The organism is Ruegeria sp. BB5, assembly GCF_056539405.1.
Map to the genome: position 1 here is coordinate 114527 of NZ_JBQFUX010000003.1, position 115343 is coordinate 229869.

The following is a 115343-nucleotide window of genomic DNA, read 5'->3' on the forward strand; positions in this document are numbered from 1 at the left end:
AACCTGTTGTCGCGCGGGCAGGAAGTCGCCGTTGATGTCGCAGACGAAGACAAAACCCATATCGAACTTGCCCCTGGGCAAATGTCGCTGCATCACGGGCTGACTATTCATGGCTCGGGTCCGAACCGATCCGGTGATCGCAGAATTGGTCTGGCGATCCGCTATCTCAACCCCAACGCCCGGCAACTGGTTGCGGATCGTGACTATGCCATGTTGGTGCGCGGTCAGGACGAACGGTCAAACTTTGTTCATGTCGCCCCCCCGAGCGCGGCCTTCTCTGAACAATCGCTGGCTCTGTACGAACAAGTACGCCGGGATCAGAGCAAAGCGCTGGCGGATGGTGCTAAAAGCAATGTGCCGCTCTACGGGACGTCCTGACGTTAAATAGTGATGTATACGCAGGCTGGCGGTTAATAGCCGCCAGTATTTTCAGTGATTTAATGCGTTGGGTTGCATTCCGCGAGTTCTTGCTGTTTCTGAGGTGGAAAAGATGCACACAGTATTTCGTGGGAAAATAAGATGACGAAAAAGGCGTTGATTACAGGTATTACCGGGCAGGATGGGTCCTATCTGGCCGAATTCCTGCTGGAAAAAGGGTATGAAGTTCATGGGATTAAGCGCCGGGCGTCGTCCTTTAACACGCAGCGGATCGACCACATTTATCAAGATCCTCATGACCCCAACCCCAAATTGCACCTGCATTACGGCGATCTGAGCGACACGTCGAACCTGACGAGAATCATTCAAGAGGTGCAGCCGGACGAAGTTTACAACCTGGGTGCGCAGTCGCATGTGGCGGTCAGTTTTGAATCTCCGGAATACACGGCAGATGTAGACGCCATCGGAACCCTGCGCCTGCTGGAAGCGATCCGTTTTCTGGGGCTGGAGAAAAAAACGCGGTTCTATCAGGCGTCCACGTCCGAGCTGTATGGTCTGGTCCAGGAAACGCCGCAACGTGAGACGACCCCGTTCCACCCCCGTTCGCCATACGCAGTGGCCAAGCTGTATTCTTATTGGATCACCGTCAACTATCGCGAAGCCTATGGTATGTATGCCTGCAACGGCATCTTGTTTAACCACGAAAGCCCGCGCCGCGGCGAAACCTTTGTGACCCGCAAGATCACCCGCGGTCTGGCCAATATCGCGCAAGGTCTCGAAGATTGCCTGTACATGGGCAATATCGACAGCCTGCGGGATTGGGGCCACGCGAAAGACTACGTGCGGATGCAGTGGTTGATGCTACAGCAGGACAATCCCGAAGATTTCGTAATTGCTACCGGCGTGCAATATTCGGTCCGCCAATTCATCGAATGGTCCGCTGCCGAGTTGGGTATCACGTTGGAATTCTCGGGCGACGGCGTGGATGAAATCGCAACCGTCACGTCGATTGAAGGGGAAAACGCGCCGGCCTTGAAACCTGGCGACGTGATCATGCGCATCGACCCGCAATATTTCCGCCCGGCCGAGGTGGAAACACTGCTGGGCGATCCCTCGAATGCGAAAACCAAGCTGGGCTGGGAGCCCGAACTGACCGTGCAGGAAATGTGCGCCGAAATGGTTGTCGAAGACCTGAAAACCGCGAAACGCCATGCGCTGTTGAAAGAGCATGGTTACGAACTGCCGGTAAGTCTGGAAAACGGCTGAGGAACACGACATGCGCAAGATTTACGTAGCAGGTCACCGCGGCATGGTAGGTGGCGCTATTCTGCGGCGTTTGCAGGATCGTCAGGCAGCCGGCGAAGCGCTTGAGTTGATCACGCGTACACATTCCGAAGTAGATCTGACCGATCAGGCCGCCGTGCGCGACTTTATGCAGGCTGAACGCCCGGATGTCGTGATCCTTGCTGCTGCCAAGGTGGGGGGCATCCACGCCAACAATACCTATCCGGCGGATTTCATTTACGACAACCTGATGATCGAATGTAATGTGATCCATCAGGCCTTTGCCGCTGGGGTGAAACATCTTCTGCAATTGGGCAGTTCGTGCATCTACCCGCGTGCCGTGCCACAGCCGATGCGCGAGGATGCTTTGCTGACAGGCGTGCTGGAACCCACAAACGAGCCCTACGCTGTTGCCAAGATCGCCGGGATCAAACTGTGTGAAAGCTATAATCGGCAGCACGGTGTCGATTACCGCTCGGTCATGCCGACGAACCTGTACGGGCCGGGTGACAATTTCCACCCCGAAAACAGCCATGTCCTGCCCGCCCTGATCCGCCGGTTTCATGAGGCGCAGCGCGATGGTCTGGACGAAGTGGTGATCTGGGGCACCGGCAAACCTCGCCGCGAATTCCTGCACGTGGACGATATGGCCGAGGCATCGCTGTTCGTGCTCGACCTGCCGCGCGATGTCTATGAGGCGAACACCCAACCGATGCTGAGCCACATCAACGTGGGCTGTGGCGAGGATATTTCGATCGCGGAACTGGCGGCGTTGGTGGCCAAAACAACCGGCTACACTGGGCGGATAACTCAGGATGTAAGCAAACCGGACGGCACCATGCGCAAGCTGATGGATGTGTCCCGTCTGGCCGACATGGGCTGGCGCGCGCGCGTTGGGCTGGAAGACGGCATTCGCGAAACCTATGCTTGGTTCTTGGATCAGGCTGCGGCGGATTTGAGGGCTAAGTAACTGCCCAAGTCGGGACTCGGGCAGTTCGTTCCGTCAGAACCAGCGGCCAATGGCAATGGCCGTTGGTGTCAGCGCCGTCACATCGCTGTTGGTGGCCAAAATCTTGAAACCTACCTGCGTTTCGGTCAGGGCTTCAAAGCCGATGAACCGATTGCTGGCCCCTCCGCTGCCACTGACCGAAATGGCTGAACCGGTTGCAAATGTCATCGGGAAATCCCAAACCGCCGCGCCGCTTGCGAAAAGCGCGCCATCAGCATTTATACAGCCCGTTGCGGGCAGGGTGACGGTGCAAATCTGCGTTCCATCCGCAAAACGCACGTAGTCGCCATTGGGGGTTGAGCCCCGCTCGATCACCGCTCCGTCTGGTACACCGCCATTTTCGGAAACGGACCCTAACAGGTTGCCAGGGCCATAACCGTAGTCAGCCCGCATCAGGCGCCCGGGTGTGATGTCATCAGGGCTGGCCTGAATTGCCGCGCCATCTGCAATGCCGGTCGTGGGGTCAAAGCTTAGTGCGTCAGTCCAGTTGCTGCCATCGGGAGAGACTTTGATGGAAAAGCCTGTAGTGCCCGACAAACCCATCTCGGCATGGCCGGTCCAATTGGACTGAAACAGTAAGGACGCGGTGTCGCCTGCACCGGCCTTGTTGATTTTCAGCTGGTGCCCACCGCCTTCGTGGCTGAGCAATGTGGCCGGAGATCTTACCGACAGGCGGTTCGTGCTGTCATAGCTTGTGGCGATACCCACTCCGTCCAAATTCTGCGTCGCCACTGGGGGATCGATCCAGGCCCCACCGTCCCAGACTTTCATTTGACCGGTGCTTTCATCCCATGCGCGCCAGCCTGTGCCGGGCGCGGCGAAATACCAGGCGTTGTCCAGCCAAGTAGCCAACATTCCGGCCTGACCCGTCCAATCCCCTGTTGGTGCGTTGCCCAATGCGTGAACCTCGCCCTGGTCTGGAGCGGCAGGTGGAGTCGACGCGTTTGTCGAGGCCAGGCTCAGCTGGGTAACCACATCCAGCTGTCGCAGCGCCTCGTTATGGGTGACGTGTTTCTGGGCCTGTGAGGGTTGCAGAAATGGAAGGCTCAATCGGGGTGAATTTTGTGGCACGGGCGTCCTCCTGTGGCTGTCGGTCCGACAATTGCATTGCGCGCCACATTGCCTTTTGGTGGATGAATCCCGTCTGACCGTGCCGGGCGCCCGAAAAACCAATTGCTAACTTTTCAGAAGCATCAAAAAAGCCGAGGCGCTGAGCGCCCCGGCTTGTGGAAATGCCGTGCCGAGGAAAACCCCGGTCGATGTGTCGTCAGATGTTGTTACTGAGCAGCCTGATCCGTCGCCACAACGTCACGCAGATACTGGCTCAGATCCTCGCGCAAGTCCTGGCGGGCCAGCGCAAAGGCTACCGTGGCCTGCAGGAACCCTGATTTTGAGCCGCAGTCGAACCGCTGTCCGTTGAATTTGTACCCAAAGACCGGCACGCCATTGCCAATATCTTCGGCGATCGCGTCGGTCAGTTGAATCTCACCACCGCTGCCTCTTTTCAATTGGTTCAGATTGTACAATACCGACGGCCCCAACACATAGCGGCCGATAACTGCCAGATTCGAGGGCGCATCCTCGGGCTTGGGTTTTTCGACCATGCCGCGGGCGCGTACGACCGTTCCGATATTTTCACCTACGTCCAACACACCGTAAGCGCTGGTCTTGTCTTCGGGAACCTCCATGGCTGCCACCATGTTGCCACCGGTTTCTTCATAGGCTTCGATCATTTGCTGCAGGCAAGGCTTGTCGGCAGCAATCACGTCGTCTGGCAACATTACCGCAAAAGGCTCGTCGCCGATCAGGCGACGGGCGCACCAGACCGCGTGACCCAGACCCAACGCTTTGTGCTGACGGATATAGGCAATCGCGCCACTTTCCATATTGGTGGCGTTCAGCGTTTCCAGCAGGTCTTCCTTGCCTTTGGCTTTCAGCTCCTGCTCAAGCACCAAGTTGTGGTCGAAATAATCTTCTAGTGCAGACTTGCCGCGAGAGGTCACGAAAATGAATTCAGTGATGCCGGCGGCACGCGCTTCGTCGATGGCGTATTGTACCAACGGGCGGTCGACCAACGTCATGATCTCTTTCGGGACCGACTTTGTCGCGGGCAGGAACCGCGTACCAAGCCCTGCGACGGGGAAGATCGCCTTTGTGACCTTACGTGTCATTTGACCTCTCAAGTTACTAAAACAATGTCTGACTGTTAGCGTACTACGCGGGTCTCTTAGGCGCTGTGGTCCGAACAATCAACGCTCTGCAACAACCAACGTCTCATTTGCAAAGGATGGTGCCACCCGGTGCGGTAGAAGTCAAAACGATCGGGAGTTACCCTGCGCGACATTGCGGATTTCTGCCCTTATCTGCAGCAGAAACGGATATCTGCCTGCCATAGATCCGCCTTGCCGACAGTTGCCGTAGTCACTGGGTCCAATGCAAACCCCGAAGCCGGGTGAACGGCTTCGGGGCAGCAGGGTCAGGCCCCGTTCATGATGATTTCCAGCGGGTCGTGTTCGGCCACGAAATGATCCGGCGTCACCTCGCTCAGCTGCGGCACATAATCGGTCTGACCTGCGGCCAACCGGCTGGGAAGAAACCGCAATGCGGCTTTGGGATCCATGGGTGAGGGCAGTTCACCAGGCAGCTTCAACCGCTGACGGCTGCGTTCCACATCCGGGTCTGGAATTGGAACCGCCGAGATCAGGGATTTCGTGTAAGGGTGGATCGGATCGGAACAGATCACCTCTCCATCCCCCAGCTCGACTATTCGGCCCAGATACAGAACCATGATCCGGTTCGAGACCGCACGTACCACAGACAGGTCGTGGCTGATGAAGATCATCGACAGGCCGAACTCTTGTTGCAGTTCGCGCAACAATTCCACGATTTGCGCTTGAATGGACACATCAAGCGCCGAAACCGCCTCATCACAGATGATCAACTTGGGTTTATTGATCATCGCCCGTGCAATGCCGACCCGCTGGTTTTGCCCGCCGGACAGCTCATGCGGATAACGGTTGATCATGTTGGCCTTCAGACCAACCCGTTCCATCATGTCGGCGACCATTTCCTTGCGTTCCCGATCCGTCAGATCGGGGCGGTAGGTCTTGAGCGGTTCCGCGATAGACGCCGAGATCGTCATCCGCGGGTCGAGGCTTGCCAGCGGGTCCTGAAACACGATCTGCAAGTCTTTGCGGTATTTGTTCAGCTCGGCCCGTTTTAACCCGACAATGGGATGGCCCAGCCAGCTGACATTGCCACCGCTGGGCTCGATCAGTTGAAGAACCGCCCTTGCTAGAGTGGATTTTCCACAGCCAGATTCGCCTACAACACCCAGTGTTTCACCTTTGCGGATGTCAAAACTGACGCCATCGACCGCCTTCAATGGCACCTTGCGTCCAAATATGCCACCCGGCACGTGGATCGGGAAATGGACCTTGACGTCATCAACTTTCAACAGCGGGTCTTCGACCTTGTCCAAAGCCTTCGGCGCATCGCCAGCATCGATCCGCGGCATCGCCTCTAGCAGAGTACGGGTGTATTCGTGCTGCGGTGCGCGGAAGATTTCGCGCGTGTCTCCGGCCTCGACAAACTGACCCAGACGCATGACCTGAATGCGATCGCACATCCGCGCAACAACGCCCATGTCATGGGTGATCAGGGCAATCGCCGTGCCTTCGTCCTTTTGCAGGCGCACCATCAGGTCCAGAATGTCGGCCTGCACGGTGACGTCCAGCGCCGTGGTTGGTTCATCCGCGATCAGCAGCTTGGGATTGCACAGCATCGACATTGCAATCATCACGCGCTGACGCATACCGCCCGACAATTCGTGCGGGTATTGATCCAGCCGCCGTTTTGCCTCGGGGATGCGGACGCGATCCAGCCATTCCAGACAGCGAGCCCGAGCGGCGGACCCTTGCAGCCCTTCATGTACCTGCAGAACCTCTCGCATTTGCTGGCCGATCCGTAAATGTGGGGTCAGCGCGGTCAGTGGGTCCTGAAAGATCATGCCGACATCATCGCCACGGATCTTGTTCAGCTTGTTGATAGGCAGGTTTAGGATTTCCTTGCCGTTTAGAGTAGCGGACCCCATGGCCCGCCCGGCAGGCGGCAACAATCCCATCGCGGCCATGAAGGTCTGGCTTTTGCCTGACCCGCTTTCACCCACGATGCCAAGGCATTCGCCCGGATTGATGTCGAAACTGATGCCTTTGACGGCCTCGACCACACCATCTGGCGTATTGAACTGGACGCTCAGGTCCTTAACAGAGAACAGGCTCATATCAGCGATCCTTCGGGTCCAGAGCGTCACGCAAACCATCGCCGATGAAGAACATCGAGATGATGATGGCGACATAGATTGTCAGCGGGTACATCAACTGCCACAGCGTCCCGTAAGCCATCGTTCCTGCGCCTTCGGCAATCAAACGACCCAAGGACGTGTAGGGTTCCGAAATGCCCAATCCAAGAAACGAGATGAAGCTTTCCATCAGGATCATTTCCGGCACCAACAACGAGGCATAGACGATTACCACACCCAAAAGGTTTGGCAGGATATGGCGATACATGATCGTGAACTCGCTGACACCAGCTGCACGGGCAGCCTCGATGAACTCGCGGTTTTTCAGGGTCAGGGTTTGCCCCCGAACGATCCGCGCCATGGTTAGCCAGCCCACCGCGCCAAGTGCGATGAACAACATGAAGAACGACCGCCCCGCCACGACCAGCAGCAAGATGACGATCAATGTGGCCGGGATCGCCAGCAGGATGTCGACAAACCGCATCATGACACCGTCGGTGCGCCCGCCGATATATCCGGCGGCGATACCGTAGCAGGTTCCGACAATCAGTGCGGTTGCCGCCCCGATAAGCCCGACCAGCAGCGATGTTGTAGTGGCCTGAATGACGCGGCTGTAAAGGTCGCGTCCCAGATCGTCGACGCCGAAATAGTGCCCGGTTTCGATTGAGGGCATGCCCATGCCAGCCACGTCCCCCATAACGTTCCAGTCGATTTCCTCGTTGCTCCAGACGGCGAAATATGGGCCAAAGATTGTGAACAGGACGATCATGGTCAGAATGAAGACGCTGGCCATTGCGGCTTTGTTTCGAACAAAACGCATCCGTGCGTCTTGCCACAGCGAACGTCCCTGAATAACCGTGTAGTCAGTTACGTCTCCGGCCAACTGAGCGGCTTTTTGTGATTTTCCAAGCATTGCCAGCCCCTCAGTACCGGATTTTCGGATCGAACCAGGCATAGGCCAGGTCGGTCAGCAAGTTCACGACAACGGTTAGCGCGCCATAAAGGATCGTGACTCCCAACAGCACGGCATAGTCCCGCGACAGGGCCGAGCCGACATAGGCCTGACCTAGTCCACCGGTCGAGAAATAGATGTCGACAAAGACCGAACCGGTCAGCACGTAGACAAAGACCGGCCCAAGATAGGACACAACAGGCAGAAGGGTCGGCTTCAACGCATGACGCCAGATTACGGTTCTGGTCGGCAGGCCCTTGGCGCGCGCGGTGCGGATGAAGTTCGAGTTCAGAACCTCAAGCATGGACGACCGCGTGATCCGCGCAATCGACCCCATGTACGAGGTCGCCAGCGCAATGACCGGCATGATCAGATATTGCCACTGACCACCATTCCAACCACCGCCGGGCAGCAGCCCCAGCCACAGGGTGAAAGTCAGGATCAGGATCGGGCCCATGATGAAGTTCGGCAGCGCCTGCGCAGCAATGCCCAGACCCACGGCGAAATAGTCGATCCAGCTGTTGTGCTTGATTGCGGCGGCGATCCCCAGACCCACACCAACAGTTGTGGCGACCAGAAACGACAGCGACCCATAGGTCAGCGAGATCGGAAAACCCTGCGCGATGATGTCGTTCACATCACGATCCTTGAACTTGAAGGACGGGCCGAAATCGAAATGCACGACGATGTTGTAGAGGTAATCCCACAACTGTTTCCACAGCGGTTGATCCAGCCCATAGCGGGCTTCGATATTAGCCAGAACAGCCGGTGGCAGAGGCCGTTCCGAGGTAAAGGGCCCGCCGGGCGCGAAGTGCATCAGGAAGAAACAGGCGACGATCAGCAACAGGATCGTCGGTATGGCGACCAGCAGTCGCCGTAGACTATAGGCAAGCATTTCATGCCCCCATGTTTATTGGCCCTGCCCCGGTTGCATCCGGGACAGGGCGAGGTTCAAAGACGATTACTCGGCGCGTTTGTAGAGGTTCTTCGAGTACCAGTTCTGCTCGACATTGTTGATCGGCCAGTTCCCCACGTCGGTGTCCATCATGTAGACGCCAGCATAGTGGTAAATCGGGATCACAGGCGTTTCCTGCGCGATGATACGCTCAACCTCGGTGTACAGAGGTGCAGGATCGTCCGAGGTTTTGGCTTCGGCCAGCAGTTCGTCAACGCGGGCATTGTTGTACTTGCCGTCGTTATAGCCTGATTGCGATTGCAGCAGGTCCAGGAAGGTGGAGGCCTCGTTATAGTCGCCACACCATGCGCCGCGGGCCAGATCGAAGTTCTGGTTGCCGCGCTCTTCCAGGAAGACTTTCCATTCCATGTTGGCCAGCTCGACATTCACGCCCAGTTTCTGTTTCCACATCTGGCTCAGCGCCACGGCGACTTTCTTGTGATCTTCGTTGGTGTTGTAGACCATCTCAAAGCTCAGCGGATTGTCGGGGCCGTAACCGGCACCAGCCAGCAGTTCCTTAGCCAGTTCATCCCGCTCAGGTTGGGTCATCGAGGCCATCTCGACCTCGGGCACGGTAAAGCCTGCGGTGGCTTCGGGCGCGAAAGTGTAAGCCTGCGGCTGGCCACCAGCCATGACTTTTTCGGTGATGATCTCGCGATCAACGGCCAGTGACAGTGCCTGGCGGACATTAGGGTCCTTGAACGCTTCGGGACCGTCTTCCGTCAGGTTGAATGTGTAATAGTAGTTACACAGGCGCGGGAAGCTGATGGCCTGATCCGGGTGTTCCTGGCTCATGCGGGGAAACTGCCCTGCGGGAACTTCGGTGCGGTCCAGTTCGCCAGCCAGATAGCGGGTCAAAGCGACGTTTTCGTCGTTGATGACCAGCGTCACGACTTTGTCCAAGATCGTGTTTTCATTATCCCAATACATCTCGTTACGTTCACGGACCGAGCGTTCCTGCGGCAGGTGTTCGGTCCAGATATAGGCACCGTTCGAGACGATGTTTTCGGGCCGGGTCCAGGCGTCACCATGTTCCTCGATCACTTTCTGCGGGGCCGGGAAGGTGGTGGAGTGCGTGGTCATCTGCGGGAAATAGGGCAGGGGCGCGCTCAGAGTGACTTCCAGAGTGTGATCGTCGAGGGCTTTGACGCCCAACTCGTCAATAGGCTTGTTCCCGGCAATAATTTCTGCAGCATTCTCGATCGACATTAGCTCCATGAACCAGGCGTAGGGCGAGGACAGGGCGGGATCGACAGCGCGTTTCCAGGCATAAACAAAATCACCTGCTGTCACCGGGTCGCCATTCGACCACTTGGCGTTGTCGCGCAGGGTAAAGGTATAAACGTCTTTGGTGTCGTTGGTGGTATAGCCGGTGGCGACGCCCGGAACCAGATTGCCGTCTTCGTCCTGGTTCATCAGACCTTCAAACAGGTCGCGGGTAATCTCAGCGCCATAGGTATCCTCTACAACCTGCGGATCGACCGAGCTGTGCTCATCGCCAAGGCGGTAGATAAAGGTCTGGTCATCCGCCAGCGCCTCGCCGGTTGTGGGATGGGTGCCCGCAGCAAGGGCGGCACCGGTGATCATGGTCGAGGTCAACAGCCCCGCCAGAGATGTACGCATATACTTGTTCATGTTTTTCTACTCCCGTTTTTAGGGGTCCGGCACGCGCATCCTTTCAGGATGGGTACAGGCCACCTTGTTTGTCCGACCCTGAACAAGACCGGGACGGGTTCGAATTTTGCTTTTTCAGAGCGCAAGGAACACCGCGTCGCAGTCTTTCGGTTTGCAGTCGGGAACGTGTTTGCGAAAGTCGCCTTTCACTGCCGGTGAAGGTGGCATTATTTCAAATCGGGATAAAGATGGTGCCCACAATTTAAGCAACTACAGGTGGATCGTGAACGAAATGGACGTAGGTTGGGAAATTTAATAATGAAACTTCATCGTTTCTTGACATTTTTGTGAAGGTCGCCCCGCAAACTTGACGCCAAGGAAGCTCGAATCACATCAAATTTGCAGCGAATCGCTACTGCGCCAGAGCGGATTTCATGCTGGTTTCTGGGAAGCAGGTCGGGCTGCGTCCAGTCACTTGTTGCCAGCGCCCAATCGAGCGGCGAGTCTTGAACCCCGGCAATCCATCCGCACCACCGACATCATGGCCCTGGATTTCCAACGCCCGTTGCATGGTTGCGATATCTGACCGGTACAAGGTATCAACCTTGCCCCAGCGGGCTTTGAAGTCCCCAACGCCATACTGAATGCGGTCTCCGACATGGCCCACGAACAGAGCGTAGAGATCGCTTTTGTTGTAATCCTTGAGAACGTAGAAATTCGGCGTGACGATAAAGGCGGGTCCCTTGCGTCCAGCTGGCATCATCAGAAACCCCTCACCCGGCAGTTCGTGTGGTGGAAATGGCTTGCCAGATACGCGGGTGATCCCCATGGCAGCCCAGTCCTGAATAGGTCGCCCCTGATCCGGTCCTTCCAACGCACAGGTTATCTGGGTTGGAACCGTGACCTCGAACCCCCAGTCGCGCCCGGTGACCCAGCCATGTTGCGACAGGAAATGCCCGATGGAGGCGATTGTATCTTCGGCCGAGCCCCAGATGTCGGACCGCCCGTCGCCATTTCCATCCGCGGCAAAGGTCAGGAAGTTCGAAGGCATGAATTGCGGTTGACCCAACGCGCCCGCCCAGCTGCTTTTCAACGTGCCCGTTGGGGCGTGGCCGGCCTCGGCAATTTGCAGCGCGGCGATCAACTCGTCGGTGAAATACGCGGCCCGGGTACTCATGAACCCTTTTGTCCCCAACACCTGAAAGGCATCGTGGCGGATGGGTACTTGGCCATACCCGCTTTCCCGGCCCCAAATGGCCAGGATGATCCGTCCGGGAACCCCGGTTTCCGCCTCGACCCGCGCCAGGGTCTCGGCGTGACGCCGGGCCATCTGCCGCCCTTTGGCAGTTGCACCCTGAACGGAACCGGCATTGAAGTATCGGCCAGGTGATCCAAATTCAGCCTGTTTTTGCTGTTTGGGTGTCTGAGCAGAACTGCCCGGCGGCACCAAATCGGGCAACTTCCAGTTGAGAGTTACCCCATCAAAAGCCCGCTGCATGGTTGCGTGCGAAACACCTTGGGCCTTGGCCCGCGGCCAGACTGTATCCTGCAGCCATGCTTTAAACTGGCGTTCCACCGTCGCGCGATCCTGTGCGCTTGCACTTGTCGTAAGGCACCAAAGGCCGAGGGCGAGAATAATCCAACGCATCACCAAAATGTCTCACCCGGCTGCGATGCCAAGTCAACCGCATCATCGAAGGCGATTTGCACGATCCTAATGCTGTGGTTGTTCAGGCAGGGTGTGAAACAATCGACGGTTTTGGAAAAAACCTTGAGAAAATCTGTGACTCTGTCGATAGTTGGCCGAAACGAAGGCTTAAGAGGACTATCAGGCGTGGCCTTACTCAAACCTTCAGCAATGGCATTGGTGATCGCGATTGTTGTGACCTCGGCACAGATGGCGTGGGCAAGCAACAGCTTCATGGACCCGCAAGGCCCTATTGCGGCGGTTCAGAAAACCCACCTGCTGCGGGCGACTGTTCTGATCATGATCGCCGTGTTGCCGGTTTTGGTATTGGTGCCGCTGATCGCCTTGCGGTACCGGCGGCGAAAGGGCAGCGCGGCAGAGTACCGGCCCAAATGGGATTTCTCGGGCAAGCTGGAATTTGCCATGTGGGGCGTGCCAGTCGTGATCGTGGCGCTGCTGTCGTTTTACTTGTGGAAAGCCACCCATCGGCTGGACCCTTACGCCACTCCGTTCGGTGAAACACCCGCGCTGAACGTGCAGGTTGTTGGCCTCGATTGGAAATGGCTGTTCATTTACCCCGATCTTGGTATCGCCACCGTCGGAGAGTTCGGCATTCCTGTCAAACAGCAAGTGGCGATGACGCTGACGACGGATACGGTGATGCAATCCTTTATGATCCCCGCCCTGGCGGGGCAGATCTACGCGATGCCGGGGATGACGACTCAGCTGCATCTGGTGGCCGATACGCCCGAGACGATGCAGGGCGAAAACACGCAGTATAATGGACGGGGTTTTACCAAGCAGAAGTTTCTGACTCAGGCGATGCAGCTCGAAGACTTCAATGCCTGGGTTGAAAGTGTTCGCACCCATGGGATCCCTCTGACCGAAGACACGTACAGAACGCTGGCCATGCGCACGGATCGGGATGAGGTACAGGCAGTATTGGGGACCTCACTGATGCCACTCAATGCGCTTTATTTTACGCTGGAGGACGGTGATCTGTTCCAGTCCATTTTGCACCGCTATCACGGTGGGCAACCGTTGCCACGCGATCAACAACCGGGAACCGCTGAATACGGGCAAGAGGGCGCACAATGACCGAAACAGGATTCTTTGGCCGTCTGAACTGGGATGCCTTCCCGATCACGGGTCTGATCCAAAACCCTAACGCAAATGAAATCGTGGCCAACGCGGCGGCGGCCGTGGTGATCGTAGGCGTCATTGTCGTGGTCGGATCACTGACATGGTTCCGCCTGTGGGGGCCTTTGTGGCGCGACTGGCTGACCAGCGCAGATCATAAGAAAATCGGCATTATGTACATCGTCTTTGCCATCGTCATGCTGGCGCGCGGCGTGCTTGAAGGCGTTGTCATGCGCGCCCAACAAGCAGCCGGGCCGGGCGATGGTTTCCTTGAGGCCGAACACTTTGCCGAACTGTTCAGCACCCATGGCACGATAATGGTGTTCTTTGTCGCCGTGCCCTTTGTCTTTGGGCTCGCGAATTACCTTATCCCACTGATGATCGGCGCGAGGGATGTGGCCTTTCCGGTAATGAACCAGATCAGTCTGGGCCTGACCGTCTCGGCGGGCATGATGTTGATGGTGTCGCTGGTGGTTGGCAATTTCTCAACCGGGGGGTGGACGGCTTATCCGCCTTATACCGGGGCCGCCTTTAACCCCGGCGTGGGGCCGGATTACTGGATATGGGCCATTGTTGTCTCAGGCATCGGTACCACGCTGACGGGGATCAACTTTGCAGTCACGATCTATAAGCTGCGGGCGCCGGGGATGAAGTTCATGCGGCTGCCAATGTATTGCTGGACAATCATCAGCAGCTCGATCCTGATCATCTTTGCCATGCCGCCGCTCGGCGTGGCCGCACTGATGCTGGCGGCGGATCGGTATCTGGATTTCCATTTTTTCACCAACGACCTTGGCGGCAACATGATGAACTATGCCAACCTGTTCTGGCTGTTCGGCCACCCCGAGGTCTATCTGCTGGTTCTGCCCGCCTATGGTATCTATTCCGAGGTTTTCGCCACATTCTCGGCCAAACGGCTTTACGGGTACAACTCGCTAGTGATTGCCACAATGTGCATCGCGGTGCTGTCCTTTACGGTCTGGCTGCACCATTTCTTTACAATGGGCCAAAGCGCGCTGATCAATGCTGTGTTCGGCATCGCTACCATGCTGATCGCCATTCCAACCGGGGTGAAGGTCTATGACTGGATGGCGACTTTGTATCGTGGCCGTATCCGGTTTTCGGTGCCGATGCTGTACGGCCTGTCCTTTCTGATGTTGTTTGTGATTGGTGGCTTGTCGGGTGTGATCCTTGCTAACCCGACGGTCGATTATCAGGTGCATAACACTCTGTTCCTTGTGGCGCATTTCCACAATGTTCTGTTGCCGGGCGTGCTGTTCGGCCTGCTGGCCGGATACAATTACTGGTTCCCCAAAGCTTTTGGGTTCCGGCTGAACGAGCGTTGGGGGCGCATCACAGTGGTATTGTGGACGGTTGGGTTCATGCTGACTTTCCTGCCGCTTTATTTCGTTGGCCTCATGGGGATGCCGCGCCGGTCGTTCAGTTGGGAAGACCCCAGTTTCCACCCCTATATGATCATCGCCGTCATCGGCGCGCTGGTGATCTTGTCGGCGCTGTTGGCGGTGGTTATGCAATTGTGGGTCAGTATCCGCGACCGGGAAAACACCCGCGTGCCAGTCGGCGATCCGTGGGATGCGCGCACGCTGGAATGGTCGATCCCGTCGCCGCCGCCGCCCTACAATTTTGCCGTCATCCCGCAGGTGACGGATCGGGATAACTTTGCCGCCGCAAAGGAACGGGGTGAGGCCTATCCGACACCTGATGATTACGAAGATATCTCGATGCCGCGCAACACTGGGATCGGGTTCATCCTGTGTGTACTCAGCGGAGTCTGGATGTTCGCATTGGTCTGGTGGATCTGGTGGCTGGCCGCACTGGTAACTGCGCTGATGTTGCTGTCCTTCATCCTGTGGACTTTCCGGCTGGACACAGAAGAGGTCATCCCCGCCGAGGAGGTTCGCAAACAACACGAAGCCTGGCTTGATTTGGTGCGCAGCTCTGCACCGGTGGATCGCGATCATGAAATTGCTCCGGAAAATCGCGGCCTTGCCCGCCCTGACCTGGAGGCAGTGACATGAAGCGCGCACCGACGCACAGCTATCCGGGGTTAAACCTCGGGCGGCGGCATGCCAGCGCGGACCAGGCCGCCGAGGTTGTCACTTTCGGATTCTGGGTCTTTCTGATGAGCGATCTGGTCTATTTCGGCCTGATGTTCGCCATTTACATCACCATGATCGATGCACAGGCTGGCGGGCCCGGTCCGCACGAGCTGTTCGATCTGAGAAGCATCTTTGCCCAGACGATAATCCTTTTGACCAGCAGCCTTACCGTGGGGCTGGCAATGCTGGCGCTGAAATACAACCTGCCCAGATGGCGGATCGTGTTCTGGTTCTGCGTGACGCTGGTATTGGGTCTCAGCTTTCTGGTGCTGGAAATCCGCGACTTCGTGGCGATGACCGAAAAAGGCGGTGTCCCTCAACGCAGCGGGTTTCTATCGGCCTTCTACGGTCTTGTGCCGCTGCATGGGTTGCACGTGGCTGCTGGGTGCTTGTGGTTGATCGTGTTGGGCATTCAGCTGCGCCTGTTTGGCTTGACCGATCTGCTGATGTCGCGTGTGGTTCGGTTGGCGTTGTTCTGGCACTTCCTCGACCTGATCTGGATCGGGATCATCACCATCGTTTACTTCGGAGGGCTGACCTATGGATAAGCGCAGCGAGATGCATCGGCGCGAACGTCGGCGGTACGTCATCGGTTATGGCGGCTCGCTTTTGCTGACAGGGGCGGTGTTCACGATAACCTATAAATACGGCATCGAAACCAAAGGGGTTTACCTTTCAATCGCCCTGCTGGGGTTGGCGCAACTCATTGTACAACTCGTCTATTTCCTGCATATCGACCGACGCCGCAGCAGCCGCGAAGACCTGGATTTAATCCTTTTCTCTACGCTGGTGTTACTGATCATCATTCTTGGAACTGTTTGGATCATGGGCAATCTGGCGGTTCGGATGCACACCTATCCGATGTAGCGAATTGTATAAGGTCTGACGCATGAAATCGATTAAAGTCGTCGCCGTTGCCGCCATGCTGATTGCTATCGCCGCTGGTCTGTTGCTGTATTGGCGCCATGAGGAAAGGTACCCCTCGACCAAAGACGCCTATGTCGGTGCTAATATCATCAACGTGGCAGCGCAGGTAACCGGGCAGGTTGCTGAGGTGCCGATCAATGACAATCAGCCAATCAAGGCGGGGGACCTGCTGTTCACCATCGACGATACACAATTCAAGGCAACCGTCGATCAGGCGCAGGCCGATCTGGACAGAGCCATACAGCAGGTTCAAACGTTTTCGACCCAGATCGCAGCGGCCAAGGCGGCGGTCGATTCAGCTCAGTCCGCCTTCAACACGGCCAACAACAATTTTGAACGCAACAAGGCGCTTTTTGCGGATGGAGATGTGGCGCAGGTCACATTGGACCAGGCAACGACAGAATTCGCGCAGGCCTCGGCCAGACTGACCGCCAGCCAGTCCGGCCTGTTGGCCCTGCAAAGCGGTGTGGCCGCAAAGCAAGATGACGTTCTGTCTGCCCGCGCACAGCTTGAGATCGCACAGGCGGATCTGGGATGGACCAAGGTTTATGCAGCGGCGGATGGTTGGATTGCTAACCTGACCTTACGGCCAGGTTCAGCGGTGGCCGCCAATGCGCCGCAGTTTTCGATTGTCGAGTCTTCGGACTGGTGGGTGGATGCGAATTTCAAGGAAACCGCTCTGCCGCGCATTCGTCCGGGCCAACCGGTTACGGTTCAGATCGACATGCTGCCGGGTGTGACGCTGACGGGCAAGGTCGCCTCGATCGGGCGCGGGTCGGGGGATACTTTCTCGCTTTTGCCGTCCGAGAATGCCAGCGGCAATTGGGTCAAGGTCACCCGCCGCTTTGCGGTGCGTGTGGAGCTTGACCCGACCGATGCGCCGCTGCGTGTGGGCGGCAGCAGCAAAGTGACAGTGGACACGACCGTCGATCAGGCAGAAAAATGACCGGATCGGCGGCCAGCCGCGTAAATCCGGTGATCGTGATCGCCGTTGTGCTTAGCGCCATACTCGAGGTGCTGGACAGCACCATCGTCAACGTCGCGCTACCTCATATTCAGGCCGCGTTTGGTGCCACGACCGATCAGGCGACTTGGATTTTGACCAGCTATATTGTCTCGGCTGTGGTTGTCATGCCTCTGACCGGTTTTGTCGCGCGCCGGGTCGGGCGACGACGGTTGATCCTGACCGCCATCACCGGTTTCACTGCCATGTCGGTCATGTGCGGCCTGTCCTGGAGCCTTGAGACAATCGTTTTTTTCCGCCTGGCGCAGGGTATGTTCGGCGCGTTTCTGATCCCGCTGTCGCAATCTATCCTGTTTGATGCATTTCCCCGTGAAAAACGCGGGCAGGCGATGGCTGTTTTTGGTCTGGGCGTCGTGGTTGCCCCCGTCTTGGGGCCGACAGTCGGGGCCATCCTGACTGAGTATTTCTCGTGGCGGATGGTGTTTTTCGTAAACCTGCCGGTGGCGGCCATGGCCCTGCTGTTGCTGGCCGGAGAGCTGCCGGATGATGAAACCGAAGAGGTCAAGATCGACTGGATCGGTCTGGCCTTGCTGGCCATCGGCATTGGTTGCTTGCAATATATACTGGATCAGGGGGAAACCAAGGATTGGTTGACCTCTCGTGTGATACAGGTGGCGCTGATCGCGTCGGTTCTGGGCGCGTTGGGGTTTGTTGTTCATGCGCTCAGCTCGAAGCGCCCCGTCGTTGATCTACGCCTTTTCGCGGACCGGAATTTTGCCCTGTGCAATCTGGTCATCGCAGGGTTTGCGATCTCGCTGTTCGGAGGTATCGCGATCCTGCCAACTTTTGTTCAGAACCTGCTGGACTATCCGGTCATCGCCTCAGGCCATTTGTTCATTCCGCGGGGCATTACGGCGGGTCTGTCCATGGTGGTGACTGGCGCTGTACTGGTGCATCGTTTTGATCCGCGTATTCTGGCTGGGCTGGGCATGGCGTTGACGGCGGTAAGCAACTTCATGATGGGCGCGCTGAATATGAATGCGGGGTTTTGGGAGCTGGCCTGGCCGGGTGCAGTCAGCGGTCTGGGTATGGGGTTGGTCTTTGTGCCCATGTCGATTCTGGCGTTCGAAAGTATTTCGAAAACGCGGCAGGACGAAGCGTCTGGATTGTTCAACGTGACCCGTCAGTTGGGGTCGTCGGTTGGAATTTCACTTGTTGGGACATGGGTGGTGCGCGGGTTGCAGACGAATACCGCTGTGCTTGGCCAGAATGTGACCCCCTACAACCCGGCTGCGCAGGCTTATCTGCAACCGCTTGGCCTGACGCCCGACAGTGCGCAAGGCGCTGCCATACTGGGGCAAGCGATCAGCCAGCAGGCTGAACTGATTTCATATCTGACCGTTTTCAATAACCTGGGTTTGCTGGCCCTGGCGACGATTCCTTTGCTGTTTTTCTGCCGCGCTCCTAAGCCAGGCACACAGTCTGCTGTTCCCGCGCACTAGTGTGTCAGGAACAATCCCAGCAACAAGGCAAGCCAACACAAGATCAGGCTAAGTAGAATATTCCCCGCCGCCAGCGCAATCGTGCGTTGCCGCCGCAACTCCAGCGACTGATAGGCAAAGCTTGAGAAAGTGGTGAAGCCGCCGCAGAACCCGAAAACCAGCCGTCTTTCTTCCTCGCCCAAATCAACCGGCCCACCCAGGTAACCGATCCACAGACCCAGAAGCAGGCTGCCCAGAATATTCACAATCAGCGTTGCAAACGGCAGGTCGTGGCGAACCCGCAGGGCGACCCAATGGCGCAGCACAGCGCCCAGACCGCCGCCCAGCCCGAACATGGCGTGCAGGTACAGCTCAGTCATTTTGCTGACCTCTGCCCTAGGAGACGCCGCCCGATAGCCTCACCCAGAATGGCTGCCGCAAGGCCAACCGCTATTTCCAGACCAGCAGCCGAAATAGCGCCCCAAAGATGCGTTGCCGCCATACGTTCCAGCTCAGCCACAAATGAGGAAAACGTGGACAGACCACCGCAAAACCCGACGGCACCCAGATGCAATACATGCGTATGCACGCGATGCCGCACTGCATAAAGCCAACCGAGTATGAAACAGGCCACAATATTGATCCCAAACGTGGCCGTCAGAATCGGAGCGCCGGGGATCTGGGCCGAGAGCGCCTCGCGCAGCAACGACCCCGCAGCGCCCCCTACGAAAACGGCAGCGAACATGATGGCCGTGGTCCGGACGGCGGGTCGGGTCTGTGTCACGGCCTGGATTCCTGCCCAATTTCACCTTTGTTTTGGCATACCTATTGGGGCAAGGGGGATCAACAGTGGCTCTGTATTCTGCCTGTTTCGTAATCTAACCTGATCGCGTGATGTTTGGTTCAAACGCTTGCAATCAAAAGCCGAATTGATCCACGCTTGCCATTAGCCGGTTTGGCAACACCTTGGGAGAGCGCAAAATGATTGTACGTCAACTCTATTACTTCCTCAGCTACGTGTGTTTGCCGCTGACTGTGTTGTGGGGGCTGTACTGGCCACCGGCGCATTGGTTACTGGTCCTGCTGATCCCCTACGCAGTGGTTGGCCTGTATGACATGCTGACCACAAAGCATAACGTTTTGAACAATTATCCGGTTCTGGGGCATTTCCGGTACATGCTGGAATTCGTCAGCCCGGAAATCCGCCAATACTTTGTTGAGACCAACGAAAGCGGGCGCCCCTATAACCGTATCATCCGCAGCCTGGTCTATTCCCGCGCCAAGGGGCAGATGGATACACAGGCCTTTGGCACACAATTCGACATCATGACCGTAGGGTATCACCGGGCCAACCATTCACTTGCACCCAAAGAGGTGGCCGAAAGTGAGGAACGGGTCATGCTGGGCGGACCCCAGTGTACCAAACCCTATAATGCCTCGCGTCTGAACGTATCCGCCATGAGTTTCGGCGCACTCAGCGCCAATGCGATCCGGGCGTTAAATGGCGGTGCCAAAGATGGCGGGTTTGCGCATAACACGGGTGAGGGTGGGTTGTCTCCGCACCATCTGGCCGAGGGCGGTGATATCATCTGGCAGATCGGTACGGGCTATTTTGGATGCCGTACGCTCGAAGGTACATTCGATAAGGATAAATTCGCTGAAAAAGCCCAAAAAGATGTGGTCAAGGCGATTGAAATCAAACTGTCGCAGGGCGCGAAACCATCCCATGGCGGGGTTCTGCCTGCGGCCAAGGTGGATAAGGAAATCGCCGAAATCCGCCACGTACCCGAGCATCAGGACGTCATATCTCCTCCCATCCATTCGGCCTTTGAAGGCCCGACGGGTTTGATGCATTTCGTTCAGCACCTGCGTGAATTGTCAGGCGGAAAACCCGTCGGTTTCAAGCTGTGCATTGGACGTCCTTCCGAGTTTATGGCGATCTGCAAGGCGATGTTGGAAACTGGAATTTTGCCCGACTTTATTACCATTGACGGTGCCGAGGGGGGCACCGGGGCGGCTCCGGTTGAATTCACCAACCGCCTCGGCGTGCCCCTGAACGAGGCGTTGATCTTTGTTAACAACTGCCTGCGTGGCGCTGGTTTGCGCGACAAGATGCGGATCATCTGCTCGGGCAAGGTGGCCACGGGCTATGACATGGTCGAGAAATTTGCGCTTGGGGCTGATATGTGCAACGCGGCGCGGGCGATGATGTTTGCGGTCGGCTGCATACAGGCGTTGCATTGCAATACGAACCGCTGCCCTTCGGGTGTCGCCACACAAGACCCGGTCCGGGGACGGGCAGTGAACGTGCCGCAAAAACGCGTTCGGGTGCAGCGCTTTCATGACGCCACGCTGGAAAGCTTTCGAGAGCTTTTGGGTGCTATGGGTAAAGAAAAAGTCTCTGACCTGCATCCAAGCGATATCCGCTGTCGTAACGCGGATGAACACGAGCGGTCCTATGCCGAAATGTACACTTTTATTGATGAAGGCGCCTTGCTGACCGATACGCCCCCCGAAGCCTTTGCTGCGGATTGGAAAATGGCATCGGCAAGTCATTTTTAATTTTTTTCGACCCGCCGCCAAGGATTGACCTTTCTAATCCGTCTTACTCATCGTGATGCGTATGACAACTTCGGATGAGGATCTGGCCAAAGCTGCCGCAAAGGGGGACGCGGATGCGTTCGCTGCCCTTCTTGCGCGCCATTACGACCGAATATTTCGTCTGGCTTTTCGGTTGAGTGGGCGCGGTGATCAGGCCGAAGATTTAACACAGGATATCTGCGCCGCCTTACCAACCAAGATTGTTGGGTTTCGGGCGCAGGCCAAATTCACCACTTGGCTGTATCGTGTTGTCGTCAACGCCGCCGAAGATGCGCGCCGTCGGCAAGCCAGTCACAGCCGCGCGGCGGTGGGGTGGGGCGATGTCGAGCAGATGCGCCGGGCCGAAGCGGCGGAGACCGCCGAAGCCGTCGATTGGTTGCAACGGGCCATGCGCGCGTTACCGCAAGAATTGCAGGACACCTTGGCCCTGACGCTTGAGGATGAAATGACTCATGCCCAGGCGGCACAGGTGCTGGGCGTGTCTGAGGGCACAGTGTCTTGGCGCATGTCGGATATCCGCAAACGCCTGCGCGCCCTGCGGCAAGAGGAGCTGGCTCAATGACAGACGATCTTGAAGATTTCAAAACCTTGATGAATGCCGCCACCCCCGCGCCGGATGCGCAGCGTCGGGTGGAAAATCTGCAGCAGGCGCAGAAAAGTTTCGCCCGCGCCCAAGGATTGCAGTCTGGCGCGCGTCCGACTGTCAAGCGAGGCCCAATAGCCCGCCTGACAGAAGGAGCGAAGTCCATGTTGAATGTCCTGACGCATCGCGGTGCACTGACCGCAACTACAGCCATCGCCGCCGTGGCTTTGGTAGCGATCCTACCGCAGACGCGGGATTTCATGTCGAGCCCATCCCCACTACCGAACGATGAACGCGTTGAATCTCGGACCAAAACAGAAGAGGCGGATCAGGACAGTGAATTGTCTTTCGCCGTTCCCGACAGCGCGGTTTCAGAACCCGTGGTCGAAGCGCCTGTTGTGATGGAGGACTCGATCGCGCCTCGATCACGTCCAAATGCACCGAGTAAAATACAAACCGGTGGCCTGGGTGTGACAAGTGAGAGCTATTCCAGTTCCGGATTAATTGGAGGTTCCCAACCCTTGGTGCCGTCGTTGGACCAACGCGTTGTTGTTCTGGCACCCGAACAAAATACCGAAGATTTTGCTAACGCCGACACCAATCCATTGAAGGTCACTGCCGAAGATCCCGTGTCGACCTTCTCGATTGATGTCGACACGTCCTCATATTCGATTGTCCGATCCTCATTGATGCGCGGTCAGTTGCCGCCGAAAGATGCGGTGCGGGTTGAAGAGATGGTGAATTACTTCCCCTACAGCTATCCCGCGCCCGATAGTGATGTGCCGTTCCGGCCTTCGATTTCGGTGACCCCAACACCCTGGAACGAAGGCACGCAGCTGGTCCATATAGGCATTCAGGGTGCGCTTCCGCAGATCGAAGATCGCCCACCGCTGAACCTGGTGTTTCTGATCGACACGTCGGGTTCGATGCAAAATACCGACAAACTGCCGCTGCTGAAACAATCTTTCCGCCTGATGCTATCGGAATTGCGGCCCGAAGATCAGGTGTCAATCGTCACTTACGCGGGCAGCGCCGGGCAAGTGTTGGAGCCGACGGCGGCGTCGGAACGGTCCAAAATCCTGACCGCGCTGGACCAGTTGGAGGCCGGGGGTTCGACCGCCGGGCAGGCCGGGTTGCAGCAGGCCTATCAGGTGGCGGAAAGCATGGTTGAGGATGGAGAGGTCACCCGCGTTATCCTGGCCACGGATGGTGATTTCAATGTTGGCCTGTCCGACCCGGACGCTTTGAAAGATTTCATAGCCCAAAAACGCGACAGCGGCACGTTTCTAAGCGTTCTGGGCTTTGGTCGGGGAAATCTGGACGATGCGACCATGCAGGCACTGGCGCAGAACGGGAACGGGCAGGCGGCCTATATCGATACATTAAGCGAGGCACGCAAGGTTCTGGTCGATCAACTGACCGGCGTGCTGTTTCCGATTGCCAATGACGTCAAAATACAGGTCGAATTCAACCCGGCGCAGATCGCCGAATACCGTTTGATCGGGTATGAAACCCGTGCTTTGCAGCGTGAGGATTTCGCGAACGACAAGGTGGATGCGGGCGATATCGGGGCCAGTCATACGGTGACTGCGATTTACGAAGTGACACCTGTGGGGTCGGACGCCATCCGAAATGGTCCCTTGCGCTATGCGGAACAAGCGGTGTCCGAGGGGTCGGACGAGATCGGATTTTTCAAACTGCGGTACAAAACTCCGGGGGCTGCGGAAAGCCAATTGATCCAGCATCCAATCCTGCCGGGGCAAGGGGCCGTGACCAAAGATGTGGAATTCTCATACGCCATTGCAGGCTTTGGCCAGTTGTTGCGCGGCGGAGAATATTTGGGCTCGTGGTCCTATGCGGATGCGATTGCGCTTGCAAATGAGGCAAAGGGTGAGGACCCGTTCGGGTATCGTGCCGAAGCCATCACTTTGATGCGTTTGGCCCAGACATTGTCTCAATGAAACTGGGATGCGGGCGCTGAAACCTAAGAGCGCCCGTTTACCTACCCTAAAATCGATCAGAATTGTTCGCGGCGTGGGTGTTGATCTTGCGCACACTCCATTCCACCGCATCCCGCATGGTCTTGCCCAACGCATCATCGAACGCTCGGACCAGATCAGGAGTTTTATCGCTGGCGGCGACCACATATTCCCGGAAGGAATCTGACGCGATGATCTTGTCTTCGAACTCGTCGATGATCTTGATATTCATTCGAACTTCGACCCGTACAGTTGACGATCCGTCGTCTTCGGCAATCACAAGGCCCTGAAATTCCCGCAAGTCAGGAACGATGACATAGTCCGCGCGCAACCCAACGGTCGAACGACCAACGGCAGCCACCTTGCCGCTGTTTTCATAGCTTTCCACCAGCAGCGCCTGAACGATCAGCGGCGCGCGGTCCACCCAACGCGCCCGAGGCAGATACTGGACCTGCAACGGTGTGGGCTGAATAGCAATCTGATCGGTGTTGACGGCTGCGGTGGCCGTTGGTTCCTGCACCACGACCTGTTTTTGAATGCGCGGCAACGAAGACGAAAACGTGCTTTTTGGTGTCAACAAGTACAAATCATTAGGCTTTGATGCCTGCCTGAGCGTTCCCAGCCCCGCGCATCCCCCCAGCGACACCAGGGCGAGAACCACAAGTAAATGCCTAATCATTGGCGAAACTCCGATGCTTGGGTTCCAAGAAGGAAACGCGCGGGATCACGTTCGACCTTATCCACCAGACGATCCAGGCTGATGACCAGTCGTTGCGATTCTTCGATAAAGCGGGTGAACTGCGGCAGACCGACCCGCAAGAAATCGGACAGCTGACGGCGGTTGTCCTGGACGATACCGTCGATGGTGCCCAGCAGTTCCGAGGCTGATTTCGATGCGCTCAGGATATCGGCGGATATGTCGTCTATACGTTGGGTGACGTTCTTCACAGTCGCGGATACCTCATTTGCGGCTGTACGGATGTCGTTCATTACAGTGCCGACGTCTTCGGTTATGACTTTGTTGGCCGAGTCAAAGGCACGTTCTGCCGAGGTCAGCGTGCCTTTTGCCGTGTCCATCGCACCCGTGATTGACCCCAGCGTTTTATTTGCATTCAAGAATGTCTCGGTGATAGTCGCCAGCGAGACTTCGGCCTCGCTCGTCAGACCGTTCAGGTTCTCGGCCAGGTTTGTGGCGCGTTCGATGAAGGGACGAATATCTTCCTGAATTATGCGATCCGCTGTTTCGATTGTGACCTTGGCGCTGTCGAGAGTTGCGGTTGCCGATTCCGATGCGGTTTTCACGCTTTTCAGCGTATCCGTGCCGGTTGTCAGGGTCGTTTCGGCGGTGTCGGCCAACTGATCCAGTCGATCTGTGAAATCGCCAAGCTTTTTGGCGGCGCCCCCAAGGTCCGTCGACAGGTTTTCGAAATCCGAAAGCGTCTTTTCCAACTTGCCTGAAGCGGAAGCCAGATTGTCGAGAATGTCGCTGACGTATTTGCGGTTCTTGTCATCGACTACGGCATTGAGGTTTTCCAGCAGGGTAACGGCCTCGTCCAGCACCTTCGGGGCGCCCTCAAACAACGATTGAATGGCGCTGCGCTTGCTTTTAATCACACTGTCTTGTGGCAGTTTTGTGCCGCTGGCGGACCCGCCGGTCAGTTCCACGTAACTAACGCCCGTGACACCCAGTGATTGCAATTGCGCAATTGTGTCTTCGGTTACGGGGATGTCTGCGTCGACCTCAAGCCTGACCCGTACCTTGGACGGATCGTCCTCGTCCAGATTCAGCGAAATAACCTGACCGACCGGCAGACCATTGTAGCTGACGCCACCTGCCGCAGACAGGCCAGATACGTTGTCGAATAGTACATCATAATAGGCGTATTGCCGCGACACCTCGAATTTCGCCAACCATAGGAAAAAGCCGAATGCGCCAAGGATACCCGCAAGGGTGAAGGCGCCGATCAGGATATAATTCGCTCGGGTTTCCATGACCTCTACCTGTCCTGCCCCTTCTTTTGCGCCGCGCGCGCCCGGGGGCCGGTGAAGTATTCCTGCACCCAAGGATGGTCGACTTTGGTCATTTCTTCAATCCGTCCTTCAACCAGAACGCGTTTTTCGGCCAGCACTGCGACACGATCGCAAATGGCATAGAGGCTATCGAGATCATGCGTAACCATAAACACGGTCAGCCCCAACGCGTGCTGCAACTCGCCGATCAACTCGTCATAAGCCGCCGCCCCGATCGGGTCCAACCCGGCGGTGGGTTCGTCCAGAAACACGATCTCGGGGTCCAGTGCCAGTGCGCGGGCCAAGGCTGCACGTTTGCGCATACCCCCGGACAGTTCCGACGGAAACTTGCCGCAGCTCAGTTGTGGCAGACCTACAAGACTGATCTTCAGGCTGCCAAGGGCACACATCAGCTTTTCACTCAACCCGGTGTGTTCGCGCAGCGGGGCCATGACGTTCTGCAAAACTGTCAGAGACGAAAACAGCGCGCCATCCTGAAAGGCCACGCCCCAATGCCGTTCGATGCGGCGACGTTCCTGTTCGGGCCCGTTCAGGACGTCGACACCCAATACTTCGATGCTGCCTGCGGCGGGTCTGTTCAACCCAACAATCGTGCGCAAAAGCACCGACTTGCCGGTGCCCGATCCGCCAACGATGCCCAATACTTCACCGCGCCAGACGTCCAGGTTGAGGTTCTGATGCACCACCTGCGTTCCAAACTGGTTGGTCAGATTGCGCACGCGGATCACTGCCTCGCGCTGAGCGCCGGTTTCCGAGGTCTTTTCAAGCACGCTCCCGTCCATGTCAGACCTCCAACACCGAGAAGAAGATCGAAAACAGCGCGTCCAGTGCAATCACCATAAAGATCGACTGCACAACGGAGGCTGTTGTTCTTTGGCCGACGCTCTGGGCCGATCCCTTGACCTGCATTGCCTGCCAACAGGCGATAACGCCGATGACCACGGCAAAAAACGGGGCTTTGATCATGCCGATGGCAAAATGCCAGATGCCGGTGCTTTCCTTCAGCCGCGTCACGAACATGCCGGGGCTGATGCCAAGATCAATCCAGCTCATCAAACCCCCACCGATCAGGGCGGCCATATCCGCAATGAAACCCAGGATCGGCAACATGATCAACAAAGCGACGACGCGCGGGATCACCAGCACTTCGATCGGGTCAAGGCCCAGCGTGCGCATGGCGTCGATCTCTTCCTGCACTTTCATCGATCCGATTGACGCGGTGAAAGCTGACCCGGACCGGCCCGCAACAATAATGGCTGTCAGCAGGATACCCAGCTCGCGCAGCACCGAGATCGAGATCAGTTCGACCACGAAAATCTCGGCTCCGAATTGTTTCAGCTGAGTGGCCCCCTGAAAAGCCAGCACAACGCCGATCAAAAACCCCATCAGGGCAACAATCGGGATGGCCCTAAAACCCGTTTCCTCCATCTGAGATACCAGCGCTGCCTGTCGCAGCCGCCATGGCATAATAATGGTGCGGGCCAACCGATGCAGAGTCAGGCCCAGAAAGCCCAGCATCGAAAGGGTGTCTTCCCAGGCCCCGGCCGTGCCTTGACCAACGCTGGCGACCCAATCAACAAAACTGCGGTGTTCCACTTCGATACCGGAATCGTCAGGTATGTTCTTGGCTACAGTGTCCAACAGGGCGGACTGAGCCGGGCTTAACCCTTCGAACCGAACCTCGGCGCCTACGGCCCTGTTTCGCCGGGCCAAATCGGCAACCAGCCATGCGCCACCGGTATCCAGCGCCTCGACCTGAGACAGATCAAACGTGACGTTGCCACCCTGGGGTTGAGTTGAGGCAAAAGCCTGTTCTACCGACGCCAGAGATTTGGTGAGCATTTCACCCGAAATACGCAGGCAGACGCCGTCGGCGTCATGTTCCGAATGTATCATGGGCTGCGTCATGGTCGTATGTGATGTGAAACCACGTTGTGCTGCAACGGATTTTTACGCTGTGACCAGATTTGCCGCCATACCATAGCAGGGGTGTGACAATTTGGGTCCGCCTGACGCTAGCCATGTGCGCCATCCCCTTAAATGACTGTTTTTTGTACGTGATACGAAAAAAAGCGTGCTCAATTATCAGCGCGATGAACGGCTTGCCGCGACCACGGAACCAAGTCAAAGTCTGCAGCGGAAACGCCTCGTTGGAATCAAGGTAAGTGTCATGAAGCACGCGGGAAATGTCCTGTTCATCATTATTGATCAGTTGCGGGCAGATTGCCTGAACGGTGCCCTTGCGGATCACGTCGATCTACCGAACATGCGGGCGTTCATGGATGAGGCCGTGACATTTGACCGCCACTTTTCGGTCACCAATCCTTGCGGGCCTTCGCGGGCCTCGATCCTGACTGGGCAGTATGCGATGAATCATCGCTCGGTCCGCAATGGCACACCGCTGCGGCACGACACACCCAATATCGCGACCGAGATGCGTAAGGCCGGTTACCTGCCCATGCTGTTCGGCTATACCGATACCTCGGCCGATCCGCGTGTGCATGACGCAGGTGACCCAGTTCTGAAATCCTATGAGAACCCGATGGCCGGGTTTGATGAAATCGTCGAGATGCGGTTGGAGGAATCCTACCCGTGGCGATCCCACCTGATGCAGAAAGGATACCGCTTTGACGATTACTGGGACGTTCACAAACCGGTGTCACCGACCGGAGATGCACCGCGCCTGAATGATCCGGCCCTGTACCGGGCCGAAGACAGCGACACGGCCTTTCTGACCGACACATTCCTGAACAGTCTTGCCCCGCTCAAGGGCCAGAACTGGTTTGCCCATTTGACCTATATCCGACCACACCCACCGCTGGTTGCCCCGGCACCGTATAATGATATGTACGATCCAGCGTCATTGCCGCTGCCTGCGGGTTGCTCTGAAGCAGCTGAGGAACGGGCGATGCATCCCTTCTTTGGCCCGACGATGGACAAGCAGACGGCGGCGGATTTCGTATTGGGTTTCGATCACGTTGACCCCACGGTCGAGAATATCCAGACGCTGCGCTCGGTCTATCTGGGGCTGGCAACCGAAGTGGATCATCATGTCGGTCGTGTTATCCAGTACCTGAAAGACAGCGGGCAATATGACAATACGCTGCTGGTGATCACCGCCGATCACGGCGAGATGCTGGGTGATCGGCACAGCTGGGGCAAGATGACAGTCTATGACGCGGCCTATCATACGCCGCTGATGATACGGGTGCCGGGTAATGAATCTCAGGCGGGCAAGGTAGTGTCTGCGCCAACCGAGTCGGTCGATATAACCCCGACGATCCTTGAATGGGTTGGTCAGACGGTTCCGAATGCGATGGATGGCCGGTCCTTGTTGCCGCTTTTGCGTGGCGAAGTACCTGAGGATTGGCGCAGCTATTCTTTTAGCGAGCTTGATTTCTCGGAACCCGAAAACCCTACGTTGTGGCAACAGCAATTGGGCACGGGCAACAGCGACTCGTGTTTGGGCATTCTGCGCGACGACCGATTCACTTTGGTCGAATTTGCTGCTGATTTGCCGCCGTTGCTTTTCGATCACGACGGCAAGGGCGAGCTGGAGGATGTTGCAAGCAACCCCGATCATGCGGTGGACCTGGCGCGTTTGGGGCGGCAAATGTTGCGGCATCGGATGCGAAACATGGACCATACGCTGTCGCTGCATTCTATCACGCCGGATGGGGCAAAGTCCAAACCGCGGTACTGATCCAATCTGTCCTATACACCTGTGACGAAACCGGTGCTACGCATGGTTCGCGGAGAGGGCGAATTTGGACATAACTGAACAACAGATAAAGTCGATGACCAGTGCGGGTCTGAACCTGATCGGTCAGGCCCTGTCGATCTACGACAGCCAATTACGGCTCGTGGTCAGCAACCACCGTTTTCAGGATATGTTCGACCTGCCGGAAGAACTTGTGCAGCCCGGAGCGCTGTTCGCCGACACGATCCGCTATTTGGTTGCGCACGGTGAATATGGTGAAGTTACTGATGTCGAGGATGCCGTCGCTAAGCGGGTTCAACAGGCGCTGGCGTTCGAGCCTCATTACATGGAACGTGTGCGCGCCAACGGCTGCGTGATTTCGGTCGAAGGTGCGCCTTTGCCCACAGGCGGTTGGGTATCCGTCTACACCGATATCACCAACACCAAACAGGCCGAGGCCCTGCTGCGTGCCCGGTCCGAGGAACTGTCGGATCAATTGCTGGACCGCGCCGAGGAGCTTTTGGCAGCCAACCGGAAACTCGCGGCGACCAACTCTGCGCTGGAAGAGGCCAAACGTCAGCTGACCGAGATCGAAGCCCGCACACGCATGACGACCGAGATGATGCCGGCCCATATTGCCCATCTGAATCCGGACGGGCGGTATGATTACTCCAACCGGCGGCTCAGCTCGGTCATGCCGGGCCGACCTTCTGAAATTCTGGATATGCACATATCTGACGCGTTGGGTGCTGCGGCCTTTACCCGTGTAGAACCTTACCTGCTCAAAGCCTATGGCGGTGAAACGTCGGTGTTCGAGTTCACAGAGGACCAGGATTCCCGCCGCATCCGCGTGTCGTTTTCACCAGATGGTGAGGGGGGCGTCTATGTGATGTCTGTCGATATTACCGAGGAAACGCAGGCGCGTGTGGCCCTGCAACAGACACGTCGCCGGGCCATGGCGGCGCAGATGACCAGTGGGTTGGCGCATGATTTCTCGAACCTGTTGACCATCATTCTGGGTATGCAGTCCCGGTTGGAAAAGATGGATTTGTCCGAAGCCGCGCGAGAGCTTGTGGCCGCGACCCAGCAAACCGCGCTGAGGGGCGGGCAATTGCTGAACCGGATCGCGGATATGACCGGCAACCGAACATTTCAACCAAAAGCAACCGACATGCGCGGCTTGTTGGAAGATTTACGCATCCTCGCCTCGCCATCCCTGCCGCGAGGCGTCGGCCTGTCGGTAGTCAACACTCTGCCGGATGAGGCGCTGATGCTGGACCCGGGCATGGTGCAGGACGCGTTGTTGAACCTTGTTCTGAACGCGCGCGATGCCTGTGGTGGATTTGGTCAGGTGACGATCAGCGCGCATAAGATCGGAGAGATCTGGATTGAAATTGCGGTCACCGATACCGGACCAGGTTTTTCCGAAGAAGGTTTGGAGAAAGCCCTGAACCCTTTCTTTACGACCAAGGGCAGCAAAGGATCGGGGCTGGGTCTGCCGATGGTCTATGATACTGTAAAACTGGCAGGCGGGGACCTGAACCTGCGCAACACGCCTTCGGGCGCAGCGGTGGCCATGCGTTTGCCCTATCGTCCAGCGCCGCCGGTGCAGGATGGGCTGGTCCTGCTTGTCGAAGACAATGATGATCTGCGCGGGCAGTTCCGCGATATGCTGGTCGATCTTGGATGTTCGGTGATCGAGGCAACCTCGGTCGATGAAGCCCTGGCTTTGACGGCGGATATTGACGATATCGCGCTGGTACTGTCAGACATCCGACTGGAAGGGCAGGGGACAGGTCTTGACCTGTTGGCACAGTTGAAGCCAGGCTTGGCGTGTATTTTGATGACCTCGTTGCCCTATTCTGACCCGCTTCACCGGCAGGCGCTGACACTGGCGCCGGTCCTGAGCAAACCGTTTACGCGGGCACAGCTGTCCGCCCTGATCCGAACCGAGGGCACCTGATGACTCAACCGCTGGTCACCATTGTCGATGATGAACCCGAAATCCGACGTGTTCTGACCGACGCGCTGGAAGAGGCCGGATTCCGCACCCAAAGTTTTGCCCGGGCGCGGGAATTCGAGGCTGCGCTGAAACGTGTGACGCCGGATGTGTGCCTGGTTGATCTGTCCCTACCCGATACGGACGGGTTGGCGTTGGTGCATCGGCTGGCACTGGAACAGGGGGCAGCGGTGATCATCATCTCAGGTCGGGCGCAGGTGCAAGATCGTGTGACCGGGCTAGAGCTTGGGGCGGATGATTACATTACCAAGCCGTTCGACCCGGCCGAGGTTGTGGCCCGCATTCGGGCCAGATTGCGGTCCCCTCGCCAGCAGACCTCGCAGTCGGATGTGGCGATGTTCAATGGTTGGACTGCGTATTTTGACCGCTATGTCCTGATTGATGCCAGTGGCGCAGAGACACCGTTCAGCCATGCGGAGGGGGAAGTTCTGCGATTGTTTTTGGACAGCCCGAAACGCCTGATCAGCCGATCTCAGATGCAAGAGGCACTGGGCGGTGCGGCTGGCGACAGCTTTGACCGGGCAATGGATGTGCGCATCTCTCGGTTGCGCACCAAGCTGGGCGAAGATCCGAAAAACCCGCGCCTGATAAAGACGATCTATGGCGCAGGTTACATTTTTCTGGGGGACGTCGAGTGGCGGTAAAGCGCCTATCAATAGCTGGAAGGCGGTCTTATACTACAGCTCATGTTGTGAATAATTTAGCAAAACCACTTTGTTACACAAAAAATAGGACAAAATCCTAAACCTGATGTCAGCTAGAACACATCGCTTTTATTATCTGCGCACGGGCTATGGATTCTTGGCGCAGTCGCGCATAACTAACACCATCCTGTCCGGGGGTTGCCGGTGCAATGCGGGTTAAGACCATGACGCTGCCGGGTATCGGAACAGCTAAGGGTTTTGGAGAGTAGAATGATCAAAAAAACCTTGGCCAAATGGCAATCCGGTCATATCGGCCGTTTGCTGGGCGAAAGCCTGCGCAGCCAGGGCTGGTTGTATGGGATCGCGATGATGGCCATGGTTGTGGTTGCTGCAACCACTGCCGGTACCGCGTGGATGATGGAAAACATCGTCAACACCATGACCGAGCCTGAGATGCGCTCGCAGGTCTTTCTGGTTGCCGGGGCTGTAATTGCGCTGTTTTTCGGCAAGGCGGCTGCATCTTACGTACAGGCAGTGTTTTTGGCGCGGGCTGGGAACCGCATCATTGCCGTTCAACAAGAACGTCTTTATGCCAAGCTGATCAAGCGCGGTGTGGGCTTTTTCTCCAGAAACGAATCCTCGGGCCTTTTGATGCGCGTGACGCAGGGGGCTCAGGCGGCCAGACGGCTGGTCAACGTCGTTGTCACCAGCTTTGTGCGAGACTTACTGACATTGATCGGTCTGGTGTTCGTAATGGTCTATCAGCAGCCTTTATTGTCCGTGCTGTTCTTTGTTGTGGGTCCGGTTGCATTGGTGAGTGTTCGTTTCCTGCTCAAGCGCGTTCGCTCGATCATGCAATCCGAGATGGCGGCCCTGTCCGAGATCATCAAGGTTCTTCAAGAAACGTCCGGGGGTATTACGATCATCAAGGTCTTTGCTCTCGAAGATCATATGGTCGGACGGATGAATGGGGCGATCAGATCGGTTGAAAAACGGGCGAACTCGATTTCGAAACTGCAATCGGTCGCTAGCCCGTTGATGGAATTTCTGGCGGGCCTGGCCATAGCCGGGGTTCTGGTGATCAGCACCATAGGTATCGCAGGAAGCGGCCCAACCACCGCAGGTCAGCTGATGTCGTTCATCACGGCGCTGTTGATGGCATACGAGCCGGCAAAACGTTTGTCGAAGATGCGCGTTGTCATTGAAACGGCGCTGGTTCCGATCGGCCTGATGTTTGATTTGCTGGACGAAGAAGAGCCCATGCGGGAAAGCCCCGATGCCAAACCGCTGGAATCTGGACCGGGTGAAATTCGGCTTAGGGATCTCAGTTTTGGGTACAAGGGAAACCCCAATGTCATTTCGGATATGAACGTGACATTTGAGGCTGGAAAGACAACGGCTCTTGTTGGTCAGTCCGGTGGCGGAAAATCTACTATATTTGGCCTGATCATGCGTTTTTATGATCCTGATAGCGGAACGGTTGAAATAGACGGGCAGGATCTACAGGGGGCAAGCTTTGCCTCGTTGCGCCAAAAGATCTCGTATGTTGGTCAGGAAACGTTCCTGTTTTCAGCTTCGATTATGGAGAACCTCAGATTTGCGCGTCCCGAGGCCACCGACGAAGAGGTGACTGAAGCCGCGCGGGCCGCCCATGCACATGAATTTATCAGCAAGATGCAATTCGGTTATGACACGCAAGTGGGTGAGAATGGCGCGTTTTTGTCTGGCGGGCAAAAACAGAGGTTGGCCATTGCACGAGCAATTCTGCGAAAGTCTGAAATCTTGTTGCTGGACGAAGCCACCAGTGCCCTTGATGCAGAATCTGAAACCCTTGTGAAAACCGCGCTGGACAAGCTGACCGAGAATGTCACAACGATTGTCATCGCCCACAGGCTGTCTACCGTGTTGGAAGCGGACAAGATCATTGTCATTCAGGACGGTGAGGTTATAGAGGAAGGCAACTTGGAAACTCTGGTCGAGAACGATGGGGTGTTCCGGAAATTGTTTGACAAGCAGTTCAAACAACCGGTGTCCTGACAGCCGCCCATTCTTTAGGATCTGGTCAGTAACGTGGACCTATAACCGGGCTTAGCTCGTTTTGACCTATTCGCGCAGTGCCCTGTCTTTGACTTTGACCACAGGTTGCAGAAGGTATTCCATTACCGTCTTTTTGCCCGACAGAATGTCAACCTCGGCAATCATGCCGGGGATGATTTCAACGGCCAGACCATTGGCATCCAGCATCGAGTTGCTGGTCTCAATTTCTACGACAAAAACTTCTTCGTCATTACGTTCGGACCGCGTGATCGTGTCTGCACCGATGCGCGTGATTTGACCGTTCAAAGCCCCATAACGGGCAAAGTCATAGGCTGTGATCTTGACCTTGACCGGCTGCCCTGAGTGAAGAAAGGCAATGTCCTCTGGCCGCACATAGGCTTCGACAAGCAAGGTGTCGTTCAAGGGCACAATTTCAATCAATTCCTCTCCACTGCGGGCCAATCCTCCAATTGTGCTGCGATGCACCCGGTTCACGATACCCCGAACCGGCGATCGCACCTGTGCTCTATTGGCCCGGTTGCGCAGTGCTGGTAGAATGGGTTGCAACGCCGCAAGCTCTGTGGTCGCCAGCGCCAGATCAGTCAGCGCGGCGCTGCGAAACCGGCTGCGCGTTGCGCGGATGCGGTCGTCTATTTCGTCTAGACCAGTTCTCAGCCTATTGGTCGCGGCCACGGCCCGCGTTCTGCGGCCTTCCCATTCGGCCTCACCACGGCGGAGCGTTAAAAGCGTTGTGGCTGGCTCCATTTTCTTTTCCACCAGTGGCTGCATCATCGCGCGTTCTTCGGCCAGCAACTTAAGCGTCTGATCTGCTGTCACACGATCCACCAGCCCTTCCTCGTATTCCTGTTGGCGTTGCTGGCGCTGCCTTTCAAGAATTGCGATTTCAGCACGTAATTCGGATTGGCGCCCCTGATACAGCGCGGTTTCCGAATGCACGACCTCGGGGGACCCTTTGATCAGGTTCGGCGAAAACCTCAGTTCAGTCCCGTCAATTTCTGCCTGCAAACGTTGGGTGCGCGCCATCAGCCCGAATGCACGCTGTTGTTCCTGGTTTAGCTGACTGTCGATCTGGGTTGTTTCGAACTCCATCAGCAGCGTTCCTTTTTCAACCACTTGCCCTTCCCGAATTTTCAGGGATTGCAATACGCCGGGTTCAGTGGCTTCGATAACCTGAATGTCAGCCGAAGGCACGATCCGACCGTCAACGCGCGTCACGTCGTCCAATACGGTGAGATGCGCCCACAGTCCAAGCACGATGAGACAGGACGTAATCACCAACAAAAGCAGAGATCCACGTAGAGGTGAGCGTCCACGTATTTCACGCGTGAGTGTGGCCAGATCAGGATGCCGCGACATTCAGGTGCCTCCGTGTTTTGCGGACGTGTTGGGCCAGCAAGCTTTTCGGGCCGTCTGCGCCTACGCGCCCGCCTTCGATCACAATGACCCGATCCACCAGCTCCAGAAGGCTGGTGCGATGCGTGACGATGACCATCGTTGTGTCCTGCGTTGCCTGTTTCAGGCGACGGATCACTTCGGCCTCGGTTTTTACATCCATCGCGCTGGTCGGTTCATCCAGCAACAGGACCGGAGGTCGTCCGACCAGTGCCCTGGCCAAAGCAATGGCTTGCCGCTGACCGCCGGACAAACCTTCGCCCCGTTCCGCCAGTTTCAGGTCGTATCCATTGGGGGTATGAGCAATAAAATCTTCGACCCCGGCCACCTTCCCAGCATGGATCAAGTCCTGATCGCGTGGCCTGACGGTGCCGCTGTTTATGTTCTCGCGTACCGTGCCAGAAAACAGCCAGATATCTTGTAGGATCGACCCGACGTTTCGACGCAGATCACCAGGGTCGATCTGCCGGATATCTGCCCCGTCCAGCAGAACCGACCCCGAGCGCGGCTGGTAAAGTCCAAGCAACAGCCGGGCCACAGTACTTTTACCCGAGCCGATTGGCCCCAAAATCGCGACCTTCTCACCCGGTTCAATTGAAAATGACACGCCGGCCAAAGTGTCCTCGGTCTGATCGGGATAGGCGAAGTGAACATCCTTGAAGCAGATCCGACCTTCGAAACCGTTTCGACTTACCCAATTGCGTCCCTGTGGCCTTTCGCTTTCGGCCTGCATCAAGGTATCCAGACTGCGGTAAGCGCTTCGGGCCTGGTTGACGCGGGTCAAGGTTTGGGCAAGCTGTCCCAACGGGGCCAAAGCGCGCCCCGTTAGCATGACCGAGGCAACCAGCGCCCCCATGCTGGCCTGACCGTCGGTGATCAGAAACACGCCATAGAAGACGATCAAAACCTGTGCAGCCTGTTGGGTGAAACCGGTCAGATTCAGGGCAAACTGCGTCACCGTGCGGCTTCGCGCACCGTGTGACGATTGTCGTTCTATCGCATTTTCCCAACGGGTTCGCATTTGCCTGGCCGCTGCGGTAGTTTTGATGGTCTCAAGCCCTGAAACCGTTTCCACCAGAACGGATTGCTTGGATTGCCCGTCTGAAAAGCTTTTCTCTGCCAGGCGTGCCAACACTGGTTGAACGGCAATTCCCGCAAGCAACACAATTGGAACCGCGAGGGCCGGGATAAGCGCCAGCGGTCCACCCACCAGATGGATGACAAAGATGAACAGCGCGATAAACGGCAGATCAACCAGCGCAACCAGCGTGGCCGAAGTAAAGAACTCGCGTAGAGTTTCGAACTCACGAACTGTGCTGGCCATGGCACCAGTCGAGCCTGTACGCGATTTCATTCGGATGTTCAGAACCTGGTCAAACACACGACGCCCCATCAGCATGTCGGCCTTTTGCCCGGCGCGATCAATGAACCCGGCGCGCAACAGCTTTAGGATGAAATCGAAGCCTAGTGCGAGGCCGACGCCAGCGGTCAGCGCAATCAGGGATTCAGTCGCTTCGTTGGGTAGAACGCGGTCATAAACCACCATGATGAAGATCGACGTTGAAAGGCCAAGCAGATTGGCGAGCGCTGCGGCCAGAATAACCTGTGTGTAAGACCATCGGTTTGCGACCATTGCCGACCAGAACCAGTGCCCGGAATATGAGGAATCTCTGTTTGATACTTCGTCGCGATAATTGCGGCGAAACAGAATGGCATATCCGGTGTAAATGTGCCTCAACTTATCTTCTGACGCTTCACCGATACCAGCCCCAAGCTCAGGGTCGAAAATCAAAAGGTGCCCATCGGGCGAACGACCGTGGTAAACAACGGCTTTATTGTCTTGCAACAGCAAAAGCGCTGGTGCCAGTTTGGTGTCGAAATCCCTCAGCTTTCGTTTGCCGTATCCGGCCTGCAAACCAGCCCTTTGTGCCACTTCGATAGCGTCACGGAGGGTAAGTTCCCCGGTCGTTCCTGATTGCGCGGCATACAAAGTGGCGCTTGTCATCGGCCGATCCAGTTGAGCCGCGACGTGCAACAGGCATTTTTCCAAAGGCGCAAGCTCGGGGTCTCGTGAAATTGGCAGCAGTTGTGTCATAGACCCTCACCCCACTTGGCCGATGAAATCCCCAGAAGGTCCAGAATGTCACCAGTGAGGCTGAGCGCGGCATAGTTGGTCAGGAAGAAATTCTGCTCAGCCAGGATCAATCTTTCCTGAGCGTTCACATAATCTCGTTGCGCGTCCAGGATTTCGATCAGACTACGCCGTCCTACTGTGAATTGCTCGCGTGCTGCTGAGACACTGTCGGCGTTGGCCTGCACTGCGATGCGGGCGGCCTGCAGCCGCACTGCGCCAGCTTGCTGATCCGAGCGAACAAATTCCAATTCTCGCCGTATGTCTCGGATTACGGATTCTCGTGTGAATTCAGCCTCTTTGACCTGTGCCTTTGCCGCCGCAATTGCAGCGCGGCGCTGTCCTGTGCTGTCGATCTCGAAATTGAATGACAGGTCGACGCCGAAATTCGCGTCATTGCTATCATCCCGATCAGCAAAGGCTGCAACCTGAACGCCAGGCTGGCGCCGGGATTGAGCAGCAGCCTGCTCGGCCTTTGCGGATAGCAGCGCTGCATCCGCCCGCCGAACCTGTGGGCTGTCCATCACGATCTGAGCATCAGTTCTCGACAGTTTTGGGGCCGCAACCGGAGGGGGCAATACCCCGGGGGCAGAGCCGAAAAATTCGCGAAACTGAGCATCCGCACGATCTAGTCTGGCCTCAGCATCCGCCAATCTTGTCTGCGCGTCCGCCATGCGAGAGCGGGCCGCCAGAACATCCGCATTTGAACCTACACCCTGCGCGGTTCGCTCGGCTATTTGGCGAAGCATTTCTTCGTGAGCCGACACGTTCTGTTCCGATATGCCCAGGATTTTTCGCCTATCAAGAACCACAACATAGGCCTCGATTGCCGAAAGCGCGATTGCCGCTGCGGTTTGCAACTGGTCGCCCCGGCTTTGAAGCACGCGGGCTTTTGCGGCAGCCAGGTCATTCGAGGCCGCGCCGCCGTCATAGACTAGCTGCGAAATTCGCAAATAGGGGGTAACGTCAGCAATATTCGCTTCAATGCGCTCGGATCGTGCGTTTACGCCGATGGACACTTGCGGCAAGAACGCCCCTTTGGCGGCGTCCTCATTGGCAGCAGCGACTTCAAGTCGAGTTGCGCTCTGCGCCAAGTTGGGGTTGGATTCGACAGCGACCCGAACCTTTTGACCAAATGCACTTTGCGCAAGCCGCGGTGAAGGAGCGTTCGCGCCCGCGCCCACTGAGCCGCGGGAAAGCGACATTTCAACCCCCGTCAGATCGGGTGCGGGCGTGCAAGCCGAAGACAACGTGGCGAGACAGATTAAAGCTACAAATTTTACTCTGCGATCATGTATTGGCATAGGTGTTTCACACCCCATTGGTTCCAAGAAAGTCGTCATTCTGAGCGTTGGCCATGGCATAGAGGAAACCGGAAATATCTGAATTTTCCGTGTATTTTTCTTGCGGGTTTTGCTGTGCAAGCTGTTGATGAGCCCGGGATAACCACCCGCAATGTGACAGTGAAATCTGATGCGCGTGGATTAAGAAAAGAGCACCCGAATCGACCAGTTTCAGCTTTTCAACCTGCGACAAAGTCTTGAGCCGCTGGACTGACACCCCAAACTTGTCGGGCGGCAGCGGTATCCCATCATGTGACGCAATTGGTTCGAACAACCTAAGACTATTGATGATCTGACACAGGGCCAGGGTTGCCTCACAGGCCGCAGCGCGGGCTTGAAGAAAGATTTTCACCTCACGCAAGGCAGGTGAAACGGCTCCGGTATTGTCAAAAAATGCTTCGTCCTTTGGGTCTTCGCTTAGCAACCCAGAGGATTCATCCACATTTAATTGAAACAGAGGTGCCTGATCTGCCTTTTTGCGACCGGTGGGTGCGGCCTGAAAAGGATAGCAACGTAAAGCTGAGGGCACATAGGCGGCAAGCCACCGGCCCGCCTGCGATACAAATGGGGTAGGCCTATCTTTGAGAACGGACAATATACCGGTTGGCTCATAACCTCTGGCTGTTTTCTTGAACAAAATGGGAAAAGTGGCGGCCGCTTGTTGAGCTTCTTGAAAGACAATTGCGCATTCAGCGCGATTGGCCGCGAATTGGTAAGACATGAAACGTGTCCAGTAACGCCGCCCATGCCGGGAAAAGGTGACTGGAACCAGGCCATTTTGCGCCATTTTTACCCCGTGATTTGAATGACTGCCGCCAGAAACGGCGGCAGCCGAATTTCTGATCAGGCTGTGGCCCCGGTGGGGTCGGTGTGCAGGATGTTGTCCGCACTCAAACCGCTTAGGTCATCCAATCCGGAGAATTGCGCCACGGTTTCAACCGTTGCAGAGTTCGGGGCGGTATAGTCGACTTTGACCAGCACACTGTCGGTCCCATCCGTCGCCATCACGTATATCTCGTCGCCAGTTTGAATCCCTGTCAGGCTTTCAACTGCAGTTTCGATCGTGTTCTCAGACAGGTCGCCCAATACCGTAGTCAGACCGACTACCCCGGTATCTGCGCCGATGGCGTCACCGACGGCCAGTGTCTCGACATCGGTGCCATCTCCGCGAAGTGTTCCGAAGCTTAGGCCGCTGAACATCACGGCATCAGACACTTCGGCCGCGGTGCCAATTGTAAAGCCTGTCACTGTATCGACGCCGTTTGCGGCTGGATCAGCTTCGAAGATGATGACGTCGCGCCCAGCGTCCGAAACGTCAATCGCATCATCACCGTCTTGACCACGGATAAAATTATCCACATCAGAGGCTACTAATGTGTCGTCACCGCTGGTGCCAATCTGGTAGACGCTTGGACCGCCATCCGGGGTCGTGATCGTCAACTCGATGGGCTGATTTGGGTCAACAACGGTCATCTCGAATGTAACCAGAGGCTGGTTCAGATCCGTGAAGGTGGTTGCTGCACCGGCAAAGCGGATCACGTTCCCTCCGATCGGGTTGGACACGAAGAAATCGAATGCCCCGTTGCCCACATCCGACCCAGTGTCGAAGGTTACGACGGATGGGTCAAAGCCCAGCTCTGCCGTCATGGCAAGACCGCTTGAGATATCCCGATCCGCATCTGCGTAGATCTCGAATGTCACGGTGTTTCCACTGATTCCGGCCTGTGTGATGACATAGGCGGCTGGTTCATGGGCCGTATTGTCATCGTTTGCGGTCAGGGGGTCCGGACCGCCGGTAACAGTTGCGTCGGCGGCGAAATCAAGGTCGTCACCTGCGTTAATCCCCGAGAAATCCGAGGCAGGAACAGCCAGAGACCAGCTTCCATCTGCGGCGACCGTTGCAGAACCGATGGAGCTGCCGTTCAGGGTGACGTCTACCGCCTGACCTGCACTTAGTCCGACAGATGTGCCCGATACGGTTACACCTGACGCCTGCGCGTCGGCCAACGACACAGCGCCGTTTGAACCGACAGGGTTTATGGTCAATACGGGCCGAAGGTCAGTGGTCAATGTGATGGTCGCCGAGGTGGCCGGGTTTCCGGCCTGATCGGCTACACTGGCTGAGATCGGATAGCCCGTACTGTCTGCAAGGGCCGCCAGATCAACGGAAGGGACGGTTGCGGACCAGGAACCACCCGACGCGGTGCCGGTATATGTTTGGCCATTCAGGCTGACGGAGACGGTTTGCCCATCCTCGGCACTGGTTGTGCCCGAGATCGTGAGGTCGCTGCCCTGCTCGGTCACGTCCAATTCGGTTCCAATCGGCAAGGGGTCGAGAGTCACACTCGGAGCAGTGAAATCGGTGGCAAAGCTTGTGGTGTCCTGCGCGCTGTTGCCTGCCGCGTCTGTTACCGAAGCATCGACATCATATGATACGCCATCCTGCAATGCGCTAAGATCTGCAGCCGAGGCTGTATAGCTCCAACTGCCGCTATTGACCGTAGCGGTGCCCGTGACATCCACGGTTCCGTCGGGTCGGGCGATTTCGACCGTGACAACCGTGCCGTCTGCGGCGTCAGAGGTACCGCTGACAGTCAGGTCTGTGCCTTGTTCCACGGCATTCATGACGGCGCCATCCGACAGGCCTGTGACGCTGATCGAAGGGGCGGTAAAGTCTGTATCAATGCTGTTGCTGGCCTGGATCGCCGGATTTCCCGCCGTGTCGGACACGTCTGCCGTGACCGGAATGGTGACACCGTCAGACAAGGCGGCAAGATCCGCCGCAGGAACAGTGACAGACCATGCGCCACCCGAGGCCGCCCCGGTATAGGTTTGACCGTTCATCGAAACCGTCACGAGTTGCCCATCTTCGGCCGTGGTCGAACCGGTGATGGTCAAGTCTGTTCCCTGCTCGGTTGCGTTCAGAACAGCGCCATCCGAAAAACTGTCAATGGACAGGGTCGGGGCGGTTGCATCTTTGGCAAGAGGAACACTGGCTTGAGGTGCTGCCAGCCCATCGGTATCGGAAACGTCAGCAGTCACCGCAAAGCTTCCTCCGTCAGCCAGGGATGCCAGGTCAGCGGCCGGAACTGTCACGCTCCAACTCCCGCCCGAGACCGTGTCTGTATAGGTTTGGCCGTTCAAGGTAACGGTGACCTGCTGGCCGTCTTCAACATTGGCCGTCGATCCCGAGATTGTCAGATCGGACCCAAGCTCCACCGCGTTGAGAACCCCGCCAACGGATAGCGGAGAAACGGAGATAGACGGGCCCGTCAAATCAACAGGAACAGAAGCCGAAGCCGGGACCGAAATGTTGCCGGCGGCATCGCTGACCGTGACATTGACGGTTGCCGGAACACCCGTCGATAGCCCGGTCAGATCGGCGCTTGGGACTGTTACGCTCCATGCGCCACCCGTGGCCGTGGTTGAATATGTTTGACCGTCAAATGTGACGGAAACCGTCTGACCGTCGACAGCTGTGGTTGACCCTGTCAGGGTCAGGTCGGCGCTGACATCGATCAATTCGATAGACCCGCCGGCAACAGGGTCCAGAGTAATCGTCGGAGCGGTAAAGTCTGTATCAAAGCTGGCATCGGCTTGTGTTGCCGAGTTACCTGCCTGATCGTTGACATCTGCGGTGACCGCAATCGTGGCACCGTCCGGCAGGGTCGCCAGATTGGCGGCAGGGACCGATACGCTCCATTGTCCGCCAGCAACAGTACCGGTGAAGGGTTGTCCGTTGATCGTGACGACTACGGTTTGCCCATCCTGGGCGTTCGTTGTCCCGACTACGTTGAGATCAGTGGTCTGTTCCGAGGCATTCATCACCGCCCCGTCCGAAAACCCTGTAATGGTCAGGGTCGGTGGGATGGTATCCACGGCAAATGTCACTGTTTCTGCTGACAATTCCGCGCCCTCGGCGTCGAGATTGCGGACCGTTACGGTTTGCACGCCCTGTGGCAAGGTTGCGGCCTCGGCAGGAGTCAGCGAAAGGCTCCAGCTTCCGTCATCTTCGGGGGTTACGGTTTTGGTGAGCGATCCGATTGTCACTTCGACAGTTTCAGTACCCTCTGGTGCAGTCAGTCCAGTGCGTGCCGTGCTTAGCATGTCGCCCTGCGAACCTGCCAAGTTGAGAACCGGATAGCTGGGTGTCGGTGCAGGCGCTGGTGCGGGTGACGGCGCGGTATCGTCGTCTCCGCCACCGCCGCCGCCACCCCCGGCAGCCGCTGCAGCACCCGCCAAACCAAGACCACCCAGCGCTGCGGTTGCGCCGCTAAGACCTCCTGCCGCTGCGGCGCCTCCGGCCTCTGCCAGGCTGAACTGGGCAATTTCGGACACGGCGTCTTCGGCGATCATGATTGCACCACTATCCAGCACCTGTACGTTTTCGGCGGCGACAACCATCTTGCGACCATCGGCCAATTTCAAAAGAACGTCGCCATTGTCCAACAGCTTGACGGATCTTACGCCAGGAATCGTTTCCGCGAATTGGAACGCATAAAGCTCTTCGATTGTGGCCTGCGCCAGGGCGGGCAGCGCGAGGATCGTTGACCCGAGCCCGCCAACAATGCCACGTCCGGCCCAACGGCGCATCTTGCCGTCAATCCACTGGCGGATGTGTCGCTTGCGTTCGGTATCAGGCTGAGCATCGGCCGGGTTGATCTTGGATTCAGGTTCTTTGGTCATCTTGCCCTCACATGTGGTTTCCGCATCCGCTCGAAGGATCCAGGTTTTGTTCATCTGTCTTTCTCTTCGGTGACTCATGCGGTCGGACCAGAAAAAATTGAGTTAAACTGAAGCCGAACTCCTCGTTTTCTCCACATTCCAGCTTTGGTTTCGGACTGGGCATCGGATCATCCTGTAATCGGTGCCAGGTGTGGCGTGGGGTGATTGGATATGATGCTTCAGTTCGAAGGAGTGGTTGCAACGGGGAGCGCAGCGCTCGATTCAGGTATCGGCCATACGGCTTTAAAAACGCTTAATGACGTCACTTACCTGTACAGCGTGACCGGTCCGGGCGGCGGTATCGCGGTTTGGAAGCTGGTCGAAGGTGCGCTGCCGCAATTGCAAGACACCGAATATTTCAGTGGAACGATCACGTTTCAGGTTGGCGATATCGGTATGCCTGTAACGCTGGCCGGAGACGATCAGCTTGTTCTGGATGTAAGTACGGCGACTGGATTGATCGGGTATGACCTGAACCCAGATGGAACCGTAGGCCCGCTTCAGGAAACGGGGACACTGACCGGCGGCGGAGATATCTCGGCCCTAGTGCAGTTCGGCGATATCCTGACCATCGCGCACGAAACGACAGGGCAGATTGCAACCTATACCGTGAACGGGGACGGCACATTGAGCCTGTCGGCGTCGATCGCGGGGCAGGCTGATTCGATGCAAATTCTGCAAGCCGGGGCGGATCATTTCGTGATTGCAGCCGACGCGACCACCGGCACGATCAGCACCTACAATGTCGATCAAAACACCGGTGCGCTGACAGTGGTCGACAACAGCGACGCGCTAGCGACTTTAGGGATTGCTTCACCGACGGCGGTCGAAGTGGTGCAAGCCTATGGCCAATCCTGGGTCATTGAGGCAGGGGCAGGCAGCAACTCGCTGAGCGTTATGGAGTTAGCGGGTGACGGGCGATTGATCCCCACGGATCATGTTTTGGATTCCTTGCATACACGGTTCGAAACGGTTCAGGATTTGGCCGTGATCAAGGCTGACGGGCATGTGTTTGTTGTTGCTGGTGGCGGCGATGATGGCGTTTCCCTTTTCACGCTGACACCTGGCGGGCAATTGGTGCATCAGAACAGCTTTGCCGACACTATTCACAGCGGGTTGCAGAATGTCGAAACATTGAGTGTTGCCCATGTCGGGGACGAGCTTCAGATTCTTGTCGGCGCGCAACAGGATGAAGGCTTGACGCAACTCAGCGTTTCGATTGCGGATTTGGGCATCGTGCGCGATGGCTTTGGTACGGTGACGGGAACTGCGCAGAATGACTTGCTCAGCGGCAGTATCCTCGAAACAACCCTGATGGGTGGCGCAGGTGACGACATTCTGATCGCAGGTATCGGCGCAACAACCATGCATGGGGGTGCCGGCGCGGATATCTTTGTTATGCAATACGGAAGTGACCCCACAACAATTAACGGTTTTCAGGCCGGAACCGACCGGTTGGATTTATTCGACTATCCGCTGCTGCGCACTCCAGGGCAACTGATGTTCACAGCCACGGCGCAGGGGGCGCAGATTGAATTTCTCGATGAGGTCATTGTGATCAACTCTTCAACCGGAGGGCCCCTGACCATCGCCGAAGTCTTTGGTGCGGGCTTTGGCGGGCCGGATCATATCCCTGTCGATTTTGGCGATTTTGGTGGGTTGGATCCTGGCAGCTCGGATGGGGTGCAGGGCACTGTGACTGTCAACTCCGAAACCGCGAATCCTGGCCTGTCGGACGCTGAGATTCGATTTACACCGGATGGCGGCGGAACCATCAGCGTCAGGGCGGATGACGAGGGGCGGTTCGATCTGGATTTGCCGTCAGGCACATTCGAGGGGGAGTTGGATATCATCAAGACCTATTCGACGGCCAGCTATGAGATCACAGCGTTGGATGCGTTGCAGGTCTTGCGCATGTCGGTCGGGTTGGACCCGACCTGGGGTCCGGCCACGCCCGAGAACTTGATCGCGGCCGATATTACACAGGACGGAATGGTCAATGCGTTGGATGCGCTGGCTATTTTGCAAATTGCCGTAGGTCTGCCCACCGCGCATGAAGCGGAATGGGTTTTCCTTGATGATGACGCAGACCTGTCCGGGATTACCGAGATCAATGTCAGTTATGAAACCGGTGTCGATGTCACTGTGGTCGACAATGTGATTAGCACCGATATGACTTCGATCCTTCTGGGCAACCTCGAACCGGTCTGAAACCGCAGCCCATTATTCACGGAAAGCCCGGTTGAAATAGTCGGCCATGGGTTTGACCATATAGGACAAAGGGGTTCTTTCGTCGGTCTTGATCATGGTTTCCACCGGCATGCCCGGCAAAAGGGCCTGCCCGTTCAGCCGTTCGATCTGATTGTCTTCGGGGGCGACTTCGGCGCGGTAGAATGTCTGACCAGTTGCATCATCAGTGAATGTATCCGCCGAGATGGTGACTACCCGCCCGTCAATCTCAGGCGTCTCACGTTGATTAAATGCGGGGAACCGTAACGCCACTGGTTGCCCAATATGCAATTGATCTACGTGGATGGCATCAACGCGCGCTGCCACCAGCAAGGGCGTGTCTTGGGGTACAACATACATCATCGGCTCGGCGGGTTGGATCACCGATTGCAGGGCGAAAACCTGACTGCCATAGACCGTACCCGCAACGGGTGCGCGAATGTCCAATCTCGACAGCCGTTCTTCCAGAGAGAGACGACGCTCAGCCAATTCAGCGATCTGCGTCTGAACGTCCCGCAGTTCGGTAATAGCCTCCTCTCGCCGCGTGGCCGTCAATTCGACAATCTCAATCTCGGTTGCTGATATCTGACCTTTCAAGCGAGCCACAGCAGCTTCAAGCCGACCAATTTCGCCCGTCAGGCTGGCCTCTTCCCGCTGCAAGGCGGACACTCGGCTGGCCTGAGTCAAACCACGTTGTAACAGGTCTTGTTGGTCCTTCAGCTCGTTTTGAATCAATTCCACCTGACGACGCAAGGACACTAGCTGTGCCTCGGTTCCTTCGATTTCACTGTCGATCTGAACCCGCTGTTTGCCCAATTGTTGGGTCTGTTGGTCCAGTGTTTCCAGACGGGCCTCGAACAGGCGTTGCTGCCCGGCAATCAGTTCAGCATCTATATCGTCCTGCTTTTGAATCTCTTCAAGCAGAGCTGCCAAGGCTGGGGCATCCCCACTGTCGCGTTCTGCCACCAATCGGGCTCTACGCGCCAACAGTTCGAAAAGCTGAGATTCAACGATGGTTCTCTCCGAAGACAAAAATGTATCATCTAAACGGACCAGCATATCTCCGTCAGCGACTTCGTCACCGTCTCGCACGAAAATTTCGCCCACAACGCCACCATCAGGATGTTCCACTACCTGTCGGCTACTTTGAACCTCGATGGTTCCTTGCGATATGATCGCCCCGGCCAGTCGGGTTTGCACGGACCAGATGCCAAGCCCGCCAACCAAAATCAGCAAGGCCACAAAACCGACCAAGGCTGGTATCGTGATGTGCCACACCGGGCGCGTGTCTTTACCCGTCTTATCCTGCATCTTTTTTCACCTGACTGAGGCCGCGTTTGATGGCGCCAGCGTTTTGTACCATTGCACCCAGCACCTCATCCCGAGTGCCGGATTTCACAACTTGCCCGTTTTCGACAACGGCCAGATCGTCACATTCCGAAATTGCCTGAGGACGGTGGGTCATGATGATGGTTGATTTTCCGGCCTCTTTCAGACCTCGAACAGCGGCGTTCAGCGCCTCGGTCCCATCGGCATCCAGGGCCGAGTTCGGCTCATCCAGAATCAACAGAACCGGGTTGCCGTAAAGGGCGCGGGCCAGTGCGATACGTTGCTTTTGCCCGCCCGACAATTGGCTGTCATTGCCTTCCAGAAATGTGTCATATCCTTTGCTCAATGACAGGATCAGATCATGCGCGTTGGCCATTTTTGCTGCGGCTACAACCGCGTCAGGGTCGGGATTTTCCGACATGCGGGCAATGTTTTCAGCCACGGATCCGTTGAACAGAGTAACTTCCTGCGGCAGGTAACCAATATGCTGACCCAGATCGTCGGGATCATATTGATCCAGTGTTGCACCACCCAACCGTATTTCCCCGGCGGCAGGTTGCCACAGGCCCAACAGGGCTTTGGCCAGCGTCGACTTTCCCGAGCCGCTTTTACCGATGACGCCAAGCGCTTTACCTGGTTCTAGCCGCAAAGCGACATTGCGCAGCGTCGGCTTGTCCGCACCCGGAGGAATGACAGTTAGGCTTTTTGCGGTCAGCCGCGCCTCGGGTACAGGCAGTTTGGTGCGAGGTTTTTCAGGTGGGGTCGCATCCAGAAACCGGTTAAGCGAACTCCAGGCCGTGCGGGCCCGTTCAACCATACCCCATTGGCCAACCGCCTGCTCAACGGGTGCCAGCGCCCGCCCCAACAAGATAGAGCCGGCAATCATCGCCCCTGGCGTCAGTTCGTTGCGCAGCACCAGCCAAGCGCCAAGCGCCAGCATGGCTGATTGCAAAAACAACCGCAGTGATTTGGTCAGCGAGGTAAAGCTGCCTGTCCAGTCACTGGCGGCAATGGTCTGACGCAGGGCATTGGTGCGCTGCCGCTGCCAGCGTTGGGTTATGTCCTCTTGCATGCCTTGCGATCGCACCACTTCGGCCGCTTGTCTTGCGTGTTCGGAAAACGCGTTGGCCTGGGCCGACGCCCTTTGTGCCGAAGCCACCTTGCTGTGGGTTAGCCACTGGTTCAACAAGGCGATCAGGATAAGCAAACTCCCGCCCGCCACGGCCAACCAGCCTAGCAACGGGTGAAACAAGAAGATTGCTGCCAGAAATACTGGTGTCCACGGAATATCCATCACCGCCAAAAGAACGGGCGAGGCACACAGGTTCTGAATCGACTCAAGATCGCGCAATGCCGTGGCCGGAGCGGATCGTGCTTGTGGAAAAAGTGATCGGCGCAGGGTGGCGTCGAACACACGTTCATCCAGTTCAGACTGGAACCGGGCACCGAATCTGGCCACGATTCTGCCGCGGGCAAAATCCAGCATCGCCATAAGGCCATAAAGAAGAGCTACTAGCAAAAACAGGGCTGTCAGCGTCTCCACTGCGCGCGAGCCCAGGACCCGATCGTAAACCTGCAGCATGAACAAAGGCCCGGTCAGCATCAGAAGGTTCACGAAGATGCTGAACAGAAACGCCAGGGCCAGAAACGTAATGCCCCGATTGCGCACATTTCGCAACTCATGGCGAGGCGGCAGTGTCATGCGGTTTTCAATATTCACGTACAGGGCCTTTGGTAACTGATTCTCTGCCGGACCAGAGTTTTGGCGATGGGCCGCATCTTAAACTATGGCACGACGGAGAAAATGCGAGAATTGGTGGATCGGCGAAAAGCTACTTGCAGTCAAGGCAAAGGACCGCTGGTGGGCGCGCATACGCTCATGCCCATATCATACTGGGTTCAGTTGCCGCGCCGCTAAAGGACCGAGCTACTTGAGACCCCGCGGCAGTCGGACCGTCAAGATACCGCCGCGCATTTCGCATATCGGACGACCCTTTGTCGCCAGTGTTCGGTTCCTGAGGTTGCTTTAATTGGTGGGTTCAAGCGTCTCACTCTGCTGTGCCAATTCGTTGACGACGTCGAACAAGGCCTTTTCGAACAGCGGCAGAGTTTTGGACCCTGTTTCGGAAACCGGATAAAGCAGCCCAAAGGTCATCCACCGCTCTGGGGCCACGGGAACAAGCGTGAGGTTTGCGGACGCGACCTGAGCGGCCACCAATTCATCCGCGATCGTGACACCCGCGCCCTCTGCCACCAGCGCGCAAGCCAGCTGCGAGGCGGCGACTTCGCAGGTTTGTCTGGGCGTCACACCGGCGGAACGAAAGAAGTCGTCCAGTTGATCCCGCAACAGCAGACCATGCATCAGACGTATAACGGGTTCCCCGGCAAGATCGTCCGCCGTCAAATGACTTCGGGATGAAAGCGGATGGCCTGCGGGCAAAACCGCCTGCGCTTTTACTCGGAAGAGGGGTTTGGAGACGATGCCGGGATGATCGACGGGCAACGCCCCAATTCCAATATCGTATTCCCGCCCGGCCAGCCATTTTCCCGCCTCGCGTCTTGCCCGGACATCCAGGTTTACATTGGTGCTGGGGTTCTCTTGCATGAACCGTGCCACCGCAGGCGCGGACAGGGATTGTGCAATCCGGGGCATCGTCACAATGCGGAGCGTTTCGGTGCGCCCCGCTTTGATCTCGGCTGCGATGCGCGGAACTTCGTCAAGATTGTCCAGAATCCTGCCGGCCTCTTTGTAAAAGGCCAACCCTTCCGGCGTCGGTGTCAGGTTGCGGCCACTGCGATCAAAAAGCGTCAATTTCAGCTCGGCCTCAAGCCCGGTGATCAAACGGCTGACAGCAGGTTGGCTGAGATGGAGAATCTCAGAGGCGGCGACAAGGGATCCTTCGGATAAAGTAGCGCGAAACGCGCGTAGGGCTTTGATATTCATCCTTCTATTCTTTCATAATTTGCAAGAGTAGATAACACCTTTGCATTTTTTACAATTGAAGAAATCGCGTAATTTGATCCCAAGTGAAATTGGGAGGTTACTCATGAAACGCAGAACTCTTCTTGGTGTTGCCATCGCGGCAGTTACCGTCACCGCCACAGCTACAGCAAGCTTTGCCGCGGATTGGCCGAAACGCCCGATCAACCTTGTTGTCCCCTACAAGGCGGGTGGCGGCACAGATGCTTATGCGCGCGCTATCTCGGCCGCTGCCGAAGGTATTCTGGACGTGCCTGTGGTTGTTGTGAATAAACCCGGTTCGGGTGGTTTGAACGGTGCCAATGCAGTCGTTGGCGCGCGTCCTGACGGGTACACTATGATGATGACGTCGGGGGGGTCGTTCTTGCTGTCGACCATGACCCGCGATACCGATATCGACGCATTGGAAAGCTTTGACTTCGTTGCACAGGTAGGCCAGTTGCAGACCTCATTGATGGTTCCGGTCAACAGCCCCTTTCAATCCGTTCAGGATGTGATCGATGCCGCTAAGGCCGACCCCGGCCAATTGCGGTGGGCTCATTCGGGCCGCGGTGGTTTCCATCACGTTGGCGGCATGGGTTTTTTGGCCAATAACGGTATCGAAGCTCAGGATGTGCCGTTCAAAGGGGGCGGGCCGACCCGTGCCGCGCTGATCGGTGAACAGGCTGATTTCGGCTTCCTTGGAGTTCAGCAACTGGCAGGTTTTGAAGAACAACTGCGCGCGCTGGCGGTCAACAGTCAGGAGCGTGACGGCATTATGAATGAGGTGCCCGCTTTTGGGGAGCTGGGTATTCCATTTGCTGCAGTATCCTCGCCAGTAATCGTGTTTGCTCCGAAAGGGACGCCTGCAGAGGTGGTCGCCGCGATGGAGGCCGCGCTCGAACAGATCGCTGCCAAGCCGGAATTCGCCGAACTTCTCGCCTCACGCGGGACCGGCCCGGTCTATCAGAGCGGTGCGGAGGCCAAGGCGGCGCTTTCGGCGATGAAAGAAGACGCCACCCCCTTGGTTGAAAGCCTGACCAACTAAAGCTCCTGGGGCCGGCGGATCATCCCCCGGCCCAATTCTAACGACGGAAAATAGAGAGGATCGTCATGCGTGCCTATGCAGAAGGTCTGGTGCTTGCCCTCATTTCGATTTTTGCCATCTGGGGCGCCTGGCAGGTGCCTGCGGCATCTCCAGGGGATACATGGGCCGGGATTGTGCCGTTCTCTGCCGCAGTTGCCCTGCTGTTTCTCTCGGGCCTTATGCTGGCGGGTGCAGCACGTCAGACGACGGGTGGAGCGAGCCACGAACAAGATAATGGCGCGGCCTTGCAGATCATTAGCTTGTTCATCATTGCTCTGATCTATCAACAATCCTTCCGCTGGTTCGGTTACTTACTGCCAACGGCCATTGTCGCACCACTTGTCCTCTACTTTTTCGGTGTGCGCAGCCGGATCGGGCTGGCCGTGTCTGTCATCCTTTGCCCGCTGATCTTCCATCTCATCTTTTTTGTCCTGCTCGGCGTCTACCCTCCCTATGGCGAGGTTTTCGATCTGCTGAGCTGGATTCAGGGGTAATCCACTATGGAAATCTTTCCCGCACTTCTTTCGGTTATCACAGACCCCACGCTGCTGTTTGCAATTGTCCTTGCTGCGGTTGTTGGCATGATCGTGGGTGCCACGCCCGGCCTCACGGCATCGGCTGCGATTGCCATGCTGTTGCCCATTACCTTTTACATGTCGCCGATTTTTGCGCTCGCCTTTCTTTATGTGATCGGAAAATCCGGCCGCTATGGCGGGTCGATTGCGGCGATCCTGTTCAATACGCCCGGTACTGCGGCCAGCGCGGCGACCCAGATTGACGGCTATCCGCTGGCACGCGCCGGCAAGGCAGGCAAAGCGATGAAGGTGGCGACAATCTCATCGATCATCGGGGATTTGATGGGTGACATTCTATTGGTCATTGGCGTCGGTTTCATTGCGGCCATTGCCCTGAAACTGGGCCCGCCGGAAACCTTCGCCATCTATTTTGCAGCCTTTGTGGTGATTGGATCGGTCATCGGAAACTCCATCGTCAAAGGTTTGGCGTCGGCGCTGATGGGCATCCTGATTGCAATGGTCGGACTGGATCCGATTTCAAGCGAAGAACGCTATACGTTCGGCTCATTCGAGCTGTCCAACGGCATCGGTCTTGTGCCGCTGATGATCGGCGTATTCGTTCTGGGTGAGGTCTTTGCACAGCTTGAAACCCGGCGCAAAGCCACGGGTGACACCAAAGAGAACGAAAGCACGGCGGACGGAAACACTCTGACATGGGAAGAGTACAAACCCTGCCTGCCGCACGCTTTCCGAGGCGGGTTCATCGGTGCGGGCATCGGTGTTCTGCCTGGACTGGGTTCAGCCATTGCCGCGTTCATCTCATACGGTGAAGGCAAGCGCCGCGCCAAAAACCCGGAAATGTGGGGCAAGGGCGCGCTGGAAGGCGTGGCCGCGCCCGAGGCCGCCAATAACGCGGTTTCCGGCCCATCAATGGCACCTCTGTTGACGCTTGGTATTCCGGGTTCAACCATCGGTGCAATCCTGCTGGGTGTTTTCCTGATCCACGGCATTCAGGTTGGCCCGACCCTGTTCCTTACGGATAAGGAACTGGTCTATAAACTGTTCGCCTGTGGAATGCTTGGCATTTTTGCCTACGGTCTGATCGGCTATTTCGGGGCTACGCAGGTTGCGCGGTTGATCCTGAAGATACCGACCAATGTTCTTTATCCGCTGATCTTTCTGACCTCGTTTGTGGCTGCCTATTCCGCACGTGGGTCGATGTTTGATGTGACCGTCATGACAGTTGCAGGTTTCGCCGGTTGGCTGATGCGCAAATTTGATTTCAATGTTGCCGCATTCGTCATCTCTTTTGTGTTGGCCAAAGGCGCGGAAGAAACCTTTCGCCAGTCGTTGCTGATGTCCGAAGGTGGGGCGTTGGTCTTTGTGGAGCGCCCCATCGCGCTTGCGTTCCTGCTGGTCGGGCTAGCGGCGATGGCAATCCGAATTCGCGGTATCGTCAAAGAGCGCCGGATCGCACAAGGAGGGCTTGGAGATGCTTGATTATGGTATCTACCGGGATTGTTTTTCCAGCGCCGACATGCGGTCCATCTGGTCGGAACATACAGTCATCTCGGCCTGGTTGCGCGTGGAGCAGGTGCTAGCCGAGCATCAGGCAATGGCCAACGTGATCCCAGCTGAGGCGGCGAAGGCAATAAATTCCCTGTCAATCTGCGATCTTAACAAGCCCGATCTGCAAGAGGAAATGATGTTTGTCGGTCGCCCGATTGTCGGATTGGTTAAACAGATGCGCACCCTCCTTCCGGAATACGCCGCCTATGTGCATTTCCGTGCTACCACACAGGACATTATGGATACTGCGATGGCTTTGCAGATGAAGCTGGGGCTAGAGTTTGTTCAAGACGCTCTGGATGGCGTTATCGCGGCCATTGATCATCATATTTCTTCTCATCCCGACACAATGATGATGGGTCGCACAAACGGGCAATTCGCAGTGCCGATTCAGCTGGCCACAAAGCTTTTGGTTTGGCGATCGGAACTTGAACGTCGTTCACAGGCGCTGAAAGATGCGTCAGGACGTGGGTTGAATGTCCAGATTGGTGGACCTGTTGGCGATTTGCGTGGCTATGAAAACGGGACCGGTCAGCGCATCAAACAAGGTATCGCCGCATCTCTTGGACTGAATGTGGTCGAGCCTCATTGGCAGAATGCGCGGGACGGGGTGGCTGACATCATCACTGCCCTAGGTGCGCTGTGCGGGACGCTTTGTAAAATTGCACATAACGTCAATCAGTTGTCGTCGTCTGACATCGGAGAATTCCTTGAGGTTCAGGAACCTGGTCAAGGCGCGTCTTCCGCGATGGCCCACAAACGAAACCAACGTGCATCGGAATTCGGCGAAGCCGTAGCCCGCCTTGGGCGCCAACGCGCCGAGCAAATAGGCGAACTGACCCTGCATGAACACGAACGATCCGGTGGCGTTTGGATTGCTGAATGGGTGACGGTGCCCGAGACGTTTCTTCTGACCTCGGGCGCATTGCAGTGGTTGGAACGGATGTTAAAAAACTTGGTTTTTGATACGGACGCGATGAGCAGATCGCTCTCGGCCAAACTTATTGCCGAACAGCAAACGCATCACCAATAGAGACGCGGTTGCACCGTTTAGATCTGCTAGTCTGTTAGGTGATGTTGGTCGGAGTGAGAGGATTCGAACCTCCGACCCCTGCCTCCCGAAGACAGTGCTCTACCAGGCTGAGCTACACTCCGACCGTGGCGGGTGATCTATACCCGAGGAATCGGATGTGCAAGGGGATTATGGGACCAAATGCAGGATTTCGTGCCCAGCAGAAACTGTCCTTTGCGCCACCGCTGCATTAGCAATTAGGGTAGAGGATCCGTGCGGTACAGCCGGATTTTCGTGCCACCGTGATCGACGACTGGCCCGGCAGGGAGCAAAGGCAAGCGCGTGGCCCGGGCTAGTGATTGATTGCTGGTCACGATACCCACCCGCCAGCCGCTGAACCGCGACATCAGAACCTTGCCCAGGCTGCCGTACAGAGAGCGCAGGCGTTTCTCGTCCCCGATTCTTGCACCATAGGGCGGGTTGACGATGACCAGACCCGTGGGGCCCGGTGGCGGCTTGATGTCACTGACCGACCGGCACTGAAACCGGGTGTGTGCGGCAACCCCAGCTCGATCGGCATTGGTGGCGGCGGCCTCGGCGGCCCCGGCATTCCGGTCCGAGCCGTAAAAGACAGTGTCCAAGTTTACCGGCGGTCCGTCTTTGCGCAGTTCGGCCCAAGCGCGCGAATCGAATCCGTGCAGGTCTTCGAAGGCAAAACGGCGGGATCGGCCCGGATTTAGCCCTGCTGCGATCTCGGCCGCTTCGATAACGAAAGTACCCGAACCGCACATCGGGTCCAGAACAGCCTTAGCCCCGTCGAAACCACATTCGCGCAAAAACATAGCAGCCATGGTTTCGCGCATCGGGGCCTTGGCCACCGCCGGTTTGTGGCCACGCTTGTGCAAGGGCTCGCCAGAGGTATCGACCGAGAAGGTGCAAATGTCTTTTTCGATGCGAAGCAACACGCGCAGCCCGGCGTCGGACGAAATCGGCGCACCCAGCGTTTCGGAGATCGCCCGCTCGACCCTTTGGCGGGCGGCCCCGGCATGATAGATGCGGGATTTCCGGCTTGTCGCCTCAACCTTGACCGGGATGTCGGTGCGCAGAAAATCGGACCAGGGGAACTTGCGCGCCCGCTTGTCGAGCTGCGCCAAATGTACTGCCGGAAATGTACCCATCCGGACCAGTACTTTGTTGGCGCCGCGCAGACACAGGTTTGCTCGCCAAACCTCGGGCCAACCGCCATGGCAGCTTATCCCGCCGGGTACAATTTTGGCATCTGCGAATCCCTTTTCGACGGCTTCGGCCTGCAAAGGCGCCTCAAGCCCGGGGGTGGCCACCAGAAAAATCTCAAATTCGCGCGTCTGTTCCATTGGGCGTGCTTACACTGGAAGGGCACTGGGCGCGACCAGCAATTTTTGGGCGCTAAAATGGAAACATTTCAAAGGAAAGTGAAAATCATTGTGTGATTTTGGCGGCAACGGGTTTGCTTTTAGCATCATCCCCGCGTAAAGGAGCCCAAATCGGAGTTACGCCCGCGGAATTTGGACGCATTTCGACGCTTTTGCGACGACTGTTAAAAAATCCTGCGTTATTGTCCGACACTGTTAAAGTGTTGGTCTAACCGGCGCAGATAAAGAGGCTTGGAAGACAGTAGCAACATGCAAACTTTCAAACTGAAAAAAGGGTTGGAGCTGCCGGTGCAAGGCGCGCCGGATCAAACCATCCAGCCGGGACCTGAATTTAAAACCGTTGGGGTATTGGGCGGGGATTACCTGGGCCTGAAACCGCGCATGCTGGTGCAGGAAGGTGACGCGGTTCAGCGCGGTACGCCGTTGTTCTGCCACAAGGATGCGCCCGAGGCGATGATGGTCGCTCCGCTGAGTGGTAAGATCGTGGCAATCAATCGCGGTGCGCGCCGTGTATTGCAAAGCGTCGTGATCGAGGTTTCGGACCCGAACGATACAGGGATTGATTTCTCGGGCGTGGGCAATGCGGACAGCGCCGAAGGTGTGACCGAAAAGCTGTGCGCGGCCGGTCTCTGGACTGCCTTCCGCACTCGGCCCTATTCGAAAATGCCGGTGCCGGGTACCGCTCCGGCCGCGGTTTTCGTCACCGCCATGGACAGTGAACCGTTGGCGGCAGACGCGGCCGTGATCATTGCCGATGCCAGTGAGGCCTTTGCAGCCGGTTTGGCCGCAATCACCAAGCTGACCGAAGGCAAGACCTATCTGTGCCACAAGGAAGGCGACGCCATTCCGGGCGCGGATGTGCCGGGGGTCGAAGCTGTGGCTTTCTCGGGCCCGCATCCCGCCGGATTGGCCGGGACGCATATTCATTTCCTTGAACCCCTGGCGGGGGACAAGCAGGTCTGGACCATCGGTTATCAGGACGTGATCGCCATTGGTCGCTTGATGCAGTCCGGTCATCTGGATCCGAACATCGTGATCGCACTCAGCGGCCCGGGGGCGCGTCAACCGCGCTTGATCCGCACCGTCATGGGCGCTTCGATCGACGATCTGACCAACGACGAGATCGACGTGGACGGCACTCCGCGCATCATTTCGGGGTCGATCCTGTCGGGCACGCAGGCCGAAGGACCGACCGCCTATCTGGGACGTTTCGCGCGTCAGATCAGCATCATCCGCGAAGATCACGACCAGATTCCGATGGGCTGGATTCGTCCGATGTCGTCGAAATATTCGGTCCAGCCGGTGTTGGGCTCGGCGTTCTCGCACAAGCTGTATAAGCTGACCAGCAACCTGAACGGCGGTCGCCGCGCGATGGTGCCCACGGGTGTGTTTGAGCGGCTGATGCCGCAGGATTATCTGCCAACGCAGCTGCTGCGCGCGCTGCTCGTGATGGACACTGATAGCGCCCAGGCGTTGGGTGCGATGGAGTTGGACGAAGAGGATTTGGGCCTTGTCGGCTTTGCCTGTCCCGCGAAATATGAATACGGGCTGGCGCTGCGCGACTGCCTGACCAAGATTGAAAAGGAGGGCTGATCCAAATGGGTTTGCGCAGCTTCTTCGATCGGATCGAGCCGAACTTTACCAAGGGCGGCAAGTACGAGAAGTATTTCCCCATCTACGAGATGGTGGAAAGCTTTATCTACACTCCGAAATCCGTCACCACCGTCGCCCCGCACGCGCGGTCCTACATAGATATGAAGCGGATCATGACTTATGTCGTGATCGCGACGATCCCCTGTATCCTGTGGGGGATGTGGAATACCGGCTATCAGGCCAACAGCGCGATTGCGGCGCTTGGCCCGGATGCGGCAACTGGCTGGCGTATCGCCATCCTGCAGGCATTTGGCATCTCGCTGGACCCGTCCAGCATCTTCGCCAACGTGATGCACGGATTGATGTATTTCCTACCGATTTACATCGTAACATTGGTCGCGGGCGGTATTTTCGAGGTGATCTTCGCCACCGTACGAGGGCATGAAGTCAACGAAGGTTTCCTTGTTACCTCAATGCTTTACACTCTGATTATGCCCGCATCTGCCCCGTTGTGGCAGGTGGCTCTGGGTATCATCTTCGGTGTGGTCATCGGTAAAGAGGTATTTGGCGGCACTGGTAAGAACTTCCTCAACCCTGCGCTGGTCGGGCGGGCCTTCCTGTATTTCGCCTATCCGGCGAATATGTCGGGTGACACGGTCTGGACCCCGGTTGACGGTTTTTCAGGTGCAACTGCGCTGTCGGTTTCAGCATCCGAAGGCTATCAGGCGCTGGCAGCCGAAGGACTGACCTGGTGGAATGCCTTCATGGGCTTCATGCAGGGCAGCTTTGGCGAAACTTCCACACTGGCCTGTCTGATTGGCCTGGGCTTCCTGTTGGTGACACGTATTGCGAACTTCCGCCTGATCGTTGGCTGTCTGGGGGGCATGATCGTCTTTTCCCTGCTACTGAACCTGATCGGTTCGGACACTAACCCGATGTTTGCAATGCCGTGGTACTGGCACCTGGTCGTTGGTGGCTATGCCTTTGGTCTGGCCTTCATGGTCACCGAACCGGTTTCGGCCAGCCACACCAATCTGGGCCGCTACATCTATGGCGCGCTGATCGGTGTCATGGTTGTGATGATCCGTGTGATTAACCCGGCTTTCCCCGAAGGCATGATGCTGGCCATTCTGTTCGGCAACGTCTTTGCACCTCTGATCGACTATTTCGTCGTTCAGGCCAACATCAAACGGAGGGCGCGTCGCCATGTCTGATACGCAATCCCCAGACAATAACGAGGCACCCAAGGGGGCGATTGCCAAGTTCCTGGCAGCCTCGCCGGATTCGGTCGGCAAGACGATCTTTATCGCCGTCGCTGTCTGCCTTGTCGCCTCGATGGTCGTGTCCTCGGCTGCTGTAAGTCTGCGCCCCGTGCAAGAAGCGAACAAGCTGAAGGACAAGCAGATCAATGTCCTGCAGGTCGCGGGTGTTTATGAACCCGGCGCCGACGTGACCGAAGCCTTCGCCGCGTTTGAGCCGCATGTTGTGGAACTGTCCACTGGCGAATTCGTCGATGACCAGTTTGATCCGGCCACCTTTGACGACATCGCAGCCGCAAGTGATCCTGAGTTGAGCGTTGCGCTGGACGACGACCCGGCCGGGATCGGCCGCAAAGCTAAGTATCGTGTGATTTACCTGCTGCGAGATAATGCGGGTGATCTGGATAAGGTGATCCTGCCGCTGCACGGCTATGGTCTGTGGTCCACGCTCTATGGTTTTATCGCGCTGGAAAACAACGGCAACGATATCTACGGCCTGCAATTCTATCAGCATGGTGAAACGCCGGGCCTTGGGGCCGAGGTGGACAACCCCCGCTGGAAAGCGTTGTGGAGCGGCAAGAAGCTGCGTGATGACGCGGGTGATCTGCAGATTACCGTTGCGAAATCGCAACCAGCAGCTGGCCCCGACTTTTACGTCGACGCGCTGGCCGGTGCCACACTGACTTCGGTTGGTGTCGATAACCTGGTGAAATTCTGGATGGGTGATGCGGGCTTCGCTCCGTTCCTGGCCAAACTGCAAGCAGGAGAGATTTGATGTCCCAGACCAAGAAAGAAATGCTGGTCGACCCGCTTGTCGACAATAACCCGATCACCCTGCAGGTGCTTGGCATCTGTTCGGCTTTGGCGGTGACCTCGTCACTGCAGGTGTCGTTCGTGATGGCACTGGCGGTGACCTTCGTGACATCGTTCTCGTCCTTCTTTATCTCGTGCCTGCGCAACCAGATCCCCAGCTCGATCCGGATCATCGTGCAGATGGTGATCATCGCCTCGCTGGTGATCTTGGTGGATCAGGTTCTCAAGGCCTATGCCTTTGAGATTTCGAAAACCCTGTCGGTGTTTGTCGGTCTGATCATCACCAACTGTATCGTGATGGGCCGCGCCGAGGCGTTTGCGATGAAGAACCCTCCGGTCGCATCGTTCATCGATGGATTGGGCAACGGGATGGGCTATGGCCTGATCCTGCTGCTGGTCGGTTTCTTCCGCGAATTGTTCGGGGCGGGGTCGCTGTTTGGCGTGACCATTCTGCAAACCGTCAACAATGGTGGCTGGTACGTGCCCAACGGCATGCTGCTGCTGCCGCCATCGGCGTTCTTCATCATCGGTCTGATCATCTGGGCCTTCCGCACGTGGAAGCCGAGCCAGGTGGAAGAACGTGAATACAAAATTCAGCAGGTAGAGGCCCACTAATGGAAGGTCTGATTTCACTGGCCGTAAAGGCCATATTTGTCGAAAACCTTGCGCTAAGCTTCTTCCTGGGGATGTGTACCTTCATCGCCGTTTCCAAGAAGATTTCGACCGCGCTGGGTCTGGGCATTTCGGTGATGCTGGTTCAGGCGATCACCGTGCCCACCAACAACCTGCTGCTGACTTATCTGCTGAAACCGGGCGCGCTGGCTTGGGCCGGGTTCCCGGATGTGGACCTGACCTTTCTTGGCCTTATCTCGTATATCGGTGTGATCGCGGCGATGGTGCAGATCCTAGAGATGATCTTGGATAAGTATTTTCCGCCGCTCTACAACGCGCTGGGGATCTTCCTGCCGCTGATCACGGTGAACTGCGCAATTCTGGGTGGTTCGCTGTTCATGGTGGAACGCGACTATAACTTTGCCGAAGCCGCGACCTATGGTCTGTCTTCGGGCTTTGGCTGGGCGCTGGCGATCACCGCGATGGCAGGGGTTCGGGAAAAGCTGAAATATTCGGATATTCCTGACGGCCTGCAGGGTCTGGGGATCACCTTCATCACCGCAGGACTGATGGCGCTGGCCTTTATGTCCTTCTCGGGCGTGAAACTGTAAGGAGGGACGAATGGAAACTTTTAGCCTTGGCGTCGTCCTCTTTACCCTGATCGTTATCGCGCTGGTAACGATCATTCTGGCGGCACGCTCCAGACTTGTATCCACCGGTGATGTGAACATCACTATCAATGGCGAAAAAACCATCTCGGTGCCCGCAGGCGGCAAGTTGCTGCAAACGCTGGCGGCTGAGAAGCTCTTTGTCCCGTCGGCCTGCGGCGGTGGCGGCACCTGCGCGCAATGCCGGGTCAAGGTGCATTCGGGTGGCGGGTCGATCCTGCCGACCGAAGAAAGTCACATCACCAAGCGTGAGGCTGCATGCGGCGATCGTTTGTCCTGTCAGGTTGCGGTCAAACAGGACATGGATATCGAAGTCCCCGAAGAGGTCTTTGGCGTCAAGAAATGGGAATGCACCGTTCGGTCGAACGAGAACGTGGCGACCTTCATCAAGGCGCTGACGCTGGACCTGCCCGAGGGTGAGGATGTAAATTTCCGGGCCGGTGGTTACATCCAGATCGAAGCCCCCGCGCACCAGTTGAAATACACCGATTTCGACGTCGAAGAGGAATACCGCGAGGATTGGGATCGCTTCAATCTGTGGCAGTACGAATCTGTGGTAAATGAACCGATCGAGCGCGCCTACTCGATGGCCAACTATCCGGATGAGAAAGGCATGATCATGCTGAACGTCCGGGTTGCTTCACCGCCTCCGGGTTCCGAAGGTATTCCGGCGGGTCAGATGTCGTCGTACATCTTCAATCTGAAACCAGGCGACAAAGTCACCATTTCGGGTCCGTTCGGCGAATTCTTCGCCCGCGACACGCAAAAAGAGATGGTCTTCATCGGTGGTGGTGCCGGTATGGCGCCGATGCGCAGCCATATCTTTGACCAGCTCAAACGTCTTGAAAACCGAGACCGCAAGATCAGCTTCTGGTACGGCGCGCGGTCCAAGAAAGAGATGTTCTTTGTCGAGGATTTCGACACGCTGGCCAAGGAATTTGACAATTTCGAATGGCACGTGGCCCTGTCCGATGCGCAGCCCGAGGATGACTGGAAAGGCTATACCGGCTTCATCCACAATGTGCTGTTCGAGGAATACCTCAAAAACCACCCCGCGCCCGAAGATTGTGAGTTCTACATGTGTGGCCCACCAATCATGAACCAGTCGGTCATCAACATGCTGCTGGATCTGGGTGTGGACCGCGAAGACATTATGCTCGACGATTTCGGCGGGTAAGAAACGAAAAACCGGCGCATTCAGCGCCGGTTTTTTTTAAAGCCGCAAGGTTGCTGGCCTTCTAGATCAAAGCCATTAGCCGACGATCATCTGCTTCATGCGAAGCGCCTCGTATTCCAGCTCTTTGAGACGGAAATGCACCACATCGCCAATGGTGATCACGCCGCACAGGTTGCCATCGCGAAGCACTGGCATGTGGCGGAACCGACCGTCGGTCATGGTTTTAAGAACATCATCCAGCAGATCGTCCGGCGAACAAGTCTTGACCTCGCGGGTCATCAGATCCTCGACTGCTTGAGGCAACGTCTGGCCGGGCGTATCCGCCATGCGCCGTACGATGTCGCGCTCGGACAGGATGCCTTGCAATGTGCCGTTCTGGTCGGTCACCAGCACTGCCCCAATCCGCTTTTCCTTCAGCGTATTGACCACCGAATGGATCGTATCGTTCGGGCGGACCGAAAACACCGCATCTCCTTTACCATCCATCAGCTTGGCCACAGTTGTCTGCGCATGCGACAAGTTCGATTCCGTCGATTGGCTGTACGTGGTCTTGTCAGCCTTGTCACCGCGCTTGGGGGCTTGGTAAGAGGTCGGGGCCATGGGCAATCTCCTTCATGGTTCTTGCAAAGTCTTTCCCTTTTACCTTAGCGCAGCTAAACGACCTGTATAGGGTGCAATTGCGCTGATCGGCAGAAACCCCCATCAAAAAAAGGACGCTTAAGCCTTTGAACGACCTGTATCTTACCCCGCCGGTGGCTGCCTTGATTTTCTTTGTGGTGGTCGTGTGCGGCCATAATTTCCGCAAGACGTGGAAACAGCAGCCGCCGGGATGGCAGAAACGGGCCTGGCTGTTTGGTGTGCCGGCGGGAATTGGCCTTTTGGTACTGGGCTTTTTGCCGCTGAAACTGTGAAGTCGATTTGACTCTGGCGGGGGTGGCTGGCATATGCCGGACACTGATTTTCCAGGAGATCGCCCCATGCGTCTTGTGCCAGTTTTGGCCTTCGTCACTTTGCTGTCCGGCTGTCTGTTCGACAAAGAGCCAGAGGTGGTTCGCCTATCGGGCGAAACGATGGGAACAACCTTCAACATCACCGCAATTGGCCAGGACCTGGACGAAAACGCGCTGGCTGTGGCGGTCGAAGAAACTCTGGCAGACGTTAACGCCAAGATGTCCAACTGGGACCCAAATTCCGAGGTCTCGACCTTTTCCGCCGCGACAAGCACCGAACCGGTGCAGGTTTCCGCAGAATTCGCACAGGTGATGGCCGCCGCGAATGATGTGCATGAAAAAACCGAAGGCACCTTTGATGTCACCCTTGGACCTTTGATCGAACTGTGGGGCTTTGGGCCCCGCAAACCGGAAGACCCGGTGCCTGCGGATGTCGAAATTCTGAAAGCACTCAACGGTGTCGGGCAGGGGCGTTTGCTAACTCTGGATGCCGAGGCGGGAACGCTGACCAAATCCGAACCCGGTGTTGGGATCAACCTGTCCGCTATTGCCAAGGGTTATGGTATCGACGCAGTGGCCAAGACCCTGCGCGACGCCGGGATTGAAGATTATCTGGTCGAGATCGGTGGCGATCTGGTCACCATGGGGCAGAACGACAAGGGCGAGGCCTGGCGCATCGGTATCGAAAAGCCACAAGCGGGAGCGCAGACCTATCAGCTGATTGTGTCGGTCAGCGATCTGGGCATGGCCAGCTCGGGCGATTACAAGAATTTCTTTGAACAAGACGGTGTGCGGTATTCGCATATCATCGATCCAACAACCGGGCGCCCGATCACGCATCGGACAACATCGGTGACTGTTCTGGCTGAAAACGCTATGATGGCGGATGCATGGGCAACCGCAATGCTTGCGCTGGGGCAGGAAAAGGGCCTTGAGCTGGCCGAAGAACATAAACTTGCTGTGTATTTCATCTCGCGGGATGTGACGGGTGGCGAAGATGCCTATATCACGGTACACAGCACCGCGTTCAAAGACGCGCTTGAGACCAACTGACTGGTAGGTACCACAATGAGCACCTTTATTCTGGCCTTTATTCTGCTTGCCCTTGTGATGGTAGGTATGTCGTTGGGTGTTATGCTGATGGGCAAAACCATCAAAGGCAGTTGTGGTGGCCTGAACGCGATCTCCGGCGCGGACAAATGTGTGGTCTGCCACAAAGACATTGATCCTGACAGCCCGCTGCGTGATCAGTTGCAGTGCAAACGCGCCAAGAAGATGCTGGAACAGATGGAGCGGCAGGCCGAGGCATAAATTACGCTTCGCTGCGGGCCGGGAATTGGCTAACTAAGTCCCTGACTATCGGGGAGGTGCCGCGTTGGCCAAAGCCAAAAACATTCTGTTCATCATGTTCGACCAGCTGCGCTGGGATTATCTGAGTTGCTACGGCCATCCGCATCTGCACACTCCGAACATTGATCGTTTGGCCGCGCGGGGTGTGCGGTTTGACCGGGCTTTTATCCAGTCCCCCATTTGCGGTAGTTCACGCATGTCGACCTATACCGGGCGCTATGTGCATTCGCATGGTGCGTCCTGGAATGGCATCCCGTTGAAAGTGGGCGAGATGACGATGGGCGATCATCTTCGCAAGGCCGGGATGGGGTGCTGGCTGGTCGGTAAAACCCATATGCGTGCGGATGCCGAAGGCATGGCACGGCTGGGGCTGGAACCCGACAGCCTGATCGGTGCCCGCGTGGCAGAATGCGGCTTTGACGTGTTTGAACGCGATGATGGGATGCGTCCCGAGGGGCCGGACGGGTTTTACGATCCGGACGGGGCCAGGGAATACAATAAATACCTCAGCGCCAAGGGATATGAGAGCGACAACCCCTGGCACGACTTTGCCAACTCGGGGCTGGATGCGGATGGCAACGTCCTGTCGGGCTGGTTCCTGAAGAATTCCCCCGAACCCGCCAATATAGCCGAAGAAGACAGCGAAACCCCGTATCTGACGGGTCGCGGAATAGACTTTATGCAATCGCAGGACGGTCCATGGTGTTGTCACCTGAGCTTCATCAAGCCGCATTGGCCTTATATCGTGCCCGAGCTCTATGCCTCGATGTATGGTCCCGAACATGTGCTGCCTGTGGTGCGATCCGAGGTCGAGCGCCAAAAAGCCCACCCAGTGCTGCGGGCCTTTATGGACACGAAGATCGGCCAGACATTCTCGCGCCAGGATGTGCGCGAGGCGGTGATCCCCGCCTATATGGGCCTGATCAAACAGGCCGATGACCAGATGGGCCGCCTGTTCGACTGGATGGAGAAAACCGGCCGGATGGACGATACGATGATCGTGTTGACCTCGGACCATGGGGATTTTCTGGGCGATCACTGGATGGGGGAGAAGACCTTCTTCCACGATGCCTCGATCAAAGTGCCCCTGATCATCTACGACCCGTCAGCCGAGGCCGACGCCACGCGCGGTACTGTCAGTGATGCGCTGGTCGAATCCATCGACCTTGCCCCGACCTTTGTGGAGGTTGCGGGGGGCGATGCGCCTTTGCACATCCTCGAAGGGCATTCCTTGCTGCCGATCCTGCACGGGCGGCAGGAAGAGACCGCGCGCGATGTGGTGATCTGTGAATATGACTATTCGGCCTCACCGATTGCCGATACGCTGAACGCCTCGGTCCGGGATGCGGTGATGTTCATGGTTGCCGACAAAAAGTGGAAGCTGATCCATTGTGAAGGTGGCCACCGTCCAATCCTGTTTGATCTGGAAAACGACCCGGACGAGTTGATCGATCTTGGTGAAAGCGCGGATCATGCCGAAATTATCGACCGTATGTACGATTACCTTTTCGCGTGGACGCGCCGCGCTTCGCAACGGACCACGCGCTCGGAACAACAACTGATCGATATGCGGACCAAAAGCCGCGGCAGGGGTGTTGTTGTCGGGGTCTATGACGAAAACGATGCTCCGCTGGATCTGACCGTCAAGTACCGGGGGCGCAAGGCTCGGCCATTCACCGAATATATCGGCAAGGAAAAACCGCCCCGGCATTAAATCTGCCCACCACAGGCCAAAAGGCGGTTCACCCGCCGATGGTCAGGCGGTAAAAGATCGACCAAGAGCAGAAATCCGGAGAGCTATAATGACCGCCCCCAAACCCGTTGTCCTGTGCATTCTCGATGGGTGGGGCCTGTCCGAGGACACCAAAGCCAACGCGCCGTATCTGGCCAATACCCCTACGTTCGACGCAATCATGGCCAACGGGCCGCATGCCACTTTGATAACGCACGGGCCCGATGTTGGCCTGCCCAGCGGTCAGATGGGCAATTCCGAGGTCGGCCATACCAATATTGGCGCGGGCCGCATCGTGGCCATGGATCTGGGTCAGATTGATCTGGCGATCGAAGATGGCTCATTCTTCGACAACAACGCCCTGCAGGATTTCATCGCCAAGGTGAAGGCCGCGAGTGGTACAGCGCATCTGATGGGGCTGGTTTCGGATGGCGGGGTGCATGGGCATCTGAACCACATCATCGCTGCGGCCAAAGCCATCACCGATGCGGGCGTTCCTGTCGCGCTGCACGCGATCACGGATGGGCGCGATGTGGCCCCGAAATCGGCTTTCACCTACATTGCCGAGCTTGAGGACCGACTGCCCGAAGGTGCGCGCGTTGTGACTGTCAGCGGGCGCTATTTCGCGATGGACCGCGACAACCGCTGGGAACGCGTCAGTGAGGCCTTTGAGGCGATGATCAAGGGGCAGGGGCGGACTGCGGCCACAGCGCATGGCGCGATTGATCACGCCTACAACCAGTCGGAAACCGACGAGTTCATTGTGCCAACGGTTCTACAAGGCTATGACGGCGTAAGTGATGGCGATGGTGTTTTCTGCCTCAACTTCCGCGCTGATCGGGCGCGCGAGATTCTACGCGCGATTGGCGAGCCGGATTTTGCTGATTTCGACACCGGTCCGCGCCCACACCTGTCTGCGCTATTGGGTATGGTGGAATACTCGGACGGTCACAATGCCTACATGACAACCGTGTTCCCAAAGCGCGATATCGTGAACACGCTGGGCGAATGGGTCGCTAAACAGGGGCTGCGTCAGTTCCGCTTGGCCGAGACCGAGAAATACCCGCATGTTACGTTTTTCCTCAACGGTGGCAAAGAAACGCCCGAAGTGGGCGAAGATCGTTTTATGCCGAAGTCACCAAAAGTGGCGACATATGATTTGCAGCCCGAAATGTCCTCAGCCGAGGTTACCGCAAAGTTTGTCGAGGCGATCGAGGCCGGGTACGACCTGATCATCACCAATTATGCCAACCCCGATATGGTGGGTCACACCGGTGATCTTCAAGCCGCAATCAAAGCCTGCGAGGCAGTGGACCGGGGCCTGGCACAGGTGGTTGCCGCGCTGAAAAAGGCAGGTGGTGCGATGATCATCACTGCCGACCACGGCAATTGTGAAATGATGGTGGATCCCGAAACCGGCGGACCGCACACCGCGCATACCTTGAATCCCGTTCCCGTGGCGCTGGTGGGTGGGCCGGAAGGCTCCACGTTGCGTAATGGGCGTCTGTCCGATCTGGCACCGACCCTGTTGCAGTTGATGGGCCTTGAACAGCCACCCGAAATGACCGGCAAGAGCCTGTTGTCATGACCTTGCGCGCGCTTCTTTGGGCAGTGCTGTTTGCGACGCCGGTCCACGCCCAGACCGACCCGTCCACAGCGGCGCTGAATGCGGTGCAAATGCTGGAAGACGCATCCGTCGCCTTGACTGAGGCCGACAGCGCCCGTGACCGCGTGCGTGCCCTGACCGAAACCATTCAGGCCTATGAGGCCGGTCTAACCGCCATGCGCGAGGGCCTGCGCCGCGCCGCCACGCGCGAGGCACAGTTGACCACTGAATTGCGCAGCCGCGAGGATGAAATCGCGCAGTTGCTGGGCGTGTTGCAAACCATCGAAACAACCGCGCCACCGGTTCTGATGCTGCACCCCTCTGGCCCGTTGGGATCGGCCCGCGCAGGTATGATGCTGTCCGAGGTCACGCCAGGTTTGAACGCTCGCGCGCAAGAACTGGCCCACGACCTGCAAGAGGTCCAAACCCTGCGGCAGCTGCAACAAAGCGCCGCTGATACTCTGACCGAAGGCCTGACCGGCGTGCAGACCGCGCGTACGAAGCTCAGTACCGCCATAGCAGATCGGACCGATTTGCCGGTGCGTTTTGTCGAAGATCCGGTTCGAACGGCGATCCTGATCTCGTCCACAGAAACGCTGGAAGGGTTTGCCAGCGGACTGTCGGAAATCTCAGAAGGGGAGATTGCTGAAACCAACGCGGATATTTCCCAGCGCAAGGGTGAAGTTGCCTTGCCCGCTCAGGGTGTTGTGCTGCACCGCGCTGGTGACACGGATGCAGCAGGGGTCAAGCGCCCGGGTGTGGTGCTGGGCACACGTCCACGCGCGATTGTGACATCGCCGACTGCGGCTACGATACGTTATCGCGGGCCGCTGCTGGATTTGGGGAATCTGGTCATCCTAGAGCCTCAACCCGGTCTTTTATTCGTATTTTCGGGGCTGCAAGAGGTCTACGGCAACCCCGGTCAGGTGATCCCCGAGGGCACTCCGGTCGGCTTGATGCCTGGTGAAACGCCCGAAATCGGCGCTATTTTGTCAACAAGCAGTGATGGCACTGGAACTGATCGGTCAGAAACGCTCTATATAGAGGTAAGACAGGATAACAGCCCCGTGGACCCGGAATCGTGGTTTCGGACCAGCAAGGATGGATAAATACATATGAAGAAATTTGTGATGGCCGGTTTGGCCGGAACCGTGGCAGGCATACTCGCAACTACTCAGATCGCAGGACCCCTGCTGGCACAAGAGGCTGAGAACAAGGCCAGCGTCTATGAGCAGCTTGATCTGTTCGGGGACATTTTCGAACGCATACGTGCGCAATATGTTGAAGAGGTTGAGCCCGAGGAGCTGATCGAAGCAGCGATTGATGGGATGCTGACATCGCTGGACCCGCATTCCAGCTATCTGTCGCCTGACGACGCCGAACAGATGCGCGTGCAGACACGCGGCGAATTTGGCGGGCTGGGTATCGAAGTCACGCAGGAAGAGGGCTTTGTGAAAGTTGTCTCTCCGATTGATGACACCCCGGCGGATGCGGCTGGGATCGAGGCTGGGGACTTCATCACCCATGTCGATGGCGAAAGCATTCTGGGCCTGACGCTGGACAAGGCGGTGGATCTGATGCGCGGACCTGTGGGTTCGGAAATCGTGATTACGGTCGTGCGCGAAGGGGAACAGGAACCCTTTGACGTCACAATCATTCGCGACACGATCAAGCTGACCGCTGTGCGTGCCCGCACCGAAGGCACCAGCGTCGTGCTGCGAGTGACCACCTTTAACGACCAGACCTTCCCCAACCTGCAGGAAGGGCTGAACGAACAGATCGAAGAGGCTGGTGGCATCGAAAAGGTCAATGGCTTTGTTCTGGACCTGCGCAACAACCCGGGCGGTCTGCTGACGCAGGCGATCAAGGTCTCCGATGCCTTCCTGAACGAGGGTGAGATCGTGTCTACCCGTGGCCGCGACCCGGGCGAGGGTGAGCGGTTTAACGCAACCCCAGGCGATCTGGCCGAAGGCAAGCCGATTGTGGTTCTGATCAATGGGGGTTCGGCCTCGGCGTCCGAGATTGTTGCCGGTGCCTTGCAGGATCACCGCCGCGCCATCGTGGTCGGCACCAAAAGCTTTGGCAAAGGTTCTGTTCAGACGGTCATGCCGCTGCGTGGCGACGGGGCCATGCGCCTGACTACGTCGCGGTATTACACACCGTCGGGTCGTTCGATCCAGGCGCTTGGCGTCAGCCCCGACATCATTGTCGAGCAACCGCGCCCGGTGCCGGATTCGGAAGAGGAAGATTCGAACCGTCCCGCCCGGTCCGAAGCCGACCTGCGCGGCAGCCTGAACAATGACAGCCTCAGCGAAGATGAGATTCGTCAGATCGAGGAAGACCGAGCCCGGGCCGAAGCCACAGCCGAGCTACGGGAAGAAGATTATCAAATGGCCTATGCTATCGATATCCTCAAAGGTTTGTCGGCCTTCAACCCGAACGGGCCGTCGCAGTAAACAAACGGGGCCGCCAGACAGGCGGCCCTTCTTCTTTGGTGGATCAGCTTTCCACTTTGTGCAGCTTTTCCTCATCCAGCAACATCGCCAATAAGACGCCGACAGATACAGACACAGTGGCGAAAATGAACGCCATGTTCATGCCGGTGTCAAACGCTGCGGTGATGGCGGTTTTGACCTTTTCGGCTTCGGCCGTGCTCAGTTTGTCCATGATCGCGCGTGCAGAGGATGTGGTCAGCGTCCCACCGTTGATGGCCCGCTGATCGGATTCCGACATATCAATCCCGGCGGTCGCCAGACGTTCGCCCAGGCTACGCAGACTGGCCAGATACATGATCGCGGTCGCGCAGGCCACCGAGATGGCACCATAGACGAGGTGAGTCATGAAACTCAGCCCACCGACCAACCCGGCCCGTTCCGGTTTCACCGCGCAAACCGCAGCGGTGCCTGATGGGCCAACCGTCAGCGTGGCCCCCAACCCAATCATCGCCATACCGGGCAGAATCTGAAAATAGCCCAACCCTGCGGGCAACACGACAACACTGGCCGCACCGATAGTGGCGCACAGGTAACCCCAGAACAAAAGCCGTTTGGGACCGAAATCGTTGTACAGTTTGCCCGACAAGATGGACCCCACGGCAAGCAGAACAGTAAGCGGGGCCAACCCGAATGCAGATTGCAACGTCGACCAGCCCAATACCTTTTGCATGTATTGGGGGAAATACATCAACCCTACGAACGCTGCTGAGACATTGAACATGTTCAGGCCCAGCGTGATGCGAAACTCTCTGTTTGCCATCATCTGGGGCAGCAATAGGGGTTCTTTCACTCGTTTTTCCACTTGTGGGAACAAGACGAACAGAACAGCGCAGACGAAGAACAACATCAGCAGCGGCGATGAGGTCCAGCCCCAATCTGCACCCACGTCCAACCCATAAAGCAACAGCAGGACAGCCAATGACAGTACAGCCATACCTGCAACGTCGATGTGTTCGCCTTGTTTGTGCTGGGTTTCGCGCTCCATCAACACTAGGGCGGTGACCATCGAAATGGTCGCAAACACCACGTTTGCAAGGAAAAATAGCCGCCAATCCCCCAGGTTGACGACCGTACCGCTGATCAGCGGGCCAATGACATTACCACAGGTGACACCTGCCAGAATAAGCCCCATGATCATGGCGCGATGTTCAGGGCGCGAGACTTTGGTGGCGCCGTAGGCCAGCGTGCAGGGCCAGACACATCCCGCGCCGATCCCCTGTAATGCGCGTGAGACAATCAGAAAATCCAGGCTAGGCGATACAAAACACATGACAGAGGAAAACAGAAAGATCGACAGGCCGATCAGCATCAACTTGCGGTGCCCGTACATGTCGCCAAGCCGCCCCCCGGCAACCATCGTCATGGCAAAGAACAGGGCATAGATGTTCAAAACCCATTGGGTGCTGGTGATATCGGCGTCGAAACTGTTTTCGATAGCCGGAACCAGGATCAACGCACCGGTAAAGTCGATGCCGATCCCGAACCCCGTCACCATCAGCGCGATGAGTTTAATGATGCTGCTGCGATCCATGAGCTTGCCCAAGTTGCTGCGGGTCGCTCAAGGATGCACGGGATTCTGATGAAAAGATAGGGACTTGGCCCTAAACGGGCTATTCGCCCACGCTCTGCGCCCGCCGAAATGCCCGTTTCAGCATATCCAGTTCCGCGCGCAGCAGCTCGACCTCAGCGCGAAGATCATCCGCTGCCGAGGCGCCTGCGATAATGGTAAAATCGCCAAGTTTTTCGGACGTGCCTGCGTCCACGATGACAAAGCAATGCACGCCATCGGACAGTGCCTTCACGGGTACAGGGACAGTCAGTGCCCATCCGTCATCTGCTGGTGTCACGCGCACGTCTTCCAAAGGTTCGCCCAAGTACAGAACCTCAACCGCCACCTCGGCCTGCAGGTGACCCTGCCAGAGGCCGTTCTCGAACCGGATGGGTGTCAATGTCGATTGCGTCATGGCCGGACCTCTTACAAATCGGCGCGATGGTGGCGGCAGAAGGTCAGATCGCGCAGGGAAACGCGATTCATCTGCGGGTTTTCAAAGATCAGGTCCAGCCAGATCTTCTCGATCCGCGACTCATTCAAGGGCAAATGTGCCAGATCGAAATCGACTGAGCAGGAGCTTGCAGACAGGTCCAGCTTGCGCAGAACCTGTTCAGCGTTGGGTCCGTGCTGGATGTTGAGACGGGCGAATATCTCAAGCGGCTGCTCGGCCTCGATCAGGGTATCCACACGCATGAGATGCTGTTTGGTCAGGCCCTGAGCAGCCTCGTAGGGCAATTCCACAGACAGGGACAGGAAAGAGCCCGAAAACCCGAACACTTCAACTGTCATCCCATATGCGGCCAGATCCTTGTCGCGGGAATTTCGGGTCTGCCGCATTGCTATTTCGGCCAGGGAACAGTCGTGGAACAAGGTCACCTGCCGGTCCATCTGCGCCTTTCGTGCGGCCGAGGCCACACCCGGACGCGGCAATGGCCCGCGCCACAGATCCGGTCGCCAGCACCAATCGGTGCCAAGGGGTTTTGGGAATTGGGTCGACCCAATTCGAGGTCGGGCCAGACGGCTGTCGGCCTCATGAATCAGCAACTGCAGATGCGTGCGCAGCTTGCGCGCATCATCACGCTGTTGCCGCAGTTGCGGTTCAGGCGCAGCAGACGCACCACGCAGGGCCTGACGCCAGCGTTCGACGGCGCGGCGTTGAATATAGCGATCCAGAAGTCTGCCCATGGCCCCATCATTCAAAGTGTGACCCTGTTTAGTCAAAGACAACGCAGGGTTTAAAGGAGAATAAACGATACTGGGGGGCAAATCTCGCGAATTTGTGACGAACGGGGCGGATGGGCAATCGATTTGAAACCTGTTAGCCCAGCCATTCTTGCAATCGTAAAGGTCAGTGCGTACCGTCTGATACCTGATTGCAGTGGATCATCCGAAAACGCATCCAATAGATTTGAGGCAAGGCCGGGGCATGGAACCCACTCTATTCGCTTTCATATGGAAACATTCGAAGAAACAACAGCTTGTGCTGCTGTTTCTGACGGTTCTGTCATTCCCGTTCCTCTATGCCTCGCTTGAGTTGCCCAAGCAGATCATCAACGGGGCCATTGGCGCGCCCAGTGATACGGTGACTTTCCTGGGCTTCTCGGTAACGCAGGTGCAGTATCTGTTGATCCTGTGTTTCGCCTTTTTGGCAACCGTGATTGCCAGCGGGTTGATGAAAATGCGCATCAACACGATGAAGGGCATCCTTGCTGAACGCATGTTGCGCCGTTTGCGGTTCACTTTGATCCATCGCACGATGCGGTTTCCGAAATCCTATTTCGCCACCACCAGCCAGGGTGAGCTGGTGTCGATGATCACTTCTGAGGCCGAACCGATGGGTGGCCTGATGGGCGACGCGATCGCGCAGCCGGTGTTCCAGTTCGGGCAGATGATGACCATCGTCACCTTCCTGTTCATGCAGAGCGTCTGGTTCGGCCTTGCCAGTGTGGCTCTGATCCCTCTTCAGGCCTGGCTGATTCCAAAGTTGCAACGCCAGATCAACCTGTTGAACAAGGAACGTATTCAAGAGGTCCGCAACCTCAGTTCAGAAATTGGCGAAAGTGCGGCTGGGATCAGCGATCTGCGCACCAATGGCGGCTGGAGATATCGGCAGGCGCAGTTCAGTCATCGTTTGGGGCTTTTGTTCGAGATCCGGTTCAAGATCTACAACAAAAAGTTCTTCATGAAGTTCCTCAACAACCTGATTACGCAGATGACGCCGTTTCTGTTCTATTCGGTAGGCGGCTATCTGGCGATCACGGGTGAGGTGACAGTCGGGGCGCTGGTTGCTGCACTTGGGGCCTATAAGGATCTGAGCGGCCCGTGGAAGGACCTGCTGACCTACTACAATCAGGTACAGGACATGTCCCTACGGTGGGAGGTCGTGACCGAACGCTTTGCGCCTTCAAACATGATCCCTGAAAATCTGTTCGTGGGTGAGCCCGAGACTATTCCGCATCTGACGGGCGATATCGAGTTGCGAAACGTCACCGTGCGCGATGATGACGGCAAGACCATTCTGGAAGATATCGACCTGACCATTCCCAAGGGTGCGCGGGTCGCCATCCAATCGACCCATGCCGCGGAAAGAAATGCGCTGGCGCAGGTCCTGACCCGCGAAGTCCTGCCGGTGCAGGGCGACGTGATCATGGCGGGTCACAATCTGAAAGACCTGCATCAGGTCGTGATTGCGGCCCGGATCGGCTATGCCTATTCGCGGCCCTATCTGTTTGACGGCACGCTGGGCGACAATCTGTTGATGCCCCTGCGTCCGCATCCTCAGCATGAGGCCGATGCCGCCGTGGCGCCGACTCGCTGGCAAATCGAAGCTGCCCGCGCCGGAAATCCGACGGATTCGCTGACGGATGAATGGATTGATCCGGGGCTTGCCGGGCTGGACGATGTTGATGACATTCGCGCCTGGTGGTTCCAACTGGTCGAAGCGATGGGTACTGACGAACTTATGCTGCGCCGTACCCTGCGCACACAATTTGATCCCATTTTGCATCCTGATCTGGCGCAGGACGTGGTCAACCTGCGGGGGACGATTGCGGAAAAGCTGCAGGAAAAAGGGCTGGACCAACACGTTTATCGGTTCGACCCGGATCGTTTTAACCCGGCTGTTCCTTTGGGGGGTAACCTGCTCTATGCGACCCCGTCTCGGGATATCACGCCCGAGTCTATGGCGGATGATCGGCGGTTCAAGAACATGCTTGGGATGCATGATCTTGCCGATGACGCGATGTCCATGGCCAGCGCCGTGATGGAAACATTGGATCAGGCCTTTGGCCGCGACGGCACCGATCACCCGCTGTTCCTGCGTCTGGGGATGTCCAAGGACATGTATCACCGTCTGCTCGACATCAAGGATCGACGTAAGTCGAGAGGAGACAACGGAATTTCCGAGGATGAGCGCGCTTTGCTGCTGACGCTGCCGTTTCTGCTGACCGCTGAGCAGATCGGCCCGGATTTTCCCGAGGAATACAAGGACAAGATTCTGTCCATCCGCAAGGATCAGGCCGAACGGCTGCGTGGGGCGCTGGATGGTATGTTCGTGCCGCTGTCGCCCGACAGCTACATCCCGCGCCTGACGGTGATGGAGAATGCGATTTATGGCCGGGTGTCCCTGATGGCCGGTGCCCATGCCGATGAGATCGAAGATGTCGTTGCTCAGGCCGTAAACGAGGCGGGCCTGCGCCGTCGGGCCGCGTCGACCTTGTACGATCTGCCGACCGGGTTGGGCGGAAACAACCTGCCAACCGTGTTTCAAGAGCGCGCGGCGTTTTCCCGCGCGGGGATCAAGCGTCCCGATATCCTGATCCTCGACAAGGCATTGGCCAGCCACGATTCCCAAAGCCGTCTGCGTACACGTTTGCGGCTGCGTGAATTGCTGCCCGACTCGATCATGATCTTCATGGAGGATCATTTTGCCCACCCTGAGGCCTATGACTTGTTCATCGAGATCAAAGATGGTCGGATTGACGGTGTCTCGCGCACCCAAACCCACCACGAAGACGGGGCCTCGGCTGATCTGAGTCGCAAGCTGCAGATCATATCCTCGACCGAGCTGTTTTCGGGACTGGATGCGCGCAATCAGCGGTTGCTGGCCTTTTCGGCACAATGGTACGAGGCTGCGTCGGGGCAGATGATCTTTTCCCGTGGGCAAGCACCCGACGCGGCGTATCTGTGCATCAAGGGGCAGGCCAATCTGGATTGGACCGATGAAAGCGGTGGCACGCGCACTATATCGATCATTGAACCCGGTCGGTTGATCGGCGATCTGTCAATTATCACCGGCGATGTTCGTCAATTGGATCTGACAGCGGCCACAGATTGTACGTTCCTGCGCATCGGAGCAGAGGAATTGCGCGCTGTGATCGAAAGCGATGCGTCGGTCGCGGTTCAGTTGCTGCAAACCGTTGCCGGGTATCTGACCACGTTGTCCACCAGGATCAACACCATCCAGCATGCATCTGAGGTGTTCCCTGAAATCCCACAATCCATCGAAGGTGAAAGCTCTGGCAACAATGCCTGACCCGAACGCATATGCCGCCCATGAGGGGCTTGTGGGCGACGCGCGCGCCCGGCCCGAACTGTGGCGCCTCGCGGCGGGTCTGGGTATTGTCCTTGTTCTCTATGTGACGTTGAACGCAGTGTTGTTTGCCTTTATCGGGCAATTGCTTCAACCAGATCAGGCGCAGGGTCTCTTGCACGGAACCTCAACGTCGGCCGCTTTGATTCTGCTGCTGAGTTTCGGTTTCCTGACGCTGGGCGTGGCTATCGCCGCCCGTCAAATGCAGCACCGGTCTCTGGCCGCGATCCTTGGCCCGCGCCGCCTGTTATTGCAACAATTCTGGATGGTCCTGCGTGCCTTGGTGATTCTGGGCCTGATCATGGCGGCCCTGCCACCCTATGGTATGGGTGAGACGCTGACGCAAAACCTGGCCCTGTCCACATGGTTGCTTTTGCTGCCAGTGTCGGTGATTGCGGTCCTGATTCAGACCAGCGCCGAAGAAGTGCTGTTTCGCGGCTATATCCAGCAATGCTTGGCGGCTAGATTCCGATCTCCGGCGATCTGGATGGGAGTACCTTCGGTACTGTTCGCAGCAGGGCATTATGCGCCCGGTGTCACCGGCGAGAATGCCCTTCTGGTGGCCATTTGGGCGTGTATTTTCGGCCTGCTGGCGGCGGATTTGACCGCAAGGTCGGGAACATTAGGACCTGCTATTGCATTGCATTTTCTGAACAATGCGGTCGCGCTTCTGTTCATTTCGCTGCCTGAAACGTTAAGCGGGTTGGCATTGTACCTGCTGCCTTACGACATGTCCGAAACCGGCTCGTTACGGCAATGGCTGTTCGTTGATTTTGCGGTAATGACTGTCAGCTGGTTAACTGCACGTCTTGCGCTCAGGCGTTGATTGCATTTCTTTCCGTTGCGTCTTATTTGACGTCAATGCCGCAAAACAAGGTTCCGACATGAACTGGATCACAAACTACGTCCGTCCCCGGATCAATTCGATCTTCTCGCGCCGGGAAGTGCCCGAAAACCTTTGGCACAAGTGCGATGAATGCGGCACGATGCTGTTCCACCGTGAGCTTGCGGAAAACCAGAATGTATGCACCCAATGTGATCACCACATGGCGATCACCCCGCGGGACCGTTTCGCACACCTGTTTGACGGTGGTATTTTCACCGAGGTCGAAGTTCCCGCACCAACAGCTGATCCGCTGCAATTCCGGGACCAGAAGAAATACCCGGATCGCATGAAAGCAGCCCAGAAAAAGACCGGCGAGTCTGAGGCAATGCTGGTTGCTCGGGGCGAAATCGGGCGCACCCCGATTGTGGCTGCCGCACAGGACTTCTCGTTCATGGGTGGATCGATGGGCATGTATGTCGGCAACGCCATCATCGCCGCCGCACAAGAGGCGGTAAAATTGAAGCGCCCGTTGATTCTGTTCTCAGCCGCAGGTGGCGCACGGATGCAAGAAGGTATCCTCAGCCTGATGCAGATGCCGCGTACAACCGTGGCCGTTGAGATGCTGAAAGAGGCGAACCTGCCCTATATTGTCGTGCTGACGCATCCCACTACCGGTGGCGTGACTGCATCTTACGCGATGCTGGGCGATGTCCATATTTCGGAACCCAATGCGCTGATCTGTTTTGCAGGGCCGCGCGTGATTGAACAGACCATCCGTGAAAAACTGCCCGAAGGGTTCCAGCGCGCGGAATACCTGCTGGATCATGGCATGTTGGACCGTGTGACCAAGCGGACCGAGATGCGTGAGGAACTGATCACCATTACCCGGATGCTGATGAACCAGCCGCCAGCAGTCAAAGGCGATTTGCCCGCGCCCCAGCCCGAAGAGGCCAAGGCCGAAACCCCAGCCGAGGAAACGGTCGAAGAATGACCAGCCCGACATCTGACGTCATCCTCGACCGGATGATGGCGCTGCATCCCAAGATCATTGACCTGACCTTGGACCGTGTCTGGCGTTTGCTGGCAGCTTTGGACGATCCGCAGGTTAAGCTGCCACCGGTGATCCATATCGCCGGAACCAATGGCAAGGGCTCGACCCAGGCGATGATCCGTGCCGGGTTGGAGGGAGCAGGGCTGTCTGTCCACGCCTATACCTCGCCCCACCTCGCACGGTTTCACGAACGCATCCGATTGGCCGGAGAGCTGATTTCGGAACCCGCTTTGACCGCCGTTCTGGATGAATGCTACGCCGCCAATGATGGCGAAAACATCACTTATTTTGAGATCACGACCTGCGCGGCCCTGCTGGCTTTTGCACGGACGCAGGCAGATTACACGCTGCTTGAGGTCGGCTTGGGTGGCCGTCTGGATGCCACGAATGTCATACACGAACCGGCAATAACGGTGATCACGCCAGTTTCGATCGACCACGAACAGTTTTTGGGAGGTACGCTGGGCAAGATCGCAGCCGAAAAGGCGGGCATCATCAAACCTAGTGTGCCCTGTATCGTCGGCCCGCAACAGGACGAGGCGCTAGAGGTCATCGAATACACCGCCGCACGCCTGGGTGCGCCGCTGCTGGTCCACGGTCAGCACTGGCATGTGCATGAGGAAAACGGGCGCCTGATCTATCAGGACGAAACCGGGTTGCGTGACCTGCCATTGCCCAACCTGCTGGGTGCGCATCAGATGCAGAACGCAGGTGCTGCGCTGGCCGTTCTACGGTACCTTGATCTGGGCGACGACGCCTACGAGGCCGCAGTGACCCGTGCCGAATGGCCCGCTCGTATGCAGCGCCTGAAAACCGGTCCCCTGGTCGAGGCTGCGCCACAAGCTGAGCTGTGGCTGGATGGTGGCCACAATACCGCTGCTGGAGTAGCGCTGGCGGATGTTTTGACCAAACTGCCAGAGCGCCCGACGCATTTGATCTGCGGAATGCTCAACACTAAAGACGTGACGGGTTACCTCGCACCGCTCGCGAAACAAGCCCAAAGCCTGACCGCAGTATCGATCCCTGGCGAGGCCGCAACGCTGAGTGCCGAAGACACGGCCGCTGCCGCGGCTAAAGTCAACCTAACCGCCACAACCGCCGACAGTGTTGCAGACGCTCTGAAAGCAATTGTCGGGGAAAACTCACAAGCCCGCGTTCTGATCTGCGGTTCGCTGTATCTGGCGGGAAACATCTTGCGCGAAAACGGCTAAATTCTCTGCCCGCAGGGGCTTCATCTGGCCAAAAATACCTCGGGGGAGCCACGCAAAGCGCGGCGGGGGCAGAGCCCCTTATTTCCCCCAGTCCTGATCCTGCATTTCCCGCAGTCGCGAGGCAGTGCGTTCAAACTCGAACGTCCCTTCGCCTTCGACATACAACATCTCGGGCTCAGCCGCGGCGGAACAGATCAACCGAACCTTGGCCTCGTACAAGGCGTCAATCAATGTGACGAACCGTTTGGCTTCGTTGAAGTTGTTGCGCGACAAGCGCGGGATGTCCTCTAGCACCAGAACCTTCAACTCATCTGCAATTGCCAGGTAATCCGCCGGGCCTAACATGCGACCACACAGATCGTAGAACGTGGCCCGGGCAACTCCGTTCCGAAAGGCCGGCAGCTCGACCGACCGGCCTTTGACCTGCAAGACTAGCGGTTCCGCCGCACCGCCCGACAAATCGGTCCAGACGTCACGAATGTTCTGCCGTGCCTCGGGTCCGATTGGGGTGAAGTACACCGGTGCGCCCTCCAGCCGGTTTTGGCGGTAATCTGTGGGAGATACCAGCTCCCACACCTGAAGCTGTTCCTTGATGCGGGCGATGAAAGGCAGGAACAACTGCCTATTCAGCCCGTCCTTGTACAAATCGTCAGGGTGCCGGTTTGACGTGGTCACAACCACAACGCCGCCTTCATAAAGCAGGTCGAACAGACGCCCTACGATCATGGCATCGGTGATATCGATAATCTGCATCTCGTCAAAAGCAAGCAGCCTGACCGAATTCACGACCTCTTTCGCCACCGGAGCCAAGGCATCCTCGACCCCATCCTGACGGGCTTTGTGCATACCGGCATGAATTTCCTGCATGAACGCATGAAAATGCACTCGACGTGCGGGAATATCCTCCAGCGCATCGACAAACATATCCATCAACATGGATTTTCCGCGCCCCACGCCGCCCCAAAGATACAACCCCTTGGGCGGGGGCGGAGCCTTGCGGAACAACCCGCGTTTAACCGGGGCGGACAGCGCCGCGCGGATACGTTCGAAATGGGGTAGGACGGCCTCTTGCGCATCGTCCCGGGTCAGACTGCCCTCGGCAATGCGGGCGTTGTAAATCGAAATCAGATCCGTCATGGATTCGAGCCATAGCGCCCGCGTTGAGCCTTGAAAAGCAGCCATTTCCCACGACCCATCAAATTTCCTTATCCGTGACCGCAAATCTGCTGATTTGACCGACTGCTCAAATCCACTACCGTCCGTCGAACCAATACCCCCGAGGTCCCTATGTCGCATTCTACGCGCCTGCTGAATCCGATCCTGATCGTAGGATGTATTATCATCACGGTCAGCTTTGCCGTGCGGGCGTCGTTCGGAGTGTTCCAGATTCCAATTGCCACTGAGTTTGGTTGGCTACGCACCGATTTCTCGCTGGCCATCGCGATCCAAAACCTGGCCTGGGGGATTGGACAGCCGATCTTTGCTGCAATGGCTGAAAAGATTGGCGACCGGAAAGCCATCATTCTTGGTGCGTTGACCTATGCGGCTGGTATGGTTCTGTCGGCTTGGTCTGTAACGCCGTTTGGTCATCAAATGTATGCGTGGCTGGTTGGATTTGGCATCGCGGGCACGGGGTTTGGTGTCGTACTGGCGGTGGTCGGGCGTGCGTCGTCCGACAAGAACCGCTCGATGTCTTTGGCCATTGTCACGGCGGCGGGCAGTTTCGGACAGGTGATTGGCGCACCGACGGCAGAATGGTTGCTCAGCTTCCTGCCCTGGCAACAGGTGTTTCTTGTCTTTGCAGCTGCGATTCTAGCCCTTGTGCTGACGCTGCCTTTCATGCGCGCACCACAACCGGTCAGCAAGGCCGAACTGGAAGAGAGCATGAGCCAGATTCTGAGCCGTGCGTTCCGCGACCCCTCTTATGCAATGATCTTTCTGGGGTTCTTCAGCTGCGGCTATCAATTGGCGTTCATCACCGCCCATTTCCCAGCCTTCGTGACCGAGATGTGCGGCCCGATCCAACCCGGTGGCGTGCTGCATTCGCTGGGCATCACCACCACCTCGGCCCTGGGGGCTGTGGCAATCTCGCTGGTGGGGCTGGCGAATATTGGTGGCACCTTACTGGCCGGTTGGGCCGGTAATCACTTCCCCAAGAAATACCTGCTGGCGTCGATCTATACCGCCCGCACATTGGCGGCTGCGGTCTTTATCCTCATGCCGATTACACCAATGTCGGTCATCGTATTTTCGATTGTCATGGGCTCGCTCTGGCTGGCGACTGTGCCTCTGACCTCGGGTCTTGTCGCGCATCTGTACGGGCTGCGCTATATGGGTACCCTTTACGGTTTCATCTTCCTCAGCCACCAGATTGGCGGTTTCCTGGGCGTCTGGCTGGGCGGGCGCATGTATGACGTTTATGGCGATTACACGATGGTCTGGTGGATTGGCGTAGCCGTTGGCGCCTTCAGCGCTATAGTTCACCTGCCCATTCGAGAAAACCGCAGCGGAACGGCGGTTCCGGCCTGATCTACTTGGCCTCGTCCGGGGTCAACAGACCTTCGGCCACCAACCTTTCCGCCCAGCCCTGAGGGCCAGTGAAGTGATGCGTCTGCCAGCCCCGCGCGCGTGCCGTTTCGATGTTGTCGATCCGGTCATCGGCAAACAGCAAACTGCTGGGCGGTAGGCCACAATCATCTTCGACCATCTCATAAATCGGGGCGTGCGGCTTGACCGCTTTCATCCGGCCCGAGACATATTGCCGGTCAAATTCGTTCAGGAACGGATAAACCGTGGTGGCATAGTCGAAATTCTGCACCCCAAAATTAGTGAGCGCAAAAACTGGAACGCCCTTGGCCCGTAAAGCTCGTTGCAGGCGAACGGAATGCGGGATTTCCGGCGTGGCCAATTCGATCCACTTGTCATGCCACAAGCGGATTTCGTCGCGCCATTCGGGGTATTTCTCAGCCCAATCATAGATCGTATCGGTAAAATGGTGGCCCTGATCAACCAGATCGTTCATCCCGTGCAGATCAACCTCGGCAAACATGGCGCGGCGGCGGTCTTCTCCGATGGCCTTGTCATAGTAACGCTCTGGCTGCCATTCGATCAGAACATTTCCAATGTCGAAAATTACGGCTTCAATCGGCATATTACGCCCCTGTCAAATCAATCTCTGCTTGCGCCCGACTGAACCAATCCCGGGCAGGACTTTCAAGTCGGAACCGCAGCGCGCAGCGCTGCCCGGCCCAACGGGGGAAGGCGCATCATCGATGCGTCGCCAACGGGCGGGAGAGTTACCGGCGTCGCGCTGCGCGCAGTTCACGTTCCAACGCATCCAGAAACCGCGATCGGTCCGCCTTGCCAAAAGGTTTGCCGCCCCCACCAGCCCCCAGCGGATTGGCTGCCCGCAGGTCGGCCATCAGATCGCGCATGGCTAGCTGCTGGCCGATATTGGCTGCCGTAAACGCTTCACCATTTGGGCGCAGCACGCGTGCCCCGGCTTCAACGCATTTGGCGGCCAGTGGGATATCCGAGGTCACCACCACATCCCCAGGGCCACAACGCTCGGCGATCCACTTGTCCGCCTCGTCCGCGCCTTCCGCAACGATGACGACCTGCACTAGGGAATTGGCCGATGGCCGCAACCCACCATTCGAGACCAACGCCATCGGCACCTTGTGGCGAGTCGCCACCCGCTCGGCCTCGGCCTTCACAGGACAGGCATCGCTATCGACATACAGGGTGGTCACGCCTTCTTGGCCTGTTTCTTGGCGGGTTCTGCGGGTTTCTTGCGCACCTTGAACTCTTCGGGGATCGGCATCCGGTTGAACGCGTCCAGACCGGCGATCTTGTAGGCTTCGGCCAAGGTCGGGTAGTTGAACGTGTTCTGCACGAAGTAGTCCACCGTGCCTTTCAGGTTCAGCACCGCCTGCGCGATGTGGATCAGTTCAGTCGCCCCTTCGCCCACGATCTGCACGCCCAGCACCCGGCGGGTTTTCAGCGAGAACAGCATTTTCAGCATGCCATGCTCCAACCCCATGATATGCCCGCGTGAGGTTTCGCGGAACCGCGCCACACCAACCTCATATGGGATGCCGCGTTCCTCCAATTCTTCCTCGGACATACCGCAGGTTGAAATCTCGGGCACCGAATAGATGCCATAGGGATACCAAGGGCTTTCTGGCAGGGTGGGGGTGTCCAACGCATGACAGGCCGCCACACGGCCCTGTTGCAACGAGGTTGAGGCCAACGACGGGTGCCCGATCACATCGCCGGTGGCATAGATATGCGGCACAGTGGTCTGATAGGTTTTGCGGTCCACCTTGATGCGGTTGCGATGGTCCGTCTCCAAACCAACTGAGTTCAAATTCAGCGCCGAGGTCGCACCCATGCGCCCGGCCGCAAACAGCAGCATTTCAGCACGGACATGGCGGCCATTATCCAGTGTGACTTCGACATGATCTCCTGTGTCCTCGATCTTTTCCACGGCAGAGCCCAGCCGCAGATCGACGCCGTTTTCGCGAATTTGATGGGTGAAATCGTGGATCAACCGCTTGTCGATGAAATCAAGGAAGGTTTCGCGCGGCTCGATCAGGGTCACGCGCACATCCAGTGCCGAGAACATCGTGGCATATTCAACGCCGATTACCCCCGCGCCGATCACGACAAGCGAGCGCGGAATCTCGGCCATTTCCAGAAAGTCATCGCCGTCGACCACGGTTTTGCCGTTAAAGGGCACGTAATCCGGTCGGTAGGTTTTGGTCCCTGTGGCGATCAGGAACTTGGCTGCAGTCAGGCGTGTGGTTTCACCGGCATCAGTGGCGACCTCAATCTCATGGGGGCCGACGAACCTGGCCAGACCGTTCAGGGTTTCCACGTGGTTGCGGTTGAACTGATGTTCCAGCACGTCAACCTCGTGATCCAGCGTCATGTGCAGACGTGCCTTGAGGTCTTCGGCGCGGATTTGATCCTTGACCCGGTAAGATCGGCCATAAAAACTGCGCTCGCGCCAGCCGGACAGGTTCAGCACTGTTTCCCGCAGGGTTTTCGAAGGGATGGTGCCGGTATGAACCGACACGCCACCGAACCGGTCTTTGCGGTCGATCACCAGCACACGACGTTTCAGTTTGCCAGCCTGTATCGCTGCGGAACGCCCTGATGGCCCTGACCCGATGATGATCAGGTCATAGTCAAATTTGCTCATCCGTCAGTCCCCGTACAGCGCTTCGGCGTGGAAGGTGATGTGGTCTTCCATGAAGGTCGATACAAAGAAATACGAGTGATCATAGCCCGGCTGTAAACGATAGGTTGCCTGCTGGCGTCGTTCCGCGATGGCTGTCGCCAGCGCCTCGGGACGCAGTAGGTCGATGAACTGATCATTTGCACCGGTGTCGATCAGGATCGGTCCGTCAAAGCCAACCTCTTTCATCATCAGCGAGGCATCGTGCTTGGCCCAAGTGGCTTCGTCATTACCCAGATAGGCGCTCAGCTGTTTGCGCCCCCAATCCGCGCCGGTCGGGTTCGAAATCGGCGCGAAGGCCGAAACCGACCGAAACCGACCTGGCAAGTTCATCGCCAGGGTCAGCGCCCCGTGGCCACCCATTGAATGACCAGTGATCGCTTGACGATCCATGTCGATGGCGAAGTTTTCTGCCAACAGGTTCGGCAGTTCCTCGGCCACGTAGTTCCACATGTTAAAATGCGGTGCCCATGGGGTTTGTGTTGCATTCACATAGAATCCAGCGCCCTGGCCCAGATCATAGTCATCGTGATCGGCCACGCTTTCACCCCGCGGAGAGGTGTCGGGGAACACGACGGCAATGCCTTGTTCGGCTGCCCAGGCCTGCGCACCGGCCTTGGTCATGGCGTTTTCGTGTGTGCAGGTCAGGCCAGACAAATACCACAGGACGGGAACCGGGCCGTCCTTTGCTTCGGCAGGTAGAAACAGACCAAAGGTCATGTCGCATTGGCAGGCTGGCGACGCATGGCGGTAGACGCCCTGCACGCCACCGAAACAGGCGTTTTCCGAAAGGGTTTCCATCTGGCAGAGTCCTTAAATTTAGATCGCGTTATGGCTAACGATCCAGGGACGCCGCGTAAAGGCCGCACGACTTCGGCGCGCGTTTTTTTGAATGCTTTGGCTCAGAGCGTCCCAACCCAGGCGATGACCACCGGCACGGTCAGGATACTGACCGCAGTCGACAGCAGGATCGCTGCTGAGGCCCGGTGCGGGGCCACACGGTAGTGAGCCGCCAGCATGTAAACATTTCCGGCCACCGGCAGCGCCGCTGCCGCAATTGCGACCGTGGCGGAAAAGGCATCGACGGGCATCAACCACAGCAGCACCACGGCCACACAAGCCGGGTGAATGACCAACTTGCAAAAACTCAACCATGCAGCAACCTGAATGCGTTCGGCGGACTTGGACGCCAAAGAGGCCCCAATTGCAAACAAAGCCCCCGGTGTGGCCGCCCCGCCCAGAATGGTCAGAAAATCATTGAGTGCCGCCGGAACCGGCATTTGCAAAGCCGACCACAGAAGCCCTGCGGAAATCGAAACGATCATTGGGTTCTTCAACAATCCCAACCCAATCAGGCGCAACGTTGCCGGGGTCAGCCGTCCGTCGCGCCCCGCGTTGATCAAAATCACGATCAAGGACGAAAACACCACCAGATCAACGGTCAGAACCAGCATGACCGGCCCAATGGCGGCCTCGGACAACAACAGCGCCAGCATCGGTAGTCCCAGAAAGCCGACATTTCCGATGGCGGCACATTGGGCCTCGACCGCCGCGGTAGGAATATCAAGCCTGCGAACCCAGGCCACTCCAGTTGCCAGACCATACACGGCGAGAGTTCCCAGCAGATAGCCCGCCATCAGCCGACCGTTGAAAATGTCGGCAAAGGGCAGGGTGGCGGCAAAGCGAAACAGCATCGCCGACAGTGCGAAATAGAACACGAACTTTGTCAGATAGGCTGTCGCGTCTTCGGTGAAAAAGCGGCTGCGCCCGGCCCAGTATCCCAGGCCGATGATTGCAAAAAACGGAAGCGTGCGCAGAAATATTTCGACCATGCCCAAAGTGTTAGCATCGTTTGATCGCGCAGCAAGCCTTGAACGACAACGACCGGAAGCCGCGGGTTTGCGGGTCAAAACATTCAGAATTCACATTCCGTTACGCAACGGGACGACGCGAATCGTTGTATCTGTACTGATCGGTTTATAGTTTGAGGGGAACACTAACCCTAGGAGAGCTCATGACTCAGACAGCCGCCATCCTTCGCACGGGCCGCAAATTCGATCAGGTTTTGCGCGGAGCCCGAGAAGTTTTCATGGCGGATGGGTTCGAAGGTGCCAGCGTCGATGACATCGCGCGGGCGGCGGGCGTGTCCAAGGCGACGCTCTACAGCTATTTCCCCGACAAGCGTCTGCTGTTCATGGAAGTCGCCCAGACCGAATGCAAGCGTATGGCTGAAAGAGTCATTTCGATGATCGACGACTCCAAACCTGCGCGCGAAGTGTTGACGATCACGGCGACGCAGCTAACCGCATTTCTAGTGTCCGATTTCGCGCAGCAGGTGTTTCGTATCTGCGTGGCCGAGCGGGATCGGTTCCCTGAATTGGGCCAGGCGTTTTACGAATCCGGACCTCAGAATGGCCAGCGTCATATGGTCGAGTATTTGGAAAAGGCCGTTCAAAAAGGCGAATTGGTTATCGAAGATGTTCAGATTGCTGCCGAACAGTTCTCAGAACTGTGCAAGGTTCGCTTCTGGACCAAAGCCGCGTTGGGCATCCAGACCAATTTCAAACAATCCGAGATTGATGAGATCGCGTTGCACGCAGTGGACATGTTCATGGCGCGTTACGGCGTCTGACACTTAAGCACGCATTGATACTGGATGGATCGGGACAACGATCTCAGAAATGCCTGCGCCCAAGTCTCGGACGCAGGCAGCCGTAATCACTCGATAAAGGTCTTGGCCAACCGATCGCTGATGGGTTGCGAAAGATAGCTTATGACGGCGCGTTCGCCGGTATTGACGAACAAATCTGCGGGCATGCCGGGCACCAGTTCCAATGCGGCCACGTCACGCGTTTGTTCGGCATCCAGTTTAACCCGCGCCTTGTAATAGGCTTCGCCGGTGCGTTCGTCCTCAAGCGCATCGGCTGAGATGTCGAAGATATGCCCCACAGCTTCGGGCACGTCCGCTTGCGCAAAGGCCGACAGGCGGATGCGCGTGGATTGACCGATCCGCAGCTTATCAATGTCGCCGGTCTTGACCCGCGCCTCGACGATCAGGGCCTGATCAGCTGGAACGATATCCATGATCGGCGCACCCGGGCGGATCACCCCACCATTGGTTGACACTTCCAAATTCACAACGCGTCCGCTGGTCGGGGCCAGAACCTGTGTTCGCTTCAGGCGTGCCAGCGTGCCCGCGAATTGCGGTCGAACCAGATCAAGCTGGGCCTCAACAACAGCCAGCTCCCCGGCGAGGACCTCATCGCGTAGTTTTTGCTGGCTAAGCAGGGACAGCTCCAACTCTTGCACCTGATCTTCGGCCTGGGCTATCTGGGTGCGCAATGATGCGTCAACGCCAGCCAGCCGTTCCAACTCGATCTGCCGTGCGCTGACCCGCGTGACGGCGACCAGACCCTTATTCAACAGCGTCTCTAAGTTGGACAACTCAACCCGCGTGATCTTGATCTGGTTCCGGGCCGCGCGGCGCTGTTCATCCAGACCCGTGACCTGGTTGCGTAGGCCCGCGATACGTTGCGCGTTGATCTGCGCTTCGGTCCGGCGGGCACGGGCTTCGGCGTCAAATAGTTGTTTCTGGGTCAGGTAAGGCGACACCCAATGCAGGCGGTCCATTCCTTCCCGGAATCCCGCCAGGGCGGTGGTTTCCTCAAACTGACTTTGTCCACTAATTTGCGCCAGCAGGCGCGCGCGGCGAACCGACAGCTCACCCAACCGGCTACCCTGAACGCTAAGATCCACGTTAATCTCGGTGCTGTCGAGCTGAACCAGAGGCTGCCCTGCCTGCACAAATTGGCCGTCTGTGACCAGGATCGACTGAATTATGCCGCCGTCCAGATGTTCGACCGTTTTGCGTTGGCCCTCTACCACAAAGGATGCGGGTGCAACCACGGCACCATCGAGTTTCGAGGCAAAGGCCCAATAGGCGCTACCACCGACGAATACCGCCAGGGTGAACAGGCCGAACAGGACATAGCGGGCGACGCCAGGGGAACTGTCCGAAATCTCTTTCAGCTGTGCCTCGTGAAATCCCACGGCAGTGCGAGGGGCTGAGTATTTGACCAGGTCAGTCATTGGGCCGCTCCTGTGATCTGAGTTTCATCCACCCGACTGGGTGCCGGTTGTGTTGGTTTGTCCAGAACGTTGCGGCGATTGACTTTCAGAACGTCCTGCTTGTCGCCGAACTGGGTTTGATTGCCATTGCGCAACACCATCACCTTGTTCGCCGCCTGCAGCGTGGCTGGGCGATGTGTCATGACAATGGCGATCCCGCCGCGTTCCTGCACGGCCAGCAAAGCATCGCGCAGGGCCTGTTCGCCCTCGGCGTCCAGATCCGAGTTGGGTTCGTCCAAAACCAGAACAAACGGATCACCGTATAGCGCACGTGCCAGAGCCAGCCTCTGACGCTGACCGCCGGACAGGAAAAAACCGCGGCCAAGCCTGGTTTCGTACCCGTCGGGCAAACCGCTGACCAGTTCGTGAACCCCTGCTTCGCGCGCTGCACGCAGGACCTCGGCATCGTCGATCGCGGTGGAGAACCGTGCAATGTTTTCGCGGATTGTGCCATCGAACAGCTCGACATCCTGTGGCAGGTATCCGATCTGTTTGCCCAAGTCTTCGGGATTCCATTTCGACATCGGGCTGCCGTCCAGCAGAACCTCGCCCCGTTGCGGATGCCAGATGCCCGCAAGCATCTTGCCTAGCGTGGTCTTGCCCGAACCACTCTGGCCAATCACTGCCAGAACGTCCCCGGCCGTGAGGCTGAAATCAATCGCCCGGATGGTGGCATTGAGCGCAAGTGGAGGGCCTGCCTGAGCGATGCGGACGTCCATCGATTTGAACGCGCGCGGCAAGTTCAGGTTTGGAGGCGCCTCGGCAAAATCTTCGGTCAATTGTTTGATTTTGCTATAGGACCCGCGTGCAGCCAGAAAAGTGCGCCACTGCCCGATCAACTGATCAATCGGCGCAAGTGCACGAGCCAGAACAATCGTAGCGGCAATCATGACGCCTGCGGTGGACTCGCCGATCACGGCCAGTGCCGCACCCATCCCCAGAACCGCTGATTGCAGGCCCATACGTATGGTCTTGGACAATACGGAAAAGCTGGCCACCCGATCAGCGGCGCGGGTTTTGTGTTGATGCGCGTCAGTTTGCAGCGCGGTCCAGCGGCGTACCAGATCGGATTTCATACCCAGCGCATGGACCAGTTCGGCATTCCTGTCGCTGATCTTGAACAGCGCATCCGACCGCCCTCGTGCCTGCGCGGCCTGCTGCATCGGGCCTCGGGATCGGGCGTTGTTGATCAGCGCCATCAATGTCAAGGTCAGCGCTCCGGCCAGACCCAACAGACCCAGAAACGGGTGCAGCACATAAAGAACCATCAGATAGATGGGTATCCACGGAGCATCGAAAAAGGCGGTCAGGGTGGTGCCGGAAATGAATTCGCGGAACCCGTTCACATCCTCGACCAGGTTTTCGCCTGCCTCAGCTTCTCCTTGGACCCGGCGGCGCATGGCGGCCCCTAGGACGGGCGCGCCGACGCTGAGTTCGAACCGGGCGGCCAGGCGGCCCAGAATGCGCATCCGCGTCAGGTCGAGGCACGCAATGACGATGAATACCCCCGCCAGCAGCACGGACAAGGCGATCAATGTGTCTATGTTCTGGCTGGTCAAAACCCGGTCATAGACCTGCAGCATGTATAGCGGCCCGGCCAGCATCAAGAGGTTCAGGAACAGGCTGAAGATCGCAACCGCAACAAAGCCTTTGCGCAGCGATCCCCAGGCGGTTTTGACGGGATTGGAATTCTGGAACATCGGATAGCCCTTTCCGGTTTGGCAAGCGGGGCGGCCACAAGACCGCCCCGTTGTGGATCGCTTAGGCGACGAAGTCGTCTTCGGTTAGGTCTGCGCTGTTGATCCCAGCCAGACGGACCGAGCCTTCGTTGCCAAAGGTGATCAGGGTGTCATTGCCATCCTGCGCGACATTCACCGCGCCGCCGAAATCGGGTCCGAGGTCGCCGAACTGCAGCTGATCGCGACCGATCTCAAAGTCCTGGATCACGTCATTGCCGAAGTCTTCACCGAACGAGAACGTGTCTCGTCCCAGCCCGCCGATGAGGATGTCATCACCACCTTCGCCCGAGATCAGGTCTCCGCCCGCGCCGCCATTCAGCACGTTGGACAGATCGCTGCCGACGATCACGTCGCCATCATCGGACCCGATGACGTTTTCAATGGACTGCAGCACGTCGGTCTCGAACTGGTTTTCGACAACGTCCTGACCGATGACACCGGTTCCCCCGGTCGCATTCACATCCAGCGTTGCACCTGCGTCGACCAGAGTGTCCTGCACCACCGGGCCGTTCACGCCCGCCGGAGCATTGTGCAGATGGATCGCCGAAACAGTGCCTGGGATTGGAGTGCCCAGCTCTGCCTCGCTGATGCCAACAACGCTCAGCTCGCTGGAATAGGTGACCTCACCAGTGTTCAGGTTCTGCGTGATGACAACGGTGGCCTCACCGGTCGCTTCGCTGTTTGACAGCGGCCCTGGCTCTTGCGCGGCGTCCAAACCGCCACTCAGGCTAACGGTGCGGATACCGTTTTCGGTCACGTCGCTGTCGACCGATAGCTGCCCGCGGATTTCACCCGCCGGGAACTGGTTGGTGTGGATGTTGTAGTAGAGGTTGCCTTGAACCGCCTGATCAACAAAACCGGCACCATCGGCAATATTAGACCCGAACTGATCCGGTGCCGCGACAACCGCATCGGTGACCGAGATGTTGAACCCGGTATCGCGGGTGGCAGTGCCATTGCCGTTGGCGTCCAGACGAACCTCGACCGCGACGTCCAGATCCGAGAAGTCGGCCGTGTCGATGCCGTCTCCACCGTCGATGAAGTCATTGCCCAGACCACCGGTCAGAACATTGTCGGCATCGCCGGCAATCAGAACGTCATCACCTGCGCCACCGTCGATGTCACCATTGGTAGTGCCCAGATCGACAAAGATATCGTCGCCATCGCTCAGCAGAACGTCACCGTTGATCACGCCGTCGTCGTCATTAACGATGGTGACGGTGCCTGCGTCCGAGGCGTCGATTGCGTTGACCGTGCCGCGGATTTCGCCCTCGTTCAGGACGGCACCAACAAGGTTCAGACCGCCATCAACGCGCAAGCCCGCCGCAGCGTCCGAGTCCTCGGATCCAGCGATCAGACCTTCGTTGACGACCACACCGGCAAAGGACGCGTCATCCTGGCTAGTGAACAGGCGCAAGCCATCGCCCACCTGGTTGCCCTCTGCGGCGTCTCCACGGCCTTGCAGCGTGCCTTCGTTGACGACAGCGGCCGAGACCACATCCCCAGATACATCGCCGGTTTGCAACGAGACGGCTGAGCCGTTATTGCCTTCGCCCGCGTCAACCAGACCGGTGTTGGTAAAGGTATAGTTGTCGGCGGTACCATCGGCATAAACCGTACCGTTGCGCTGGTTGCCGGTGCCCAGAATGTCACCTTCGTTGATGACCTCGAGCCCTTCTCCGTCAATATTCAGCGCGCGGCTGTCCGAGGTGACAGTACCCCGGTTGACGAAGGACCCGCCCGAATGATCGCCTGTGCCAAAGTAGACACCGTTCTGACCACCTGCAAAGACGGCGGTTTCCTCGTTGACCAGTTGGCCTTGGAAATTGACGTTGTTCACAGCGCGGAACGCGCCGACAGTGCCATTTGCACCTTCGGACGAGACCGAACCTGTGTTGGTGATCGTTCCGGTGAACAGAGCAGGGCCAAAGCCGCCGCCTTCCAGCCGGGCGCCTTCCAGACGGATGCCATCTCCGGCGGTGCCCAGACCAGCGCCTGCATTGCCGCGACCGGCGACGGAGCCTGCGTTGGTCACTTCAACCTCACCATTGCCTTCGGCAGACAGGGAAAGTGAAACGCCAGCGCCTTGGTTGCCTTCGCCCGCATCGATTGAGCCGGTTGCCAGGTTGTTGATCGAGAAATCAGACGCGGTGTCGTCGGCGTAGATCGTGCCGTTGCGCTGATCGCCAGAGCCCAGAATGTCACCGCCATTGACCAGATCAACGCCGGAGCCGTCGATATTAACCGCGCGGCTGCCTGATTGGATGGTGCCAAAGTTCAGCACATCCAGATCATGTTCGCCTTCACCGATATAGAGACCGTTGCGAGGTCCTTCGATCACACCGGTCGAGGTGTTCAGAATCCCACCTTCGGCATTTGCGCCATTGGCAATGCGAATACCGGCGGCGGTGCCCTGATTACTTTCGGTCGAAATCAGACCGCTATTGATGATCTCGGTTTCAAGAATGGCACCTTCGGCACCATCATCGATGCGGATGCCGTCTCCGGCCAGACCTGTATTTGCCGCCGCCTGACCGCGGCCTTGAATGGTCGCGCCAAAGCCGTTGAACACTTCGGTTTCCACGCGGTCTCCGAGCTCATCACCGACTTGCAGCGAAATACCGGCGCCCTGATTGCCGTCACCGGCATCAATCGTGGCGCCTGAGAAGTTCGAGATCGCAATATCCTCGGCGGTGCTGTTGGTATAGATCGTGCCGTTGCGCTGATCGCCGGTGCCGATGATGTCGCCAAAGTTGCGCACATCAATGCCCTGACCCTGAATATCAACCGCACGACTGTCCGAACTGATCACGCCGCCGCGGAAATTATCCAGGCTGCCAGAGCTGTCAGGCCCGGCAAACTGCACTCCGTTAAATTCCCCGGCTATCTCTCCGAAGTTTCGGACTGCGGCGCTGCCGGTCACCTGAACGCCGGTAGCCAGAACTTCGGGACCGTTAATTGCTTCGATCCGGCCCGAGGCAAAGTTGAAGATGTCGACATCCTCACCCTGCGCCTGCACAGCGGCCACGGCGTTGTTGGTGACTATCTCACCAAAGTTCAGCAGGCGCGAGAAATCATTGGCCAGCACAAAGGCCGGAGTGTCATCGACAACCGTGCTTTGGAAAAAGTTGTTCAAAAGGGTTTGGCCATCGCGGCTGGTCTCTTGTGCCAATGTGGACGTGGTTAAAAGACGTGCGCGTAAGCTTTCCATAAGTTGGGACAGCATGGGGGACTCCATCATGGGTTTGCGTAATGCGGTCCGCCCGCTGGTCTGGGCATTCCACGTAGCAAAGGGGTAGTCACCACCACGGCGCAGCTAAAATTCATCCTTCGAATTGGCGGTATAACCAATGCAAATAGTCACGGGTGGCGTGATCTCTGGCCACCGTGCCTCGTTTCTTTTCAATTGGTTACGTGGTAAATCTCCGCAGTGCCCTTCTATTCGATGGCGCGGATTGACGGTTTTGTCAGTGATTGTGATGCCGATTTCCTGCAGCGGCGCGCCGGTTGGCGTATGTAAAGGGCATCCCCAGCGGGATCGGGAAACGGATCACGGGCCCAAAACTATGAACTTCAGAGACCTGGAATATGTGCTTGCCATTGCCAGACACGGCCAGTTCAGTCAGGCGGCTGTGGCCTGCAATGTCTCGCAGCCCGCTTTGTCTAATCAGGTAAAGAAGCTGGAACAGGAATTGGGAACGGATCTGTTCCTGCGCCTGAATAGCGAAGTGCGCCCCACTGCCTGTGGCAATCGCGTGATCGCCATTGCCGAGCGTATCCTGAAAGACGCCCAGAACATCCGCGATACCGCGACTCAGTTTCGCAACCCCGAGGCAGTGCCTTTCAATATCGGTATGACCCCGACACTGGCCCCCTATCTGACGCAGTATTTTTCCGAGCTGTTCAGCGCGCTTTTTCCCAACATGCGTGTCACCATGGTCGAAGATCTGCCACAGAACATGTTGCAAATGGTTGAAGATCACACGCTGGACGTCGCCCTGGTGGCAAAGGTCAACAACAGCGAAGCGCTGGATTTCACCTCGATCTGGTCTGAACCCCTGTTTCTGGCCGTACGCGAGGGCCACCCGCTGTGCATGTTGCCATCTATCGCGCCAGAAGATGTGCCGGTGCATGATTTTATCCGGCTTCCCCATAGTTTTGGTTATGAACTGGAAGACCGGTTGCCTGAATCAGACCCCTCGAACCGGGCCAGCAAGCGGTTTGATCTAAGTGCGCTTCGGTTCGAGACGATCTGCCGCCATATCTGCCACTCGGATGATTGCACCATCGTCTCGGCATTGGCGGCGGAACAGTTCAAACGGGACAAGTGGCCTTTGTGCTTTGTCCCGTTCGAAGGCCCCGGCAATCTGCGAAACCTGGGCGCTGCAACGCGTCCGGGCTGTCCCCGCCGACCGCTATTGGACCGTATCGGTGCCTGTATCAATGAACGGCCACCTGTCGGGGTTACGCCCACTTTTTCACACTGACCGTCAACTGATCTCTTGTATCTTGACCTGCGATGGCGACCGTCACGCTGTCACGTAGCAAGACATGGGCCGTTAGGTCATGGTGATTATCCTCTTGCCCGAACGACCCAAAAGGCCGAACGTGTGGGGGTATCCGCCTTGTTAACGGGTTGCTCAAATTAGCGTGTGCAAGTCAGTTGACAATGGATTTTGTATTTTGGATACATTGGGCAGAGATATCGCGATGACACGAGTCGTCTAGGAATGCTCTGACCACAAAGAGCAACGCGAATGTCTGAATAAATTCATTTCTGGGAGACCCACATGAAACTGAAATTGATGGCCGCAACTGCTGCGATCGCCTTGTCGGCTGCCGCGGCACAGGCAAACACTCTGGTGTATTGCTCTGAAGGATCGCCCGAAGGGTTCGATCCGGCCCTGTTCACCGCCGGGACGACTTTTGATGCGTCTTCGCACCCGATCTACAACCGCCTGCTGGAATTCGAAACCGGAACGACCAACGTCATTCCCGGTCTGGCCGAAAGCGTCGAAGCCAGCGATGACGGTCTGGAGTACACGTTCAAGCTGCGTCAGGGCGTCAAGTTCCATTCCAACGACGAATTCACCCCGACCCGTGACTTTAACGCCGATGACGTGATCTTCTCGTTCATGCGTCAGAAGGACGAAGGTCACCCGTTCAATCAGGTGTCCGGCGGCACCTGGGAATACTTCCAGGGTATGGGCATGCCAGATCTGGTCGAGTCCATCGAAAAGGTCGATGACTATACGGTCAAATTCACTCTGACCAAGCCTGAAGCGCCGTTTGTGGCCAACATGGCGATGGATTTCGCCTCGATTCTGTCGGCCGAATATGCCGATGCGATGATGGCAGCAGGAACACCTGAAAAGCTGAACACTGCACCCATCGGCACTGGTCCGTTCTCGTTCGTGGCCTATCAGAAAGACGCCGTGATCCGCTATGCGCAGAATGCGGACTACTGGAAAGACCCGGCGGACGTGGAAAACCTGATCTTTGCGATCACTCCAGACGCTTCGGTTCGGTACCAAAAGCTGAAGGCTGGCGAATGCCACATCATGCCGTATCCGAACCCGGCTGACATTCAGGCGATGAAGGATGACGGCGACATCAACATGATGGAGCAGGAAGGCCTAAACGTCGGTTATCTGGCCTACAACACCACTATGGAGCCGTTCGACAATCCGAACGTCCGCAAGGCGTTGAACATGGCGATCGACAAAAACGCCATCATCGATGTGGTGTTCCAGGGCTCAGGCCAGGTGGCCAAGAACCCGATCCCGCCAACCATGTGGGGTTATAACGACGCCATCACCGATGATGCCTATGATCCCGAAGCGGCCAAGGCGATGCTGGAAGCCGAAGGTGTTTCCGATCTGTCGATGAAGATCTGGGCGATGCCGGTACAGCGTCCGTACAACCCGAACGCACGCCGCATGGCGGAGTTGATCCAGGCGGATTTTGCTAAGGTCGGTGTGGATGTTGAGATCGTGTCCTATGAATGGGGCGAGTATCTGTCGCGCTCGAAAGAACTGAACCGCGATGGCGCTGTTCTGCTGGGCTGGACCGGTGACAACGGTGATCCAGACAACTTCCTGGCCGTGCTTCTGGGCTGTGACGGTCGCGAAGCATCGAACCGGGCACAATGGTGCCACGAACCGTTCGAAGATCTGATCCTGAAAGCCAAGCAAACCACCGATCAGGCTGAACGCACCAAGCTGTATGAGGATGCTCAGGTCGTCTTCAAAGAGCAGGCGCCATGGGCCACCATCGCACACTCGGTCGTTTACATGCCGATGAGCAATAAGGTGCAGGGCTACAAGGTGCATCCGCTGGGTGGCCACATCTTCTATGGCGTGAGCGTCGAATAAATCACCACTCACTGACCGGAGCCGCCCAAATTGGCGGCTCCGGTTTTCTATTTCTGGAGGTCGGCGCGAATGCCGGATTTGTCCGAGTACCGTCAACTGGCAAAGGACATGTCAGTAGACGCCGTGGCGCTGGTGCCTGGCCCGAATTTCACCCGCGCTTTGGGAAAACCCTTCATGAGCCACGAACGGCCTTTCGTGGTTGTGATCCCAGCCGAAGGTGCCCCGGCCGCGATTGTGCCAAATCTTGAGCTGGGGTCATGGGCGCTGGTCGGGTTTGACGGCGCTGTCTTTGATTGGCGCGATCAAGCAGGCTATGACGAAGCCTTTGCGGCGCTGGCCGCGCATATGCCTCTGTCGTCACTGGCGGTCGAAGGTCAGGTGATGCGGGTTTTCGTATCAAAGGCGCTGACCCGCGCGATGCCCAACTTGCGCATTGTAGACGGCGAGCGTGAGATTTCCGGTCTGCGTATCATCAAGACCGATGAGGACATCGCGGCGCTACAGGCGGCAATTGATATCTCGGAGCGAGCGCTGGCGCGCGTCATCGAAGATGTGCGTATCGGTCAGACCGAGGTTCAGATCGAACAGGCCCTGATCCAGGCGTTGTTTGCCGAAGGCGCCGCCTCCTTGGCTTTTGCGCCGATTGTCGCCGCGGGCGATAACTCGGCTCAACCGCATGGCAAGGCGCGGGCGGACTACAGGATCAAACCCGGCGACGCGCTGTTGTTCGATTTCGGTGCCCGCAAACACGGTTTTGCCGCCGATATTACCCGGACCTTTTTCGTCAAAGAGGTCTCGGGCGAGGGCAGGGCGGTCTACGATACAGTCTTGCGCGCCAATCTCGCCGGTTTCGAGGCCTGCCGCCCCGGGGTGACCGCGCACGATATCGACGACGCGGTCATCAGCGTGCTTGAGGCCTCGCCTTTTGCCGACCGCATCCGCACCAAGACCGGACATGGTCTGGGCCGGGACGTCCACGAGGCACCGTATATCATGCGCGGGAATGACCAGAAAATCTTGCCCGGAATGGTTTGGACTAACGAACCGGGCCTTTATGATCTGGACAATTTCGGCGTTCGCATAGAAGATGACGTGCTTGTTACACGGGATGGCTGCCGGTCGCTGACCCGCTTTCCCAAAGATCTCACAATCATAGGTCGCTGATGTTTGGCTACTTACTCACACGCCTTGGCATGTTCGTTCCGACATTTCTGGGCGTGACGCTGATTTCCTTCATGTTCATCCGGGTTCTGCCCGGTGATCCCATCATCGTCATGGCTGGCGAACGCGGCATGACCGAGGAACGCTATCAGGAGATGGTCGAGAAGCTGGGCTTCGACAAACCGGTCCTGCAACAATACTGGGATTACCTTGTCGGCGTCCTGCATGGCGATCTGGGCGAGAGCTTTGTCACCAAAAAGCCGGTCTGGGATGAGTTCTTCGCCTTGTTCCCTGCCACGCTGGAGCTGTCGCTTTGTGCAATGATCTTTGCGGTGGCACTGGGATTGCCTGCCGGCGTGATCGCGGCGGTGAACAGGGGCAAGTTCTTCGATCGGGCGCTGATGTCGTCAGCCTTGGTCGGGTATTCGATGCCGATCTTCTGGTGGGCGTTGCTGCTGATCATCGTGTTCTCGGGCAATCTGGGCTGGACGCCAGTCTCGGGTCGGATTGACCTGCTGTATTATTTCCCGAGTGTCACCGGTTTCATGCTGATCGACAGCCTGCTGTCTGGGCAGCCGGGAGCGTTTGGGTCGGCCGTGAGGCACCTAATCCTGCCGACGATCGTACTGGGCACCATCCCGCTGGCGGTCATTGCACGTCAGACACGCTCGGCCATGCTTGAGGTTTTGGGCGAGGATTACATCCGCACTGCCCGCGCCAAGGGTCTGGCGCCGACACGGATCAACGGGCTGCATGCGCTGCGCAATGCGTTGATCCCGGTGATTACCGTGATCGGCCTGTCGGTCGGTACCTTGCTTGCCGGGGCGATCCTGACCGAGACGATTTTTAGCTGGCCGGGTATCGGCAAGTGGATGGTCGATAGCATTTTCCGCCGTGACTATCCGGTGGTGCAGGGTGGCCTGTTGATGATCGCGGTGATTGTCATGCTGGTGAACCTGCTGGTCGATGTCCTCTACGGCATCATCAACCCCAAAATCCGGAGGCGGTGATGGCTGAACTATCCGCAACCCCACCCAAAACCGAAGACCGCCCCAGCGCATTGCGCGAGTTCTGGTATTACTTCAGCGAAAACCGCGGCGCGGTCATGGGGCTTTGGGTTTTTGCCGCGTTTGTCTTGTGCGCCGCCTTCGCTCCGCTGCTGGCGCCTTACGATCCGACGGAACAGTTCCGCAATCACATCCTGCAGCCCCCGGCGTGGCAAGAGGGTGGCAGCTGGGCCTTTCCGCTGGGCACTGACCCACTGGGCCGGGATATGCTGTCGCGCCTGATCATGGGATCCCGCTATTCCTTCTTTGTCGGCATCGTTGTGGTCTGTGTGGCCGTGACAGGCGGTGTGATCATTGGTTTGTTGTCCGGCTTTGCACCCAAATGGGTTGATACGATGATCATGCGGGTGATGGATATCATTCTGTCCTTCCCGTCGCTACTGCTGGCATTGGTACTGGTCGCCATACTCGGGCCCTCGCTGACCAACGCCATGATCGCCATCGCCATCGTTTTTCAGCCGCACTACGTGCGTCTGACCCGTGCCTCGGTCTTGTCTGAACGGCAGAAGGATTATGTCACCTCGGCCCGCGTGGCAGGTGCCAGCAAAGCGCGGCTGATGTTTAAGACCGTGCTGCCCAATTGCCTGGCCCCGATCATCGTGCAGGCGGCGCTGTCCTTCTCGACCGCCATTCTGGACGCCGCAGCCCTTGGCTTTCTGGGCATGGGCGCACAGCCGCCCACGCCGGAATGGGGCACCATGCTAGCCGAAGCGCGAGAGTTCATTCTTCGTGCTTGGTGGGTTGTGACATTCCCCGGCCTGGCCATCCTGGTCACCGTGCTGGCCATCAACCTGATGGGCGACGGTCTGCGCGACGCGCTGGACCCGAAACTAAAGCGGAGCTGACGACATGAGCCTGTTGGACATCCGAAACCTCACCGTCGAATTCGCCACCGCTTCGGGGAAATTCCGCGCCGTGGATGGCGTCGATCTGTCCGTCGACAAGGGTGAGCTTATGGCCATCGTCGGCGAAAGCGGCTCGGGTAAATCCGTGTCGATGCTGGCGTTGATGGGCCTGCTGCCATGGACGGCTACGATCACCGCCGATCAACTGAGTTTTGAAGGCATCGACCTCACCAAAATTTCGGCTCGTGACCGCCGTAAGATTATCGGCAAAGACATCGCCATGATCTTTCAAGAGCCGATGTCGTCACTGAACCCCTGTTTCACAGTCGGCTTCCAGATCAAGGAAGCCTTGCGGATTCACCTCGGCCTGAATCGCAGGGATCGCCACCAGCGCGCCATCGAGCTGTTTGATCAGGTCGGTATCCCGGCCCCCGAAAGCCGCTTGAACACTTTTCCGCACCAGATGTCGGGCGGGATGAACCAGCGCGTCATGATTGCCATGGCCATTGCCTGCAATCCCAAGCTGCTGATCGCAGATGAGCCGACAACAGCGCTGGACGTGACCATTCAGGCGCAAATTTTGGACCTGTTGGTTCGGCTGCGGGACGAACAAGGGATGGGGCTGGTACTGATCACGCACGATATGGGTGTGGTCGCTGAAACCGCTGAACGGGTTCAGGTGCAATATGCCGGTCAAAAGGTCGAGGAGCAGCCAGTCAAGGACTTGTTCCGCACCCCGCGCCACCCCTATACGGCTGCCTTGCTGAGCGCGTTGCCAGAACGGGCGACCTCGAAACTGTTGCCGACTATTCCTGGTGTTGTGCCCGGTCAGTTCGACCGGCCCAAAGGCTGCCTGTTCAGCCCCAGATGCCAATATGCGGACGACCTCTGCCGATCTCTGCCGCCAACCCCGCACAGCGCGGATTTCGGTAAGGCCCGTTGCCATTATGTTGAAAAGATAACCGCCGGAGAACTGGCATGACCGCCCCCATCGTTCAGGCCAGCGCATTGGCCAGATTCTATTCTGTCAAAGGCGGATTGCTGTCGAAACCGGCAACGGTCAAGGCGCTGTCAGGTGTGGATTTTGACCTGCAACCCGGCAAAACACTGGCGATTGTCGGAGAATCCGGCTGCGGAAAATCCACGCTGGCGCGCGTGGTAACGATGATCGAAGAACCGACCTCGGGCAGCCTGACCATTGATGGGGTCGACATTACCCCGTCGAAATGGGCGCAAATGCGCGAGACGGTGCAGATCGTGTTTCAAGACCCCTATGGTTCGCTCAACCCGCGTCAGCGGATCGGGCAGATCCTGCAGGAACCGCTGATCATCAACCGCCCCGACATGTCTGCCGCCGACCGCGATGCCCGAGCGCGTGAGATGATTGACCTTGTCGGCCTGCGCCCCGAGCACTACGACCGCTATCCGCACATGTTCTCAGGCGGTCAGCGCCAGCGCATCGCCATTGCCCGCGCGCTGATGCTGAACCCCAAAGTACTTGTGTTGGACGAACCGGTCTCGGCGCTGGACGTGTCGATCCAATCGCAGATTCTGAACCTGCTGGTCGAGTTGCAGGAGCGTTTGAACCTTGCCTATCTGTTCATCTCGCACGACCTGTCGGTGGTAAAACACTTCGCAGATGATGTGATCGTCATGTATTTGGGCCGCGCGGTTGAAAAAGCCCCGAAAGAGTTGCTGTTCGCCGCGCCCCGTCATCCCTATTCGAAGGCTCTGTTGTCTACGACACCCCGCGCTGACCCTGAAGCCCGGAAAGAGCGGATCAAGCTGGAAGGTGAATTGCCGTCCCCGATGAATATCCCCAAGGGCTGTGCCTTTGCGCAGCGGTGCTGGCTGGCCACCGAAGAATGCCGCGCCGCGCCGCCCGAGCTGAGCGGAGACAGGCATCAGGTCGCTTGCCTGCACCCGTTGGACTAAACCCGCTTATTCGGTTTTACGCGTCGCCGTAATCATGGCTAGCAATTGTTCCTTGGTGCGCTGGATATGCCGGGTCAGCAGGTCACAGGCATCATCGACCCGCCCCGCACGGGCCAGCGACAATAGCTCGCGGTGGTCTTTCTTGGCGGGTTCGCGTTGCTCCATTACACTTAGATGCATGCGAACATAGCGGTCGGACTGCACGTTTACCCGCTGAAGGATTTCGTTGCTCAGCCCGCGACCGGCAGCGGCGTAAAGCGCCATGTGATATTCATTGTTCAAGCTGCCCCAGCGGCCCACATCATATGCATCATAGGACTTTTCCATCGCATCCAGAATCCGATCGCATTCGTTGAAATCGGCGGCAGTCATCTGCTGAATGGCGCGTTTGAAAAGATCCACCTCAAGCAAGACCCGCAGGTCGAAAATCTCTCCGATTTCGGACAGGGAATGCGATGTGACCGCAGCACCTCGGTTGTTGGTTAGCTGCACGAGGCCCTCGGCATCCAGCCGTTTCAGCGCCTCGCGGATCGGCATGCGCGAGACGTCGTAATCCTCAGCCAGTGCCTCTTGACGAATGGTTTCACCTTCGGCGATTTCACCGCTCAGAATCCGCTCGCGCAGATCGTTGGTGATGACGTCGGGCAGGCTTTGTCGGGGGATCGCACGCGTTCTGGGCATTCACTTCGTCTCGGGTACTGGAAACTTGTATCCAAAATACAAAATGCCTGAACAATTTCCAAGCCCTTTGCATTAAGGATAACAATTAGGTGTCGCACGGATTCTGGCGGACCATGAGCAGGGATTTCTCTGGTACGAAAATGGCGTTCTGACGGTACGAGACGAATTACAGGATAATTGACGTATTTATCTATGAAACAAAAGCGGCGCTTAAGAAAAATGGACGGGATCATGAATACATCCGACATTCGCAACGAAGGCATGCGCATCGGGGGGCAGATCGTTTTTACCGAGGCTACGGTTCCCGTTCACTACCCCTATACCAACGAGGTTATTGGCACGGTGCCAGCAGGCACCGCCGAACACGCACGCAAGGCTTTTGAGGTCGCTGCAAGTTATACCCCCAAGCTTACCCGGTACGAACGCAGCCAGATTCTGCAGCGCGCAGGTGAATTGATTGGTGAAAAACGCGACGATCTGGCGAAGTGGCTGACGCTGGAACTTGGCATCTGCCACCAGCATGCGATTTACGAAACCAAGCGGGCGCAGGATGTATTTCAGTTCGCCGCAGCCGAAGCGCTGAAGGATGATGGTGAGGTGTTCTCGTGCGATCTGACCCATAATGGCAAGCAGCGGAAGATTTTCACTAAACGCGAACCGGTCAAAGCCATCAGCGCGATCACGCCCTTCAACCACCCCCTGAACATGGTCAGCCACAAGGTTGCCCCGTCGATTGCCACCAACAATTGCATGGTCTGCAAACCGACCGAATTGACCCCGCTGACAGCGCTGACACTGGCTGACATCCTGTACGAGGCAGGGTTGCCGACCGAGATGTTCCAGGTGGTCACTGGCTGGCCACAGGACATTGGTGATGAGATGGTCACCAATGAAAACATCGACATCATCACCTTCACGGGTGGGGTGCCGGTGGGCAAAATGATTGCTGAAAAAGCGGGGTTTAAACGTCAGGCGCTAGAGTTGGGCGGTAACGATCCCCTGATCGTCTTGAACGATCTGAGCGAGGCCGATCTGGACCGGGCCGCAGCCATCGCCGTGGCCGGGGCCACTGGCAATTCCGGGCAGCGTTGCACGGCGATCAAACGTATTCTCGTACAGGAAAGCGTGGCGGATAGATTTGTGCCGTTGGTTCTGGAAAAGGCCAAGGCCATTCGCTTTGGCGATCCGCAGGATCCTGAAACGCAACTGGGCTGCGTGATCCATTCCGAGGCTGCGGAACTGTTCGAAAAACGTGTTTACATGGCTGAAGGCGAGGGCGCGGTGATTCTCTATCACCCCGGTCGTCAGGGCGCGCTTTTGCCGCCGATTGTCGTCGACAAGGTTCCCCACACCAGCGAGCTGGTGATGGAGGAAACCTTCGGTCCCATCATACCCATCGTCCGCGTGCCAGATGATGACGCCAAGGTCATGGAAATCTCAAACGGAACTGCGTTTGGCCTGTCCTCGGGCGTCTGCACCAACGATCTGAACCGCGCGATTGCCTATATCAATGGTCTGAATGTCGGAACCTGCAATATCTGGGAACAACCCGGGTACCGGATCGAAATGTCGCCTTTTGGGGGCATCAAGGACAGCGGCAACGGGGTCAAAGAAGGGGTCATCGAGGCGATGAAATTCTTCACCAACGTCAAGACCTATTCCTTGCCCTGGCCAGAGTAAGGGTGTTCAGCCCTGCACTACGTCCTGTCGTTGTACGCCCAGCCCTTGGACGCCCAATTCCATCTTGTCACCGGGTTTCAGATAGATTTGAGGGGTCCGTCCCATACCCACACCCGGTGGTGTTCCGGTTGAAATCACATCCCCCGGCTGCAGTGACATGAACTGCGACAGGTGCGAAATGACTGTGGCCACACTGAAATGCATCGTATTGGTCGAACCATCCTGATAGCGATGCCCGTTCACCTCAAGATACATCTGCAGATTCTGTGGATCGGCGATCTCGTCCCGGGTGACCAGCCAGGGTCCGATCGGGCCGAACGTGTCGGCCGATTTACCTTTGACCCACTGGCCCGAGCGGTGGAGTTGAAAATCCCGTTCGGACAAATCGTTGATCACACAATATCCGGCTACGTGGTCAAGCGCCTCGGCCTCGGAAATATATTTGGTGTGCTTGCCGATGACGACGCCCAGTTCAACCTCCCAATCGGTCTTGACCGAACCGCGCGGGATTTCGACAGTGTCATTCGGACCTACGATGGCAGAGGTCGCCTTGAAGAAAACCACCGGCTCGTCGGGCAGGTCCAGACCGCTTTCGGCTGCGTGATCGGCATAGTTCAGGCCGATGCAGGCGAATTTACCAACATTCCCGACACACGCCCCAATCCGCGGATCACCGTCGACGACAGGCAATGTTCCAAGGTCGAGCCCACGCAGCCGCGCCATGCTTTCATCGCCAAGCATCGCACCAGTTACATCGTCAACAATCCCCGACAGATCGCGGATTTTACCGGCCTCATCCAGAATACCGGGCTTTTCCGCGCCAACCGGCCCATAGCGTAACAGCTTCATATCCTGTTCCCTTTCAACTCAGTTGGTCCAGCCGCCGACGACGGCAATAGGCTGTTCGATGTGACCAAATCACCGCCGCCTTGGGCGTGCAATAGACAAACCGGAGCGGTGCATACTTCAGGGTCGTGCGACCAAGGGCATGTTGATCTTCGGCACGTCGGGGTCTGATCTTCGCAACCATAGGTATATAATCGCCGGGCCGCTTTTTTCTCATTTCGTATTTGCTGCCTATGTATGTTAGGCTCTGGGGTGTATATTTTCTGATATTAGTTAAAGGTAGTTGGTCCATTGTCAGACAAGTCCGACAGCGTATTCAAACTGCGCCCACTTGAAAAAGCAGATCTGGAGGTAATCACACCCTGGTTTCAGGATATCGAGGACCTCGGCCGATTTGATCGTACATCGCGGATTCCGTTCAACCTTGCGCAAACCGAAGACGTCTGGCGCGATGCATTTAGCGCGTCAGGCGGCAGCGGAAAGTGCTGGTTCGTTGTCGTCTCCAATAGCGGACAAGTGGTGGGGATTGTTGGGCTCGAGGCGATTTCCCCGGTAAACCGGGACGCGGTCATCGCCATGTTTGTCGAAAAATCGGTTCGGCGTTTGGGCCTTGCCATCAGAGCGACGGCACTGGTGGCGGATTTTGCATTCCGTCAACTGGGTTTGAACAGGCTGACCTCGTATTACAGGCAGGATAATCATATCAGCCGCGACCTTGTGGAAAGACTGGGATGTCAGGTCGAAGGTACCATGCGGCAAGCCTGGTATGCAGACGGAACGTTTCATGACATGATTGTTGTTGGACTTCTCCGTCAGGATTGGATGAATACTCGTCCAACCCTGGCAAAAAGCATTAGCTCAGAAACAGTTGTGACTTTCGGAGAGAACGGGTGCCCAAGCTGGTCTTGGCCACCACAGGTTGATAAGTGTGACTAACGGGGTGTGCAATTGCTCTGCAAGCGCAGAGGCACATTTTGCTATAAGGTGACCATAGGGTTCGAACGCAGCCCCTAATACGAGTTATGAATGTGAACACCAAGAGTCCAAACTCTTCCATAACGCAGAAGCTGGGTGCAGTCTTGTTTGCCGATGTCGTCGGGTATTCCCGCCTGATGAGTGAGAACGAGCTGGACACCTATAACGCATTGAAATCGTTGATTTCTCATCTTGAAGAGACCTGCGCGCGTTTTCAGGGCCGGGTGGTCGAGGTGCGCGGCGATGGTATTCTGGCTTTGTTCGAAACTGCCACCAGTGCCGTGGAGTTCGGCGTCGAACTGCACCGCATTGCCAGCCAGCACAATCAGGATCGCGCCGAAAATCAACGAATCAACTTTCGCGCGGGCGTCCATCTGGGCGAAATCCTGATCGACGATCGCGGCATTCATGGCGACAATGTGAATATCGCGGCGCGTCTTCAGGAAATTGCTGAACCAGAAAGGGTTTACGTCAGTTCCGCCGTTTATGATCAGGTCTGTAACCGGCTGCGCTATGGTTATGAATTTCTCGGTCCGCAACACCTGAAGAACATCCTTGCGCCTGTCTCGACCTATTGTGTCCGCAGCGAAGTCGCTGGCGCCACAATGGCTGGAACGATGCGGCCGGATATGCCAGGAAATATTCTGGAACGTCCCGATACGCCCTCGGTGGCGGTTCTGCCCTTCAGCAGTAATGGCGGAGACGAATCCGACAGCTGGATTGCCGAAGGGCTGACCGACGACATCATCATGAACCTGTCCAAATTCCGCAATCTGTTCGTAATCGCGCGGAACTCGTCCTTTTTCTTCAAGACGCAGGGGATGCCACCGAAAGAGGCCGCGCAAAAGCTCAACGTGCGGTATATCGCGCGGGGCAGCGTGCGTCGCTCGGCCAGCCGCATTCGGATCACGGCCGAACTGATCGATGCCTCAACCGAACGCACCATCTGGGGTGAGCGGTTTGATCGTAATATCGACGATATTTTCGACATTCTGGATGAGGTGACCGAGTGCATCGTGGCCGCAACCGCGGTGATGATCGAGTCGCATGAAAAGCAGCGGATGATCCAGTCGATCCCATCCGACCTCGAGGCTTATGGCTCTGTTTTGCAGGGCCAGTATCACATCTTCAAATACACCCGGAATGACAACCGGAAGGCGCAAAACTTCTATCAGAACGCGCTGGATCGGGATGGGGGCTATGCGCGCGCCGCTGCCGCGTTGTCGCGGACGTTGAACATCGACTGGCGCTATTCCTGGTCCGAAGATCCTACGCAAGCACTGGATCAGGCGCTGACTTTCGCACAGCGGGCGATTGAACTGGATCCCACGGACGCGCGCGGTTTTGGTGAATTGGGGTATGTCCACCTATACCGCAAGGAACATGACGCGGCCCTACAGTCGTATAGGCGGGCGTTGGCATTGAATCCCAACGACGCCGATATGCATTCAGATTATGCCGACGCGCTGGCTCACTACGGTGACAACGAAACGGCAATCACTCATCTGCAGCAGGCGATGCGGTTGAATCCATACTTCCCGGACCAATACTTATGGCATCTGGGTGGGGCATATTTCAATCTCAGGCAGTATCAAGACGCCATCGACGCCGTAAACAAGATGAACAACCCTACAGAAGGGCAACGTTTGCTGGCAGCAAGCTATGCACAACTTGGTGAAACCGACATTGCGCGTCAGATCGCGGATAAGCACCGTGTCGCGCATCCTAATTTTTCACTGGCACGTTGGGAAACCGTGCAGCCGGACAAGCTGGAAGAAGACACGCAACATTTTGTTGGGGGCTTGAAAAAGGCAGGTTTCTGAAAAAGACAGGCCCTGTTGAACCAGGACCTGTCGCAATCTTTAGTGATGTGAACCTTGGGTTCGATTCCGCGTCAGTCTTCTGAACCCCGTGCACGTGCGCCACTGACTCTGGCTCCGCTCACGCGTGCGCCGCTAACCCTGGCACCACTTACGCGAGCGCCGCTAACCCTGGCACCACTTACGCGTGCGCCGCTGATTGCTGGGCTGTCGAAGCCGAAATAGATATCCAGCAGAACCTGTTCGAATTGACCAGTCGTTACATCCATGCGGACGGTGTAATCGGCCTTATCATAATCCCAGACGCGAATATCATCGGCAAATTGATAATCGGCGGTCGCCACCCCGGTTAGATCAGGTTTATTGGGCGCGCGCGATCTTAGATTGCCCGGCGCGTCATCCATACCGCCTTTGCGGTTAACGGATTCTCCATCGCCGTGAACCAGAAAAATCGATGGCTCGGGCAGCTCATAGTAGACGCCCTCGTAAGAGAACCCGAAAATTTTCGCGAACCGAGCCCCACTGCTATACTGATCGCCCAGAAAATTATTTGCGCCCTTACCTCGGGGGCGGGTGCCTTTGTTAACAAAATTCTGCGGATCGGCCGCTGCCGTCACTTTTTGAGTTTGCTTCCAAAATGTACGTTCGAATTCATCACCATCCCGTACAAACACGAAATCACCCTTGCCAACCGTCTTTCGGTCATCAAGGATAAATCCACCGGCGTTGTTGGGGTCTTCTTTCACCTTGTACCAACCAGAAATATTGTCGTTTCCGGTTTCCACCAAAACCTTGGTGCCTACTTTGATAGTAACACCATCAATTTCGTCCCCTATGGGAGGTAAGCTATTACCGTTAGTTTTGATTGCGACATGGACCTTTTTGAAACCTCTTTTTAGTTTCAAGTCTTCAACAATACGGCCAAATATCAACACTTCTGAAAAACTGAGTAATGATTCAGACATAGCATTCTCTCCCAACTAACGGATCGACGAAGCCAGAACCCTCATCTCCCCCTTGAAAAAAACTCGAATAAAAAAATTCGAGCAAAAAATCCAAAAATCACCCTACGATTGCATGCCACAAAACCATTCAAAAATAAAGGATTTTGGATGCTATCCGGGAACCTGCGTGCGGACTGAATGTGAATGGCTGTCTTCCTCCGGGTCCGGCACGCGAGGACCGGCCGTTGTCAGGCCGATATCGCGCATGCGGAAATTGCGCTCGATGATGCGGCGGAATGCACCGCCGGTAATCTCTTGATCGACGGCGAGTAGCGCTTTCTCAACCCCGAAATAACTCAGCATATCTGCGTCGAGCAGCGACCAAGCATCGGCAAGATAGGTGCCCAGATAGTCACGCGCCTCAAGCAGGGCGATGCGGAAACCTTCGGGGTTTTGGGCGTATCGTTTGTCAAAAATCCCCTGCATCACTTGGCTGTATTCGGGTGTGCCTTCCAATTGATCCGACATGTCTTCCTCTTCAGTCGAGATCAGATCGTGTACCAGCAACCTCTCATGGTAAATATCGACAAAAATGTCGAACATCGCCCCGGTCAACGGCTCCGACAGGGCATGTTCACTGGACCAACCGGCAGCGAATTCCGACAAAGAGCGGTCATTGGCGGCAATCCGGATTTGTGCGTTGTCCGACAGTTCAGCAAAACGGCTGAGGCGGTTGAAGGTATAAAGATTACCCCGGGTGTTTTCGAGTAACGTGTCCACCACCGAACCGAAATGTAATGACGCCAACAGGGCCACCAGATCGGCGGCAGATTCATGAAACCCGTAATACTCGCCCGAAGCATCTCCATCCGACGGCATCCCGATCACGCTATAGATAATGGCATGGCCGATTTCATGCGCGACCACGTCGAAATTCAGGCTGTAGGGACGGTATTCATCTCCGTGTTCATGGGTGCCGCCAGTTTCCAGAAAACCCCAACCGATATGCGCATTGTCGAGGCTGGGCAGAAGTGAAAGTTCCAGACGGTCGAAGTCGCGGGCAAAGTGCCATGGGATCGGACGGTCGAAATACCCCTGCCAAACATCCATGGTGAAATGGGCCGAACCATAAAGATGCGCTGCTTCGAAGGAGGGGTCGGTAGGATCGATATGGATGAAATTTCCGAATTCATCCGGCATGGCGGGCGGTTGGATATAGCCATCCCAAGGGGGCAGGTACATGCCGGGCCCGTTCGGCCCCGGTACAATTGCCCCATAAGGCGTGGTTTTGCCCACCGGGTGCACCGTGTACATGCGCGGCCCAGACGGTCCCGGGCCAACACTACCCTGAGGGGCAGAGATTTCGACCAGCTCCAGCGGGGCGTCAGGCTCAAGAAAGGGCGACTGTGGGTACAGCAGGAATCGGGTGCCGGGTTCTTCGTCTTCGATCTGTTCGGGGTAGTTCACAAAAATGCCCTCCCGTGTTGTGCCCGGTAAATTCCGGTGACCTGCTATTCGGCGGCTCCGGTGTCGGCACTTTTATGGCAGTATAAAAACTCGGCTTCTATCAGGTCATAAAACGCGTCGCGCCCGGCCAGACCAAGCGCCACTGCGTAGGAGTCAAGATCATCAGGCACCTCTTGGTCAAGACGAGATTCAAAATACCACATTAGCACCCGCAAACGATCCACTCCGGATGAGCCCGCCGGAATGGCGTTCTGTCCCTTGCTGGCGGCCCGATCCCGCAACAGGGTGTATTGACCCGTGCGACGCAATTCTGACAGCAGTTGTGTGTCCAAATAGCTCGCGCGGGATGCAACGGTGGCGTCGATCCGCGCAGCGTCTGCCAGCATAGCCTCATAGCTTTCGGGGTTCAGATCGTTCGCCTCAATCCACGCCATCAGGTCAGACCGCCGTGATAAGCCTGTTGCCGCCCTATGATCATCCATCTTCCGGACCAGATCAGCGCGTGTAGGGGTACGATCCCGTCTAGAGGCATCTTCGCGCGACAGCAGCGCCAACGCGGCGCGATCTTTCAATTGCGCGTATAAGTCAGGGTTCAGACGCAATTCGTCGACAATGGCGCGATCAGCTTTCGGCTCACTGCCATCTACCCTTGCGCATAAGGCTTTCCACATCAGGGTTGGTTCGGTACGTGTCACCTCGGTCGCGGGCAAAGGTGTACCATTCAAGTGGTCCGACATGCGGGTCAGCATGGCGCATGCGTCAACCGCCTTGGCGTCGACCCGACCCGTCGGCAGCCAATCCGCGAAACCGTCCACTCCTGGCAAGTCCTGCACGGCAAAGATAATATCCGCCCAAATTCGCTGGCGATAGTGCATGACCTTGGCGAGATGTAGCATCTCAGACGCCGTGTCCGTAGGCAGGACACCCGCAGCCTGCGCTTGCTCGACAGTTGCGCGGATCGACACCATCGGTTCGCTGAGAGGTTGGAACCCCAGCTCGGCCGGGCTGTGTAGCACGGCAACCTCATCGTCATCCTGCAGGACATCGGTGTAATAGTCCTGAAAGATCTGACCAACCCCGATCATTCCGAAATCAGCCAGCTCGGCCGCGCGCAACGCGCCCATGCTGGCGCTGCCAAAGACCGGAATACCCTGTTCGATCGCCCATAGGATTTCCTTGTGCCATACCGATGGAACTCCTTCGAAAAATCCGTCTATGATCCCAATTGCGGTCGGTTTTTCGCGCGCGACGCGATAGACGTCGCCTTGTCGAACGGGTGGCAGAATGGTCGCATCCAGATGTTCGGCCACTGCGTCAGACGTCAGGGTAGGTCCCACAAAAACAACTGCCGTCATGCCAAACCATCCACTATGCGCTGTGCCCGGGGGCCGGGCACGTAATCTGGATCGTCATGCGGAGCCTCCAGCCCGGGGATCACAGCCCGGATCACGGCGATATCAATTTCAGGCCGCGACAGATCAACCGTCACCACCTGTGAAATGCCCACGGCGGCAAGCCGTTGCAGCAGCAATTCCAGGTCTTCGTCAAAGGACCCGGTCACATGAGACGGACAATCGTCAAATCTTTGATCCGCTGCGACACTATCAATTAGGTCATGCACATAGCGCCCCCGATCCATCTTGGCCTGATCGGTGAATTCCTCTGGATCCAGATCATCCCGCGCGCCGGAGATATAGGTAAGTCGCGTCTGTGCCGCCTCGGTCAGGGCCCGCAGCAAGGCGATCGCACGGTCTAGGTGGCAACCATCACCAATACCGATATGGCCGGGCTGTCCGCCGCCTTCGCAAATCACACAGCGGAAACTGGCAATTCCTATATCTGAAGTCGTGTTCCACAACCCGATCTCCAGCCCGGCGGTGGCAATCATTTCGATGGCCTGACGACAGCGCGGGTCATCCACAGTGTCTGGATCAAGGCGGGGGGCGCTCGCACGGTGATGCCACAATGTTGTGGCGTCCCGTTCGATCAACTCGCAGATGGCGTGACAGCTGGCCTCGGCCACGTTGTTTCCCGACGCCAGACCGTTGGTCGTGCGAGGAAAGGCAGCCTGACCGCCAACCGGCGCGGTGGTATAGTCGGTATCGACCATCTCAAGCGGAACCCAGCACGCGTGACCTGTACCCAGATCCTGGCCTAAAACCCACAACATGTTGGCATGCGGGTCGAAATGCCCGCAGGTCACGCGCGGCAGTTCCGCCACTTCAACAACGGTCGCGTTCTGGACCAATTCGGCATATCTGGCCAGACGCTGAGGCAAATGCACCCGTTCAGCATGCCAGGATTCAATCGCCTCCATGACGCCTGATGCTTCGGCTGCGCGCAGTGACAACCCTTTGCCCAGTGACACAGCAACTGACCGGGAATTGGGTCGGGCGACCATCACAGTGGGCAATCCGATCCTGTCCAGACCGGTCAGGTTTGCGATCCGGGTGATGCCCATGCCTTTTAGAAACGGTTTGACGATTTGCAAGGTGTGCTCGGGGTCGCGCAGCCGATGCGTGTCCAGCACATATTGCTTCTGCGATCCATCGGGCATGTTGAGAGCCTTATTTGAAAATTTCGCTCAACGTAAAATAGTTGCGCCGGGCCAGTCCGTTACGGGGCAGGATGATAGATCATACCCTGTCGGTCAACCGTTGCGGCCTTTGGACCTTTCGGGAGCTGCCGCGTAACATTGTCAGGCCGTGTGTCCAGTACATCGTACCGCTGGAGATTAAAGTGCGTCGTCCAGTTTCACGCCCAGACGTGCTTGAATCTGTTGGCTGAACCCCTGCGTGATGCGGTCGGCGATCATTGCGATGATGGCCATGCCTATCCCGGCAGTCATCCCGACCCCGAAATCGCCATCTCCGAGGCCGATATAAATCTGCTGGCCCAGATCGTCAGTGCCCACTAGGGCGGTAATCACCAACATTGAAATCCCGAACATGATTGTCTGGTTTAGGCCCAGCATGATTGATGGCACCGCAAGTGGCAATTTCACCTGCCACAGCAACTGCCGGGGCGTCGTTCCGATGGCTGTTGCCGCCTCGATCACGTCATGCGGCAGGTTACGTAGCCCATGTTCGGTGTATCGGATCGCCGGAACAATCGCATAGACGATAATGGCCAGAAGAGCCGTGAATTCACCAATTTTGAACACCATCACAAAGGGAATGAGGATCACGAATAGCGGCATGGTCTGCAACGTGTCGATAACGGGCCTTACTATGCGGGACACAGTGTCATTCTCGGACGCCCAGATGCCGATGGCGCTGCCGAACAGAAATGACAGCAGAACGCCTACGCCGCAGAGGTACAAGGAAATGACTGACGGCTCCCAAATTCCGGTCAGAAGCAAAAAAGCGACCCCGGCCAGCGCCCAGAGTGCAAGGTTCTTCCCTCCGGCCTGCCAGGCCAGAGCCAGGATCACGGCGCAAAGCGCAATCCAGGCCAGCCCGGTCAGGCCGGAATACAGGACCAGCCCGAATAGGATCACCCAAAGAGCTTGCAACTGCTTGCCTTTGAACGCGAAATACCCAGCTATTGCCGCGACGATCAGTGCATAACCCGTGGTCACGGCGGGTGTCATGGCAAAACCCCAGGTAAACGGGCTGACGGCCTGAGACAGCCCGATCTTGATTGGCAGCATCAGGTAGAACAGCGCGACCCGTTTGATTGCTTCAAGTGTGGTGCGGAATTCGACAAAGATCCACTCAAGCCCCGCGTTCATAGCCGGGGCGGGGTTCAGCACCCACGCTTCGGGCCAGTCTTTGAGGGGTGGGAAAACCATGGCCAGCGCCCAAGCAACGCCAAACAGCGCAGCGCAGATGATCCAGCCCTTGGCCCCGCGTTTAGCTGAACTGGACTGCACCGCGAACCCCCAGGTGATCCGATCCAGCACCATGGCCATCAACGCGATCACGATCCCTGCCAAAAGGCTTTCACCGAACTGCGCTTTGCGCATGGTCGATAGCACCTCCCAGCCGATATCGTTGGTGCCGCCGATGATCGATGCAATGATCACCATGGACAATGATGCCATCGTCGTTTGGTTCACCCCTAGCAGGACTTGCCGCTGCGCCGTTGGAACTCGCACGCGCCAGAAAAGCTGGGATGGGGTGGCACCGCTCATCAGGCCGGACTCGATCACTTCGTCCGGAACACCGCGCAGGCCAACGATGGTATTGCGCACCATTGGAGGAAAGGCGAACAGGATGGAAGCGACCAAACCGACCGTAGTGCCAAACCCGAACAACAACAGGATCGGCAACAGATAGGCAAAGGCCGGAACGGTTTGCATCAGATCCAGGACTGGCATGATGATCCGATAGGCTCGGTCAGACAGAAACCCCCAGGTTCCCAGCGCAAAGCCCAGTGCCACCGCCATTGGAATCGAAACAACCACAAGCGCGAAAGAGTTCATGGACTGTGTCCAGAACCCAAACGTGACCATGTATAAAAGGCTGACGGCGGTAAAGATCGCAAGTCCCCGACCCCCTGCACGAAGGGCCAGATAGACCCACAGCATAAACCACGCCACCCATGGCACCGCATGCAGAACCGTCTTGGCCAAAAGGATGGGCCAATCCAACAGCCAAGAAATGGCTTTGAAAAACCAGCCGAAGGTCACCACAAACCACCGCATCGCGATATTCATCGGGTCGGTTACCGGCAGAACCAGTGCATCAGGATAGGTGACCAGTGGCCCAAGGCTTTTGGCAAAGACGACGCAAATGGCCACAAGCACTGTGACCGCAAGCCAGACCACCAGCGATCTGTTCGAAACTGCATCCATTAGGTCAGTCCTTGACCGCTGAGGC

94 protein-coding genes and 1 tRNA gene (2 of these 95 running past the window's edge) are annotated in these 115343 nt (G+C 57.2%); 50 read left to right on the forward strand and 45 right to left on the reverse strand.

Going from position 1 to position 115343, the window contains the following annotated elements; all coding sequences use genetic code 11:
• The 3 genes from ACR0DL_RS10375 to fcl all read left to right on the forward strand — a co-directional run.
• On the forward strand, window positions 1-378 hold the end of the coding sequence (locus ACR0DL_RS10375) for a phytanoyl-CoA dioxygenase family protein (protein WP_170349977.1). It extends 504 nt beyond the left edge of the window; only the last 378 of its 882 coding nucleotides appear in the window; its start codon lies beyond the left edge, outside the window; the stop codon is at window positions 376-378.
• Between the two features lie 141 nt (window positions 379-519).
• On the forward strand, window positions 520-1644 hold the full coding sequence (gmd, locus tag ACR0DL_RS10380) for a GDP-mannose 4,6-dehydratase (RefSeq protein ID WP_170349978.1): 1125 nt from the start codon (window positions 520-522) through the stop codon (window positions 1642-1644).
• A gap of 10 nt (window positions 1645-1654) precedes the next feature.
• The gene (gene fcl / locus ACR0DL_RS10385; protein WP_170376957.1) at window positions 1655-2632 is read left to right on the forward strand and encodes a GDP-L-fucose synthase; all 978 of its coding nucleotides are present in this window, start codon (window positions 1655-1657) and stop codon (window positions 2630-2632) included.
• Window positions 2633-2665: 33 nt separating this feature from the next.
• Here the strand turns inward: fcl and ACR0DL_RS10390 are convergent, their stop codons facing one another.
• The 8 genes from ACR0DL_RS10390 to ACR0DL_RS10425 form a co-directional block, all read right to left on the reverse strand.
• Entirely contained in the window at window positions 2666-3742 is a 1077-nt protein-coding gene (locus tag ACR0DL_RS10390) for a DUF2793 domain-containing protein (RefSeq protein ID WP_480688977.1), read from the reverse strand.
• A gap of 206 nt (window positions 3743-3948) precedes the next feature.
• Entirely contained in the window at window positions 3949-4842 is an 894-nt protein-coding gene (gene galU, locus ACR0DL_RS10395; protein WP_170349981.1) for a UTP--glucose-1-phosphate uridylyltransferase GalU, read from the reverse strand.
• 305 nt (window positions 4843-5147) lie between these two features.
• A complete protein-coding gene (locus tag ACR0DL_RS10400; protein WP_170349982.1) occupies window positions 5148-6953 on the reverse strand; it encodes an ABC transporter ATP-binding protein in 1806 nt (601 codons plus the stop codon).
• A gap of 1 nt (window position 6954) precedes the next feature.
• Window positions 6955-7884: an ABC transporter permease subunit gene (locus tag ACR0DL_RS10405; protein ID WP_170349983.1), complete on the reverse strand. Its 930-nt coding sequence runs from the start codon at window positions 7882-7884 to the stop codon at window positions 6955-6957.
• A 10-nt stretch (window positions 7885-7894) separates the two neighbouring features.
• Window positions 7895-8818: an oligopeptide ABC transporter permease OppB gene (oppB, locus tag ACR0DL_RS10410; protein ID WP_170349984.1), complete on the reverse strand. Its 924-nt coding sequence runs from the start codon at window positions 8816-8818 to the stop codon at window positions 7895-7897.
• Between the two features lie 66 nt (window positions 8819-8884).
• A complete protein-coding gene (locus tag ACR0DL_RS10415) occupies window positions 8885-10513 on the reverse strand; it encodes a peptide ABC transporter substrate-binding protein (RefSeq protein WP_170394809.1) in 1629 nt (542 codons plus the stop codon).
• A gap of 391 nt (window positions 10514-10904) precedes the next feature.
• The gene (locus ACR0DL_RS10420) at window positions 10905-12140 is read right to left on the reverse strand and encodes a lytic murein transglycosylase (RefSeq protein ID WP_480688979.1); all 1236 of its coding nucleotides are present in this window, start codon (window positions 12138-12140) and stop codon (window positions 10905-10907) included.
• Window positions 12140-12415, reverse strand: a complete 276-nt coding sequence (locus tag ACR0DL_RS10425; protein ID WP_480688981.1) for a hypothetical protein — start codon at window positions 12413-12415, stop codon at window positions 12140-12142. Before ACR0DL_RS10425 ends, ACR0DL_RS10420 begins: the two co-directional genes overlap by 1 nt.
• Here ACR0DL_RS10425 and ACR0DL_RS10430 point away from each other — a divergent pair.
• Genes ACR0DL_RS10430 through ACR0DL_RS10455 form a run of 6 tightly spaced genes read left to right on the forward strand, consistent with a single transcriptional unit; the run spans window position 12414 to window position 18832 of the window.
• The gene (locus ACR0DL_RS10430; RefSeq protein ID WP_480688983.1) at window positions 12414-13277 is read left to right on the forward strand and encodes a cytochrome ubiquinol oxidase subunit II; all 864 of its coding nucleotides are present in this window, start codon (window positions 12414-12416) and stop codon (window positions 13275-13277) included. The genes ACR0DL_RS10425 and ACR0DL_RS10430 overlap by 2 nt on opposite strands.
• Window positions 13274-15358: a cbb3-type cytochrome c oxidase subunit I gene (locus ACR0DL_RS10435; RefSeq protein ID WP_480688985.1), complete on the forward strand. Its 2085-nt coding sequence runs from the start codon at window positions 13274-13276 to the stop codon at window positions 15356-15358. Before ACR0DL_RS10430 ends, ACR0DL_RS10435 begins: the two co-directional genes overlap by 4 nt.
• Window positions 15355-15987, forward strand: coding sequence for a cytochrome c oxidase subunit 3 (locus ACR0DL_RS10440; protein WP_170349988.1), 633 nt, complete (start codon window positions 15355-15357; stop codon window positions 15985-15987). Before ACR0DL_RS10435 ends, ACR0DL_RS10440 begins: the two co-directional genes overlap by 4 nt.
• Window positions 15980-16306, forward strand: coding sequence for a cytochrome o ubiquinol oxidase subunit IV (locus ACR0DL_RS10445; protein ID WP_480688987.1), 327 nt, complete (start codon window positions 15980-15982; stop codon window positions 16304-16306). The genes ACR0DL_RS10440 and ACR0DL_RS10445 overlap by 8 nt, the downstream gene beginning before the upstream one ends.
• Before the next feature lie 22 nt (window positions 16307-16328).
• Window positions 16329-17312 (forward strand): HlyD family secretion protein, encoded by a 984-nt coding sequence (locus tag ACR0DL_RS10450; RefSeq protein WP_170394797.1) that lies wholly within the window; start codon window positions 16329-16331, stop codon window positions 17310-17312.
• Window positions 17309-18832, forward strand: a complete 1524-nt coding sequence (locus ACR0DL_RS10455) for a DHA2 family efflux MFS transporter permease subunit (RefSeq protein ID WP_480688989.1) — start codon at window positions 17309-17311, stop codon at window positions 18830-18832. Before ACR0DL_RS10450 ends, ACR0DL_RS10455 begins: the two co-directional genes overlap by 4 nt.
• Here the strand turns inward: ACR0DL_RS10455 and ACR0DL_RS10460 are convergent.
• Both ACR0DL_RS10460 and ACR0DL_RS10465 read right to left on the reverse strand, forming a co-directional pair.
• Window positions 18829-19191 carry a fluoride efflux transporter FluC gene (locus ACR0DL_RS10460; RefSeq protein ID WP_480688991.1) on the reverse strand — a complete coding sequence of 121 codons (363 nt, stop codon included), beginning with the start codon at window positions 19189-19191 and terminating at the stop codon, window positions 18829-18831. The genes ACR0DL_RS10455 and ACR0DL_RS10460 overlap by 4 nt on opposite strands.
• A complete protein-coding gene (locus ACR0DL_RS10465) occupies window positions 19188-19595 on the reverse strand; it encodes a fluoride efflux transporter FluC (RefSeq protein ID WP_480647366.1) in 408 nt (135 codons plus the stop codon). Before ACR0DL_RS10465 ends, ACR0DL_RS10460 begins: the two co-directional genes overlap by 4 nt.
• 197 nt (window positions 19596-19792) lie before the next feature.
• On the opposite strand from ACR0DL_RS10465, the gene ACR0DL_RS10470 reads away from it, so the two are divergent.
• From ACR0DL_RS10470 to ACR0DL_RS10480, 3 genes are all read left to right on the forward strand, one after another.
• Entirely contained in the window at window positions 19793-21373 is a 1581-nt protein-coding gene (locus tag ACR0DL_RS10470) for an FMN-binding glutamate synthase family protein (RefSeq protein WP_170349993.1), read from the forward strand.
• Window positions 21374-21434: 61 nt separating this feature from the next.
• Window positions 21435-21974, forward strand: coding sequence for an RNA polymerase sigma factor (locus tag ACR0DL_RS10475; protein ID WP_170361811.1), 540 nt, complete (start codon window positions 21435-21437; stop codon window positions 21972-21974).
• The gene (locus tag ACR0DL_RS10480; protein WP_480688994.1) at window positions 21971-23956 is read left to right on the forward strand and encodes a vWA domain-containing protein; all 1986 of its coding nucleotides are present in this window, start codon (window positions 21971-21973) and stop codon (window positions 23954-23956) included. Before ACR0DL_RS10475 ends, ACR0DL_RS10480 begins: the two co-directional genes overlap by 4 nt.
• Before the next feature lie 46 nt (window positions 23957-24002).
• Here ACR0DL_RS10480 and ACR0DL_RS10485 read toward each other — a convergent pair whose 3' ends face one another.
• The 4 genes from ACR0DL_RS10485 to ACR0DL_RS10500 all read right to left on the reverse strand — a co-directional run bounded on the left by ACR0DL_RS10485 (window position 24003) and on the right by ACR0DL_RS10500 (window position 27901).
• Window positions 24003-24554: an ABC-type transport auxiliary lipoprotein family protein gene (locus ACR0DL_RS10485; RefSeq protein ID WP_254428493.1), complete on the reverse strand. Its 552-nt coding sequence runs from the start codon at window positions 24552-24554 to the stop codon at window positions 24003-24005.
• Window positions 24555-24649: 95 nt separating this feature from the next.
• Window positions 24650-25966 (reverse strand): MlaD family protein, encoded by a 1317-nt coding sequence (locus ACR0DL_RS10490; protein ID WP_480688996.1) that lies wholly within the window; start codon window positions 25964-25966, stop codon window positions 24650-24652.
• A gap of 5 nt (window positions 25967-25971) precedes the next feature.
• Window positions 25972-26787 carry an ABC transporter ATP-binding protein gene (locus ACR0DL_RS10495; RefSeq protein ID WP_170349998.1) on the reverse strand — a complete coding sequence of 272 codons (816 nt, stop codon included), beginning with the start codon at window positions 26785-26787 and terminating at the stop codon, window positions 25972-25974.
• A gap of 1 nt (window position 26788) precedes the next feature.
• A complete protein-coding gene (locus ACR0DL_RS10500; protein ID WP_480688998.1) occupies window positions 26789-27901 on the reverse strand; it encodes an ABC transporter permease in 1113 nt (370 codons plus the stop codon).
• Between the two features lie 274 nt (window positions 27902-28175).
• On the opposite strand from ACR0DL_RS10500, the gene ACR0DL_RS10505 reads away from it, so the two are divergent.
• The 4 genes from ACR0DL_RS10505 to ACR0DL_RS10520 all read left to right on the forward strand — a co-directional run bounded on the left by ACR0DL_RS10505 (window position 28176) and on the right by ACR0DL_RS10520 (window position 34406).
• Window positions 28176-29708 carry a sulfatase-like hydrolase/transferase gene (locus ACR0DL_RS10505; RefSeq protein WP_480689000.1) on the forward strand — a complete coding sequence of 511 codons (1533 nt, stop codon included), beginning with the start codon at window positions 28176-28178 and terminating at the stop codon, window positions 29706-29708.
• Window positions 29709-29772: 64 nt separating this feature from the next.
• Window positions 29773-31668 (forward strand): hybrid sensor histidine kinase/response regulator, encoded by a 1896-nt coding sequence (locus ACR0DL_RS10510; RefSeq protein WP_480689002.1) that lies wholly within the window; start codon window positions 29773-29775, stop codon window positions 31666-31668.
• On the forward strand, window positions 31668-32369 hold the full coding sequence (locus ACR0DL_RS10515; protein WP_170350002.1) for a response regulator transcription factor: 702 nt from the start codon (window positions 31668-31670) through the stop codon (window positions 32367-32369). Before ACR0DL_RS10510 ends, ACR0DL_RS10515 begins: the two co-directional genes overlap by 1 nt.
• Before the next feature lie 270 nt (window positions 32370-32639).
• The gene (locus tag ACR0DL_RS10520; protein WP_170376926.1) at window positions 32640-34406 is read left to right on the forward strand and encodes an ABC transporter ATP-binding protein; all 1767 of its coding nucleotides are present in this window, start codon (window positions 32640-32642) and stop codon (window positions 34404-34406) included.
• Window positions 34407-34472: 66 nt separating this feature from the next.
• On the opposite strand, the gene ACR0DL_RS10525 is transcribed toward ACR0DL_RS10520, so the two are convergent.
• The 5 genes from ACR0DL_RS10525 to ACR0DL_RS10545 all read right to left on the reverse strand — a co-directional run bounded on the left by ACR0DL_RS10525 (window position 34473) and on the right by ACR0DL_RS10545 (window position 44033).
• Complete coding sequence (locus tag ACR0DL_RS10525) at window positions 34473-35783, reverse strand: HlyD family type I secretion periplasmic adaptor subunit (protein ID WP_480689004.1); 1311 nt, start codon at window positions 35781-35783, stop codon at window positions 34473-34475.
• The gene (locus ACR0DL_RS10530) at window positions 35767-37914 is read right to left on the reverse strand and encodes a type I secretion system permease/ATPase (RefSeq protein ID WP_480689006.1); all 2148 of its coding nucleotides are present in this window, start codon (window positions 37912-37914) and stop codon (window positions 35767-35769) included. The genes ACR0DL_RS10525 and ACR0DL_RS10530 overlap by 17 nt, the downstream gene beginning before the upstream one ends.
• Complete coding sequence (locus ACR0DL_RS10535) at window positions 37911-39155, reverse strand: TolC family protein (protein ID WP_480689008.1); 1245 nt, start codon at window positions 39153-39155, stop codon at window positions 37911-37913. Before ACR0DL_RS10535 ends, ACR0DL_RS10530 begins: the two co-directional genes overlap by 4 nt.
• 106 nt (window positions 39156-39261) lie before the next feature.
• Window positions 39262-40080 carry a SapC family protein gene (locus ACR0DL_RS10540; RefSeq protein WP_170376918.1) on the reverse strand — a complete coding sequence of 273 codons (819 nt, stop codon included), beginning with the start codon at window positions 40078-40080 and terminating at the stop codon, window positions 39262-39264.
• A 56-nt stretch (window positions 40081-40136) separates the two neighbouring features.
• Window positions 40137-44033, reverse strand: a complete 3897-nt coding sequence (locus ACR0DL_RS10545) for a beta strand repeat-containing protein (RefSeq protein ID WP_480689010.1) — start codon at window positions 44031-44033, stop codon at window positions 40137-40139.
• A gap of 156 nt (window positions 44034-44189) precedes the next feature.
• Here ACR0DL_RS10545 and ACR0DL_RS10550 point away from each other — a divergent pair, with 156 nt between their 5' ends.
• A complete protein-coding gene (locus tag ACR0DL_RS10550; RefSeq protein ID WP_480689012.1) occupies window positions 44190-46229 on the forward strand; it encodes a beta-propeller fold lactonase family protein in 2040 nt (679 codons plus the stop codon).
• Window positions 46230-46241: 12 nt separating this feature from the next.
• On the opposite strand, the gene ACR0DL_RS10555 is transcribed toward ACR0DL_RS10550, so the two are convergent.
• The 3 genes from ACR0DL_RS10555 to ACR0DL_RS10565 form a co-directional block, all read right to left on the reverse strand.
• Complete coding sequence (locus tag ACR0DL_RS10555; protein ID WP_480689014.1) at window positions 46242-47558, reverse strand: HlyD family type I secretion periplasmic adaptor subunit; 1317 nt, start codon at window positions 47556-47558, stop codon at window positions 46242-46244.
• Window positions 47548-49278, reverse strand: a complete 1731-nt coding sequence (locus ACR0DL_RS10560; protein WP_170350011.1) for a type I secretion system permease/ATPase — start codon at window positions 49276-49278, stop codon at window positions 47548-47550. Before ACR0DL_RS10560 ends, ACR0DL_RS10555 begins: the two co-directional genes overlap by 11 nt.
• A 324-nt stretch (window positions 49279-49602) precedes the next feature.
• A complete protein-coding gene (locus tag ACR0DL_RS10565; RefSeq protein WP_170412152.1) occupies window positions 49603-50520 on the reverse strand; it encodes a LysR family transcriptional regulator in 918 nt (305 codons plus the stop codon).
• Between the two features lie 103 nt (window positions 50521-50623).
• Here ACR0DL_RS10565 and ACR0DL_RS10570 point away from each other — a divergent pair, with 103 nt between their 5' ends.
• From ACR0DL_RS10570 to ACR0DL_RS10585, 4 genes are all read left to right on the forward strand, one after another.
• Window positions 50624-51583: a tripartite tricarboxylate transporter substrate binding protein gene (locus ACR0DL_RS10570; RefSeq protein ID WP_480689016.1), complete on the forward strand. Its 960-nt coding sequence runs from the start codon at window positions 50624-50626 to the stop codon at window positions 51581-51583.
• 65 nt (window positions 51584-51648) lie between these two features.
• Window positions 51649-52116: a tripartite tricarboxylate transporter TctB family protein gene (locus tag ACR0DL_RS10575; protein WP_480689018.1), complete on the forward strand. Its 468-nt coding sequence runs from the start codon at window positions 51649-51651 to the stop codon at window positions 52114-52116.
• A gap of 6 nt (window positions 52117-52122) precedes the next feature.
• On the forward strand, window positions 52123-53637 hold the full coding sequence (locus tag ACR0DL_RS10580; protein ID WP_480689020.1) for a tripartite tricarboxylate transporter permease: 1515 nt from the start codon (window positions 52123-52125) through the stop codon (window positions 53635-53637).
• The gene (locus ACR0DL_RS10585; protein ID WP_480689022.1) at window positions 53630-54739 is read left to right on the forward strand and encodes a lyase family protein; all 1110 of its coding nucleotides are present in this window, start codon (window positions 53630-53632) and stop codon (window positions 54737-54739) included. The genes ACR0DL_RS10580 and ACR0DL_RS10585 overlap by 8 nt, the downstream gene beginning before the upstream one ends.
• 45 nt (window positions 54740-54784) lie before the next feature.
• Here ACR0DL_RS10585 and ACR0DL_RS10590 read toward each other — a convergent pair.
• Window positions 54785-54861 (reverse strand) — tRNA-Pro (locus tag ACR0DL_RS10590).
• Between the two features lie 114 nt (window positions 54862-54975).
• Window positions 54976-56091 carry a THUMP domain-containing class I SAM-dependent RNA methyltransferase gene (locus tag ACR0DL_RS10595; RefSeq protein WP_170361631.1) on the reverse strand — a complete coding sequence of 372 codons (1116 nt, stop codon included), beginning with the start codon at window positions 56089-56091 and terminating at the stop codon, window positions 54976-54978.
• Window positions 56092-56379: 288 nt separating this feature from the next.
• On the opposite strand from ACR0DL_RS10595, the gene ACR0DL_RS10600 reads away from it, so the two are divergent.
• Genes ACR0DL_RS10600 through nqrF form a run of 6 tightly spaced genes read left to right on the forward strand, consistent with a single transcriptional unit; the run spans window position 56380 to window position 62252 of the window.
• Complete coding sequence (locus ACR0DL_RS10600) at window positions 56380-57723, forward strand: Na(+)-translocating NADH-quinone reductase subunit A (protein ID WP_480689024.1); 1344 nt, start codon at window positions 56380-56382, stop codon at window positions 57721-57723.
• A gap of 5 nt (window positions 57724-57728) precedes the next feature.
• Window positions 57729-58937 carry an NADH:ubiquinone reductase (Na(+)-transporting) subunit B gene (locus ACR0DL_RS10605; RefSeq protein WP_170394680.1) on the forward strand — a complete coding sequence of 403 codons (1209 nt, stop codon included), beginning with the start codon at window positions 57729-57731 and terminating at the stop codon, window positions 58935-58937.
• Window positions 58930-59757: a Na(+)-translocating NADH-quinone reductase subunit C gene (locus ACR0DL_RS10610; RefSeq protein WP_170376879.1), complete on the forward strand. Its 828-nt coding sequence runs from the start codon at window positions 58930-58932 to the stop codon at window positions 59755-59757. The genes ACR0DL_RS10605 and ACR0DL_RS10610 overlap by 8 nt, the downstream gene beginning before the upstream one ends.
• The gene (locus ACR0DL_RS10615; RefSeq protein ID WP_170350028.1) at window positions 59757-60410 is read left to right on the forward strand and encodes an NADH:ubiquinone reductase (Na(+)-transporting) subunit D; all 654 of its coding nucleotides are present in this window, start codon (window positions 59757-59759) and stop codon (window positions 60408-60410) included. Before ACR0DL_RS10610 ends, ACR0DL_RS10615 begins: the two co-directional genes overlap by 1 nt.
• The gene (gene nqrE, locus ACR0DL_RS10620; RefSeq protein WP_170350029.1) at window positions 60410-61018 is read left to right on the forward strand and encodes an NADH:ubiquinone reductase (Na(+)-transporting) subunit E; all 609 of its coding nucleotides are present in this window, start codon (window positions 60410-60412) and stop codon (window positions 61016-61018) included. The genes ACR0DL_RS10615 and nqrE overlap by 1 nt, the downstream gene beginning before the upstream one ends.
• 10 nt (window positions 61019-61028) lie before the next feature.
• Window positions 61029-62252, forward strand: coding sequence for an NADH:ubiquinone reductase (Na(+)-transporting) subunit F (nqrF, locus tag ACR0DL_RS10625; RefSeq protein ID WP_480689027.1), 1224 nt, complete (start codon window positions 61029-61031; stop codon window positions 62250-62252).
• Between the two features lie 75 nt (window positions 62253-62327).
• Here the strand turns inward: nqrF and ACR0DL_RS10630 are convergent, their stop codons facing one another.
• Complete coding sequence (locus ACR0DL_RS10630) at window positions 62328-62852, reverse strand: CBS domain-containing protein (protein ID WP_170350031.1); 525 nt, start codon at window positions 62850-62852, stop codon at window positions 62328-62330.
• A gap of 125 nt (window positions 62853-62977) precedes the next feature.
• Here ACR0DL_RS10630 and ACR0DL_RS10635 point away from each other — a divergent pair, with 125 nt between their 5' ends.
• The 7 genes from ACR0DL_RS10635 (at window position 62978) to ACR0DL_RS10665 (ending at window position 70346) form a co-directional block, all read left to right on the forward strand.
• The gene (locus ACR0DL_RS10635; protein ID WP_170361640.1) at window positions 62978-63163 is read left to right on the forward strand and encodes a hypothetical protein; all 186 of its coding nucleotides are present in this window, start codon (window positions 62978-62980) and stop codon (window positions 63161-63163) included.
• A 66-nt stretch (window positions 63164-63229) separates the two neighbouring features.
• Window positions 63230-64255 (forward strand): FAD:protein FMN transferase, encoded by a 1026-nt coding sequence (locus ACR0DL_RS10640; RefSeq protein ID WP_480689029.1) that lies wholly within the window; start codon window positions 63230-63232, stop codon window positions 64253-64255.
• Between the two features lie 15 nt (window positions 64256-64270).
• A complete protein-coding gene (nqrM, locus tag ACR0DL_RS10645) occupies window positions 64271-64513 on the forward strand; it encodes a (Na+)-NQR maturation NqrM (protein WP_170350034.1) in 243 nt (80 codons plus the stop codon).
• Window positions 64514-64577: 64 nt separating this feature from the next.
• The gene (locus ACR0DL_RS10650; RefSeq protein WP_480689031.1) at window positions 64578-66266 is read left to right on the forward strand and encodes a sulfatase-like hydrolase/transferase; all 1689 of its coding nucleotides are present in this window, start codon (window positions 64578-64580) and stop codon (window positions 66264-66266) included.
• Between the two features lie 88 nt (window positions 66267-66354).
• Window positions 66355-67872 (forward strand): 2,3-bisphosphoglycerate-independent phosphoglycerate mutase, encoded by a 1518-nt coding sequence (gene gpmI, locus ACR0DL_RS10655; RefSeq protein WP_480689033.1) that lies wholly within the window; start codon window positions 66355-66357, stop codon window positions 67870-67872.
• The gene (locus ACR0DL_RS10660) at window positions 67869-68999 is read left to right on the forward strand and encodes a murein hydrolase activator EnvC family protein (RefSeq protein ID WP_170412093.1); all 1131 of its coding nucleotides are present in this window, start codon (window positions 67869-67871) and stop codon (window positions 68997-68999) included. The genes gpmI and ACR0DL_RS10660 overlap by 4 nt, the downstream gene beginning before the upstream one ends.
• 6 nt (window positions 69000-69005) lie before the next feature.
• On the forward strand, window positions 69006-70346 hold the full coding sequence (locus tag ACR0DL_RS10665; protein WP_170350038.1) for a S41 family peptidase: 1341 nt from the start codon (window positions 69006-69008) through the stop codon (window positions 70344-70346).
• 43 nt (window positions 70347-70389) lie between these two features.
• Here the strand turns inward: ACR0DL_RS10665 and ACR0DL_RS10670 are convergent, their stop codons facing one another.
• From ACR0DL_RS10670 to ACR0DL_RS10680, 3 genes are all read right to left on the reverse strand, one after another.
• Window positions 70390-71916, reverse strand: coding sequence for an MFS transporter (locus ACR0DL_RS10670; RefSeq protein WP_480639228.1), 1527 nt, complete (start codon window positions 71914-71916; stop codon window positions 70390-70392).
• Between the two features lie 79 nt (window positions 71917-71995).
• Window positions 71996-72349, reverse strand: coding sequence for a hypothetical protein (locus ACR0DL_RS10675; RefSeq protein ID WP_480689035.1), 354 nt, complete (start codon window positions 72347-72349; stop codon window positions 71996-71998).
• Window positions 72350-72360: 11 nt separating this feature from the next.
• A complete protein-coding gene (locus ACR0DL_RS10680; RefSeq protein ID WP_480639226.1) occupies window positions 72361-73122 on the reverse strand; it encodes a DUF6478 family protein in 762 nt (253 codons plus the stop codon).
• Between the two features lie 241 nt (window positions 73123-73363).
• Between ACR0DL_RS10680 and ACR0DL_RS10685 the strand changes: the two genes are divergently transcribed.
• The 4 genes from ACR0DL_RS10685 to ACR0DL_RS10700 are packed head-to-tail and all read left to right on the forward strand — an operon-like array spanning window position 73364 to window position 79616.
• Complete coding sequence (locus tag ACR0DL_RS10685) at window positions 73364-76471, forward strand: ABC transporter transmembrane domain-containing protein (RefSeq protein ID WP_480689037.1); 3108 nt, start codon at window positions 73364-73366, stop codon at window positions 76469-76471.
• Window positions 76464-77354, forward strand: coding sequence for a CPBP family intramembrane glutamic endopeptidase (locus tag ACR0DL_RS10690; protein WP_170376862.1), 891 nt, complete (start codon window positions 76464-76466; stop codon window positions 77352-77354). The genes ACR0DL_RS10685 and ACR0DL_RS10690 overlap by 8 nt, the downstream gene beginning before the upstream one ends.
• A 58-nt stretch (window positions 77355-77412) precedes the next feature.
• Complete coding sequence (accD, locus tag ACR0DL_RS10695) at window positions 77413-78345, forward strand: acetyl-CoA carboxylase, carboxyltransferase subunit beta (RefSeq protein WP_170361659.1); 933 nt, start codon at window positions 77413-77415, stop codon at window positions 78343-78345.
• A complete protein-coding gene (locus ACR0DL_RS10700; RefSeq protein WP_480689039.1) occupies window positions 78342-79616 on the forward strand; it encodes a bifunctional folylpolyglutamate synthase/dihydrofolate synthase in 1275 nt (424 codons plus the stop codon). The genes accD and ACR0DL_RS10700 overlap by 4 nt, the downstream gene beginning before the upstream one ends.
• A gap of 78 nt (window positions 79617-79694) precedes the next feature.
• On the opposite strand, the gene zapE is transcribed toward ACR0DL_RS10700, so the two are convergent.
• Complete coding sequence (gene zapE / locus ACR0DL_RS10705) at window positions 79695-80753, reverse strand: cell division protein ZapE (RefSeq protein WP_170376859.1); 1059 nt, start codon at window positions 80751-80753, stop codon at window positions 79695-79697.
• A gap of 150 nt (window positions 80754-80903) precedes the next feature.
• Here zapE and ACR0DL_RS10710 point away from each other — a divergent pair, with 150 nt between their 5' ends.
• Window positions 80904-82145 (forward strand): MFS transporter, encoded by a 1242-nt coding sequence (locus tag ACR0DL_RS10710; protein ID WP_170376857.1) that lies wholly within the window; start codon window positions 80904-80906, stop codon window positions 82143-82145.
• A 1-nt stretch (window position 82146) separates the two neighbouring features.
• Here ACR0DL_RS10710 and ACR0DL_RS10715 read toward each other — a convergent pair whose 3' ends face one another.
• The 5 genes from ACR0DL_RS10715 to ACR0DL_RS10735 all read right to left on the reverse strand — a co-directional run bounded on the left by ACR0DL_RS10715 (window position 82147) and on the right by ACR0DL_RS10735 (window position 86690).
• Window positions 82147-82767, reverse strand: a complete 621-nt coding sequence (locus ACR0DL_RS10715; RefSeq protein WP_480689041.1) for an HAD family hydrolase — start codon at window positions 82765-82767, stop codon at window positions 82147-82149.
• A 145-nt stretch (window positions 82768-82912) separates the two neighbouring features.
• The gene (locus tag ACR0DL_RS10720) at window positions 82913-83368 is read right to left on the reverse strand and encodes a YaiI/YqxD family protein (protein WP_480689043.1); all 456 of its coding nucleotides are present in this window, start codon (window positions 83366-83368) and stop codon (window positions 82913-82915) included.
• Window positions 83365-84822 (reverse strand): Si-specific NAD(P)(+) transhydrogenase, encoded by a 1458-nt coding sequence (sthA, locus tag ACR0DL_RS10725; protein WP_170350050.1) that lies wholly within the window; start codon window positions 84820-84822, stop codon window positions 83365-83367. The genes ACR0DL_RS10720 and sthA overlap by 4 nt, the downstream gene beginning before the upstream one ends.
• Window positions 84823-84825: 3 nt before the next feature.
• Complete coding sequence (gene fghA, locus ACR0DL_RS10730; RefSeq protein ID WP_480689045.1) at window positions 84826-85659, reverse strand: S-formylglutathione hydrolase; 834 nt, start codon at window positions 85657-85659, stop codon at window positions 84826-84828.
• A gap of 101 nt (window positions 85660-85760) precedes the next feature.
• On the reverse strand, window positions 85761-86690 hold the full coding sequence (locus ACR0DL_RS10735; RefSeq protein ID WP_170394637.1) for an AEC family transporter: 930 nt from the start codon (window positions 86688-86690) through the stop codon (window positions 85761-85763).
• Between the two features lie 182 nt (window positions 86691-86872).
• Between ACR0DL_RS10735 and ACR0DL_RS10740 the strand changes: the two genes are divergently transcribed.
• Window positions 86873-87490, forward strand: a complete 618-nt coding sequence (locus tag ACR0DL_RS10740; protein WP_170350053.1) for a TetR/AcrR family transcriptional regulator — start codon at window positions 86873-86875, stop codon at window positions 87488-87490.
• Window positions 87491-87576: 86 nt separating this feature from the next.
• Here ACR0DL_RS10740 and ACR0DL_RS10745 read toward each other — a convergent pair whose 3' ends face one another.
• The 3 genes from ACR0DL_RS10745 to ACR0DL_RS10755 form a co-directional block, all read right to left on the reverse strand.
• Window positions 87577-88947: an HlyD family type I secretion periplasmic adaptor subunit gene (locus tag ACR0DL_RS10745; protein WP_480689047.1), complete on the reverse strand. Its 1371-nt coding sequence runs from the start codon at window positions 88945-88947 to the stop codon at window positions 87577-87579.
• Window positions 88944-90686 (reverse strand): type I secretion system permease/ATPase, encoded by a 1743-nt coding sequence (locus ACR0DL_RS10750; protein ID WP_480689049.1) that lies wholly within the window; start codon window positions 90684-90686, stop codon window positions 88944-88946. Before ACR0DL_RS10750 ends, ACR0DL_RS10745 begins: the two co-directional genes overlap by 4 nt.
• Window positions 90687-90747: 61 nt before the next feature.
• Entirely contained in the window at window positions 90748-93951 is a 3204-nt protein-coding gene (locus tag ACR0DL_RS10755) for a beta strand repeat-containing protein (protein WP_480689051.1), read from the reverse strand.
• 340 nt (window positions 93952-94291) lie between these two features.
• Here ACR0DL_RS10755 and ACR0DL_RS10760 point away from each other — a divergent pair, with 340 nt between their 5' ends.
• The 7 genes from ACR0DL_RS10760 (at window position 94292) to ACR0DL_RS10790 (ending at window position 102107) form a co-directional block, all read left to right on the forward strand.
• Window positions 94292-95212: a LysR family transcriptional regulator gene (locus ACR0DL_RS10760; protein ID WP_480689053.1), complete on the forward strand. Its 921-nt coding sequence runs from the start codon at window positions 94292-94294 to the stop codon at window positions 95210-95212.
• Window positions 95213-95515: 303 nt separating this feature from the next.
• Window positions 95516-97099: an ABC transporter substrate-binding protein gene (locus tag ACR0DL_RS10765; protein ID WP_170350058.1), complete on the forward strand. Its 1584-nt coding sequence runs from the start codon at window positions 95516-95518 to the stop codon at window positions 97097-97099.
• A gap of 69 nt (window positions 97100-97168) precedes the next feature.
• Window positions 97169-98263, forward strand: coding sequence for a M24 family metallopeptidase (locus ACR0DL_RS10770; RefSeq protein ID WP_480689055.1), 1095 nt, complete (start codon window positions 97169-97171; stop codon window positions 98261-98263).
• Window positions 98263-99270 carry an ABC transporter permease subunit gene (locus ACR0DL_RS10775; RefSeq protein WP_170350060.1) on the forward strand — a complete coding sequence of 336 codons (1008 nt, stop codon included), beginning with the start codon at window positions 98263-98265 and terminating at the stop codon, window positions 99268-99270. The genes ACR0DL_RS10770 and ACR0DL_RS10775 overlap by 1 nt, the downstream gene beginning before the upstream one ends.
• Window positions 99270-100172 carry an ABC transporter permease subunit gene (locus ACR0DL_RS10780; RefSeq protein WP_170350061.1) on the forward strand — a complete coding sequence of 301 codons (903 nt, stop codon included), beginning with the start codon at window positions 99270-99272 and terminating at the stop codon, window positions 100170-100172. The genes ACR0DL_RS10775 and ACR0DL_RS10780 overlap by 1 nt, the downstream gene beginning before the upstream one ends.
• Window positions 100173-100176: 4 nt before the next feature.
• Window positions 100177-101154: an ABC transporter ATP-binding protein gene (locus ACR0DL_RS10785; RefSeq protein ID WP_170350062.1), complete on the forward strand. Its 978-nt coding sequence runs from the start codon at window positions 100177-100179 to the stop codon at window positions 101152-101154.
• Entirely contained in the window at window positions 101151-102107 is a 957-nt protein-coding gene (locus tag ACR0DL_RS10790) for an ABC transporter ATP-binding protein (protein ID WP_480689057.1), read from the forward strand. Before ACR0DL_RS10785 ends, ACR0DL_RS10790 begins: the two co-directional genes overlap by 4 nt.
• A gap of 6 nt (window positions 102108-102113) precedes the next feature.
• Here the strand turns inward: ACR0DL_RS10790 and ACR0DL_RS10795 are convergent, their stop codons facing one another.
• Window positions 102114-102788: a GntR family transcriptional regulator gene (locus tag ACR0DL_RS10795; RefSeq protein ID WP_170350064.1), complete on the reverse strand. Its 675-nt coding sequence runs from the start codon at window positions 102786-102788 to the stop codon at window positions 102114-102116.
• 231 nt (window positions 102789-103019) lie between these two features.
• On the opposite strand from ACR0DL_RS10795, the gene phnY reads away from it, so the two are divergent.
• Window positions 103020-104468 carry a phosphonoacetaldehyde dehydrogenase gene (phnY, locus tag ACR0DL_RS10800; protein ID WP_480689059.1) on the forward strand — a complete coding sequence of 483 codons (1449 nt, stop codon included), beginning with the start codon at window positions 103020-103022 and terminating at the stop codon, window positions 104466-104468.
• Window positions 104469-104474: 6 nt separating this feature from the next.
• Here phnY and ACR0DL_RS10805 read toward each other — a convergent pair whose 3' ends face one another.
• Entirely contained in the window at window positions 104475-105317 is an 843-nt protein-coding gene (locus tag ACR0DL_RS10805) for a fumarylacetoacetate hydrolase family protein (RefSeq protein ID WP_170376832.1), read from the reverse strand.
• Between the two features lie 288 nt (window positions 105318-105605).
• Here ACR0DL_RS10805 and ACR0DL_RS10810 point away from each other — a divergent pair, with 288 nt between their 5' ends.
• Together ACR0DL_RS10810 and ACR0DL_RS10815 are read left to right on the forward strand one after the other, a co-directional pair.
• Window positions 105606-106250: a GNAT family N-acetyltransferase gene (locus ACR0DL_RS10810; protein ID WP_170350067.1), complete on the forward strand. Its 645-nt coding sequence runs from the start codon at window positions 105606-105608 to the stop codon at window positions 106248-106250.
• Between the two features lie 143 nt (window positions 106251-106393).
• A complete protein-coding gene (locus tag ACR0DL_RS10815) occupies window positions 106394-108112 on the forward strand; it encodes a tetratricopeptide repeat protein (protein ID WP_480689061.1) in 1719 nt (572 codons plus the stop codon).
• 71 nt (window positions 108113-108183) lie between these two features.
• Here the strand turns inward: ACR0DL_RS10815 and ACR0DL_RS10820 are convergent, their stop codons facing one another.
• From ACR0DL_RS10820 to ACR0DL_RS10845, 6 genes are all read right to left on the reverse strand, one after another.
• Entirely contained in the window at window positions 108184-109074 is an 891-nt protein-coding gene (locus ACR0DL_RS10820) for a hypothetical protein (RefSeq protein ID WP_480689063.1), read from the reverse strand.
• Window positions 109075-109224: 150 nt separating this feature from the next.
• Complete coding sequence (locus ACR0DL_RS10825) at window positions 109225-110520, reverse strand: gluzincin family metallopeptidase (protein WP_480689065.1); 1296 nt, start codon at window positions 110518-110520, stop codon at window positions 109225-109227.
• Window positions 110521-110564: 44 nt separating this feature from the next.
• A complete protein-coding gene (locus ACR0DL_RS10830) occupies window positions 110565-111875 on the reverse strand; it encodes a TfuA-like protein (RefSeq protein ID WP_480689067.1) in 1311 nt (436 codons plus the stop codon).
• A complete protein-coding gene (locus ACR0DL_RS10835; protein ID WP_480689069.1) occupies window positions 111872-113077 on the reverse strand; it encodes a YcaO-like family protein in 1206 nt (401 codons plus the stop codon). Before ACR0DL_RS10835 ends, ACR0DL_RS10830 begins: the two co-directional genes overlap by 4 nt.
• A gap of 177 nt (window positions 113078-113254) precedes the next feature.
• Entirely contained in the window at window positions 113255-115318 is a 2064-nt protein-coding gene (locus ACR0DL_RS10840) for an ABC transporter permease (RefSeq protein WP_480689071.1), read from the reverse strand.
• 4 nt (window positions 115319-115322) lie between these two features.
• Window positions 115323-115343 carry the final stretch of a quaternary amine ABC transporter ATP-binding protein gene (locus ACR0DL_RS10845; protein ID WP_480689073.1) on the reverse strand. Its footprint extends 1059 nt past the window's final position, so the window shows 21 of its 1080 coding nt (coding positions 1060-1080); the start codon falls outside the window, past its right edge; its stop codon occupies window positions 115323-115325.

Bases quoted from the DNA above. Each gene is read 5' to 3' on its own strand.
- gmd (WP_170349978.1), top strand. From the start codon at position 520: ATGACGAAAAAGGCGTTGATTACAGGTATTACCGGGCAGGATGGGTCC.
- fcl (WP_170376957.1), top strand. From the start codon at position 1,655: ATGCGCAAGATTTACGTAGCAGGTCACCGCGGCATGGTAGGTGGCGCT.
- galU (WP_170349981.1), bottom strand. From the start codon at position 4,842: ATGACACGTAAGGTCACAAAGGCGATCTTCCCCGTCGCAGGGCTTGGT.
- ACR0DL_RS10400 (WP_170349982.1), bottom strand. From the start codon at position 6,953: ATGAGCCTGTTCTCTGTTAAGGACCTGAGCGTCCAGTTCAATACGCCA.
- ACR0DL_RS10405 (WP_170349983.1), bottom strand. From the start codon at position 7,884: ATGCTTGGAAAATCACAAAAAGCCGCTCAGTTGGCCGGAGACGTAACT.
- oppB (WP_170349984.1), bottom strand. From the start codon at position 8,818: ATGCTTGCCTATAGTCTACGGCGACTGCTGGTCGCCATACCGACGATC.
- ACR0DL_RS10415 (WP_170394809.1), bottom strand. From the start codon at position 10,513: ATGAACAAGTATATGCGTACATCTCTGGCGGGGCTGTTGACCTCGACC.
- ACR0DL_RS10420 (WP_480688979.1), bottom strand. From the start codon at position 12,140: ATGCGTTGGATTATTCTCGCCCTCGGCCTTTGGTGCCTTACGACAAGT.
- ACR0DL_RS10430 (WP_480688983.1), top strand. From the start codon at position 12,414: ATGGACCCGCAAGGCCCTATTGCGGCGGTTCAGAAAACCCACCTGCTG.
- ACR0DL_RS10425 (WP_480688981.1), bottom strand. From the start codon at position 12,415: ATGAAGCTGTTGCTTGCCCACGCCATCTGTGCCGAGGTCACAACAATC.
- ACR0DL_RS10435 (WP_480688985.1), top strand. From the start codon at position 13,274: ATGACCGAAACAGGATTCTTTGGCCGTCTGAACTGGGATGCCTTCCCG.
- ACR0DL_RS10440 (WP_170349988.1), top strand. From the start codon at position 15,355: ATGAAGCGCGCACCGACGCACAGCTATCCGGGGTTAAACCTCGGGCGG.
- ACR0DL_RS10445 (WP_480688987.1), top strand. From the start codon at position 15,980: ATGGATAAGCGCAGCGAGATGCATCGGCGCGAACGTCGGCGGTACGTC.
- ACR0DL_RS10450 (WP_170394797.1), top strand. From the start codon at position 16,329: ATGAAATCGATTAAAGTCGTCGCCGTTGCCGCCATGCTGATTGCTATC.
- ACR0DL_RS10455 (WP_480688989.1), top strand. From the start codon at position 17,309: ATGACCGGATCGGCGGCCAGCCGCGTAAATCCGGTGATCGTGATCGCC.
- ACR0DL_RS10460 (WP_480688991.1), bottom strand. From the start codon at position 19,191: ATGACTGAGCTGTACCTGCACGCCATGTTCGGGCTGGGCGGCGGTCTG.
- ACR0DL_RS10470 (WP_170349993.1), top strand. From the start codon at position 19,793: ATGATTGTACGTCAACTCTATTACTTCCTCAGCTACGTGTGTTTGCCG.
- ACR0DL_RS10475 (WP_170361811.1), top strand. From the start codon at position 21,435: ATGACAACTTCGGATGAGGATCTGGCCAAAGCTGCCGCAAAGGGGGAC.
- ACR0DL_RS10480 (WP_480688994.1), top strand. From the start codon at position 21,971: ATGACAGACGATCTTGAAGATTTCAAAACCTTGATGAATGCCGCCACC.
- ACR0DL_RS10490 (WP_480688996.1), bottom strand. From the start codon at position 25,966: ATGGAAACCCGAGCGAATTATATCCTGATCGGCGCCTTCACCCTTGCG.
- ACR0DL_RS10495 (WP_170349998.1), bottom strand. From the start codon at position 26,787: ATGGACGGGAGCGTGCTTGAAAAGACCTCGGAAACCGGCGCTCAGCGC.
- ACR0DL_RS10500 (WP_480688998.1), bottom strand. From the start codon at position 27,901: ATGATACATTCGGAACATGACGCCGACGGCGTCTGCCTGCGTATTTCG.
- ACR0DL_RS10505 (WP_480689000.1), top strand. From the start codon at position 28,176: ATGAAGCACGCGGGAAATGTCCTGTTCATCATTATTGATCAGTTGCGG.
- ACR0DL_RS10515 (WP_170350002.1), top strand. From the start codon at position 31,668: ATGACTCAACCGCTGGTCACCATTGTCGATGATGAACCCGAAATCCGA.
- ACR0DL_RS10520 (WP_170376926.1), top strand. From the start codon at position 32,640: ATGATCAAAAAAACCTTGGCCAAATGGCAATCCGGTCATATCGGCCGT.
- ACR0DL_RS10525 (WP_480689004.1), bottom strand. From the start codon at position 35,783: ATGTCGCGGCATCCTGATCTGGCCACACTCACGCGTGAAATACGTGGA.
- ACR0DL_RS10530 (WP_480689006.1), bottom strand. From the start codon at position 37,914: ATGACACAACTGCTGCCAATTTCACGAGACCCCGAGCTTGCGCCTTTG.
- ACR0DL_RS10535 (WP_480689008.1), bottom strand. From the start codon at position 39,155: ATGTCGCTTTCCCGCGGCTCAGTGGGCGCGGGCGCGAACGCTCCTTCA.
- ACR0DL_RS10540 (WP_170376918.1), bottom strand. From the start codon at position 40,080: ATGGCGCAAAATGGCCTGGTTCCAGTCACCTTTTCCCGGCATGGGCGG.
- ACR0DL_RS10545 (WP_480689010.1), bottom strand. From the start codon at position 44,033: ATGAACAAAACCTGGATCCTTCGAGCGGATGCGGAAACCACATGTGAG.
- ACR0DL_RS10550 (WP_480689012.1), top strand. From the start codon at position 44,190: ATGATGCTTCAGTTCGAAGGAGTGGTTGCAACGGGGAGCGCAGCGCTC.
- ACR0DL_RS10555 (WP_480689014.1), bottom strand. From the start codon at position 47,558: ATGCAGGATAAGACGGGTAAAGACACGCGCCCGGTGTGGCACATCACG.
- ACR0DL_RS10560 (WP_170350011.1), bottom strand. From the start codon at position 49,278: ATGACACTGCCGCCTCGCCATGAGTTGCGAAATGTGCGCAATCGGGGC.
- ACR0DL_RS10565 (WP_170412152.1), bottom strand. From the start codon at position 50,520: ATGAATATCAAAGCCCTACGCGCGTTTCGCGCTACTTTATCCGAAGGA.
- ACR0DL_RS10570 (WP_480689016.1), top strand. From the start codon at position 50,624: ATGAAACGCAGAACTCTTCTTGGTGTTGCCATCGCGGCAGTTACCGTC.
- ACR0DL_RS10575 (WP_480689018.1), top strand. From the start codon at position 51,649: ATGCGTGCCTATGCAGAAGGTCTGGTGCTTGCCCTCATTTCGATTTTT.
- ACR0DL_RS10580 (WP_480689020.1), top strand. From the start codon at position 52,123: ATGGAAATCTTTCCCGCACTTCTTTCGGTTATCACAGACCCCACGCTG.
- ACR0DL_RS10585 (WP_480689022.1), top strand. From the start codon at position 53,630: ATGCTTGATTATGGTATCTACCGGGATTGTTTTTCCAGCGCCGACATG.
- ACR0DL_RS10595 (WP_170361631.1), bottom strand. From the start codon at position 56,091: ATGGAACAGACGCGCGAATTTGAGATTTTTCTGGTGGCCACCCCCGGG.
- ACR0DL_RS10600 (WP_480689024.1), top strand. From the start codon at position 56,380: ATGCAAACTTTCAAACTGAAAAAAGGGTTGGAGCTGCCGGTGCAAGGC.
- ACR0DL_RS10605 (WP_170394680.1), top strand. From the start codon at position 57,729: ATGGGTTTGCGCAGCTTCTTCGATCGGATCGAGCCGAACTTTACCAAG.
- ACR0DL_RS10610 (WP_170376879.1), top strand. From the start codon at position 58,930: ATGTCTGATACGCAATCCCCAGACAATAACGAGGCACCCAAGGGGGCG.
- ACR0DL_RS10615 (WP_170350028.1), top strand. From the start codon at position 59,757: ATGTCCCAGACCAAGAAAGAAATGCTGGTCGACCCGCTTGTCGACAAT.
- nqrE (WP_170350029.1), top strand. From the start codon at position 60,410: ATGGAAGGTCTGATTTCACTGGCCGTAAAGGCCATATTTGTCGAAAAC.
- nqrF (WP_480689027.1), top strand. From the start codon at position 61,029: ATGGAAACTTTTAGCCTTGGCGTCGTCCTCTTTACCCTGATCGTTATC.
- ACR0DL_RS10630 (WP_170350031.1), bottom strand. From the start codon at position 62,852: ATGGCCCCGACCTCTTACCAAGCCCCCAAGCGCGGTGACAAGGCTGAC.
- ACR0DL_RS10640 (WP_480689029.1), top strand. From the start codon at position 63,230: ATGCGTCTTGTGCCAGTTTTGGCCTTCGTCACTTTGCTGTCCGGCTGT.
- nqrM (WP_170350034.1), top strand. From the start codon at position 64,271: ATGAGCACCTTTATTCTGGCCTTTATTCTGCTTGCCCTTGTGATGGTA.
- gpmI (WP_480689033.1), top strand. From the start codon at position 66,355: ATGACCGCCCCCAAACCCGTTGTCCTGTGCATTCTCGATGGGTGGGGC.
- ACR0DL_RS10660 (WP_170412093.1), top strand. From the start codon at position 67,869: ATGACCTTGCGCGCGCTTCTTTGGGCAGTGCTGTTTGCGACGCCGGTC.
- ACR0DL_RS10665 (WP_170350038.1), top strand. From the start codon at position 69,006: ATGAAGAAATTTGTGATGGCCGGTTTGGCCGGAACCGTGGCAGGCATA.
- ACR0DL_RS10670 (WP_480639228.1), bottom strand. From the start codon at position 71,916: ATGGATCGCAGCAGCATCATTAAACTCATCGCGCTGATGGTGACGGGG.
- ACR0DL_RS10675 (WP_480689035.1), bottom strand. From the start codon at position 72,349: ATGACGCAATCGACATTGACACCCATCCGGTTCGAGAACGGCCTCTGG.
- ACR0DL_RS10680 (WP_480639226.1), bottom strand. From the start codon at position 73,122: ATGGGCAGACTTCTGGATCGCTATATTCAACGCCGCGCCGTCGAACGC.
- ACR0DL_RS10685 (WP_480689037.1), top strand. From the start codon at position 73,364: ATGGAACCCACTCTATTCGCTTTCATATGGAAACATTCGAAGAAACAA.
- ACR0DL_RS10690 (WP_170376862.1), top strand. From the start codon at position 76,464: ATGCCTGACCCGAACGCATATGCCGCCCATGAGGGGCTTGTGGGCGAC.
- accD (WP_170361659.1), top strand. From the start codon at position 77,413: ATGAACTGGATCACAAACTACGTCCGTCCCCGGATCAATTCGATCTTC.
- ACR0DL_RS10700 (WP_480689039.1), top strand. From the start codon at position 78,342: ATGACCAGCCCGACATCTGACGTCATCCTCGACCGGATGATGGCGCTG.
- zapE (WP_170376859.1), bottom strand. From the start codon at position 80,753: ATGACGGATCTGATTTCGATTTACAACGCCCGCATTGCCGAGGGCAGT.
- ACR0DL_RS10710 (WP_170376857.1), top strand. From the start codon at position 80,904: ATGTCGCATTCTACGCGCCTGCTGAATCCGATCCTGATCGTAGGATGT.
- ACR0DL_RS10715 (WP_480689041.1), bottom strand. From the start codon at position 82,767: ATGCCGATTGAAGCCGTAATTTTCGACATTGGAAATGTTCTGATCGAA.
- sthA (WP_170350050.1), bottom strand. From the start codon at position 84,822: ATGAGCAAATTTGACTATGACCTGATCATCATCGGGTCAGGGCCATCA.
- fghA (WP_480689045.1), bottom strand. From the start codon at position 85,659: ATGGAAACCCTTTCGGAAAACGCCTGTTTCGGTGGCGTGCAGGGCGTC.
- ACR0DL_RS10735 (WP_170394637.1), bottom strand. From the start codon at position 86,690: ATGGTCGAAATATTTCTGCGCACGCTTCCGTTTTTTGCAATCATCGGC.
- ACR0DL_RS10740 (WP_170350053.1), top strand. From the start codon at position 86,873: ATGACTCAGACAGCCGCCATCCTTCGCACGGGCCGCAAATTCGATCAG.
- ACR0DL_RS10745 (WP_480689047.1), bottom strand. From the start codon at position 88,947: ATGACTGACCTGGTCAAATACTCAGCCCCTCGCACTGCCGTGGGATTT.
- ACR0DL_RS10750 (WP_480689049.1), bottom strand. From the start codon at position 90,686: ATGTTCCAGAATTCCAATCCCGTCAAAACCGCCTGGGGATCGCTGCGC.
- ACR0DL_RS10755 (WP_480689051.1), bottom strand. From the start codon at position 93,951: ATGCTGTCCCAACTTATGGAAAGCTTACGCGCACGTCTTTTAACCACG.
- ACR0DL_RS10760 (WP_480689053.1), top strand. From the start codon at position 94,292: ATGAACTTCAGAGACCTGGAATATGTGCTTGCCATTGCCAGACACGGC.
- ACR0DL_RS10765 (WP_170350058.1), top strand. From the start codon at position 95,516: ATGAAACTGAAATTGATGGCCGCAACTGCTGCGATCGCCTTGTCGGCT.
- ACR0DL_RS10770 (WP_480689055.1), top strand. From the start codon at position 97,169: ATGCCGGATTTGTCCGAGTACCGTCAACTGGCAAAGGACATGTCAGTA.
- ACR0DL_RS10775 (WP_170350060.1), top strand. From the start codon at position 98,263: ATGTTTGGCTACTTACTCACACGCCTTGGCATGTTCGTTCCGACATTT.
- ACR0DL_RS10780 (WP_170350061.1), top strand. From the start codon at position 99,270: ATGGCTGAACTATCCGCAACCCCACCCAAAACCGAAGACCGCCCCAGC.
- ACR0DL_RS10785 (WP_170350062.1), top strand. From the start codon at position 100,177: ATGAGCCTGTTGGACATCCGAAACCTCACCGTCGAATTCGCCACCGCT.
- ACR0DL_RS10790 (WP_480689057.1), top strand. From the start codon at position 101,151: ATGACCGCCCCCATCGTTCAGGCCAGCGCATTGGCCAGATTCTATTCT.
- ACR0DL_RS10795 (WP_170350064.1), bottom strand. From the start codon at position 102,788: ATGCCCAGAACGCGTGCGATCCCCCGACAAAGCCTGCCCGACGTCATC.
- phnY (WP_480689059.1), top strand. From the start codon at position 103,020: ATGAATACATCCGACATTCGCAACGAAGGCATGCGCATCGGGGGGCAG.
- ACR0DL_RS10805 (WP_170376832.1), bottom strand. From the start codon at position 105,317: ATGAAGCTGTTACGCTATGGGCCGGTTGGCGCGGAAAAGCCCGGTATT.
- ACR0DL_RS10820 (WP_480689063.1), bottom strand. From the start codon at position 109,074: ATGTCTGAATCATTACTCAGTTTTTCAGAAGTGTTGATATTTGGCCGT.
- ACR0DL_RS10830 (WP_480689067.1), bottom strand. From the start codon at position 111,875: ATGACGGCAGTTGTTTTTGTGGGACCTACCCTGACGTCTGACGCAGTG.
- ACR0DL_RS10835 (WP_480689069.1), bottom strand. From the start codon at position 113,077: ATGCCCGATGGATCGCAGAAGCAATATGTGCTGGACACGCATCGGCTG.
- ACR0DL_RS10840 (WP_480689071.1), bottom strand. From the start codon at position 115,318: ATGGATGCAGTTTCGAACAGATCGCTGGTGGTCTGGCTTGCGGTCACA.